At 72.0% G+C, this 95,260-nt stretch carries 92 protein-coding genes, 1 rRNA gene and 4 pseudogenes (1 of these 97 cut by a window edge); 68 read left to right on the top strand and 29 right to left on the bottom strand.

All coding sequences use genetic code 11. The features are described 5' to 3' along the window. Positions 1–157: 157 nt before the first annotated feature. The 9 genes from rrf (at position 158) to ACZ6EG_RS15925 (ending at position 7,454) form a co-directional block, all read left to right on the top strand. A 5S ribosomal RNA gene (gene rrf / locus ACZ6EG_RS15965) occupies positions 158–274 on the top strand. Between the two features lie 63 nt (positions 275–337). Then, on the top strand, positions 338–982 hold the full coding sequence (locus ACZ6EG_RS15960; RefSeq protein ID WP_391972914.1) for an HAD family hydrolase: 645 nt from the start codon (positions 338–340) through the stop codon (positions 980–982). Between the two features lie 80 nt (positions 983–1,062). Further along, positions 1,063–2,310 (top strand): MFS transporter, encoded by a 1,248-nt coding sequence (locus ACZ6EG_RS15955; RefSeq protein WP_469604978.1) that lies wholly within the window; start codon positions 1,063–1,065, stop codon positions 2,308–2,310. After that, positions 2,261–3,433, top strand: coding sequence for an acetoin utilization protein AcuC (locus tag ACZ6EG_RS15950; RefSeq protein ID WP_469604975.1), 1,173 nt, complete (start codon positions 2,261–2,263; stop codon positions 3,431–3,433). The genes ACZ6EG_RS15955 and ACZ6EG_RS15950 overlap by 50 nt, the downstream gene beginning before the upstream one ends. Before the next feature lie 193 nt (positions 3,434–3,626). After that, the gene (locus tag ACZ6EG_RS15945) at positions 3,627–4,442 is read left to right on the top strand and encodes a phosphatase (RefSeq protein ID WP_391972917.1); all 816 of its coding nucleotides are present in this window, start codon (positions 3,627–3,629) and stop codon (positions 4,440–4,442) included. A gap of 129 nt (positions 4,443–4,571) precedes the next feature. Continuing rightward, positions 4,572–4,784 carry a helix-turn-helix domain-containing protein gene (locus tag ACZ6EG_RS15940; RefSeq protein ID WP_004984898.1) on the top strand — a complete coding sequence of 71 codons (213 nt, stop codon included), beginning with the start codon at positions 4,572–4,574 and terminating at the stop codon, positions 4,782–4,784. A 191-nt stretch (positions 4,785–4,975) separates the two neighbouring features. Continuing rightward, positions 4,976–5,074 (top strand): 30S ribosomal protein bS22, encoded by a 99-nt coding sequence (locus ACZ6EG_RS15935; protein ID WP_003948845.1) that lies wholly within the window; start codon positions 4,976–4,978, stop codon positions 5,072–5,074. A 209-nt stretch (positions 5,075–5,283) separates the two neighbouring features. Next, the gene (locus tag ACZ6EG_RS15930) at positions 5,284–6,345 is read left to right on the top strand and encodes an NAD-dependent epimerase/dehydratase family protein (protein ID WP_366769044.1); all 1,062 of its coding nucleotides are present in this window, start codon (positions 5,284–5,286) and stop codon (positions 6,343–6,345) included. Between the two features lie 14 nt (positions 6,346–6,359). Continuing rightward, positions 6,360–7,454 (top strand): lysophospholipid acyltransferase family protein, encoded by a 1,095-nt coding sequence (locus ACZ6EG_RS15925; protein ID WP_469604971.1) that lies wholly within the window; start codon positions 6,360–6,362, stop codon positions 7,452–7,454. A 66-nt stretch (positions 7,455–7,520) separates the two neighbouring features. Here ACZ6EG_RS15925 and ACZ6EG_RS15920 read toward each other — a convergent pair whose 3' ends face one another. From ACZ6EG_RS15920 to ACZ6EG_RS15910, 3 genes are all read right to left on the bottom strand, one after another. Beyond that, complete coding sequence (locus ACZ6EG_RS15920; RefSeq protein ID WP_391972919.1) at positions 7,521–8,762, bottom strand: DUF5667 domain-containing protein; 1,242 nt, start codon at positions 8,760–8,762, stop codon at positions 7,521–7,523. A gap of 262 nt (positions 8,763–9,024) precedes the next feature. After that, complete coding sequence (locus tag ACZ6EG_RS15915) at positions 9,025–9,819, bottom strand: ECF subfamily RNA polymerase sigma factor, BldN family (RefSeq protein ID WP_469604967.1); 795 nt, start codon at positions 9,817–9,819, stop codon at positions 9,025–9,027. Between the two features lie 319 nt (positions 9,820–10,138). Continuing rightward, positions 10,139–11,059 (bottom strand): HAD family hydrolase, encoded by a 921-nt coding sequence (locus ACZ6EG_RS15910; protein ID WP_356609440.1) that lies wholly within the window; start codon positions 11,057–11,059, stop codon positions 10,139–10,141. Between the two features lie 174 nt (positions 11,060–11,233). Here ACZ6EG_RS15910 and ACZ6EG_RS15905 point away from each other — a divergent pair, with 174 nt between their 5' ends. The 6 genes from ACZ6EG_RS15905 (at position 11,234) to ACZ6EG_RS15880 (ending at position 18,128) form a co-directional block, all read left to right on the top strand. Continuing rightward, positions 11,234–11,566, top strand: a complete 333-nt coding sequence (locus ACZ6EG_RS15905) for a glutaredoxin family protein (RefSeq protein WP_391972920.1) — start codon at positions 11,234–11,236, stop codon at positions 11,564–11,566. A 274-nt stretch (positions 11,567–11,840) separates the two neighbouring features. Then, a complete protein-coding gene (locus ACZ6EG_RS15900; protein WP_391972921.1) occupies positions 11,841–12,608 on the top strand; it encodes a redox-sensing transcriptional repressor Rex in 768 nt (255 codons plus the stop codon). Continuing rightward, on the top strand, positions 12,605–14,326 hold the full coding sequence (locus ACZ6EG_RS15895) for a glutamyl-tRNA reductase (protein ID WP_469604962.1): 1,722 nt from the start codon (positions 12,605–12,607) through the stop codon (positions 14,324–14,326). The genes ACZ6EG_RS15900 and ACZ6EG_RS15895 overlap by 4 nt, the downstream gene beginning before the upstream one ends. Next, the gene (gene hemC, locus ACZ6EG_RS15890; protein WP_356609432.1) at positions 14,323–15,294 is read left to right on the top strand and encodes a hydroxymethylbilane synthase; all 972 of its coding nucleotides are present in this window, start codon (positions 14,323–14,325) and stop codon (positions 15,292–15,294) included. The genes ACZ6EG_RS15895 and hemC overlap by 4 nt, the downstream gene beginning before the upstream one ends. Continuing rightward, positions 15,291–16,988, top strand: coding sequence for a bifunctional uroporphyrinogen-III C-methyltransferase/uroporphyrinogen-III synthase (locus ACZ6EG_RS15885; protein WP_356609430.1), 1,698 nt, complete (start codon positions 15,291–15,293; stop codon positions 16,986–16,988). Before hemC ends, ACZ6EG_RS15885 begins: the two co-directional genes overlap by 4 nt. Positions 16,989–17,345: 357 nt before the next feature. Continuing rightward, positions 17,346–18,128 (top strand): nitroreductase/quinone reductase family protein, encoded by a 783-nt coding sequence (locus ACZ6EG_RS15880; protein WP_391972923.1) that lies wholly within the window; start codon positions 17,346–17,348, stop codon positions 18,126–18,128. Here the strand turns inward: ACZ6EG_RS15880 and ACZ6EG_RS15875 are convergent. After that, on the bottom strand, positions 18,125–18,574 hold the full coding sequence (locus tag ACZ6EG_RS15875; RefSeq protein WP_469604957.1) for a MarR family winged helix-turn-helix transcriptional regulator: 450 nt from the start codon (positions 18,572–18,574) through the stop codon (positions 18,125–18,127). The genes ACZ6EG_RS15880 and ACZ6EG_RS15875 overlap by 4 nt on opposite strands. Positions 18,575–18,700: 126 nt before the next feature. Here ACZ6EG_RS15875 and hemB point away from each other — a divergent pair, with 126 nt between their 5' ends. Further along, on the top strand, positions 18,701–19,693 hold the full coding sequence (hemB, locus tag ACZ6EG_RS15870) for a porphobilinogen synthase (RefSeq protein ID WP_356609424.1): 993 nt from the start codon (positions 18,701–18,703) through the stop codon (positions 19,691–19,693). Between the two features lie 43 nt (positions 19,694–19,736). Here the strand turns inward: hemB and ACZ6EG_RS15865 are convergent, their stop codons facing one another. Beyond that, positions 19,737–20,477: a DUF4232 domain-containing protein gene (locus ACZ6EG_RS15865; protein WP_469604953.1), complete on the bottom strand. Its 741-nt coding sequence runs from the start codon at positions 20,475–20,477 to the stop codon at positions 19,737–19,739. A gap of 210 nt (positions 20,478–20,687) precedes the next feature. Between ACZ6EG_RS15865 and ACZ6EG_RS15860 the strand changes: the two genes are divergently transcribed. The 4 genes from ACZ6EG_RS15860 to ACZ6EG_RS15845 all read left to right on the top strand — a co-directional run bounded on the left by ACZ6EG_RS15860 (position 20,688) and on the right by ACZ6EG_RS15845 (position 25,369). Then, positions 20,688–22,040 carry a helix-turn-helix domain-containing protein gene (locus ACZ6EG_RS15860; protein ID WP_469604950.1) on the top strand — a complete coding sequence of 451 codons (1,353 nt, stop codon included), beginning with the start codon at positions 20,688–20,690 and terminating at the stop codon, positions 22,038–22,040. A gap of 108 nt (positions 22,041–22,148) precedes the next feature. Next, the gene (locus ACZ6EG_RS15855) at positions 22,149–23,378 is read left to right on the top strand and encodes an aminotransferase-like domain-containing protein (protein ID WP_391972927.1); all 1,230 of its coding nucleotides are present in this window, start codon (positions 22,149–22,151) and stop codon (positions 23,376–23,378) included. A gap of 60 nt (positions 23,379–23,438) precedes the next feature. Next, positions 23,439–24,287 carry an arylamine N-acetyltransferase family protein gene (locus tag ACZ6EG_RS15850; RefSeq protein ID WP_469604947.1) on the top strand — a complete coding sequence of 283 codons (849 nt, stop codon included), beginning with the start codon at positions 23,439–23,441 and terminating at the stop codon, positions 24,285–24,287. 134 nt (positions 24,288–24,421) lie between these two features. After that, positions 24,422–25,369 (top strand): hypothetical protein, encoded by a 948-nt coding sequence (locus ACZ6EG_RS15845; RefSeq protein ID WP_391972929.1) that lies wholly within the window; start codon positions 24,422–24,424, stop codon positions 25,367–25,369. A gap of 39 nt (positions 25,370–25,408) precedes the next feature. Here the strand turns inward: ACZ6EG_RS15845 and argS are convergent, their stop codons facing one another. Further along, positions 25,409–27,169, bottom strand: a complete 1,761-nt coding sequence (gene argS, locus ACZ6EG_RS15840) for an arginine--tRNA ligase (RefSeq protein ID WP_391972930.1) — start codon at positions 27,167–27,169, stop codon at positions 25,409–25,411. A gap of 192 nt (positions 27,170–27,361) precedes the next feature. Between argS and lysS the strand changes: the two genes are divergently transcribed. Continuing rightward, on the top strand, positions 27,362–29,104 hold the full coding sequence (gene lysS / locus ACZ6EG_RS15835) for a lysine--tRNA ligase (RefSeq protein WP_469604943.1): 1,743 nt from the start codon (positions 27,362–27,364) through the stop codon (positions 29,102–29,104). Positions 29,105–29,246: 142 nt separating this feature from the next. On the opposite strand, the gene ACZ6EG_RS15830 is transcribed toward lysS, so the two are convergent. From ACZ6EG_RS15830 to ACZ6EG_RS15820, 3 genes are all read right to left on the bottom strand, one after another. Continuing rightward, positions 29,247–30,512: a DUF2637 domain-containing protein gene (locus ACZ6EG_RS15830; protein WP_391972932.1), complete on the bottom strand. Its 1,266-nt coding sequence runs from the start codon at positions 30,510–30,512 to the stop codon at positions 29,247–29,249. Between the two features lie 100 nt (positions 30,513–30,612). Next, complete coding sequence (locus ACZ6EG_RS15825) at positions 30,613–31,470, bottom strand: DUF3558 family protein (RefSeq protein ID WP_391972933.1); 858 nt, start codon at positions 31,468–31,470, stop codon at positions 30,613–30,615. Between the two features lie 117 nt (positions 31,471–31,587). Beyond that, a complete protein-coding gene (locus ACZ6EG_RS15820; RefSeq protein ID WP_469604939.1) occupies positions 31,588–32,457 on the bottom strand; it encodes a DUF3558 domain-containing protein in 870 nt (289 codons plus the stop codon). A gap of 201 nt (positions 32,458–32,658) precedes the next feature. Here ACZ6EG_RS15820 and ACZ6EG_RS15815 point away from each other — a divergent pair, with 201 nt between their 5' ends. After that, positions 32,659–33,852, top strand: coding sequence for an RtcB family protein (locus ACZ6EG_RS15815; protein WP_391972935.1), 1,194 nt, complete (start codon positions 32,659–32,661; stop codon positions 33,850–33,852). A gap of 19 nt (positions 33,853–33,871) precedes the next feature. On the opposite strand, the gene ACZ6EG_RS15810 is transcribed toward ACZ6EG_RS15815, so the two are convergent. Beyond that, positions 33,872–34,651 carry an SDR family NAD(P)-dependent oxidoreductase gene (locus ACZ6EG_RS15810; RefSeq protein ID WP_391972936.1) on the bottom strand — a complete coding sequence of 260 codons (780 nt, stop codon included), beginning with the start codon at positions 34,649–34,651 and terminating at the stop codon, positions 33,872–33,874. A 78-nt stretch (positions 34,652–34,729) separates the two neighbouring features. Beyond that, on the bottom strand, positions 34,730–35,068 hold the full coding sequence (locus tag ACZ6EG_RS15805) for a YnfA family protein (protein WP_053135097.1): 339 nt from the start codon (positions 35,066–35,068) through the stop codon (positions 34,730–34,732). A 177-nt stretch (positions 35,069–35,245) separates the two neighbouring features. Between ACZ6EG_RS15805 and ACZ6EG_RS15800 the strand changes: the two genes are divergently transcribed. From ACZ6EG_RS15800 to ACZ6EG_RS15785, 4 genes are all read left to right on the top strand, one after another. Continuing rightward, the gene (locus ACZ6EG_RS15800; RefSeq protein ID WP_391972937.1) at positions 35,246–36,364 is read left to right on the top strand and encodes an LLM class flavin-dependent oxidoreductase; all 1,119 of its coding nucleotides are present in this window, start codon (positions 35,246–35,248) and stop codon (positions 36,362–36,364) included. Then, a complete protein-coding gene (locus ACZ6EG_RS15795; RefSeq protein ID WP_469604934.1) occupies positions 36,361–37,023 on the top strand; it encodes a CE1759 family FMN reductase in 663 nt (220 codons plus the stop codon). The genes ACZ6EG_RS15800 and ACZ6EG_RS15795 overlap by 4 nt, the downstream gene beginning before the upstream one ends. A gap of 61 nt (positions 37,024–37,084) precedes the next feature. Further along, complete coding sequence (locus ACZ6EG_RS15790) at positions 37,085–37,816, top strand: response regulator transcription factor (RefSeq protein WP_391972939.1); 732 nt, start codon at positions 37,085–37,087, stop codon at positions 37,814–37,816. Then, positions 37,817–39,271: a sensor histidine kinase gene (locus ACZ6EG_RS15785; protein WP_391972940.1), complete on the top strand. Its 1,455-nt coding sequence runs from the start codon at positions 37,817–37,819 to the stop codon at positions 39,269–39,271. A 76-nt stretch (positions 39,272–39,347) separates the two neighbouring features. Here ACZ6EG_RS15785 and ACZ6EG_RS15780 read toward each other — a convergent pair whose 3' ends face one another. After that, complete coding sequence (locus ACZ6EG_RS15780) at positions 39,348–39,827, bottom strand: DUF4396 domain-containing protein (protein ID WP_391972945.1); 480 nt, start codon at positions 39,825–39,827, stop codon at positions 39,348–39,350. Positions 39,828–40,013: 186 nt separating this feature from the next. Between ACZ6EG_RS15780 and ACZ6EG_RS15775 the strand changes: the two genes are divergently transcribed. From ACZ6EG_RS15775 to ACZ6EG_RS15750, 6 genes and pseudogenes are all read left to right on the top strand, one after another. Then, positions 40,014–40,847: a TrmH family RNA methyltransferase gene (locus tag ACZ6EG_RS15775; RefSeq protein ID WP_391972941.1), complete on the top strand. Its 834-nt coding sequence runs from the start codon at positions 40,014–40,016 to the stop codon at positions 40,845–40,847. 357 nt (positions 40,848–41,204) lie between these two features. Beyond that, positions 41,205–41,726, top strand: a complete 522-nt coding sequence (locus ACZ6EG_RS15770) for a hypothetical protein (RefSeq protein ID WP_391972942.1) — start codon at positions 41,205–41,207, stop codon at positions 41,724–41,726. Positions 41,727–41,818: 92 nt separating this feature from the next. Continuing rightward, entirely contained in the window at positions 41,819–42,661 is an 843-nt protein-coding gene (locus ACZ6EG_RS15765) for a DUF4097 family beta strand repeat-containing protein (RefSeq protein ID WP_469604928.1), read from the top strand. Positions 42,662–42,738: 77 nt separating this feature from the next. Further along, the gene (locus ACZ6EG_RS15760) at positions 42,739–43,731 is read left to right on the top strand and encodes an ATP-binding cassette domain-containing protein (protein WP_469604925.1); all 993 of its coding nucleotides are present in this window, start codon (positions 42,739–42,741) and stop codon (positions 43,729–43,731) included. Continuing rightward, positions 43,728–44,546 carry an ABC transporter permease gene (locus tag ACZ6EG_RS15755; RefSeq protein WP_391970117.1) on the top strand — a complete coding sequence of 273 codons (819 nt, stop codon included), beginning with the start codon at positions 43,728–43,730 and terminating at the stop codon, positions 44,544–44,546. Before ACZ6EG_RS15760 ends, ACZ6EG_RS15755 begins: the two co-directional genes overlap by 4 nt. 321 nt (positions 44,547–44,867) lie before the next feature. After that, positions 44,868–45,299, top strand: a pseudogene (locus ACZ6EG_RS15750) (hypothetical protein); the annotation flags it as partial. Between the two features lie 690 nt (positions 45,300–45,989). Here the strand turns inward: ACZ6EG_RS15750 and ACZ6EG_RS15745 are convergent. From ACZ6EG_RS15745 to ACZ6EG_RS15720, 6 genes are all read right to left on the bottom strand, one after another. Continuing rightward, complete coding sequence (locus ACZ6EG_RS15745; protein WP_391970116.1) at positions 45,990–46,301, bottom strand: CBS domain-containing protein; 312 nt, start codon at positions 46,299–46,301, stop codon at positions 45,990–45,992. A gap of 44 nt (positions 46,302–46,345) precedes the next feature. Beyond that, positions 46,346–47,839: a DEAD/DEAH box helicase gene (locus ACZ6EG_RS15740; protein WP_391970115.1), complete on the bottom strand. Its 1,494-nt coding sequence runs from the start codon at positions 47,837–47,839 to the stop codon at positions 46,346–46,348. A 283-nt stretch (positions 47,840–48,122) separates the two neighbouring features. Next, positions 48,123–48,326, bottom strand: a complete 204-nt coding sequence (locus ACZ6EG_RS15735) for a cold-shock protein (RefSeq protein ID WP_003974279.1) — start codon at positions 48,324–48,326, stop codon at positions 48,123–48,125. Between the two features lie 422 nt (positions 48,327–48,748). Continuing rightward, entirely contained in the window at positions 48,749–49,840 is a 1,092-nt protein-coding gene (locus tag ACZ6EG_RS15730) for an HTTM domain-containing protein (protein ID WP_469604920.1), read from the bottom strand. Next, positions 49,830–50,447 carry a DUF5819 family protein gene (locus tag ACZ6EG_RS15725; RefSeq protein ID WP_469605004.1) on the bottom strand — a complete coding sequence of 206 codons (618 nt, stop codon included), beginning with the start codon at positions 50,445–50,447 and terminating at the stop codon, positions 49,830–49,832. Before ACZ6EG_RS15725 ends, ACZ6EG_RS15730 begins: the two co-directional genes overlap by 11 nt. Before the next feature lie 242 nt (positions 50,448–50,689). Then, positions 50,690–51,829, bottom strand: coding sequence for an ice-binding family protein (locus tag ACZ6EG_RS15720; RefSeq protein WP_469604916.1), 1,140 nt, complete (start codon positions 51,827–51,829; stop codon positions 50,690–50,692). On the opposite strand from ACZ6EG_RS15720, the gene ACZ6EG_RS15715 reads away from it, so the two are divergent. The 7 genes from ACZ6EG_RS15715 (at position 51,801) to ACZ6EG_RS15685 (ending at position 55,483) form a co-directional block, all read left to right on the top strand. Next, entirely contained in the window at positions 51,801–51,932 is a 132-nt protein-coding gene (locus tag ACZ6EG_RS15715; RefSeq protein ID WP_391970137.1) for a hypothetical protein, read from the top strand. The genes ACZ6EG_RS15720 and ACZ6EG_RS15715 overlap by 29 nt on opposite strands. Before the next feature lie 343 nt (positions 51,933–52,275). Next, on the top strand, positions 52,276–52,707 hold the full coding sequence (locus ACZ6EG_RS15710; protein WP_391970113.1) for an Asp23/Gls24 family envelope stress response protein: 432 nt from the start codon (positions 52,276–52,278) through the stop codon (positions 52,705–52,707). A 38-nt stretch (positions 52,708–52,745) separates the two neighbouring features. After that, positions 52,746–52,973: a hypothetical protein gene (locus ACZ6EG_RS15705; protein WP_369177670.1), complete on the top strand. Its 228-nt coding sequence runs from the start codon at positions 52,746–52,748 to the stop codon at positions 52,971–52,973. A gap of 216 nt (positions 52,974–53,189) precedes the next feature. Next, positions 53,190–54,023, top strand: coding sequence for a YhjD/YihY/BrkB family envelope integrity protein (locus tag ACZ6EG_RS15700; protein ID WP_391970112.1), 834 nt, complete (start codon positions 53,190–53,192; stop codon positions 54,021–54,023). Between the two features lie 166 nt (positions 54,024–54,189). Then, a complete protein-coding gene (locus ACZ6EG_RS15695; RefSeq protein ID WP_391970111.1) occupies positions 54,190–54,777 on the top strand; it encodes a DUF5994 family protein in 588 nt (195 codons plus the stop codon). 5 nt (positions 54,778–54,782) lie between these two features. Then, entirely contained in the window at positions 54,783–54,995 is a 213-nt protein-coding gene (locus ACZ6EG_RS15690; protein WP_469605001.1) for a hypothetical protein, read from the top strand. 5 nt (positions 54,996–55,000) lie between these two features. Continuing rightward, positions 55,001–55,483 (top strand): DUF5994 family protein, encoded by a 483-nt coding sequence (locus ACZ6EG_RS15685; RefSeq protein ID WP_469604910.1) that lies wholly within the window; start codon positions 55,001–55,003, stop codon positions 55,481–55,483. 113 nt (positions 55,484–55,596) lie between these two features. Here ACZ6EG_RS15685 and ACZ6EG_RS15680 read toward each other — a convergent pair whose 3' ends face one another. After that, the gene (locus ACZ6EG_RS15680) at positions 55,597–56,034 is read right to left on the bottom strand and encodes a hypothetical protein (protein ID WP_356940894.1); all 438 of its coding nucleotides are present in this window, start codon (positions 56,032–56,034) and stop codon (positions 55,597–55,599) included. A gap of 517 nt (positions 56,035–56,551) precedes the next feature. Between ACZ6EG_RS15680 and hemL the strand changes: the two genes are divergently transcribed. From hemL to ccsB, 7 genes are all read left to right on the top strand, one after another. Further along, positions 56,552–57,868, top strand: a complete 1,317-nt coding sequence (gene hemL / locus ACZ6EG_RS15675) for a glutamate-1-semialdehyde 2,1-aminomutase (protein ID WP_391970108.1) — start codon at positions 56,552–56,554, stop codon at positions 57,866–57,868. Beyond that, positions 57,865–58,554, top strand: coding sequence for a histidine phosphatase family protein (locus ACZ6EG_RS15670; protein WP_391970107.1), 690 nt, complete (start codon positions 57,865–57,867; stop codon positions 58,552–58,554). The genes hemL and ACZ6EG_RS15670 overlap by 4 nt, the downstream gene beginning before the upstream one ends. Positions 58,555–58,691: 137 nt before the next feature. Further along, positions 58,692–59,981 (top strand): polysaccharide deacetylase family protein, encoded by a 1,290-nt coding sequence (locus tag ACZ6EG_RS15665; RefSeq protein WP_469604905.1) that lies wholly within the window; start codon positions 58,692–58,694, stop codon positions 59,979–59,981. A gap of 66 nt (positions 59,982–60,047) precedes the next feature. After that, positions 60,048–60,731 carry a TlpA family protein disulfide reductase gene (locus tag ACZ6EG_RS15660; RefSeq protein ID WP_469604902.1) on the top strand — a complete coding sequence of 228 codons (684 nt, stop codon included), beginning with the start codon at positions 60,048–60,050 and terminating at the stop codon, positions 60,729–60,731. Between the two features lie 10 nt (positions 60,732–60,741). Next, positions 60,742–61,503, top strand: a complete 762-nt coding sequence (locus ACZ6EG_RS15655; protein ID WP_384696474.1) for a cytochrome c biogenesis CcdA family protein — start codon at positions 60,742–60,744, stop codon at positions 61,501–61,503. Between the two features lie 3 nt (positions 61,504–61,506). Then, the gene (gene resB, locus ACZ6EG_RS15650) at positions 61,507–63,228 is read left to right on the top strand and encodes a cytochrome c biogenesis protein ResB (protein WP_391970104.1); all 1,722 of its coding nucleotides are present in this window, start codon (positions 61,507–61,509) and stop codon (positions 63,226–63,228) included. Next, complete coding sequence (gene ccsB, locus ACZ6EG_RS15645; protein ID WP_391970103.1) at positions 63,225–64,361, top strand: c-type cytochrome biogenesis protein CcsB; 1,137 nt, start codon at positions 63,225–63,227, stop codon at positions 64,359–64,361. Before resB ends, ccsB begins: the two co-directional genes overlap by 4 nt. 90 nt (positions 64,362–64,451) lie before the next feature. On the opposite strand, the gene ACZ6EG_RS15640 is transcribed toward ccsB, so the two are convergent. Beyond that, positions 64,452–65,852, bottom strand: a complete 1,401-nt coding sequence (locus ACZ6EG_RS15640; RefSeq protein WP_391970102.1) for a condensation domain-containing protein — start codon at positions 65,850–65,852, stop codon at positions 64,452–64,454. A gap of 129 nt (positions 65,853–65,981) precedes the next feature. Next, positions 65,982–66,698: a MerR family transcriptional regulator gene (locus ACZ6EG_RS15635; RefSeq protein ID WP_391970101.1), complete on the bottom strand. Its 717-nt coding sequence runs from the start codon at positions 66,696–66,698 to the stop codon at positions 65,982–65,984. A 115-nt stretch (positions 66,699–66,813) separates the two neighbouring features. Between ACZ6EG_RS15635 and ACZ6EG_RS15630 the strand changes: the two genes are divergently transcribed. Continuing rightward, positions 66,814–68,436 (top strand): carboxylesterase/lipase family protein, encoded by a 1,623-nt coding sequence (locus ACZ6EG_RS15630; RefSeq protein WP_391970100.1) that lies wholly within the window; start codon positions 66,814–66,816, stop codon positions 68,434–68,436. Here ACZ6EG_RS15630 and ACZ6EG_RS15625 read toward each other — a convergent pair. Next, positions 68,363–68,899 carry a DUF7848 domain-containing protein gene (locus ACZ6EG_RS15625; protein WP_469604896.1) on the bottom strand — a complete coding sequence of 179 codons (537 nt, stop codon included), beginning with the start codon at positions 68,897–68,899 and terminating at the stop codon, positions 68,363–68,365. The two genes, ACZ6EG_RS15630 and ACZ6EG_RS15625, sit on opposite strands and share 74 nt — an antisense overlap. Before the next feature lie 106 nt (positions 68,900–69,005). On the opposite strand from ACZ6EG_RS15625, the gene ACZ6EG_RS15620 reads away from it, so the two are divergent. The 6 genes and pseudogenes from ACZ6EG_RS15620 to ACZ6EG_RS15595 all read left to right on the top strand — a co-directional run. Then, positions 69,006–69,962 carry a helix-turn-helix domain-containing protein gene (locus ACZ6EG_RS15620; protein ID WP_391970098.1) on the top strand — a complete coding sequence of 319 codons (957 nt, stop codon included), beginning with the start codon at positions 69,006–69,008 and terminating at the stop codon, positions 69,960–69,962. Further along, the gene (locus ACZ6EG_RS15615; protein ID WP_391970097.1) at positions 69,910–70,035 is read left to right on the top strand and encodes a DUF397 domain-containing protein; all 126 of its coding nucleotides are present in this window, start codon (positions 69,910–69,912) and stop codon (positions 70,033–70,035) included. The genes ACZ6EG_RS15620 and ACZ6EG_RS15615 overlap by 53 nt, the downstream gene beginning before the upstream one ends. A 544-nt stretch (positions 70,036–70,579) precedes the next feature. After that, positions 70,580–71,224, top strand: a complete 645-nt coding sequence (locus ACZ6EG_RS15610) for a hypothetical protein (RefSeq protein WP_469604893.1) — start codon at positions 70,580–70,582, stop codon at positions 71,222–71,224. Continuing rightward, positions 71,145–71,504, top strand: a pseudogene (locus ACZ6EG_RS15605) (helix-turn-helix domain-containing protein); the annotation flags it as partial. The gene ACZ6EG_RS15610 and the pseudogene ACZ6EG_RS15605, both read left to right, overlap by 80 nt. A gap of 70 nt (positions 71,505–71,574) precedes the next feature. Beyond that, positions 71,575–72,299 (top strand): annotated as a pseudogene (locus ACZ6EG_RS15600) (helix-turn-helix domain-containing protein). After that, positions 72,296–72,571 (top strand): annotated as a pseudogene (locus ACZ6EG_RS15595) (hypothetical protein); the annotation flags it as partial. The pseudogenes ACZ6EG_RS15600 and ACZ6EG_RS15595, both read left to right, overlap by 4 nt. A gap of 15 nt (positions 72,572–72,586) precedes the next feature. On the opposite strand, the gene ACZ6EG_RS15590 reads toward ACZ6EG_RS15595, so the two are convergent. Continuing rightward, positions 72,587–72,913 carry a PLD nuclease N-terminal domain-containing protein gene (locus ACZ6EG_RS15590; protein ID WP_391970095.1) on the bottom strand — a complete coding sequence of 109 codons (327 nt, stop codon included), beginning with the start codon at positions 72,911–72,913 and terminating at the stop codon, positions 72,587–72,589. A gap of 88 nt (positions 72,914–73,001) precedes the next feature. On the opposite strand from ACZ6EG_RS15590, the gene ACZ6EG_RS15585 reads away from it, so the two are divergent. The 9 genes from ACZ6EG_RS15585 to ACZ6EG_RS15545 all read left to right on the top strand — a co-directional run bounded on the left by ACZ6EG_RS15585 (position 73,002) and on the right by ACZ6EG_RS15545 (position 81,315). Continuing rightward, on the top strand, positions 73,002–74,459 hold the full coding sequence (locus tag ACZ6EG_RS15585) for a menaquinone biosynthesis decarboxylase (RefSeq protein ID WP_391970094.1): 1,458 nt from the start codon (positions 73,002–73,004) through the stop codon (positions 74,457–74,459). Beyond that, entirely contained in the window at positions 74,456–75,361 is a 906-nt protein-coding gene (gene mqnP / locus ACZ6EG_RS15580) for a menaquinone biosynthesis prenyltransferase MqnP (RefSeq protein WP_391970093.1), read from the top strand. The genes ACZ6EG_RS15585 and mqnP overlap by 4 nt, the downstream gene beginning before the upstream one ends. A gap of 31 nt (positions 75,362–75,392) precedes the next feature. Beyond that, a complete protein-coding gene (locus ACZ6EG_RS15575) occupies positions 75,393–76,067 on the top strand; it encodes a UbiX family flavin prenyltransferase (protein ID WP_391970092.1) in 675 nt (224 codons plus the stop codon). Between the two features lie 66 nt (positions 76,068–76,133). After that, a complete protein-coding gene (locus tag ACZ6EG_RS15570; protein ID WP_219184458.1) occupies positions 76,134–76,589 on the top strand; it encodes an Lrp/AsnC family transcriptional regulator in 456 nt (151 codons plus the stop codon). Between the two features lie 60 nt (positions 76,590–76,649). Next, a complete protein-coding gene (gene mqnE, locus ACZ6EG_RS15565; RefSeq protein WP_356609317.1) occupies positions 76,650–77,813 on the top strand; it encodes an aminofutalosine synthase MqnE in 1,164 nt (387 codons plus the stop codon). 57 nt (positions 77,814–77,870) lie between these two features. After that, positions 77,871–78,395, top strand: coding sequence for a GNAT family N-acetyltransferase (locus ACZ6EG_RS15560; protein WP_391970090.1), 525 nt, complete (start codon positions 77,871–77,873; stop codon positions 78,393–78,395). Between the two features lie 100 nt (positions 78,396–78,495). Beyond that, positions 78,496–78,795, top strand: a complete 300-nt coding sequence (locus tag ACZ6EG_RS15555; RefSeq protein WP_391970089.1) for a DUF4229 domain-containing protein — start codon at positions 78,496–78,498, stop codon at positions 78,793–78,795. A 321-nt stretch (positions 78,796–79,116) separates the two neighbouring features. Beyond that, a complete protein-coding gene (locus ACZ6EG_RS15550; protein WP_469604885.1) occupies positions 79,117–80,466 on the top strand; it encodes a dicarboxylate/amino acid:cation symporter in 1,350 nt (449 codons plus the stop codon). Positions 80,467–80,625: 159 nt separating this feature from the next. Continuing rightward, positions 80,626–81,315 carry a TetR/AcrR family transcriptional regulator gene (locus ACZ6EG_RS15545; RefSeq protein WP_469604881.1) on the top strand — a complete coding sequence of 230 codons (690 nt, stop codon included), beginning with the start codon at positions 80,626–80,628 and terminating at the stop codon, positions 81,313–81,315. Here ACZ6EG_RS15545 and ACZ6EG_RS15540 read toward each other — a convergent pair. After that, positions 81,288–82,244, bottom strand: coding sequence for a MaoC family dehydratase (locus ACZ6EG_RS15540; protein WP_391970132.1), 957 nt, complete (start codon positions 82,242–82,244; stop codon positions 81,288–81,290). The two genes, ACZ6EG_RS15545 and ACZ6EG_RS15540, sit on opposite strands and share 28 nt — an antisense overlap. After that, entirely contained in the window at positions 82,244–83,539 is a 1,296-nt protein-coding gene (locus ACZ6EG_RS15535) for a 3-oxoacyl-ACP reductase (protein ID WP_469604878.1), read from the bottom strand. Before ACZ6EG_RS15535 ends, ACZ6EG_RS15540 begins: the two co-directional genes overlap by 1 nt. Positions 83,540–83,640: 101 nt before the next feature. Between ACZ6EG_RS15535 and ACZ6EG_RS15530 the strand changes: the two genes are divergently transcribed. Then, on the top strand, positions 83,641–84,927 hold the full coding sequence (locus ACZ6EG_RS15530) for an acetyl-CoA C-acetyltransferase (protein WP_469604875.1): 1,287 nt from the start codon (positions 83,641–83,643) through the stop codon (positions 84,925–84,927). Between the two features lie 236 nt (positions 84,928–85,163). Further along, on the top strand, positions 85,164–87,092 hold the full coding sequence (locus ACZ6EG_RS15525; protein ID WP_391970084.1) for an AMP-dependent synthetase/ligase: 1,929 nt from the start codon (positions 85,164–85,166) through the stop codon (positions 87,090–87,092). Between the two features lie 12 nt (positions 87,093–87,104). Here the strand turns inward: ACZ6EG_RS15525 and ACZ6EG_RS15520 are convergent, their stop codons facing one another. The 3 genes from ACZ6EG_RS15520 to ACZ6EG_RS15510 all read right to left on the bottom strand — a co-directional run bounded on the left by ACZ6EG_RS15520 (position 87,105) and on the right by ACZ6EG_RS15510 (position 88,944). Further along, the gene (locus ACZ6EG_RS15520) at positions 87,105–87,767 is read right to left on the bottom strand and encodes a class I SAM-dependent DNA methyltransferase (protein WP_391970131.1); all 663 of its coding nucleotides are present in this window, start codon (positions 87,765–87,767) and stop codon (positions 87,105–87,107) included. A gap of 143 nt (positions 87,768–87,910) precedes the next feature. Then, a complete protein-coding gene (locus tag ACZ6EG_RS15515) occupies positions 87,911–88,216 on the bottom strand; it encodes an AzlD domain-containing protein (protein ID WP_391970130.1) in 306 nt (101 codons plus the stop codon). A gap of 5 nt (positions 88,217–88,221) precedes the next feature. Further along, complete coding sequence (locus tag ACZ6EG_RS15510; protein WP_391970083.1) at positions 88,222–88,944, bottom strand: AzlC family ABC transporter permease; 723 nt, start codon at positions 88,942–88,944, stop codon at positions 88,222–88,224. A 68-nt stretch (positions 88,945–89,012) separates the two neighbouring features. On the opposite strand from ACZ6EG_RS15510, the gene ACZ6EG_RS15505 reads away from it, so the two are divergent. Continuing rightward, positions 89,013–89,579: a helix-turn-helix domain-containing protein gene (locus ACZ6EG_RS15505; RefSeq protein ID WP_391970082.1), complete on the top strand. Its 567-nt coding sequence runs from the start codon at positions 89,013–89,015 to the stop codon at positions 89,577–89,579. Between the two features lie 81 nt (positions 89,580–89,660). On the opposite strand, the gene ACZ6EG_RS15500 is transcribed toward ACZ6EG_RS15505, so the two are convergent. Then, entirely contained in the window at positions 89,661–89,864 is a 204-nt protein-coding gene (locus ACZ6EG_RS15500) for a cold-shock protein (RefSeq protein ID WP_003974443.1), read from the bottom strand. A gap of 291 nt (positions 89,865–90,155) precedes the next feature. Here ACZ6EG_RS15500 and ACZ6EG_RS15495 point away from each other — a divergent pair, with 291 nt between their 5' ends. The 3 genes from ACZ6EG_RS15495 to ACZ6EG_RS15485 all read left to right on the top strand — a co-directional run. Then, positions 90,156–91,004 carry a menaquinone biosynthetic enzyme MqnA/MqnD family protein gene (locus ACZ6EG_RS15495; RefSeq protein ID WP_356609293.1) on the top strand — a complete coding sequence of 283 codons (849 nt, stop codon included), beginning with the start codon at positions 90,156–90,158 and terminating at the stop codon, positions 91,002–91,004. A gap of 115 nt (positions 91,005–91,119) precedes the next feature. After that, positions 91,120–92,766 (top strand): serine/threonine-protein kinase, encoded by a 1,647-nt coding sequence (locus ACZ6EG_RS15490; RefSeq protein ID WP_469604868.1) that lies wholly within the window; start codon positions 91,120–91,122, stop codon positions 92,764–92,766. Positions 92,767–93,103: 337 nt separating this feature from the next. After that, positions 93,104–95,260 carry the 5' end (the start) of an FtsK/SpoIIIE domain-containing protein gene (locus tag ACZ6EG_RS15485; protein WP_469604865.1) on the top strand. Its footprint extends 2,325 nt past the window's final position, so only the first 2,157 of its 4,482 coding nucleotides appear in the window; the start codon lies at positions 93,104–93,106; its stop codon lies off the right edge, out of view.

The raw sequence follows: 95,260 nt of genomic DNA, 5'->3' as shown, positions 1-95,260 counted from the left end.
GTTGATAGGCCGGATCTGGAAGCACCGCAAGGTGTGGAGGTGACCGGTACTAATAGGCCGAGGGCTTGTCCTCAGTTGCTCGCGTCCACTGTGTTGGTTCTGAAACCACGAACAACCCCATGTGCCACACATGGTGCGGTTGTCAGTTTCATAGTGTTTCGGTGGTCATAGCGTTAGGGAAACGCCCGGTTACATTCCGAACCCGGAAGCTAAGCCTTTCAGCGCCGATGGTACTGCAGGGGGGACCCTGTGGGAGAGTAGGACGCCGCCGAACAATTATTGCGAGGAGACCCCGCACCGGGAACGGTGCGGGGTTTTCTGCGTTTAGGGTCGTCCTATGCGCTATGAATTGGTCATCTTCGACAACGACGGTGTTCTCGTCGACAGCGAGCCGATCTCCAACCGGCTGCTGGCCGGCTATCTGACCGAGCTGGGACACCCGACGTCGTACGAGGACTCCCTCCGGGACTACATGGGGGGAGCGATGCATCGGGTGCATGACCTCGTGCTGGAGCGGACCGGGCGGCGGCTGCCCGACGACTTCGACGCCGTCTTCCACCGGCGGGTGTTCGCGGCGTTCGAGCGCGACCTGGAGCCCGTGCCCGGGGCCGTGGACGTACTCGGGAAGCTCGCGGCGGACGGGACGGCCTTCTGCGTGGCCTCCTCCGGGAGTCACGAGCGGATCCGGGTGGGGCACCGGAAGACCGGGCTGGACCGGTGGTTCGGGGACGAGCGGATCTTCAGCTCCGAGGACGTGGGGCGGGGAAAGCCCGCACCGGACCTGTTCCTCCACGCGGCCGAGCGGATGGGCGTCGCGCCACAGCGGTGTGTCGTGATCGAGGACAGCCCGCTCGGCGTGCGGGCGGCCCTCGCCGCCGGCATGGACGTCTACGGGTTCACCGCGATGACGCCGCCCGCGAAGCTCGCCGCGGCCGACCGGCTCTTCGGCGACATGGGGGACCTGGTGGGCCTGCTGCAGTGACCCACCGCGGGTGAAGATGAGCCGGATTCATCTTTGGCTGGATCTACCCACGGGTAAGCGGGGGCCCTACGCTCGCCGCCATGACTGATGTGCTGCGGCGCGGCAGGGTCTCGTTGGCGTTCGGCTTCTTCGCCCAGGGCGTCGCCTTCGCGCTGCTCGTCACGCGCATCCCGGCCGTCCAGGACCGGTACGGCGTCTCCGACGCGCTCCTGCCCGTCTTCCTGGCCGCCGTGCCCGTCCTCGCCGGTGTCGGCAGTGTGGTGACCGAGCGGTGGGTGCGGCGGATACCGCCGAGCCGGGTGCTGCGGTGGTCCCAGCCCGTGGTGCTCCTGGCCCTGCTCGGCGTGGGGGTGGGGGACCGGGTGGCGGTGCTGGCCGTCGCGCTGGCCGTCTTCGGGCTCGCGGTGGGCGCGTTGGACGCGTCGATGAACATGCTGGGGGTGAGCCTGCAGCGGTCGTACCGGCGCAGCATCATGCTGGGGTTCCACGCGGCGTACAGCCTGGGCGGGATTCTGGGCGCCTCGCTGGCCTGGGCCGGCGCGCACTGGGGTCTGGCGTTGTGGGTGTCGTATCTCCCGGTCGTGGCCGTGCTGTTGCCGGCCGCGCTGGTGGGCAGCCGGTGGTACGTCGACGGGGAGGACGGGGTGGGTGGGGCCGCCGGGAGCCAGGGGCCGCGGAAGGGGGACAGTGCGGGCGTCGGCTTCACCGTGCTGTTGCCGCTGTGCCTGGTGATGACGTTCGCGTACATCGGGGACTCGACCGTCTCCAACTGGAGCGCGAAGTACCTCCAGGACGTGCTGGGGAGTTCGGAGCAGACGGCGACCGTGCCGTACAACGTGTACATGGTGACCACGCTGGTGGGGCGGGCCGTCGGGGACTTCGGTGTGCGGCGGTTCGGGGCCGCGGCCGTGGTGCGGGTGGGCGCGGTCGTCGCGGCGTGCGGGTTCGCGGTGGTGGCCGGGGCGCCGGGGGCGTGGGTGGGGATGCTCGGGTTCACGCTGGTGGGGCTGGGGTTGTGTGTGCTGGTGCCGCAGACGTTCGCGGCGGCCGGGCGGCTCGCCGCGGAGCGGGACGGCCGGCCCGGTGCGTCCGACGCGGCGGTGGCGCGGCTCAACGTGTTCAACTACGTCGGTTTTCTGATCGGTTCGCCGCTGGTCGGGGCGCTCGGGGACGTCTGGAGCTACCGCGGGGCGATGCTCGTACCGATGGTGTTGGTGCTGGTGACGGTCGTGTACGCCCGGTCGTTCGAGGCTCAACCGGACCGATACGGTGGCGGGCATGAGCGGTCGCGCACAGCTGATGTGGGACGAGGCGGTAACGGGTTATGACTTCGGGCCGGAGCATCCGATGGACCCGGTCCGGCTCGCCCTGACACGAGGACTGGTCGGTGCCCTGGGGCTCGACCGTGAGGTGGAGGTCGTCTCGGCGCGCCCGGCCGGGGAGTCGACACTGCGGCTCGTCCACCGGCAGGACTACATCGACGCGGTGAAGGCGGCTTCGGCCAAGCCGGGTTCGGCGGACGGGTCGTACGGGCTCGGGACGGTCGACGATCCGGCCTTCGCGGGGATGCACGAGGTGTCCTCGCTGATCGCCGGGCAGTCGGTGGGGGCGGCGGAGGCGGTGTGGCGGGGGGAGGCGTCGCACGCGGTGAACTTCGCGGGCGGGCTGCACCACGCGATGCCGGGCGCGGCCTCGGGGTTCTGCGTGTACAACGACGCGGCGCTGGCGATCGCGCGGCTGCTGGAGCTGGGGGCCGAGCGGGTCGCGTACGTCGATGTGGACGTGCATCACGGGGACGGCGTGCAGGCGGCGTTCTGGGAGGACCCGCGGGTCCTGACGGTGTCGCTGCACGAGCATCCGCGGACGCTGTTCCCGCAGACCGGGTGGCCGGAGGAGACCGGGGCCGACTGCGCCGAGGGATCGGCGGTGAACGTCGCGCTGCCGGCGGGGACCGGGGACGCGGGGTGGCTGCGGGCGTTCCACGCGGTGGTGCCGGAGGTGCTGGCGGACTTCCGGCCGCAGGTGCTGGTGACCCAGCACGGGGCGGACACGCACTTCGAGGATCCGCTCGCGCACCTCGCCGTGTCGCTGGACGCGCAGCGGGCGGTGCAGGTGGCGTGCCACGAGCTGGCGCACGAGCACGCGGAAGGGCGCTGGGTGGCGCTGGGTGGCGGTGGATACGCCGTGGTGGACGTGGTGCCGCGGTCGTGGACGCACCTGGTGGGGATCGCGGCGGGGCGGCCGGTGGAGCCGGAGACGGTGATCCCGGAGGGGTGGCGGCAGGAGGTGTTCGCGCGGACGCGGCAGCTCGGGCCGATGCGGATGACGGACGGGCGCTGGCCGGTGTCGTGGGCGGCGTGGGAGGCGGGCTACGACCCCGCGGACCGGTTGGACCAGGCGGTGGTGGCGGCTCGGCGGGCGGTGTTCCCGTTGCGGGGCCTGCTGGCGTGACGGTGCGGGCCTGACCGGGGCGAGCGGGGCGAGCGGGGCGCGGTGAGCGCGACGGTGTGCGGGCCCGGCGTCGAGGGCTGCTCCGCGGGGGTGTCTCCCTCGCGTGCGGCCGCGCCCGGGAGGTTGCGCCGACCGTGGGTGGATTCCGGCGTTCCTCGTCGCGGGGGCGGGTGGAACCGGCAGCATCGGGTGCGTGCTGACCCGTGAAGCTCTTCGGGCCCATCTTCTGGACGCCGGTCTCGCCGGGGTCGTGGCGACCTCGCGTGAGGTGAGTCTGCGGAGTTACCGGTTGTTCGCCGCACGGGATCCGCGGGCGCTGATCGGGATCGACCCGGTGCGGGACTGGGGGCAGCGGGAGCTGCTCGGACTGATGGCGGAGAGGTGCGGGGTCTCGGCCGACCCGCGGCACACCTCGGGCCAGGACGTGATCGACCCGGACCGGACCCTGGCCGCCCTGGACGCCTTCGCGGGCCGGCTCGCGGCGGTCGCTCAGCGTGGCGCACCGGTCCTTCTCGGCACCGGGCACCCGCACCGGCTGCTCGGCTTCTACGTCGCCTTGGCCGAGGCGCTGTCGGCGGCGGGATGTGCTGTCCTCACCCCGGCGCAGGGTCGCCGTGTCGACATAACGACCCGGTTCGGTCTACGCACGTACCGCCTCGACTACGACCGGGGCGTCGCGTTGGTGCGGGAGCCCGGTACCGGGCGCGCCGGTGGTGAGCCCGGCGCACACACGCATTCGCCGCTCCCGGTTCGTACCGCGCTGGCCGTCGCGGCCGAGGGTGGGGGGCCGCTGCCCGAGCTGGTGATCGGGGACCACGGCTGGGTCTGCGGAGCAGGTCAGCTGGGGTTCGAGGCGATCGGGCCGGCCGACACGGACGATCCCGCGCCCTTCGTCGGCCAGGCGGAGGGGTCCGTGTCCGTCGTCGTTCCCCTTGATGACGCTGTGCGCTCCGAGTACTACCGTCCGCTCACCCGCTACGTACTCAATCGGGCGTGTCTGTCACGGTAGGGAAGCGATGGGTGCACCTCTTCCCCATTCGCATCACCCGCCCCTACATTGGGGAGTGAGCACGCAGCGACGAAGAGTCACCGGAAGGGGAAGCCGGTGGCCGTCGAGTGCGGAAGGTTCAGGTGTGTCATGGCTGCAGCAGGCGAAAGGCCTCTGAACGAGGTTCAGTTCCTTACCGTGGCGGAGGTCGCCTCGGTGATGCGCGTGTCCAAGATGACCGTGTACCGGTTGGTGCACAGTGGTCATCTGCCCGCGATCCGGGTGGGACGGTCGTTCCGTGTCCCGGAGCAAGCGGTTCACGAGTACCTCCGCGAGAGCTACGTGGGGGTGGAAACGGCCTGACGGTGGCCCGGGGGAGGCTCTCCGGGCCCGCCAGGGCTCACCAGGGCTCATCAGGACCTCTCCCGGCCTCCCGGACCCCCTCGGCACCTCGATTACGACCTCAGCGCTCGGGCGGGTAGGCTGACCCCTCGTAGGTCGTGTGGGCCCATGGCGCCCAACAACCGAGTGATGAGAAGTGAGCGAGGGTAGTCGTGGGCTCTGTTATCAAGAAGCGGCGCAAGCGGATGGCCAAGAAGAAGCACCGCAAGCTGCTCAAGCGCACGCGCGTTCAGCGTCGCAACAAGAAGTAAGCGACGCTGCGCCGTCAGCGTGTCCTGTGGCCCCCCACCGCATCCGGTGGGGGGCCACAGTCGTGTCCGGCGCGGGGCTCGGCCGTATCCGCGAATTCTCGTCACGTGCCGCGTCCGGCGGTGGTCGCCGTGCGACACCGACCGGCTAAGTTGGCCCGCAGACGGGAACGCGGCAGGGTACGGAGCGAGGCGGAAGGAAGGCGCTGATCTTGGGCAAGGTCGTGCTCGTGACCGGAGTGGCCCGGCCGCTGGGAGGCCGGTTCGTGCGGCGCATCCAGCGCGATCCCGACGTGGACCGGGTCGTGGCCGTGGACGCCGTCGCGCCCGAGCACCATCTCGGCGGCGCCGACTTCGTGCAGGCCGACATCCGGCAGTCGGCCATCGGGCGGGTGCTCGCCGAGACCCGCGCCGACACGGTCGTCCACCTGGACGTCACGGGTACGCCGCTGGTCAGCGGCAGCCGTACGTCGGTCAAGGAGACCAACGTCATCGGCACGATGCAGCTGCTCGGTGCCTGCCAGAAGTCGCCGGCCGTGCAGCGGCTCGTGGTGAAGTCCAGTACGAACGTCTACGGGTCCGCACCGCGCGACCCGGCCGTGTGCACCGAGACCACCGCGCCCAAGTCCCTGCCCAGCGGCGGCTTCGCCAAGGACGCGGTGGAGGTCGAGGGATACGTGCGCGGGTTCGCGCGCCGGCGTCCCGACGTGGCGGTGACGGTCCTGCGGTTCGCCAACATCCTGGGCCCGGGCGCGGACACCCCGCTCGCCTCGTACTTCGGGCTGCCGGTGCTGCCGACGGTGTTCGGCTACGACCCGCGGCTGCAGTTCGTGCACGAGGACGACGTGATCGAGGTCCTGCGGATCTCCTCGCACGAGCCGCGGCGGGGGACGCTGAACAGCGGCACCTTCAACATCGCGGGCGACGGCGTGCTGCTGCTCTCCCAGTGCTCGCGCCGGCTGGGTCGCCCCACGGTTCCGCTGCTGCTTCCCGCGGTCACCTGGGCGGGCACGCTCGTGCGTACGCTGGGGATGACGGACTTCTCCCCCGAGCAGATCCGGCTGCTCACCCACGGGCGGGTGGTGGACACGACGCAGATGCGCGAGACGCTGGGTTTTCGGCCGAAGTACACGACGGCCGGGGCGTTCACGGACTTCGCGCGCGGCCGCGGTGCCGGATTGCTGCCGCCGCAGGCCCTCGCGGGGGCCGTCGACCGGATCGCGGAGCTGTCCCTGCGGGGCAGCGGCCCCCTCCCGACGCAGAGCGCCAACTGAGGAGCGCAGCAACGATGGCGGACGCCAAGGTCATTCCGTTCGACGACGACCGGTCGCGGGGGAGCGGCACCAGCGGTGGCGGCGCGGCGGCACAGCGCCCGGCGCGGCGCCGTGGCGCGGGGGGCCGGCCCAGGGGCGCGGCGGAGTCCGCGCCGGTGCGTGAGGTGGCGCCCCTGCCGGTGCGGGGCGCCGCGCAGGACGACGCCCGTGTGACGGAGGAACCGCAGGAGGGGCCGGGCGAGGCCGAGCCGCGTGCGGAGGGCGGGGACAGCGGCCTGGAGCGGCGGATCGCGGGCGGCCTGGCCTTCCTGCGCCGCCGGCTCACCGGTGACTACGAGGTCGACGACTTCGGCTACGACGCCGAGCTCACCGACCAGGTGCTGATGTCCCTGCTGCGGCCGGTGTACGAGAAGTACTTCCGGGTCGAGGTGAAGGGCGTGGAGAACATCCCGGCCGAGGGCGGTGCGCTGATCGTCGCCAACCACTCCGGGACGCTGCCGCTGGACGGCCTGATGATGCAGGTCGCCGTGCACGACCACCATCCGGCGGACCGGCATCTGCGGCTGCTGGCGGCGGACCTGGTGTTCGTGCTGCCGGTGGTGAACGAGCTGGCCCGCAAGCTCGGCCACACCCTGGCCTGCGCGGAGGACGCCGAACGGCTGCTCGGTCAGGGCGAGCTGGTCGGGGTGATGCCGGAGGGGTTCAAGGGCATCGGTAAGCCGTTCGGCGAGCGCTACAAGCTGCAGCGTTTCGGCCGGGGCGGCTTCGTGTCCACGGCGCTGCGGCAGGGGGCGCCGATCATCCCGTGCTCGATCGTGGGCGCGGAGGAGATCTACCCGATGATCGGCAACGCCAAGACCGTGGCGCGGTTGCTGGGCTTCCCGTACTTCCCGCTCACGCCGACCTTCCCGTGGCTGGGCCCGCTCGGCGCGGTGCCGCTGCCGACGAAGTGGACGATCCAGTTCGGCGAGCCGATCCCGACGGACGGCTACCCGCCGGAGGCCGCCGACGACCCGATGCTGATGTTCAACCTGACCGACCAGGTACGGGAGCAGATCCAGCACACGCTGTACAAGCTGCTGGTGCAGCGGCGGTCGGTCTTCTTCTGAGGCTCGCCGTACGCCGACGGGGCGCCCCTCGTGGGAGGGGCGCCCCGTCGGCGTACCAGCCGTGGATCAGTCCGCGTCCTCCGCCTCGATGCCCAGGCCGGGCAGCAGGCCGGGGAGGAGGGGTGGCAGGGTCACGTCCGGCTCGGTGGGCGGGGTGTTGCCGCCCGTGGACGGAGAGGCGGGACCGCTGTCCTTCGGCGGGTCGAGCAGGCCGCCCGTGTTGCCGCCGAGCAGGCCGTCCTCGGCGCTGCCGGAGCCGGCCGACTCGCTGGGCGCACGGCTGTCGCCGCGCCCCCGGTCGGGCGTGCCGTCGCCGCCGGTGCTGGGCGTCGACGAGCGGCCGGAGCCGGGGGTGTCGGTGGTCGCCGACTCGGAGCCGCCCCGTCGGCCGCCGTCGCCGCCGCCGCTCTCGTCGTCCTGGGCCGGTGGCTGCGGCAGCATGGACTGCAGCGGGGCCACGTCCTCCTCTATGGCGTCGAAGACCGAGGACACCTGTTCGCTGACGTCCCCGAGCTGTACGGGCAGGCGCTCGCGCAGTGCTCCCCAGGCCTCCCGGTGGGAGCGGGAGAAAGCGGAGAGTGCCTGCATGGGGGCCAGCGACCCGGGGTCGCGCGCGTAGGCCGCGCTGAGCAGCCGGTGGCCCTCGGACGCGTCGTGCCGCATACCGGACAGGGCGCGGCGGATCTCGCCGAGGGACTCGTGGTCGAGGGGGCCGCTGCGCCCGCGCTCCATGAGCCGGCGCGCCTCGCTGAGCCGGGTCGAGGCCAGGTCCAGATAGGCCTCGCCGCGCTCGTCGTCCCCGTCGGTGAGACCGAGGCGGAAGTCCTCTATGCCGCGCTTGAGGCCGTAGAGCGAATCGCCGGGCAGGGCGTCCGAACTGGCGGCGGCGACTCCGCCGAAGGCTCCGGCGGCCACGCTCACGCTCAGTCCGCCCGCGGTGAGGCCCTTGGCCAGCCGTGAGCGCGGCCGGAACCTCTGGAGCGGGGCCGCCCGGTGGGTGCCGCGCGTCCGGCGCTGCTCGGGAACCGAAGTGGCCGCCGCCCCGCCGCCCTCCTGGAGCATGGCCTCGAACGCGGCCACCAGCTGGGCGCGCTGGACGACCTTGACCTCGGGATCCAGCTCGGGCCGGGGCAGCGTCTCCAGACCGGTGGCGAGGGTCAGGAGACGACCCTGCTCGGTCGGTTCAACGGTGGCCTCGGCGCCTGTCGGTCCTTCGGACTGCTCGGCCGCCGCCCCGGGATCGGACTGCTCCTCCAGAGCCTGGGCGAAGGCGTTCGCCCGCCGGTGTGCCGATACGTTCGCGATCACTGGCGGCACCTCCTCTCGTCATGACGGTCGACTCCCCAGGGGGTCCTGAGGGTTGCACACCCTGATCGGGACCACCCGATCGTGTGATCGGAGTCGACCAGGGGGTGACCACAGGGAGCCTGCATCCCGCACAACGAGCGGCGTGGCACTTGGGTTACGGACGGTGGATGATCGGACCGCGGACTCAACAGACTCTCACTGGTGGTGATTTGGGGACAGCGGAGAGTTCCGGTGGGGACGGCGCCTCGGGGGCGCCGGGATCTCAGCGCACGTCGTCCGGGAGCAGCCGGGCCAGGGTGCGCACGGCCCGGTACTGGAGCGTCTTGATGGCGCCCTCGTTCTTGCCCATGACACGGGCCGTCTCGGCGACCGAGAGGCCCTGGAGGAAGCGCAGGGTCACGCACTCCTGCTGCTGTGGGTTGAGCCGGCGCACGGCCTCCAGCAGGGCGGCGTTGGAGAGGGATTCGAGGACGGAGTCCTCGGGGGACCGCTCGACCTCGTTGGCGTCGAGCATCTCGCCGGTGGTGACCTCCAGGCGGAATCGGCTGGACTTGAAGTGGTCGGCGACCAGGTTGCGGGCGATGGTCACCAGCCAGGCGCCGAAGTCCCGGCCCTGCCAGGTGAAGGTGCCGATGCGCCTCAGGGCCCGCAGGAAGGTCTCGCTGGTGAGGTCCTCGGCGGTCGCCTTGCCGCCCACGCGGTAGTAGATGTAGCGGTACACGGTGTCGCTGTACTGGTCGTAGAGCCGTCCGAAGGCGTCGGCCTCGCCGGCCTGAGCCCGCTCGACCAGGTCCATCATGCGGGCGCTGTCGCTGTCCGCGGCGGGACGGCGGTGGGTGGTGGCGGCGGTCCCGGACGAGGCCGACCGCGCGCGTCTGCCGACGGCGGCGCTTCCGTCGGCCAGTGCGTAGCAAGGACCGACGGGGGCGGCGGCGGAGGCGAGGGCGGGGACGGCGTACGCGGTGGGGACGAAGCCGCGCAACAGGTCTTGTGCTGTTTTGACCGTTGCGCGCAGCGTAGCCAGGCCCGAGGCGTCAACCCCGACGTGTGGGTACACGGGACTCCCAGAGGCAGAGCTTCCATCACGTGCAGTACGGAACCATTCACCCGTCGTAGCGAAGGTGGGGTGCCGGAATGCGTCTGAGGAGAATAACGCTTCGTGCAGGCACTGCTACGCCCAGTTGCTCAAATCATCGATTACGTCGCTTCCGTGCCCGATTGACGCTCGATCGGATGCGACGGGATGATCACTTCGTGACCGGAATGGTTCGGATTCCGGGTGACTACAGAGCGTGTTGTGGCCGATGTGAGAAAAGGGGACTGGAGCGGCCGGCCGGGGGGTACGTCACATGGCTTGGGGCGACGCCCGGTCCGGGTCAGCGGCGGCGGCGGTGCAGCGCGATGGCCGCCGCGGTGCCGCCCGCCACGGCCCCGACGCCCGCGGCCGCCGGGATGCCGACCTTGGCCGCCTTGCGGCCAGTGCGGTAGTCGCGCAGGCGCCACTCCAGCTCGCGGGCGTGCTTGCGCAGCTTGGAGTCCGGGTTGATGGCGTACGGGTGTCCGACCAGGGACAGCATCGGGATGTCGTTGTGCGAGTCGCTGTAGGCGGCGCAGCGGGACAGGTCGAGGGCCTCCGCGGCCGCCAGCGCCCGTACCGCCTCGGCCTTCGCGGGGCCGTGCAGCGGTTCGCCGACCAGCTTGCCCGTGTAGACGCCGCCGATGGACTCGGCCACCGTGCCGAGCGCACCGGTCAGGCCGAGGCGGCGGGCGATCACCTGGGCGATCTCCACCGGGGCGGCCGTGACCAGCCAGACCTTCTGCCCGGCGTCCAGGTGGGCCTGGGCGAGGGCGCGGGTGCCGGGCCAGATCCGCTCGGCCATGTACTCGTCGTAGATCTCCTCGCCGATGGTCTTCAGCTCGGAGACACGGTGGCCCTTGACGATCGACAGCGCGGAGTCGCGGGCGTCCTGCATGTGCTCGGGGTCCTCGAGCCCGGCGAGCCGGAAGTAGGCCTGCTGCCAGGCGAACCGGGCGAGGTCGCGGGTCTCGAAGAACTTCCGCTTGTACAGGCCCCGGCCGAAGTGGAAGATCGCGGCGCCCTGCATGACGGTGTTGTCGAGGTCGAAGAAGGCGGCCGCCCGGTCGTCGCCGTGGACGGGGAAGTCCGGTTCCGCACCCGTGTCGGGAGGCGCGGACTGCGCGGACTTGCGGGCTGCCTCGGCCGAGGCCTCGCCTGCCAACACGCTCCGCGCCGTGGCGGAGCGCCTCCGGGGGGTGAGCCATCGAAGAGCGGCCATGTCCGTGAGCATAGCCAGTTTGTTCGGAGGCTTCGGAGCCGAGAGGTTCGGAGGGTGTGAACTCTGGGCGACCGGGTCGCCGCAGGAGCGGTCCCCGGTGCGCGCCGGGGCGCCGGGGCGGCAGGCGGACCGGTTCGTGCGCGGGGCTCGGCCGACGGGGCCGTGCGCGCGAGAATGGCGGGCATGAGTCCCCTCTTCCGCCGAAAGCCCTCGCGGACCCCGCAAGCCCCGCAGGCCGCGCAGTCCCCTGAGTACTCCGAGAACCATCTCGTCACCCTCATCCGCAAACCCGGCTGCCATCTGTGTGATGACGCACAGCTCGTCGTCGAGAAGGTCTGCGCCGACCTGGGCGTCCCCTGGGAGGGGAAGGACATCACCCAGGACCGCGGGCTCCACGACCAGTACTGGGAGCAGATCCCGGTCGTCCTCGTGGACGGTCGGCAGCACACCTTCTGGCGTGTGAACGAGGAACGGCTGCGCAAGGCACTGACCGACGAGTCCAAGTAGTCCGGATGGTCGCTTAGGATCGATGGTGACTTGGTCTCGGGGGCGTTGATCGTGAGGAGCGTGTGCGGCTTTGCCTCCGATGGGAGAGGAACGCGGGCGCGTATGCGCCGGTTCCCGGTTCGTGCGCCGGGGGCGCGTGAGCCCGGTCACGTTGGCCGGGCAAATCGGACACCATCTTTGTGCACGCGTTCACAAAGACATAGCCTGCATTCGACGGGGCGGTCATGTAGGGACGTATGACCGCCTACAGCCCCGCTCTACCCGCAGGAGCACCGTGGCAACTGGCCGAACACACCGACCGGCGACCCGCAGCCGAGGGATTCCCGAGGCCACCGTCGCCAGGCTTCCGCTGTACCTCCGAGCCCTCACCGCACTGTCGGAGCGCTCGGTGCCCACGGTCTCCTCCGAGGAGCTGGCGGCCGCGGCGGGAGTCAACTCCGCGAAGCTGCGCAAGGACTTCTCCTACCTGGGCTCCTACGGGACCCGGGGTGTCGGCTACGACGTCGAGTATCTCGTCTACCAGATCTCCCGCGAGCTGGGGCTCACCCAGGACTGGCCGGTTGTGATCGTCGGTATCGGTAACCTCGGCGCCGCGCTCGCCAACTACGGCGGTTTCGCCTCCCGCGGCTTCCGGGTCGCCGCGCTCATCGACGCCGATCCGGGAATGGCCGGAAAGCCCGTCGCCGGCATCCCGGTGCAGCACACCGACGAGCTGGAGAAGATCATCCAGGACGACGGCGTCTCGATCGGTGTGATCGCGACGCCCGCCGGTGCCGCCCAGCAGGTCTGCGACCGGCTCGTGGCCGCCGGCGTCACCTCCATCCTGAACTTCGCGCCGACCGTGCTGTCCGTGCCGGACGGCGTCGACGTGCGCAAGGTCGACCTCTCCATCGAGCTGCAGATCCTCGCGTTCCACGAGCAGCGCAAGGCGGGCGAGGAGGCCGCGGCCGACGCCGCTGCCGTGCCGCGCGTCGCCGCCCGCAAGCAGCCCTCCACCGACCAGGGACCCGACGGGGACGTGCCCGCCGTGATGCCGGCATGAGTCTCCTCGTCGTCGGGCTGAGTCACCGCAGCGCTCCGGTCAGCGTCCTGGAGCGGGCCTCGCTGAACGCGGACGCCCAGCTCAAGCTGTTGCAGGACACGGTCGCCGCCGAACCGGCCACCGAGGCCGCGGTGCTGGCCACCTGCAACCGCATCGAGCTGTACGCCGACGTGGACAAGTTCCACGCCGGTGTCGCCGAGCTGTCCACGCTGCTGGCCCAGCACAGCGGGGTCGGCCTGGAGGAGCTCACTCCGCATCTGTACGTGCACTACGAGGACCGGGCCGTCCACCACTTCTTCTCGGTGGCCTGCGGGCTCGACTCGATGGTGGTCGGCGAGGGCCAGATCCTCGGCCAGATAAAGGACTCCCTGGCCCGGGCGCAGGACTCGCACACCGCCGGACGGCTGCTGAACGACCTGTTCCAGCAGGCGCTCAGGGTCGGCAAGCGCGCCCACTCCGAGACCGGGATCGACCGGGCCGGGCAGTCCCTGGTCACCTTCGGCCTGGAGCAGCTCGCGGCCGGGGCCGAGGTCCAGACCTGGGTGCGGGGCAAGAAGGCCCTGGTCATCGGCGCCGGTTCGATGTCCTCGCTGGCCGCCGCCACGCTGGCGCGGGCCGGGGTCGCCGAGATCGTGGTCGCCAACCGCACCTTCGAGCGGGCCGAGCGGCTCGCGCGCATCCTGACCGAGGGCGACGACACGGACGTGCTGGCCCGTGCGGTACCGATGGACGCGGTGCCGGACGAACTGACACGTGCCGACGTGGCCGTCTCCTGCACCGGTGCGACCGGGCTCGTCCTCACCGCCGACGCCGTGGCGGCGACGGTGGAGGGCCGGACCGGCGCACCCGTCGCCGAGGTGGGCACCGCCCCGCCCGGCGCGGCCCCGGTGGCCGGCACCGACGCCGCGCACGAGACGCCGCTGCCGGGTGCGGGCGCCGACGAGAACTGTCCGCTCGACCTGTCGTCCGTGCCGACCGGCTTCTCCGTCATGGGTGAGGCCGCCGTGGCCGGCATGGACGCGGCGACGCTGGAGCAGCACGGGGCGTGGGCCGCGGGCGGTACGGCGGTGGACCGGCCGCGCGAGGCCGGGCGCCCGGGCGCCGAGGCGGACGCCGAGCTGATCACCGCACTGGCCGCGACGGCCGCGAGCGTCGGCCGCGTCCCCGAGCGCCGGCGGCCCGAGCCGGTCGCCGAGGCGCCGCGCCCCGAGCCCGTGCTCTTCCTGCTCGACCTCGCCATGCCGCGCGACATCGACGCCGCCGCGCACCGGCTGGCCGGGGTGCGCCTGGTGGACATCGAGTCGCTCGCCGACGCCTCGGCCGACGCGCCGATGGCCGCCGACGTCGACCTGGTCCGGCGGATCGTCGCCGACGAGGTCGCCGCCTTCGGTGCCGCCCAGCGGGCCGCGCACATCACCCCCACCGTCGTCGCGCTGCGCAGCATGGCCGCCGGCGTCGTGGCGGGCGAGATCGCCCGGCTGGAGGGGCGGCTGCCGGGCCTCGACGACAAGCACCGCGCCGAGATCACCCAGACCGTCAAGCGTGTGGTCGACAAGCTGCTGCACGCGCCGACGGTCCGGGTCAAGCAGCTCGCCGCCGAGCCCGGCGGCGCCGGGTACGCGGACGCGCTGCGCACCCTGTTCGACCTCGACCCCGAGACGGTGGCCTCCGTCTCCCGCGCCGAGAACAGCACTGAGAAGAACCGAGGGCCGGCATGACTGAGAAGGCACTGAGGCTGGGGACCAGGCGGAGCAAGCTCGCCCTGGCCCAGTCCGGGCAGGTGGCGGACGCCGTGAGCCAGGTGACCGGTCGGCCCGTTGAGCTGGTCGAGATCACGACCTACGGCGACGTCTCGCGCGAGCACCTGGCGCAGATCGGCGGCACGGGCGTGTTCGTGGCGGCGCTGCGCGAGGCGCTGCTGCGGGGGGAGGTGGACTTCGCGGTTCACTCGCTCAAGGACCTCCCCACGGCGCAGCACGAGGACCTGGTGGTGGCCGCCGTCCCGGTCCGCGAGGACCCGCGGGACGTGGTCGTCGCCCGGGACGCGCGCAAGCTGACCGACCTGCCCCGCGGGGCGCGCATAGGCACCGGCGCCCCGCGCCGCATGGCGCAGCTGAACGCGTACGCCCGCACCCACGGGCTGGAGATCGAGACGGTCCCGATCCGGGGCAACGTCGACACCCGCATCGGATACGTGCACAGCGGTGAGCTGGACGCCGTCGTGCTTGCCGCCGCCGGGCTGAACCGGGTGGGCCGCATCGACGAGGTGACCGACTTCCTGTCGGTCGACACGGTTCTGCCCGCCCCCGGCCAGGGGGCACTGGCGATCGAGTGCAGGGCGGCGAACACCGCCCAGGACGCCGAACTCGTCGCCGCGCTCGCCGAACTCGACGACCCGTTCACGCGGGTCGCCGTGACGGCCGAGCGGTCACTGCTCGCCGCCCTGGAGGCCGGCTGCAGCGCCCCCGTGGGCGCACTGGCCGACCTCCTGGCCGACGGGCAGATTGTCAAGGAAATGCGCCTGCGCGGCGTCGTCGGCACGACCGACGGCTCGACGCTGGTGCAGCTGTCCACCACCGGTCCCGTGCCCGAGACGCACGAGGCGGCACTGGCATTCGGTCGCGAACTCGCCACCGACATGCTCGCCCAGGGCGCGGCCGGTCTGATGGGGGAGCGAGCACAGTGAGCCCCACCACCTTTACCGCCGGTCCCGAACACGGGCACGTCACCTTCCTCGGTGCCGGACCCGGAGATCCGGGACTGCTGACTCTGCGCGCCGTGGAGGCGCTGTCGCACGCCGATGTCCTCGTCGCCGAGCACGAGGTGCTCGACGTCGTGCGCACGCATGCGCGGCAGGGCGTGACCGAGATGCACACGGACGCCGATCCGTCGGATCCGGGTGCAGGCACGCCCCAGCTGACGGTAGTTGACGGCTCGTCAACGACCGTGGGCGTCCCCGCCGTGCGGGATGCCGCACATCTTGTCATGGAGGCCGCGCGGGGCGGCAGGCGGGTCGTGCGTGCCGTGACCGGGGACCCCGGGCTCGACACGTACGCCGCCGAGGAGATGCTGGCGTGCGCCGCGGCCGGGGTGCCCTTCGAGGTCGTCCCCGGTATCGCGAACGCCGTCGGTGTGCCCGCGTACGCCGGTGTACCGCTGCGGGACGCCGAGGGCGCCGACGTGCGGTTCGTGGACGCCCGTACGGCGTCGGCCCGGTGCTGGACGGAGGTGGGCGCCTCCGACGGGACCGTGGTGGTCTCGACGACGCTCGACTCGGTCGCCGCGGCCGCCGGTGAGCTGGTGTCGGCGGGCCGCAAGCCGGACACCCCGCTGACGGTGACGGTCGCCGGTACGACGACCCGGCAGCGCACCTGGACGGCGACGCTCGGCACGGTCGCGCAGACGCTGAAGCAGGCGAAGGTGCTGCCGTCCCCGGACGGTGGCCGTCCGGTGATAGCCGTGGTCGGCGAGCGCAGCGCCCCCGCCCGGCGCGACCAGCTGTCGTGGTTCGAGTCCAAGCCGCTGTTCGGCTGGAAGGTCCTCGTGCCGCGCACGAAGGAGCAGGCGGCGTCGCTCTCCGACCAGCTGCGGTCGTACGGGGCCGTGCCCAGCGAGGTGCCGACCATCGCGGTCGAGCCGCCGCGCACGCCCCAGCAGATGGAGCGGGCGGTCAAGGGCCTGGTGACGGGCCGCTACGAGTGGATCGCGTTCACGTCGGTCAACGCGGTGAAGGCGGTCCGGGAGAAGTTCGAGGAGTACGGTCTCGACGCCCGTGCGTTCGCGGGCATCAAGGTCGCGGCGGTGGGCGAGCAGACGGCGAAGGCCCTCGTCGCCTTCGGGGTGAAGCCGGACCTGGTGCCGAGCGGTGAGCAGTCGGCCGCCGGTCTGCTGGAGGACTGGCCGCCCTACGACCCGGTCTTCGACCCGATCGACCGCGTCTTCCTGCCGCGCGCCGACATCGCCACGGAGACGCTGGTCGCCGGGCTGATCGAGCTGGGCTGGGAGGTCGACGACGTCACCGCCTACCGGACGGTGCGCGCCTCGCCGCCGCCGGCCACCACCCGCGAGGCGATCAAGGGCGGCGGCTTCGACGCGGTGCTGTTCACCTCGTCGTCCACCGTGCGGAACCTGGTGGGGATCGCGGGCAAGCCGCACAACGTCACCGTGATCGCGTGCATCGGCCCGGCCACGGCCAAGACGGCCGAGGAGCACGGGCTGCGGGTGGACGTCATGGCCCCCGAGCCGTCCGTCCACAAGCTGGCGGAGGCCCTGGCCGACTTCGGCCTGGCGCGCCGGGCGGCGGCCCTGGAGGCCGGGGACCCGGTGACCCGGCCGAGCGAGCGGCGGCCGGGGGCGCGCAGGCGTCGCTCCTCGACGTGAGGTGTCGCTTCTCGACGTGAGGTGTCGCGACTGACTGATCCGCGGACATGGCCCGCACCCGAAACCCGGGTGCGGGCCATGTGCGTGGGGCGCCGGGCCCGTGCCGGAACTCCGTTGACAGTCGGTCGACGGGTGCGTGTAATGAGGGCGGTGCCGCGTGGCGCCGGTCAAAGAGCAGTGGGCCGGCCGGCGATCGGGCGAGCGCCCTTCTTCAAGGGGTACGTGATGAGTTCGCACTCCGCGCCCTGACCCGACGTAGCGCATCCGCACGTCGTCGTCGTTCCTCCGCCTCGCCTCGCCCCTTTTCCGGCGCCGTGACGTCCGTCGCGGTCCGCTGTCATGGAGACACGCAACCGTATGCCCACGCCTTTCCCGCGACCCGTCACCGCCGAGGACGGGAACCTGCTCCTGCTGACCACCACCGACGCCGGGACGGGGGCGCCGCGCACCACGCGGCTCGGACACGTCCGCCACGGGGACTCCCTCCTGGTCCTCGTGTCCGGCCCCGGTCCGGACCGCCCCGCCTGGTACCGCGACGTGCTGGCCCGTCCCGTGGTCGGTGTCGAGATCGGTACCGACTCCTTCGAGGCCCTCGCCGTGCCGACGGCCGGACCGCTGCCCCCGGGGGTGGTGCTGGAGCGGGCCGAGCCCGAGGGATGGGAGGGCCCGGCGGAGGTCCGCACGCTCGCCGACAAGCTGCTCGAGGTCCACACCTGGCTGCGGGGGCAGGTGCGTCAGGTGCGGGCCGAGACCGAGGCGCACTTCGCGCGCCGGGGTGCCGGTGCGCCGGCCGACCTCGGGCTCCAGATCCGGCAGCGGTGCCTGGCGTTCTGCCAGGCGCTGGAGTTCCATCACGTGAGTGAGGACGGGCACCTCTTCCCGGGGATCGCCCGTCACCACCCCCATCTGGCCGGCGTCTTCGACCGGCTCGCCGGCGAACACCGCGCGATCGCCCGCGTCCAGGCCGACCTGGCGGCGCTGCTGGCGGACATCCACATCGCCGACCCACGGCGTTTCCGTGCGGAGCTGGCGGCGATGTCGGCGGAGCTGGACGCCCACCTCGACCACGAGGAGGAGGCGCTGATCCCGTTGCTGGCCGACGTGCCGTGGCCGCCGGCCGGGCCGCCCGCCGCGCGCTAGTGGTGCCAGGCCTTCCCGCCGGTGTTGTGGATGAAGCGCTGGAGCACCTTCATGGTGGTCAGGTACTCCGCGTCGGAGATGCCGGCGTGGCGTTCCGCCCACAGCTCGCTCTGGAGTGCGGCGGCCTTCTCCCGGAAGGCCCTGCCCTCGGGGGTGAGGCTCAGGTGGCCGTCGGGGCTCTGGGTGATCCAGCCCCGCGCGATGGTCGCGTCGATCTCCGGTTCCATCTCCTGGCCCGTGTCGAGGTAGTTCCGCAGGAGGGCGGACACCTCCTCGCGGGCCTTCGGGGCGTCGGCGACCTGGTTGAGGACCCACCACTGGGGCTGGGTCGTGCCGATCCCGTCGAGGGCGGCGCGGGTGCGGTCGATGACGGACTTGTAGGCGGCCCAGCTCCAGTAGCCGATCGGCTGCTTCACCAGTTCGGCGTCGGTGTGCGTGTACCGCATGGTCACTCCCTTGTCCGGTGTGCGTGGGAGCGACCGTAGAAGCTCGACCGGACTTGAGGTCAAGAGCGGCCGGGTCCGACTCCTCGTCGGCAAAGGCACGGGTGGGGCGGGCGTAGCGTAGGTGGTATGTCGACGTACGGATCCTTTCCCGGCACCCGGCCCCGGCGGCTGCGGAGCACCCCCGTCATGCGTCGGATGGTCGCCGAGACCCGGCTGCACCCCGCCGACTTCATCCTCCCCGCCTTCGTCCGCGAGGGTGTGAGCGAGCCGGTGCCGATCGGCGCGATGCCCGGCGTCGTGCAGCACACCCGGGACTCCCTGAAGAAGGCCGCCGCGGAGGCGGTCGAGGCCGGGGTCTCCGGGATCATGCTCTTCGGGGTGCCGGAGGACGAGAAGAAGGACGCGGCCGGTACGGCCGGCACCGACCCGGACGGGATTCTCCAGGTCGCGCTGCGGGACGTGCGGGCCGAGGTCGGGGACGAGCTGCTCGTCATGTCCGACCTGTGTCTCGACGAGTTCACGGACCACGGGCACTGCGGGGTGCTGGACGCCCAGGGGCGCGTCGACAACGACGCCACCCTGGAGCGGTACGCCGAGATGGCGCAGGTCCAGGCCGACGCGGGCGCCCACGTGGTGGGGCCCAGCGGGATGATGGACGGGCAGATCGGCGTCGTCCGGGACGCGCTCGACCAGATCGGGCGAGAGGACGTCGCCGTCCTCGCCTACACGGTCAAGTACGCCTCCGCCTTCTACGGGCCCTTCCGGGAGGCCGTCGGGTCCTCCCTGCGGGGGGACCGGAAGACCTACCAGCAGGACGCCGCCAACGCGCGGGACGCGATGCGGGAGCTGGCCCTCGACCTGGAGGAGGGCGCCGACATGGTGATGGTGAAGCCGGCCGGCCCCTACCTCGACATCCTGGCCAAGGTCGCCGAGGCCTCGGACGTGCCCGTCGCCGCCTACCAGATCTCCGGCGAGTACTCGATGATCGAGGCCGCCGCCGAGAAGGGCTGGATCGACCGCGACCGGGCCATCATCGAGGCGCTCACCGGCATCAAGCGGGCCGGCGCGCGCAACATCCTGACCTACTGGGCCACCGAGGTCGCTCGCACGCTGCGCTGAGCGACCTCCCCCGGTGCTTCGTGCAGGGGGTGCGGGCACCCCTTCAGTGGCTGAGGGCCGCGTCCATGTCGGTCTGCCAGTAGGTGACCGTCAGCGCGGTGTCGACGTACACGCCGCCGGAGGGCAGGGCGACGGTGGCGATGGAGCCGTCCTCGAAGGGGATCGTGAGGGTGTCGGTCCGGTAGCCGTTCTCGCCGCTGCCGTCGCCGGCCGAGAGCAGGACCCCGGCGTAGCCGGCCTCACCGGGCTGGACGCCGGTCAGCGACTGCGGCTTGGTCGACTCCGCGACCGGCGGCACCGACTGCGCCTCGCCGAAGCGGGCCGCCGGGTACTGCGGGAGCATGCAGGTCTTCGAGCCGGTGTTGGTGGCGGTCAGCAGCAGGTGGTTGAGCGGGCGGGGAACCTCCGTCGCGGTGATCTCGACGTCGGCTGCGGAGCACTTGCCGGGCAGGTCGGAGTCCTCGCCGCCGGTGCCGCCCGAGGTGCCGGACGAACCGGCGGTGCCGGCGGAGCCGGAGTCGGAAGCGCCTGCGGAACCGGCGGAACCGGAGGAGGCGGCCGAGCCTGCGGAGCCGTTCGTCTCCTTGGTGCCGTCGGCCTCCGTGTCCCCGGCCGACTCCTTCCCGCCGGTGGGCTGTTCGCTCTGCTGTCCGGCCGGGGCGGCGGAGGACGGGGACGAGGCGCCCGTGTCCGATCCGTCGCCCTCGCAGGCCGTCAGGGCGAGCGCGGCCAGCGCGACGGTGGTGGCGGCGAACAGGCGGGTACGGGTGGTGCGTGCGGACATGACTGGTGCCCCTTCGGGAGGAGTTGGGGTGAGCCGCTCGACCGTCGGCCGGGAGCGGCTGCTTGGATGACCACAGCTTGGGGCCGGGTCCGTCCCGGTCGCCAGCGGTGCCGGAGGATGCGGGACAATGGGATGCCGGGACGGCTCTGACCTGGGGGAACGGCATCCTGCTGGGACGCCGTACGGGGATGCGGGGAGAGGGAGGAACGGGTGGCGGGGGACGATTTCGCGGGACTGCTGCGGGAGTTGAAGGAGCGGTCCGGGCTCAGTTACGGAGCACTGGGCAAGCGGCTGCACATGAGCGCCTCGACCCTCCACCGGTACGTCAGCGGGGAGGTCGTACCCACCGAGTTCGCCCCGGTCGAGCGCCTCGCCCGGGTGTGCCGGGCGACCCCCGACGAGGTGCTCGAACTCCACCGCCGCTGGATCCGCGCGGACGCGCTGCGCGGCGTGAAGAAGGAGGAGGGGAGCGCCCCGAAGGGGGCGGGAACCGCCGAGTCGCACGCGGTGAGGGACGCCGAAGTCGCCGAAGTCGCCGAAGTCGCCGAGGGGGCCGAGGGGGCGGAGGTCGCCGGGGCCGCCGACGCCTTCGGGGCGGGCGCGGACGGCACCCCGCCGCTCCCGCCCGCGCCGTCCGACCCAAAGGCGCCACGCCGCCGGGTGCCGCGCACGGCCCTGTACGCCGCGATCGGCGTCGTCGCCGTCAGCGCCGCCGTGGCCCTGGTGGTCAACCTGGTGCCGGGCACCGGCGGTGACGAAAGCGGCCGCCGCGGACCGGCCGGGGCCGCCGCGCGGGCCTCCGTCTCGGGGTCGGCGACCGCCACCCGGTCGGCGTCCCCCAGCCGTTCCTCCTCGCCGTCCGCCTCCGCGTCCGCGTCGGCGCCCCGGTCCGCCTCGCCCTCCGCGTCCGCGTCCGCGCCGGGCGGGAGCACCGCCGGGCCGAGCCGCCGCGCCGCCGACACCGGCCCTCCGCTCACCGTGTCGACCACCCCGTACTACTGGGACACCCCCTGCGAGCACGCGTTCCTGGTGGACCGCAGTCCGAAGAACGTGCTGCCGCCGCCGCCCCAGCAGGACGCGGTCGGCTGGGCCACCGCCTACGGCGCGGTCTCGGCGAACCGGCAGACGGCCGTCCTGACCGTGCAGGGAACCGGCGCGGAGACCGTGGTCCTGACGGGCCTGCACGTGCGCGTGGTGAGCAGCAGGCCGCCGCTGGGCTGGGACCAGTACGTGATGGGCAACGGCTGCGGCGGCCAGGTGGACCCCAAGGACTTCGACGTCGCCCTCGACCTGGGCAACCCGTTGGTGATGCCGGTCGGGGGGCAGCGGAACTTCCCGTACAAGGTGAGCGAGTCCGACCCCGAGGTCTTCCGTGTCGACGCGCACACCAGCGGCCACGACGTCAGCTGGTACCTGGAGCTGGAGTGGTCGAGCGGGGGGCGGGAGGGCACGGTGCGCGTCGACGACAACGGCCGTCCGTTCCGCACCAGCGCCTCCAAGGACAGCTCCTACTACGCGTATCCCCTCGGCAGCGACGCCTGGGAGTTCGTCCCGGCGGGGTGAGGCGGGTGGGGCCGGGGCGCCGGAGGGGCCGAACACGCGGCGGCCGTAGGGGTGTCCGGATCGCGGAAACCCGCGTGTAGACGGCACGCGGTTTCCTAGGGTGCGGGCATGACCGTGACTGAGAACGCGCCCGCACCCTCCGCCTCCCCGCCGTCGCTCGCCGCACGGGCCCGGTCGATCGGCGGGTCGCCCGTACGGGACATCCTCGCCGTCACCGCCCGCCCCGAGGTGATCAACTTCGCGGGCGGGCTGCCGGCTCCGGAGCTGTTCGACGCGGAGGGCATCGCCGCCGCGTACCGGGACGTCCTCGCCGAGCAGCCCGCGCGGGCGCTCCAGTACTCGACCACGGAGGGCGAGCCCGCGTTGCGGGCCGCACTGGCCGCCCGCACCTCGGTCCGCGGGCTGGACACCGACCCCGACGACCTCCTCGTCACCACCGGTTCGCAGCAGGCCCTGTCGCTGCTCGCCACCGCCCTGATCGAACCCGGCGACACCGTCCTCGTCGAGAACCCCTGCTACCTGGCCGCGCTCCAGGCCTTCGGCTTCGCGGGCGCCCGGGTCGTCGCCGTGCCCGGGGACCAGGACGGCATGGACCCCGAGGCGCTGGAGGAGCTGGTGCTGCGCGAGCGGCCCAAGCTGCTCTACACCGTCCCCACCTTCCAGAACCCCACCGGCCGCACCCTCCCCGCCGCGCGCCGTGCCGCCGTGGCCGAGATTGCCGGCCGCTGCGGGCTGTGGATCGTCGAGGACGACCCGTACGGGGAGCTGCGCTTCGCGGGCGAGCGGCTGCCGTGGATCGCCTCCCACGACGGGGCCCGGGACCGGACCGTGCTGCTGGGCTCCTTCTCCAAGGTCATGGCGCCCGGCCTGCGCCTCGGCTGGCTGCGGGCCCCCGCCGCGCTGCGCCGGGCCTGTGCGGTGGCCAAGCAGGCCGCCGACCTGCACACCCCGACGGTCAACCAGCTGGCCGCCGCCCGGTACCTGGCCGACCGGGACCTGGACGCGCACGTCGCCCGGGTCGCCGGAGCCTACGGCGCACGCCGGGACGCGATGCTCGCCGGTCTGGCGGACGCGCTCCCGGCGGGGTCGGCGTGGAGCCGTCCCGAGGGCGGCATGTTCCTGTGGGCGCGGCTGCCGGACGGCTACGACACGACCGCCCTGCTCCCCGGGGTGGTCCGGCACGACGTGGCGTACGTGCCCGGCGCCCCCTTCCACGCCGGGGAACCCGACCGCGCGACGCTGCGGCTGTGCTTCGTGACGCAGACGCCGGACGAGATCACGCAGGGGCTGCGGCGGCTGGGGGCGGCACTGCGGGAGGCGGCGCCGCGGGGGGCGTAGGACCGGTCCTAGGACGAAGAGCCGAGGCAGGGGCGTCACGCGCGCACGTACCGTGAGGGCATGCCTGCGACCGTGCCGACGACGACGCCCCTCGACCTCGACGCCTACCTCGACCGGATCGGCTGGGAGGGGGAGCGGCGGCCCGACGCGGCCACGCTCCGCGGGGTGCACCTCGCCCACCTGCGGGCCATCCCGTTCGAGAACCTCGACGCCGTCGGCGGCACGGCGCCCTCCCTCGCCCTGTCCGACCTGATGGCCAAGCTGGTGCACGGCCGCCGTCGCGGGGGCTACTGCTACGAGCACAACACCCTGTTCGCGGCCGCCCTGGAGACGCTGGGGTTCGGGGTGACCCGGCTGACCGCGCGGGTCGTCGTCGGCGCGGAGCGCTTCGAGGACCGTCCGCGCACCCACATGGCGCTCCTGGCCGAGGTGCCCGGCGACCCGCGACCGTACCTGGCCGACGTCGGCTTCGGTGCCGTCGGCTCTCTGCTGGAGCCGGTGCCGCTCGCGGCGGACACCGAGTTCCACGGCGCCGGACGCCGGCACCGGCTGGTGCACGCGCCGCGACGCGGGCCGCTGGAGACGTGGGTGCTGGAGGCGTACCGGCCCGGCGCGGAAGGCGGTTGGCAGGCCCAGTACGCCTTCACCCGGGAGCCGTTCGAGGCGTCCGACTACGAGGTCGTCAACTGGCACGTCGCAACGAATCCGCGCTCCCCGTTCTCGCGGCGGCCCTACGTGCAGCGGCTGCTGCCCGACGGGCACCTGGCGCTCGACGGCGGTGTCCTCACGAGGACCGGGGCCGACGGCGTGGTGACCGAGCGGAAACCGGGGGACGAGGCGGAGGTCCGCCGGGTGCTGGCGGAGGAGTTCGGCATCGACGCGCCCGAGGGGTTGCGGCTGACCGTCTGACGGTCGGGGGAGCGCGTTGGGGAATGTGCGCTTCCAGTGGTTTGTGTGAAGCAGTGGGGGATAGTCAACTCCGTGTTGTGCACAATCAGTTCGGGCGCCTCCAGGGGCGCCCGCCTCATGAGGGGGAGGCATCCGTGCGCATCCGCACCGGATGGCGGCGTGCCCTGCTCGGCACGCTGGCGGGCCTGACCGCGACGATCGGCCTGACGGCCGGCCTGTCGGCGCCCGCCGTGGCGGCGACCGGGACACCGGTGGCCGTCACCAAGTACAGCCACACCAGCGCGTCCGGCGATTGGGTCGGGCAGGGCGGAAGCGTCGCCTACACGCCCGGGACGGCGGACATCACCGTGACCGGGGAGAGGGAGGCGCTGACCGTCAGGATCGAGAACGAGACCGACTGGTGGACCGTCGAACTGGCCGCTCCGCAAGGGGAGAAGCTCCACCCCGGGGTCTACCGCGGCGCGGAACGGGCGTCCTCGCGCACCGGGCGGGCCCCGGGTCTCGACGTCAGCGGCGACTCGCGCGGCTGCAACCAGGTCTACGGGCAGTTCTCGGTCAACCAGATCGAGGCGGACGCGACCGGCGCGGTCACCGTGCTGGACGCGACCTACACGCAGCGTTGCGAGGCGGCCGACGCCCCGGTCCTCAAGGGCGTCGTCAAGTACCGCGCCTTCCCGCTGTCCTTCACCTATGCCAGCGAGCCCGGCGACTACCCCGGCCAGGGCAGGAGCGGCACCCACACCGGCGCCACCAGCCTCTTCTCACTCCAGGAGTGGGGCACCGGCGGTCTCCAGTACGACGTGTCCGGCAAGCGCGAGACCTGGTCGGCCCTGCTCGTCCCGCCGGCCGGCGAGCGCTTCGAGGCCGGACGCACCTACCGGACGGAACGCGGCAACGGACCCGGCGTGGCCGGCCTCGACGTGTCCGGCTTCGGCGGGTGCAACGCCAGTGAGGGGACCCTGACCCTCACCAGGCTGGCCCGCGGCGAGGACGGCGTGGTCACCGCCTTCGCCGCCACGTTCGTCCAGCACTGCGAGGGCGCCGAGCCGGCGTTGCGCGGGACGATCCACTACTACGCCTGACGTCTGACGGGCGGGCCGGGTGCGTCCCGGCCCGCCGGGTCAGAGCCGCTCGGGCGTCCGGATGCCCAGCAGCGCCATCCCCTGGTGCAGGGTGCGGGCCGTGAGGTCGCACAGGAACAGGCGGTTCTCCACCTGCTCCGGGGTGTCGGCCTTGAGGACCGGGCACTTGTCGTAGAAGGACGTGTACAGCGACGCCAGCTGGTACAGGTACGCGGCCAGCTTGTGCGGGGCGTACTCCGCCGCCGCCTCGAAGACCGTGCTGCCGAACGCGTCCAGGTGCAGGCCCAGCGCGCGCTCCGCCTCGTGCAGGTCCAGCCCCGGGTGGGCCGCGGGGCGGACCTCGCCGGCCTTGCGGAGGATGGACCGGATACGGGCGTACGCGTACTGGAGGTACACGCTGGTGTCGCCGTTGAGCGAGACCATCTGGTCCAGGTCGAACTTGTAGTCCCGGCTCGGCGACGTCGACAGGTCCGCGTACTTCACGGCGCCGATACCGACCTGCGCGGCCCGCTCCTGGATCTCGTCCTCGGTGAGGTCACGCGCCTTCTCCCGGACCACCTCGGCGGCCCGCTGCACCGCCTCGTCCAGCAGGTCCTCCAGCCGCACGGTCTCGCCCTCGCGCGTCTTGAAGGGCTTGCCGTCGGCGCCGAGCACCGTGCCGTAGCCCATGTTGTGCGCGGTGACGTCGTCGTTCAGCCAGCCGGCCCGGCGGGCCGTCTCGAAGACCATCCGGAAGTGCAGCGACTGGCGCACGTCCACGACGTACAGCAGCGTGGTCGCGTGCAGGTCACCGACGCGGTTGCGGACCGCGGTCAGGTCGGAGGCCGCGTAGCCGAAGCCGCCGTCCGCCTTCTGCACGATCAGCGGGACCGGCTGGTCGTCCTTGCCGCGGATCTCGTCGAAGAAGACGACGAGCGCGCCCTCGGAACGCACCGCGACGCCCATCTCCTCCAGGAGGCGGGCGGTCTCGGGCATCCCCTCGTTGTACGCGGACTCGCCGACGATCTCCTCGTCGCGGATCTCCATGTCGAGCTTCTCGAAGACGGAGTAGAAGTAGACCTTCGACTCGTCCACGAACTGCTGCCACAGTTCGAGCGTCTCCTTGTCGCCGGACTGGAGGGCGACGACCCGCCTGCGGGCCCGCTCCTTGAACTCCTCGTCGGAGTCGAAGAGGGCACGCGAGGCCTTGTACACCCGGTTCAGGTTGCTCATGGCCTGCTCGCCGTCGACGTCGGCCGCGGGGGCCAGCTCGCCGGGGTGCTCGAACAGGTACTGGATGAGCATGCCGAACTGGGTGCCCCAGTCGCCGATGTGGTGCCGGCCGATGGTCTTCTCGCCGGTGAAGTCGAGCATGCCGCGCAGGGCGTCGCCGATCACCGCGGAACGCAGGTGGCCGACGTGCATCTCCTTCGCCACGTTCGGCTGGGCGTAGTCGATCACCGTCGTGCCCGGCCGCTCGGCGTACGGCACGCCCAGCCGGCCGGTCTCGTCCGCGTACCGCGCGGCGAGGTTCCCGATGATCGCGCGGTCGCCGACGGTGATGTTGAGGAAGCCGGGCCCGGAGACCTCGACCTCCTTGATCAGGTCACCGGTGGTGAGGTGCGCGACGACCTCGGTGGCCAGCTCCCGCGGGTTCGCCTTGGCCTTCTTGGCCAGGGCGAGGATGCCGTTGGCCTGGTAGTCCGCCCGGTCGCTTCGTCGCAGCAGCGGGTCGGCGCCGGCGGCCTCCGGCCGGGTGGCCGTGAGGGCGGACGCGAGATGCTGCTGGACGGAGTCGCTGAGGGACGTGACCGAGGCCATGGAGTGGTTCGCCGTTCTGCTCGGGGTTCCGGGAGTGAGGCTGTCTTTAGCTACGGAACCCGAGTATCCCACGCGGTGAAAAGCCGTTTTCGCGGATGCGGGCCGGGCTGGGAGAATGGAGCGGTCAGCCGTGCGACCGTACCGGCTGCTCAGCAGAAGTCCTGGGAATTCCAGGGAACCAGGGAAGAGGACGTGCCGATCGTGGCTCAGAGCACAGAGACCACCGACTGGGTCTCCCGTTTCGCGGACGAGGTCATCGCCGAGTCGGAGCGCCGTGCACCGGGCAAACCCGTCGTCGTCGCGTCCGGACTCTCTCCGTCCGGCCCCATCCACCTCGGCAACCTGCGCGAGGTCATGACCCCGCACCTGGTCGCCGACGAGGTGCGCCGCCGGGGCCACCAGGTCCGGCACCTGATCTCCTGGGACGACTACGACCGCTACCGCAAGGTGCCGGCCGGCGTCGCCGGGGTGGACGAGTCGTGGGCCGAGCACATCGGCAAGCCCCTCACCTCCGTCCCCGCGCCGAAGGGCTCCTCGCACCCGAACTGGGCCGAGCACTTCAAGGCCGCGATGGTCGCCTCGCTCGCCGAGATGGGCGTCGAGTTCGACGGGATCAGCCAGACCGAGCAGTACACCTCCGGTGTCTACCGCGAGCAGGTCCTGCACGCCATGCGGCACCGGCAGGACATCGACGCGATCCTCGACCAGTACCGGACGAAGAAGGCCGCGCCGAAGAAGCAGCAGCAGAAGCCGGTCGACGAGGCCGAGCTGGAGGCCGCCGAGGGCTCCGGCGCCGCCGCCGAGGACGACGGCAGCTCCGGCTCCGCCGGGTACTTCCCGTACAAGCCGTACTGCGGCAACTGCGAGAAGGACCTGACGACGGTCACCGCCTACGACGACGACTCGACCGAGCTGACCTACGCCTGCACCGCGTGCGGCTTCTCCGAGACGGTCCGGCTCAGCGAGTTCAACCGCGGCAAGCTGGTCTGGAAGGTCGACTGGCCGATGCGCTGGGCCTACGAGGGCGTGATCTTCGAGCCCAGTGGCGTGGACCACTCGTCGCCCGGGTCGTCGTTCCAGGTCGGCGGGCAGATCGTCGGCATCTTCGGCGGTGAGCAGCCGATCGGGCCGATGTACGCGTTCGTCGGCATCAGCGGCATGGCGAAGATGTCCTCGTCGAAGGGCGGGGTGCCCACCCCGGCCGACGCGCTCCAGATCATGGAGCCGCAGCTGCTGCGCTGGCTGTACGCCCGCCGCCGGCCCAACCAGTCCTTCAAGATCGCCTTCGACCAGGAGATCCAGCGCCTCTACGACGAGTGGGACCGCCTCGACGCCAAGGTCGCCGACGGCACCGCCCTGCCCGCCGACGTGGCCGCCCACGCGCGCGCCGTCCGCACGGCCGCCGGTGAGCTGCCGCGCACGCCCAGGCCGCTGCCGTACCGGACGCTGGCGTCCGTGGCCGACATCACCGCCGGACACGAGGACCAGGCGCTGCGCATCCTCAGCGAGCTGGACCCGGCCGACCCGCTGGGGACGCTCGCGGAGGCCCGGCCCCGGTACGACAAGGCCGAGGCGTGGATCAACACCCACGTCCCCGCCGACCAGCGGACCATCGTGCGCGGGGAGCCCGACGCCGAGCTGCTGAAGTCCCTCGACGAGCAGGGCCGGCAGTCGCTGCGGCTGCTGCTCGACGGGCTCGCCGAGCACTGGTCGCTGGACGGGCTCACCCACCTCGTCTATGGCGTGCCCAAGGTCCAGGCGGGCTTCTCCGCCGACGCCACGCCCAAGGAGCTGCCGGCGGAGATCAAGGCCGCCCAGCGGTCCTTCTTCGCGCTGCTCTACCACCTGCTCGTCGGCCGCGACACCGGCCCGCGGCTGCCCACGCTGCTGCTGGCGGTGGGGCAGGAGCGGGTGCGGACCCTGCTCGGGGAGTAGGCAGGCGCCACGGCGAAAGGGGCCCTCCGCCGACGGAGGGCCCCTTTCGCCCGCCGGGCGCGGTGCGCCCGGGGGCTGCGCCTGGGTCTGCGCGAGGCGTCTGCCGGTCGCGTGGTGCGCTGCGGGCGCGAGGCGCCCGCGGTTACGCGATGTGCTCCTCCTGGAGCTCCCGCGTGTGGCGTTCGCTGAAGACCTTCACCATCCGGTCGGCCTCCCGCGGAGCGAGCGGCACGCCGAAGGTCGCCTCCACGTCGTCCCGGAACTGGGCGGCCGTGGGGTAGCTGCCGTCGATCGACTTCCGGAAGACGGTGTAGTAGTCCTCCGGCGTCGGCGGCGGCTCGGCCGTGCCGCCGCCCTCGCCCAGCTCGCGCGTGCGGGTCGGGCCCACCGGGATCGGGAAGCTGCCGGTCTCCTCGGGGGACGGCTCCTGCGGCGGCGGCTCCTCCTCGAACTGCTCCCGGTACTGCTCGGCCTGCCGCTGCTCCTCCGCCCAGTGGGCGTACTGCTCGGGGTCGAAGTCCGGGTCGTAGCCGCCGTGGTACTCCACGGTCTGCGGGTCCCGGGCGTGCAGCCACGGGTTGCGGTCCTCGGTGGGCGCGTCCGGCCCGGGCTCCCGCTCCTGCGGCTGGGCGCCGGCCAGTTCGGGACGCTGTTCCGCCGCGGGGGCCGCCTGCGGGCCCGTCTCCTCGGGCCGGGGCGCCGGGGGCAGCAGGGCCGGCTCGATGCCCGCCGCGGCGAGGCCCGCCGGGGCGGTCTGGGACAGGGGGACGCCGTAGCGGGCCAGGCGCAGCGGCATCAGGGACTCCACCGGGGCCTTGCGGCGCCAGCCGCGCCCGAAGCGGGAGCGCAGCCGGGCCTGGTAGACCAGCCGCTCCTGCTCCAGCTTGATCACCTGCTCGTAGGAGCGCAGCTCCCACAGCTTCATGCGGCGCCAGAGCAGGAAGGTCGGCCCCGGCGAGAGCAGCCAGCGGGTGAGGCGGACGCCCTCCATGTGCTTGTCGGCGGTGATGTCGGCGATCCGGCCGATCGCGTGCCGGGCGGCCTCGACGGACACCACGAACAGGATGGGGATCACGCCGTGCATACCGACGCCGAGCGGGTCGGGCCAGGCGGCGGCGCCGTTGAAGGCGATCGTCGCCGCCGTCAGCAGCCACGCGGTCTGGCGCAGCAGCGGGAACGGGATGCGGATCCAGGTCAGCAGCAGGTCCAGGGCCAGCAGGACGCAGATGCCCGCGTCGATGCCGATGGGGAAGACGTAGCTGAAGTTCCCGAAGCCCTTCTGCAGGGCCAGTTCCCGCACCGCCGCGTACGAACCGGCGAAGCCGATCCCGGCGATGATGACGGCACCGAAGACGACCATGCCGATGAGAACGCGATGCGTCCGGGTCAGCTCTAGTGGCGCGGCCACCCGTACTCCCCTCCCAGTGCCTGTTGTTGCGCGCAACAGAGTGGCACATGTGTGCGGGGAACGGGTGGCCGGTGGTCGGTACGGCCCGTCGGCTCGTCCTCTACGACGCCTTGGCCGGGGCCTTGGACGACGTCTCGGAACCCTTCGACGGCGCCTTCGACTCCGACCCGGAGCCCGAGCCCGAGGCGGACTTGGAGGGCGTCGCGGCACCGCCGTTGGCCTTCGCCACCGCCGCGACCGCTTCCTTGGCCGCCTTCTGGGCGTCCTTGACCAGGTCGTCGGCGTCGGGGGTGTCGTCGCCGGCCAGGCCCGCACCGTTGAAGTCGACGGTCACGACGACGTTCTCGACGCGTGTCACGACCGTCTGCTGCTTGAAGGTGCCTTCCTTCTTCTTCAGGTCGTACCGCACGACCGACGCCTCGTCGCCCGTGCCGTTCACCGGCGTGGTCTTCATGCTCTTGGCGCCCTCGGCGGTCTGGGCGTCCTGGAGCTGCTTCGTGTAGTAGTCGTGCGCCAGCTCGTCGCCCGCACCGCGCGCGGCGTCCGAGTCGAAGCGCAGCATCGACACGCTCAGCCAGCGGAACTGGGAGCCGTCCACGCCGTTGTCGTCGAGGCTGTCCCAGGAGCAACTGCCGCGCGTCGCCGTGTCGTTCGACGCGCCCTCCTTGCCGGAATCGGCCTTGGGCACCAGGTCCTTCAGCGTCTTCTTCGCCAGGACCGAGCAGGGCTCGGGCAGCTTCGCGTACGCGGCCGCCTCCACCGTCGGGGACGGGCTCGCGCTCGTGGACGCGGCCGGCTTGTCCGCGGCCTTGTCCTTGGCGTCGTCGGAGCCGGAGTCCGAGGAGCAGCCGGCTGCCACCAGCATCAGGGGGACGGCGGCCGCCGCGCAGACAACACGGGGGAGTCGCTTCGCTCGCTGGTCACACTGGGCTCGTCGCTGCATGGTTCCTTCACTCATGGCACTCGTGGTTCCTGCGGTCGGAACGGGTCCGAGGGGTCACCGTACGCGGTGGGGAAAGTGTGCGGCTCCTCTTCGAGGGCTTCACCCGGGGGCACGGGGGAGCCCCCGCCGGGCTCAACCGCTCAGCGAGTCCGCGAGCTGGGAGGCCAGTTTCCGCGCCATGTCCTGCATTTCCTCGCTGTCGGGGACGACGCCGAGCATCGCCGACTGCTCCGCGTACTCGATGGTCACCACGACGTTCGACGTGCGGAACGCCACAGTCACCGTGCGCCGTTTCGCCGTCGAACCGGAGCTGCTCAGCTCGTCGTCGACCAGCGCCTCGTCGCCCAGGTCGTCGAGGAGCCGGGGCTGGAGGTCGGTGGGCGTGGCACCGGAGGACGCGCTCGACGAGGGGGCGGTGGACGACGCGGAGCCGGACGGCCGGGTGGTGGCGGACGTGCCGGGCGACGCGGTGTCGGAGGAGGACGCGGACCCCGACGCGGATGCCGACGGCGGCTCCGACCCCGGCCCCGACTCGGACTCGGAGACGACCGGTTCGGGCAGGTCGGCGGCCTCCACCTGCTTCGCGAAGAGCTGTTCGGCCTGACTGTCGTCGCTCACGGAGTTGTCGTACGACACCACCCGCTCGAAGTCGACGAAGAGGTGGTTGGTGGCGTCGGCCGACTCCACCTTCCAACGGCAGCCGACCTTGCGGTCGGTGTCGTACGCGAGGGTCGCCTCGCCGGCGTACGCCTTCGCGCGCTGCTCCTCGTCCGTGATCTCCTGGATGCCGGGCAGCAGCGAGTCGAGCGCCTTGTCGCCCACCGCGCCGCACGGTTCCGGGAGGGTGCGGTACCTGCCGGGCTCGGCTGCCTCGGTCGCGACGCCGGGCCGGCCCGGATTGGAGTCGTCCGCCGTGGCGCCGTCGCCCGAGCCGCCGGTGCAGCCGGCCAGCAACGCCGCCAGGGCGGCGGCGATGCCGGGTACATAGGCCTTCCGCTGCACGGTACGGCTCCTCTCGCCGGTGTGTGGGTCGGTACTCCAGTGTCCCCGCTGGTTATTCGCTTGCCGCGCGGGGGCGTCCCCAGAAGACAATGTGTATCGCACGAGCCGCCGTGAACGCCGGTCAGTCGTCCTTTTGGCTGCCCTTGGCGCCGGTTTTGCGCTTTGAGACTTCTGTATGTTTTCCGGGGGAATGAGGACGTCATGTCGTACGTGGAGATGCCGGGCGCGAAGGTGCCGATCCGGATGTGGGCCGACCCGGCGACGGTCGAGGACGGGGCGCTCCAGCAGCTGCGCAATGTCGCGACCCTGCCGTGGATCAAGGGCCTCGCCGTCATGCCGGACGTGCACTACGGCAAGGGGGCGACCGTCGGTTCCGTGATCGCGATGCGGGACGCGGTGTGCCCGGCCGCGGTGGGCGTGGACATCGGCTGCGGGATGTCGGCGGTGCGGACGTCCCTGACGGCGAACGACCTGCCCGGTGACCTCTCGCGGCTGCGGTCGAAGATCGAGCAGGCCATCCCGGTGGGCCGGGGGATGCACGACAGCCCCGTCGACCCGGGCCGCTTCCACGGACTGGCGACCGGCGGGTGGGACGACTTCTGGGGGCGGTTCGACGGGGTCGCCGAAGCGGTCAAGTTCCGTCACGAGCGGGCCGGGAAGCAGATGGGAACGCTCGGATCCGGGAATCATTTTGTCGAAGTATGCACAGATACGACCGGTTCTGTCTGGCTGATGCTGCACTCCGGTTCCCGGAACATCGGCAAGGAGCTGGCCGAGCACCACATCGGCGTCGCCCAGAAGCTCCCGCACAACCAGGGGCTGGTCGACCGCGACCTCGCGGTGTTCGTCGCGGACACCCCGCAGATGGCGGCGTACCGCAATGACCTGTTCTGGGCGCAGGAGTACGCCAAGTACAACCGCACCCTCATGATGGCGCTCCTGAAGGACGTGGTCCGCAAGGAGTTCAAGAAGGCGAAGCCGGCCTTTGAGCGGGAGATCTCCTGCCACCACAACTACGTGGCGGAGGAGCGGTACGACGGCATGGACCTGCTGGTCACCCGCAAAGGCGCGATCCGCGCGGGCTCGGGGGACTACGGGATCATCCCGGGCTCCATGGGGACGGGTTCGTACATCGTCAAGGGCCTCGGCAACGACAAGTCCTTCAACTCCGCGTCCCACGGAGCGGGTCGGCGCATGAGCCGCAACGCCGCCAAGCGCCGCTTCTCCACCAGGGACCTGGAGGAGCAGACGCGAGGCGTGGAGTGCCGCAAGGACTCCGGCGTCGTGGACGAGATCCCGGGCGCCTACAAGTCGATCGACCAGGTCATCGAGCAGCAGCGGGACCTCGTGGAGGTCGTGGCGAAGCTGAAGCAGGTCGTCTGCGTGAAGGGCTGACGCCCGGGGCGCCGCCGCCTCAGCCCTCCCGGTGCACCTTCGTGTTCGAGGCCTGGGCGCGGGGGCGGACGACCAGCAGGTCGATGTTGACGTGGGCGGGGCGGGTGACCGCCCACGTGATGGTGTCGGCGACGTCGTCGGCGGTCAGGGGGGCGGCGACGCCCTGGTAGACCTTGGCCGCCTTGTCCTCGTCCCCGCTGAAGCGGGTCAGGGCGAACTCCTCGGTCTTCACCATGCCGGGCGCGACCTCCACGACGCGGACCGGGCGGCCGACGATCTCCAGGCGGAGGGTCTCGGCGAGGACGTGTTCGGCGTGCTTGGCGGCGACGTAGCCCGCGCCGCCCTCGTAGGTGGCGAAGCCGGCGGTGGAGGAGACGACGACCACCGTGCCGTCGCCGCTCGCCTCCAGCGCGGGGAGCAGGGCCTGGGTGAGGTTCAGGGTGCCGATGACGTTCGTCTCGTACATGCGGCGCCAGTCGTCCGGGTCGCCGGTCGCGACCGGGTCGGCGCCGAGCGCGCCGCCCGCGTTGTTGACGAGGACGCCGACCGTCTTGAAGGCGGTGGCGAACTCGTCGACGGCCGCGCGGTCGGTGACGTCCAGCGGGTACGCCGTCGCCTGGTGGCCGGCCGCCCGGATCTCCTCGGCCAGCGCCTCGATGCGGTCCTCGCGGCGGGCGGTGAGGACGACGCGGTAGCCGGCGGCGGCGAGCTGCCGGGCCGTGGCGGCGCCGATGCCGCTGCTCGCACCGGTGACGACGGCGATGCGCGAGGCGGCGGACGGGGCTGCTGCGGGGGCCATGGGCTGCTCCTGGTTCGTCATGCGGGTGACGCGGGGACGCGTCCCGGGTACGTCACGAACGGTCGCCGCCCAGCGTAGTCAGCCGCCGTTGCGCGGCGCCCACATGATCACGGCCATCCCGGCGAGGCAGACCAGCGCGCCCGTCACGTCCCAGCGGTCCGGGCGGTAGCCGTCCGCGACCATGCCCCACAGGATCGAACCGGCCACGAAGATCCCGCCGTACGCGGCGAGGATGCGGCCGAAGTGGGCGTCGGGCTGGAAGGTGGCGACGAAGCCGTACGCGCCGAGGGCGAGGACGCCGCCGGTCGCCCAGAGCCAGCCGCGCTGTTCGCGCACGCCCTGCCAGACCAGCCAGGCGCCGCCGATCTCGAACAGGGCGGCGACGACGAACAGGGCGGCGGAGCGGAGGACGAGCATGCGGGCAGCTTCGCACGCGGGCCGCGTCGCGGGCGGCGGGGGCGTCCGCCACTCGGGCCGGTCGTCCCCCGGGGCCGGGCGTCCCCCGGGGCCGGGCGCCGGGCCGGAATAACGTCCGGGACCCCACCGTTGGAGGCGGTATAGTTGAACCGTCAACAACTCGGAGGTTGAGCGACCATGCAGTTCGGCATCTTCACCGTCGGCGACGTCACGCCGGACCCGACCACCGGGCGTACACCGACCGAACGCGAGCGCATCAAGGCCATGGTCGCCATCGCGCTGAAGGCCGAGGAGGTCGGGCTCGACGTCTTCGCGACCGGCGAGCACCACAACCCGCCCTTCGTGCCCTCGTCGCCGACCACGATGCTCGGCTACGTCGCGGCCCGCACCGAGCGGCTGATCCTCTCCACCTCCACCACCCTCATCACCACCAACGACCCGGTGAAGATCGCCGAGGACTTCGCGATGCTCCAGCACCTGGCCGACGGCCGGGTGGACCTGATGATGGGCCGCGGCAACACCGGCCCGGTCTACCCCTGGTTCGGCAAGGACATCCGCGAGGGCATCAACCTCGCCGTGGAGAACTACGCCCTGCTGCACCGCCTGTGGCGCGAGGACGTCGTGAACTGGGAGGGCAAGTTCCGCACCCCGCTCCAGGGCTTCACCTCCACGCCCCGCCCGCTGGACGGCGTCGCACCGTTCGTCTGGCACGGCTCGATCCGCTCCCCGGAGATCGCCGAGCAGGCCGCGTACTACGGCGACGGCTTCTTCCACAACAACATCTTCTGGCCCGCGGACCACACCAAGCGCATGGTCGAGCTGTACCGGGCCCGTTACGCCCACTACGGGCACGGCACGCCCGAGCAGGCGATCGTCGGCCTCGGCGGGCAGGTGTTCATGCGGCGGAACAGCCAGGACGCGGTGCGCGAGTTCCGCCCGTACTTCGACGTCGCGCCGGTCTACGGGCACGGTCCCTCCCTGGAGGACTTCACCGAGCAGACCCCGCTCACGGTGGGCTCGCCCCAGCAGGTGATCGAGAAGACCCTCGCCTTCCGCGACTACGCCGGTGACTACCAGCGCCAGCTCTTCCTGATGGACCACGCCGGGCTGCCGCTGAAGACCGTTCTGGAGCAGCTCGACCTGCTCGGCGAGGAGGTCGTGCCGGTGCTGCGCAAGGAGTTCGCCAAGAACCGCCCGGCCGACGTGCCGGACGCCCCGAACCACGCGTCGCTGCTGGCCGCCGCCCGCAAGGAGGGCAAGGAAAGCAAGGAAAGCAAGGAAGGAGTACGGGCATGAAGCTCGTCGTCGTCTCCGCGGGGTTGAGCGTCCCCTCCTCCACCCGGCTGCTGGCCGACCGCCTGGCCGCCGCCACCGCGGACCGGGCGCCGGCCGAGGTCCAGGTGGTGGAGCTGCGCGACCTCGCCGTGGAGATCGCGCACACCTTCACCAACGGCTTCCCGGGCCGGCAGCTGTCCGCCGCCTTCGACGCGGTCGCGGCGGCGGACGGGCTGATCGTGGTCACGCCGGTGTTCTCGGCCTCGTACAGCGGACTGTTCAAGTCGTTCTTCGACGCGCTGAGCGTGACCGAGGAGGACGCCCTCGCCGGAAAGCCGGTCCTGATCGGTGCGACCGGTGGCACCGCCCGGCACTCGCTGGTCCTGGAGCACGCGCTGCGTCCGCTCTTCGCCTACCTCAAGGCCGTCGTCGTCCCCACCGGCGTGTACGCCGCCTCGGAGGACTGGGGCGCCGAGGGGCTGGACGGACGGATCGAGCGGGCGGCCGGGCAGCTGGCGGCGCTGATGACGGGGCTGTCCACGGCCGGGAGGCCGGCGGGGGAGGCGGCCCAGGGGGCGGACACGGCGGCGGTCGCGGCGGCGGCCGGGGGGCCGGTCACGGAGGCCGACGGGATCGTGCCGTTCGCGGAGCGGCTCGCCGCGCTGCGGCCCGCCGGGTGAGATCTCGGTGAGAAGTCCGGCCGTCCGGTCGCGGGGCGCGCGCCCTTGGCAGACTGGGCGCGTGCCCCGGACCGTTCTGCTCGCCGAAGACGACCGCGCGATCCGGCACGCGCTGGAGCGCGCCCTCACCCTGGAGGGGTACCGGGTCACCGCGGTCGCGGACGGCGTCGAAGCGCTGGCCGAAGCCCACCGCGCCCGGCCGGACGTCCTGGTGCTGGACGTGATGATGCCGGGCGCCGACGGCCTCCAGGTCTGCCGGGAGCTGCGCGCCGAGGGCGACCCCACGCCGATCCTGATGCTCACGGCGCTGGTGGAGACAGCCGACCGCATCGCGGGCCTGGACGCGGGCGCCGACGACTACGTGGTCAAGCCCTTCGACGTCGAGGAGGTCTTCGCCCGGCTGCGCGCCCTGCTGCGCCGCACGGACCGCGCGGAGCCCGAGGGCGGTGACGACGTGCCCGAGGACGACGGCGACCGGGTCGGGACGGACGGCCGGTACCTGGAGGCGGCCGGGCTGCGCATGGACCCGCGGGCCCGGCGCGCCTGGCGGGACGGGGACGAGCTGGAACTGACCCGCACCGAGTTCGGACTGCTGGAGCTGCTGGTCCGCAACGCGGGCATCGTGCTCGACCACTCCACGATCTACGACCGGATCTGGGGCTACGACTTCGGGCCCGGCTCCAAGAACCTCGCCGTCTACGTCGGCTATCTGCGCCGCAAACTCGACCGGCCGGGCGCGCCGCGGCTGATCCAGACCGTGCGCGGGGTGGGTTACGTGCTGCGGGAGGATTGAGTGGGCCCCTCTCCGCTCGGGCGCCGGCCCCGGCTGCTGTCGCTGCGGACGACGTTCGCGGTGTCGTTCGCCACGGTCGCGGCCGTGGTCACGTTCCTCGTCGGTGTGCTGTCGTACAACGCGGCGGCCCGGCTGGTCCGGGTCGACCAGGAGTCCGTCTTCGCGCAGGTCGTGCAGGACCTGCGGGCCGAGGTGCGCGAGCGGCGGATGTCGCCCGGCGACTTCTCCTCCTCCGCGCCCGGCCACGACATCGTGCGCCCGGCCCGCACCGACGTGCAGGTGCTCGGGCCGGACGGCGGGATCTCCGACCCGGCCGGCCCGCGGCTGCCGGTCACCGGCGCCGACCGGCGGGTCGCGGGTGCCGCTGACGCGGGGCGGACGGTGCAGCACGAGGACGTGGGGGTCGGCCGGGACGTCTTCCGGGTGGCGACCGTCTCCCTCGGCGGCGGCCGGGGGGCCGTGCAGGTGGCGCAGGAGTTCAGCGGCACGGAGGACCTGCTGCGGGCGCTGCAACGCCGGACGCTGCTCCTGATGGCCGCGGTGGTGACCGCGGCGGGCCTGTTCGGCTGGTGGCTGGCCCGGCGCATCACACGGCGCCTGGTGGTCCTCACCTCCGCCGCCGAGAACGTGGCCCGCACCCGCCGGCTCGGTGTTCCGGTGCCGGTCACCGGCCCCGACGAGGTGGGCCGCCTCGGCCGCGCCTTCGACCTCATGCTGGGCCGCCTCGCCCAGTCGGAGGAGGACCAGCGGCGACTGGTCCAGGACGCGGGCCACGAACTGCGGACGCCGCTCACCTCCCTGCGGACCAACATCTCGCTGCTGCGCCGTATCGACGAACTCCCGCCGGACGCCCGCGAGGAACTGGTCGCCGACCTGGGCCAGGAGGCGCGGGAACTGACCGACCTGGTCAACGAACTGGTCGAGCTGGCGGCCGGCCAGTCCGCCGGCGAGCCCCCGCAGCGGGTCGACCTCGCCGGGATCGCGCACGACGTGGCGGCCCAGGCCAGGCGCCGTACCGGGCGGGAGATCGCGGTGCGGGTCGGCGGCGCGACGGTGACCGACGGGCGGCCCGCCCTGCTCACCCGGGCGCTCACCAACCTGGTGGAGAACGCCGCCAAGTTCGATCCCGACGGCACCGGACCCATCGAGATCGCCGTCTCCGGGCCCGCCCGGCCGGGCACGATCCGCATCGAGGTCCGCGACCGGGGCCCCGGCATCTCCGACGCCGACCTGGCCCGTGTCTTCGACCGCTTCTACCGGGCCGCCGCCGCCCGCTCCCGGCCCGGCTCGGGCCTCGGCCTGTCCATCGTCCGGGAGGTGGCGCTGGCGCACGGGGGAGCGCCGTTCGCGGTGCGGCGGGACGGGGGCGGGTCGGTGATCGGGTTCACGGTGGGCACGGGGCTCGGGGACGACGGGGACGACGGTGGCGGTGGCGGTGGCGGATGCCTGGGGTAGCCCTTGGCGACGGACGCACCGGCCGGGCGTTCTCAGGCTCGGTGTGCCGGCGGGGGCTACGGGGTGGTCGCCCCGGTCAGTGGTGGGCGTGGACCACGGCGTGCCCCTTGCCCCGGCCGATCATCCACTTGTTGACCGGCGTGGTGATCACGAACGCCACGGCGAACCCGCCGAGCAGCGCCGACCAGAACAGCCCGTCCGACAGGTGCGCGTCCATCGCCCCCGGCGTCAGCGCGATGATGGCGTTGTCGACCAGTTCCATCACCGCGATGGAGACGGTGTCGGCGGCCAGCGCCACCTTGACGGCGGCCTTCAGGGAGACTCCGGCGCGCACCACCGCGACGAGCGTGAAGGAGTAGCCGAAGACGAAGGCCAGGGTGATCGCGAGGACCATCGTCGGCACGTTGCCCCACATCAGGGCGGTACCGATGACCATGCCGAGGATCTCGCCGAAGGCGCACCCGGTGAGGCAGTGCAGCGTCGCCCTGACCGCCGTGGCCCAGGTCGCCCCGTGCGCGTCGTGCGGGTGCCGTGCGTGGCGCTCGTCGTGGTCCATGTCGCTCCCCTTCTCGTGCCCGGTCGACGTCGCGTGCGGTTCGCCGTTCGCCGTCCATGTGCCCATGCGGGGTCCGGCGAGCCACGCGATCGAGAACACCATACCCCCAGGGGGTATTCCGGAAGGTCCGTCCGGTGGCCGTAGGCTCGCTGGATACGGATCGACGACGCCCTACTTGGAGGACCGGTGCCGACACGCCGGCGGATCACCGCACGCAACGCCCGTTTCCAGCAGTGGGAGGCGCTGCTGGGCAACCGGAACAAGCGCACGCGTGCGAAGGAGTTCCTGGTCCAGGGGGTGCGTCCGATCTCGCTGGCGGTGCGGTACGGCTGGCCCGTCAAGGCGCTGATCCACGACGACCGGCGGGAGCTGTCCCCGTGGGCGCGGGAGCTGCTGCGCGAGGTCGACGCCGAGCAGGTGGCGATGGCGCCCGAGCTGCTGGCGGAGCTGGGGGAGAAGAACGAGAGCGCGCCGGAGCTCGTCGCGGTCGTCGAGATGCCGGCCGACGACCTGGACCGGCTCCACGTCGACACCGATTTCCTGGGCGTCCTGTTCGACCGGCCGACGAGTCCCGGGAACATCGGCAGCATCATCCGGTCCGCGGACGCCTTCGGGGCGAGCGGGCTCGTCGTGTCCGGGCACGCCGCGGACGTCTACGACCCCAAGTCGGTGCGGGCCAGCACCGGCTCCCTGTTCGCCCTGCCGGCCGTGCGGGTGGGGTCGCCCGGCACCGTCGTGGACTGGGTCGCCGCGCGGCGCGCCGAGGGGCAGCCGATCGTGCTGGTCGGCACGGACGAGAAGGGCGAGTGCGAGGTCTTCGACTTCGACTTCACCCAGCCGGTGCTGCTGCTGGTCGGCAACGAGACGTCCGGCTTGAGCAGCGCCTGGCGGGACCTGTGCGACCACACCGTCAGCATCCCGATGACCGGTTCCGCGAGTTCCCTGAACGCCGCCAACGCCGCGACCGCCGTGCTCTACGAGGCGCACCGGCAGCGTCTCGTCGCCGCGAGGCGCGCCTGACGTCCCCGGCGCCGGCCACCGCACCGCCGGTGGCCACCGCACCGCCGGCGGGCGGCGCTCGGCGTCCCCGTACCGCATCGGCCCGGCGGACCGCCCGTCGTCGGATCGCCCGGCGTCGCGGTCGGTCGGGCCGGTCTCGTGCCGTGCTCCTTGGCGCCACCTGCCACCCCTCCTGGCGTCACGTGGCACCAAGTGGCGCCCTCCTGTGCCCGCAGGGGGCCACGGACCTGCCGGTCACTCCTCCCTTCACACTCCGTGCTCCACGTTTCCGCAGGTAGGAGCGGTGCCCGTAAGAGAATCGCGAGCGGGTACCAGGAGAGCTTGCGCATGGCGCCACTGTGGTGCCATGATGGCGTCATGGACCTCACCCCGTATGTCGACACCCTCCGCCGCGAACTGGCGGTGGCCGCCGAAGCCGGCGGCGAGGAGGCTCGTGAGCTGGCCGAGAGGCTCACCGCGCCGCTGGAATCGGCGACCCGGCTGACCATGCTGCACGTGCTCTCCGCCGCGATGGACGAGATCACCCGCGAACTCGCCCCCGGCTCGGTCGACGTACGGCTGCGCGGGCTGGACCCCGACTTCGTGGTGACGCCGCCGCCCACCGACGACGGCGCCCCCGCCGAGCCCGCCGTGCCCGCGGAACCGCTCAGGGTCCCGGCACCGCCCGCCGACGGCGACGAGGGCGGCACCGCCCGTGTGAACCTGCGCCTGCCGGCCCACCTCAAGACGCGCGCCGAGGAGGCCGCGAACCGCGAAGGGCTGTCGGTCAACGCCTGGCTGGTACGCGCCGTGTCGGCCGCGGTCGAGGGCGGCGCCGGGCCCCGCCCGACGGAGAAGGCCCGCACCGTCGGGCAGAGCTTCCAGGGCTGGGTGCGCTAGGGAGCGCCACCGCCCGCACCTCGAAGAAGCACCGCAACCCATCACGTCCCACCAGCGGGGACGCCCCCATGACTCATGAGGACGGTACAGCCATGCCTTCTTTCGACACCTCCGGACCGATCGCGGTCAACGCCCACGTGGGCGCCGGTTCCATCCGGTTCACCGCGGGCGACCGGCTCGACACCGTCGTCGAGGTGCGGCCCGGCGACCCCGGACGGGACAAGGACGTACGGGCCGCCGAGCAGACCCAGATCTCCTTCGCGAACGACGTCCTCACCATCAGCACGAAGGACCGCCGCATCATCGGGCCGACCGGCGTCGTCGACGTGACGGTCGAGCTGCCCGCGGGCTCGCACATCGACACGACCGGCTCCTGGACCCAGGTGCTCGGCGAGGGCCCGCTCGGCGAGGTCCGGGTGAAGACCTCGGGCGGTGACGTCCGCCTGGACACGACCGGCCCGCTCCGGCTCGCCGCCTCCCACGGCTCGGTCACCGTGGACCGCGTGGAGGGTACGGCCGAGATCACCACCAGCTCCGGCAGCGTGCGCGTCGGCCTGCTGGAGGGCTCCGCGGTCCTGAAGAACTCGCACGGCTCCACGACCGTCGGCGCCGCCCTCGGAGACCTGCGGGTCAGCCACGCCAACGGCGACATCGACATCACCCGCGCCGAGGGCTCGCTCACCGCCACCACCGCCCACGGCACGCTGCGGGTGGGTGAGGTGGCGCGCGGCGAGGTGCGGCTGGAGACCTCCTACGGTGCCATCGAGATCGGCATCCGCGAGGGCACGGCCGCCTGGCTCGACGCGCACTCGGACGCCGGGCGGGTGCGCAACACGCTCACCGCGTCCGACAGCCCCGGGCAGACCGAGGACACCGTCAAGATCCGCGCCCGCACGCGGTACGGCAACGTCGACGTCCACCGCGCCAAGGTCTGACGGACCCGCCCCGCCCACGCACCCCGCCCCAGTCGTCCCGTCATCCCGTCGCCCCACTCCTCGAAGGGGAGGGCTCCATGCCTTCATCTGTCATGCCCACGCCCAGGCGGGACGGTCGCCACCCGTCGCCGGCCGCCGTCTCCGCCGTCGGTCTGCGCAAGTCGTACGGCGACAAGACCGTCCTCGACGGCATCGACCTGCACATCCCCGCCGGAACCGTCTTCGCGCTGCTCGGCCCGAACGGCGCCGGCAAGACCACCGCCGTGAAGATCCTCTCCACCCTCGTCACGGCCGACGGCGGGCAGGCCCAGGTCGCGGGCCACGACATCGCCGCCGACCCCCAGGCCGTCCGCGCCGCGATCGGGGTCACCGGGCAGTTCTCCGCGGTGGACGGCCTGATCACCGGCGAGGAGAACATGCTCCTCATGGCCGACCTGCACCACCTGTCCAGGGCCGAGGGGCGCCGGGTGACCGCCGAGCTGCTGGAGCGGTTCGACCTGAGGGAGGCGGCGAAGAAGCCGGCCTCCACCTACTCCGGCGGCATGAAGCGCCGCCTGGACATCGCGATGACCCTGGTCGGGGGCCCGCGGATCATCTTCCTCGACGAGCCGACCACCGGCCTGGACCCGCGGAGCCGCCACACCATGTGGGGCATCATCCGCGAGCTGGTCACGGGCGGGGTGACGGTCTTCCTCACCACCCAGTACCTGGAGGAGGCCGACGAACTCGCCGACCGCATCGCCGTGCTCAACGGCGGCAGGATCGCCGCGGAAGGCAGCGCCGAGGAGCTGAAGCGGCTCGTCCCCGGCGGCCACGTGCGCCTGCGCTTCACCGACCCCGCCGCCCACCGGAGCGCCGCCCTCGCCCTGGGCGAGGTCACCCGCGACGACGAGGCGCTCACGCTGCAGATCCCGTCCGACGGCAGCCAGCGCGCACTGCGCGCCGTCCTCGACCGGCTCGACGCGGCCGGCGTCGAGGCCGAGGAGCTGACCGTGCACACCCCCGACCTCGACGACGTGTTCTTCGCCCTGACCGGCCCCACCGACCAGCCCAAGGAGACCGTCCGATGAACGCCGCCCCGGCCGTCGCCCGCCCGACCCGGCTCTCCCTCGCCGTGCGCGACTCCGGCACGATGCTGCGCCGCAACCTCCTGCACGCGCGGCGCTATCCGTCCCTGACGCTGAACCTGCTGCTCACGCCGGTCGTACTCCTGCTGCTCTTCGTCTACGTCTTCGGCGACGTGATGAGCGCGGGGATCGGCGACGGCGGCGCCGACCGGTCCGAGTACGTCGCCTACCTGGTGCCGGGGTTGCTGCTGATGACCATCGGCTCCACCACCATCGGCACCGCGGTCTCCGTCGCCATGGACATGAGCGAGGGCATCATCGCCCGCTTCCGCACGATGGCCATCCATCGCGGGTCGGTGCTCGTCGGGCACGTGGTCGGCAGCGTTCTTCAGGCGATGGCGAGCGTGGTCGTCGTCGGCGCCGTGGCCGTGGCCATCGGCTTCCGTTCGACGGACGCCACCGTCCTGGAGTGGCTCGTGGCGCTCGGGCTGCTGGCCTCCGTCACCCTGGCGCTCACCTGGATCGCGGTCGGCATGGGCCTGGTCAGCCCGAACGCCGAGGCCGCCAGCAACAACGCCATGCCGTTGATCTTCCTGCCGTTCATCTCCAGCGCCTTCGTCCCGGTGGACGCGATGCCGGGCTGGTTCCAGCCGATCGCCGCGTACCAGCCGTTCACCCCGGCCATCGAGACCCTGCGCGGACTGCTGCTCGGCACCGAGATCGGGCACAACGGCTGGCTCGCCGCCGCCTGGTGCCTGCTCCTCACCGGCCTGGGCTACCTCTGGGCGAAGGCGTCCTTCGACCGCGACCCGAACTGACCCGGACCGCCGGCCGGCCTCGCCCGCCCGGCACCCGTCCCACCGGGGCGGCGTACACCGACACCGCGTCGGCGTACGCCGCCCCGTACGTGCGTCTGGTGCCTAGCACGCTTGTCCGATGCCACGGCGCTGACCTGGGGCGAGTCGCCATCGGTCGAAGGATGATGCCATCGGTGGCGCCTGATGGCAGTGAGTGGCGTCAAAAAGGGTCGCAATGGTGCCACACGTGTGCCATCATGGTGCCAGTGCGAATGCGTCCCCGGCCACGAGGCCGGTACGCGTCCGCGGAGGGGACCGGACCAGGTGAACAGGGGGCGGATCATGGACACAGCGCACCACCCGCGGAAGACGGCACCCGGCACCTGCGCCGCCTTCGCGCGCTTCGTGCTCTGCGGCGGCGGGATCGGGCTCGCCTCGAGCTTCGCCGTGGCGGCCCTCGCCTCCTGGCTGCCGTGGGCCCTGGCCAACGCTCTGATCACCGCCGGGTCCACCCTCCTCGCCACCGAGTCGCACGCCCGCTTCACCTTCGGCGCGGGCCGCGGCGCGACCTGGCGCGAGCACGCGCAGTCGGCCGGCTCGGCGGCGGCGGCGTACGCGGTCACCTGCCTCGCCATGTTCGGCCTGCACTGCGTGGTGGCGACGTCCGGTCCGGTGCTGGAGCAGGCCGTCTACCTCTCCGCCTCGGCCCTCGCCGGCGTGGGTCGTTTCGCGGTGCTGCGCCTGGTGGTCTTCGCGCGCGGCCGGTCGAAGGCCGGGGGTGACGGGTGCCGTGTGCCCGGGGCGCTGGACCGCGCTGTCTCCGGCCACTCCGGCGGAGCACGTCGAGGGGCCTTGGTGTCGTGCGACACCAAGGCCCCGAAGGAACTGCAACACCATCTGCCGGCCCTAGTGCTGCGCCGGCCTTCTGTTTCCGCACTGCCGCGCTGTACTGCCGCGGGGGTGCGGGGATCGCGGATGCGTGACCGGAGACCACCTGCCTATCGATGTCCTGCGGTACCCGGGCCTCGTGCCATCCGCCCGGGCGATCCTGATGGCGCTCGACTCCTCCGTTCTTCCCTCTGAACCAACTGTCCGCGGGACGGTGTCCCGCTCGTGCTGCGGTACTGCTCGGCGGCCCCTCATCACTGCGGGCCACCCGGTCCGGTCGTCAGTCCCGTCGCCGTCCTGCGACAACCCTGGCTTCGAAACTCCACCACCGGACCGTCATGCGGGTACTGCTGCCCGGCAGTTCGTGTCTGCCGGGCCTCGCTCGATCTCGACTACGAAAGAAACCATAACCACGTGGCGACCGAATGTCTACTCCAGCGAGTACAGGTTTAGTGAGCCTGGTGATGAGGTATCCCTTCGCCGACCGCGAAGGCTTGTCGGGCTTCGCGGCTCGCTTCCCGGCACGCGAAAGGGCCCTACCGGCGTGCCGGTAGGGCCCTGACCGTGCTTCTCGGCTCAGGCCGCCGTGGCGGCCCGCGGGGCGAAGGGACCGATGAGGTCGGCGACGTCCCGCAGGCGGATCCGGTCCGTGTACCCCGAGCTGTCCCGCGCGGCCGTGAGACGGACGCCGTGGACCAGTCCGGTGCACAGGCCGTCCTCGTCGCGTACGACCAGATGACCCGTACGCGCGGCGGCCATCACGGACAGCGCCACCTCCACGGTCATGTCCTCCCACACCTGGGGCTCGCCCGCGTCCGCGGGGTCGGCCGCCCAGCCGTGCGCGGGGTGGGGGCGAGCCGTGCGGAACTGCGGTTGGACCAGCGTCAAGGGGTGCCTCCTGCGGGGGTGGGCCGGCTTCCTGGTCACGGGGGTCATGCCGCGCCACCGAGGGCGGACCGCCCCGCGGCCGTGCGGCGGGCCGCAGCGGGGCGGCGCCGGCCGCGTGAGGTGGAGCCGCGCTGCTTGGGGCGTTCGACCACGGGCGCGGTGATGACGACCGGGATGCCGGAGGGTGCCTGGGCGCCGGTGATGCGGTGCAGATCCTCCGTGCCCGAACGGACCTGGGTGGTCTGCGGGACGATGCCGGCGGTGGCCATGAGCCGGGTCATGCCGCGGCGCTGGTTGGGGGTGACCAGGGTGACGACGCTGCCGGACTCACCGGCGCGGGCCGTGCGGCCGCCGCGGTGGAGGTAGTCCTTGTGGTCGGTCGGAGGGTCGACGTTGACGACGAGGTCGAGGCTGTCGACGTGGATGCCGCGCGCCGCGACGTTGGTCGCCACCAGCACGCTCACGTGGCCGTCCTTGAACTGCGTCAGCGTGCGGGTGCGCTGCGGCTGGGACTTGCCCCCGTGCAGGGCGGCGGCCCGCACCCCGCTGTTCAGGAGGTGTTCGGTGAGGCGGTCGACGGCGTGCTTGGTGTCCAGGAACATGAGCACCCGGCCGTCGCGTGCGGCGATCTCGGTGGTGGCCGTGTGCTTGTCGGCGCCGTGGACGTGGAGCACGTGGTGCTCCATGGTCGTGACCGCGCCGGCCGACGGGTCGACGGAGTGGACGACGGGGTCGCTCAGGTAGCGGCGCACGAGCAGGTCGACGTTGCGGTCGAGCGTGGCAGAGAACAGCATGCGCTGCCCGTCGGGCCGGACCTGGTCCAGCAGGGCGGTGACCTGCGGCATGAAGCCCATGTCGGCCATCTGGTCGGCCTCGTCGAGGACGGTGACGGCGACCTGGTCCAGCCGGCAGTCGCCGCGTCCGATGAGGTCCTTGAGGCGTCCCGGCGTGGCGACGACGATCTCGGCCCCGCCGCGCAGCGCGCTCGCCTGCCTGCCGATCGGCATCCCTCCCACCACGGTGGCCAGACGCAGCCTCACCGACCGGGCGTACGGCGTGAGCGCGTCGGTGACCTGCTGCGCCAGCTCACGGGTCGGTACGAGCACCAGCCCCAGCGGCTGCCGGGCCTCGGCGCGTCGTCCGGCCGTCCGGGCGAGCAGGGCCAGCCCGAAGGCCAGGGTCTTGCCGGAACCGGTGCGCCCCCGCCCGAGGACGTCGCGGCCCGCGAGGGAGTTCGGCAGCGTGGCGGCCTGGATCGGGAACGGCACCGTCACGCCCTGCGAGCCGAGCGCGGCCAGCAGCTCCCGGGGCATGTCGAGATCGGCGAAGGCCTCCGCGGCGGGAAGCGCGGGGGTGATCGTCTCGGGGAGGGCGAACTCGCCCTGCACCGGGGCGGGCCGGCGGCCGTGACCGCCGGAGCGGTTCGGCCCGCCGGAGCGGCGCGGGGCCGACGAACCGAAGCGGCTGCCGCCCCTCTGGGAGTCGGCACCGCCGTTACGGGTGCGGGCGAATCGTTCGTTCGTGCGTGTGCGGTTCATGCGGAACCTTCCTCGACTCGGCACATATCAAGGAATTCCCGCAGCGAAGAGCGGCACGGAGAATTGCAAGAAAGGCCGGTGGGCGCGACCACGGAACTGGCCGGCGAAAAGGGGGCGGGCGCGGGCCCCCTGAAACAAATGATGCGCCGTGCGGCCGGTCCGAGCGCGGTGAGCGAACGGATGTCCTGGCCGTCGTCCACAGGAGAAAACTGCGGAAAAACGCGAGCAGCTGGGGCCCGCACCCCGAAGGATGCGGGCCCCAGCTGCGAAGTGCGCGTCAGAGTCAGGCGAGAACGATGTTCTCGGCCGTCGGGCCCTTCTGGCCCTGCGCGATGTCGAAGTTCACCTTCTGGCCTTCGAGCAGCTCGCGGAAGCCCTGGGCGGCGATGTTCGAGTAGTGGGCGAACACGTCGGCGCCGCCACCGTCCTGCTCGATGAAGCCGAAGCCCTTTTCCGCGTTGAACCACTTCACGGTGCCAGTAGCCATGTCTTTTTCTCCTTCGGGGCAGTGCGTCGGTACCCGCACTGTGCGAGTACCGAGTCGCCGCGATGATCACCCCACCCGGAAAAGACCGGATATACAAAAGCGCTTCCGTCGGCACGGGGGCCGAACGGAGGGCGCTTGAAGTCTGGGAACCACAACTGCAACTGAGATCGACAGTAGCACGGTGCGGCGGTCTGTGGGTGCTGAAGAAATCCGCTCCGCCTACTGCGGTAGAGAATCTGTCTGCGCGTTCCATTTGAATCTCGACCCGCGACTACAGGTATTGCTCCGGCCGGAACGAAGCGTTTCGGCCGACGAGCGGTACCTGCCGCTACCGCGCCCCGCGCCCAACACGTCGGCGTCGTCCACTGTGTCTCGTGGTGGCAGTGCGGTGGTCGACGCTTGCCCGGCCTCGTCGACCGCCGTCACCGCAGGTGCAAGCCGGGGCTCCCGGGCTTGACCTGCGGAGGCACGGCACCACCCCCCGCCCCTCTCTCTCCGCGGGGCCGCGGCAGCCGTACGCCGAGCCGCCGTGCCGTACGGCGCCCCAGGCGGGGCAGTGAGGTGTAGAAGCGGTCGGGCAGGAACACGGCGTCCGCGATGATCATGGCGCCCGAGAAGACCGGCAGCCCCAGCAGGATCGCGATGCCGGCGTGCATGCCCAGCAGGATCGCGAGGACCGGGTACTTGAGCCTGCCGAACAGTACGAACGGGAGAGCGACCTGGGTGAGCACGGTCAGGTAGCTGATGGCCGCGATCGCGAGAGGGTACTGGTCCAAGAAGAGGGAGAGCGCGGGCCAGGGCTGGAAGAGTTCGAGGTGCAGTACGTAGTGGAGTGCCGTGCCGTCGGCCCAGTACGATCCCTGGACCTTGTACAGGCCGGCTGATCCGTACAGGAAGCAGACCTGGGCCGCGATGACGAAGACGCCGCAGTTGTGCACCACGGTGGTCAAGGTGACGCGGGCGTCACGGAGTTGCCGAGCGGTCGGGCCGGGACTCTTCGCCCGGGTCGCCGCACCGGCCGCGCGAGTCGCCTTGCGTCGCTCGCGGCGTGCGTCCAGGGACCAGCGTCGGCCGCACGCGGTGAGCACGAGGTAGAGGGACATCAGGAGGACCAGGTTGTCGCCTCCGTCCGTCATGAAGATCGACCGTGAGTGGAACGACGTCACCACGACGGCGAACACCATGGACGTGGCCCGGGTCCGCCAGCCGAGCATGAACAGCGCGGACGTCACGAGGGCCACCCCGTAACACAGCTCGAAGTAGGCCCGGTTGTCCGACAGGAGCAGGAAGCTGTACCACCCGGTCTGGTCGAAGAGCTGCGCGGCCAGCGCGGGTGTCCACGGGGAGTCCGGCCCCCAGATCTCGTGGCGGTGCGGGAACTCGCGGAGCAGGAAGACCAGGTAGAGCAGTCCGTAGCCGATGCGCAGCACCGACGTGGCGTACAGGGATACCGGTCGGCCGGTGACGAGCGTGATTGCCGCAGCGGGGAGCTTGCGCAGCCGTTCACTTCCCATGAGAGGTCACCTTCCACCAGGGCAGGAGTCGGTTCTCGACAGGTTTCGGTGGTCTGTCCGCTGCGTTGGACCCGGGCGCCGCGACGGGGAGCGTGATGACCCGGAGCTGAATGAAGTCGATGTCGCGCCCGCCGTCGCCGCGGTGTTCGGCGATGCGGTCCGAGGCGATGTTGTTCATGTACTTCTGGAGCATCACGGCCCGCTCCGAGCGTGCGGTGTCGTCCTTCCCGTGCGATTCGGCGTAGGCGGCCCAGGCGCGGCGCAGCAGATTCTGTGCCGTGTGGCTGGGAAACGCCTGGTGTTCGATGGCCTCACTGTCCACGGCCGACAGGTCGAACCAAGGACTGACCTGCATCGATCCATCGGGGCCGGCGTGCGCGGTTCTCGCCAGGACCTGTCGGTTGACGGAATCGGGATTGGGTGCGAAAAGCCGCCAGTTCTGTTCGAAGAGGGGGTAGACCCATGCCTCGATCTGCTGGCTGTACCGCCGAGAGACGGGGTTGGGCGGTGCGACGTGGAAGAAGACGAGGGCGACGTGGACCAGAGTCACGGCCAGGCAGAGGAACACGGTCGTGTGCAGGACCGTTTTCAGTAGCCGTACGCCCACCGGCCGTGATCCGGAAGCGCCCGGTTCGCCGTGGTGTTCTCGCGGCGGACCGGAGTCGCACTGCCCGAGGTCCTGCACGTCCGCTGGTTCGATTCGGCTGGACACCGCCCACCTTGCCTTCATGTCTTCTGCCCGCGATCGGTATGCATCTGGAGACGCACCGGAGGCGCGCTGCGGAATCGATGTGATTCCGCAGCGCGCCGTCATCCGGTGAAGGGACTCATCGCAGCTCGATGGGCTGCCTAGCCCTTGGCGTCCTCGTCTTCCTCGGTCTTCGGGGCGTCGCCGTAGCCGTAGCTGCCGGGGAACTCGTCAGGTCCCATGCCGTAGCCGTGGTCCGGCTTGCTGGGCATTCCTCCGTTCCCCTTGCCGGGCTTGCCGCCCTCGTCATGACCCTCTCCGTGGCCACCACCGGGCTTACCGTCATGGTCGTCCCCGTGGCCGGGTCCACCGGGCTTGCCGTCGTGGCCGCCGGTGGCGTTGCCGGCGGTGTTTCCGGCGGTGACGTTGTTCCCACCGGTGTTCCCGGCGGTGTTGCCCGCCGTGTTGCCGGAGGTGGACCCCACGGTGCCCCCGCCGGTGACGAGCGGCCCGCCCAGGAGGCCGCCACCGATCAGACCGACGGTGGTGCCGGTGGTCGTACCGGTCGTGGTGCCGACCGTGGTCCCGGTCGTGGTCCCGGTGGTGGTGCCGGTCGTCGTGCCTGTGGTGGTACCGGACGTGGTGCCGGAGGTCGCGGTCGAGCAGTTGCCCGGGAAGATCCTGTTGTTGTCGAGCGTCACGGCGCCGTTGCGGGCCAGCGCCCGGCCCTCGATGTTCGTCCCCGTGTTCACGCTGATCGAGGTCAGCGCCATAAGGGTGCCGACGAACGTCGAGTTGGTGCCGAGCGTGGCCGAACTTCCGATCTGCCAGTACACGTTGCACGCCGAGGCGCCGTTCGTGAGCAGCACCCGGCTGGAGGAGGCCGTCGTCAGGGCCTCGGGGATCTGGAAGACCCAGACGGCGTTCGGGTTCCCGCCGGCGTCCAGGATCAGGTCACCGGTGAGGCCCACACCGGACGAAGCGGTGTAGACGCCGGGGATCAGGGTCTGTCCGGCACCGATTCCCGCCGCGAGGGCGAAGTCGGTGGCCTGGCTCGCGGCGTTGTTGTATGCCGTGACGAGGTCGCTCTTGGCGTTGTTGGCTACCTGGTCCGCCGCGTGCACGGCACCGAGTACCTGGCCCGGCGGGAACCCGGAGATGGCCGTCCCCGGACTCACGCCGAGATCCTGACTGAGAAGTGACGGGCCGGTGTTGGTGACCTCAGAACCTGCCAGAACCGAGAAACTGGCAGCCGTGCCGAGGGGTACGGGCGTGGCGATCGCCTCGGCAGGCGTCGGCACGACGGCGACCATCACGGCGGCAACCGTCGCAGCGAGTCCTGTGGTCAGCCATCCGGTCAAAGAGCGGCATCTGGCCGCCTGCGGGAGCTTCAGCTTCATTTGAGAGGCCATTTCCTGTGGAGGGGCCGTGAGCTACCGGGCCTTTTCCTGCCGGGAAGCTTGAGAATTGGTGGCATATTACGCAGAGATGTGCCCGAGCGGGGTTGATTGCGGGCGGGTCGTGCCCGGTTGAATATTCAGAACCCCAATGCACGCAACTATTCCTCAATTCATATTTACGTCGGCGGGGTTGGGCGACGGGAAGGGCGGGATTTGGTATTTCGCGGCGCGATGCGGTCCATGTCGAGGGGTGGAGGGAGGTCCGCTCGCCTGTTGGAGGAAAAGGTATGAAAGGCGTACATTTGGACGAGAGTGCCGTGTGGGCCTCGCGAGGGAGGACTGTCCCGATGACTGAGAACACCGGCGTCAAGCGTGGTGGAGCGCCCGGGTCTCGCGGCCGGACGACCATCGCGGATGTAGTGGTGGCGAAGATCGCCGGAATGGCGGCGAGGGAGGTGCGCGGCGTCCATGCCCTGGGCAGCGGATCCGCCCGCGCGATGGGATCCATGCGGGAACGGATGCCTGGTGCCGGGAGCGGCCGGTCCGCCACCCGCGGAGTCAGTGTCGAGGTCGGAGAGCTGCAGGCGGCCGTTGATCTGGAGATCGTCGTCGACTACGGCGTCCCGATCACGGACGTGGCCGGTGAGGTGCGCGAGAACGTGGTCTCGGCGGTGGAGCGGATGGCGGGTCGGGAAGTCGTCGAAGTCAACATCACGGTGAGCGACGTGAAACTGCCCGATGAGGAGGAAGAGGAAGAAGAGGGGCAGCGCGTCCAGTAGTCGAGGTGGAAGGGCCGGAGCAGGCGAAGGAGCACGTGATGAGCAGAGCCGTGGTGGGCCTGATCACGGGAATGGCCCTGGGTTTCGCCGCCTATTTCGGGGACGCCTGGGCGTTCCTGCTGGTCCTGGGGCTGGGCGCCGTCGGTCTCGCGGTCGGGCGGTTGATGGAGGGCGACCTTGAGCCGGGCGACCTCGTCCGCCGCCGGGACCGGCGGGAACGGATCCGCGAGGACCGGCGACGAGTCCGGGGAGACTGGCGGCAGTGACCGGTGGCGCCCGGGAGGCACACCGGTGCTCTCCGTGAGGAGCGCGGTGCGAAGCCACCGTGATGCTGCCTGAGCGGCGCGTCGTCGAGAGGCGCGAAGGCCGACTGGTGGCTGGTGGTCAGCCCGGTGCGGACCGCTGGGACGCGTCGCTGGTCGGGTGAACCCTTCCGTCGCGCCCTCGCCCGGTGACGGTATCGACCGTGGTAGTCGACAGACATGCCGATGAAGCCTTCTACTGCCGCGGACCGTCCACCATGGTTCGGGCGGCTGCGCCGCGCCATCAGTCGTTCACCGGTCGGGCGTGGATGGCGACGGGGCAAGGGCATTGAGCTGGGGTCGCGTTCGCTGGGCTTTGCGGCGCTGGGGTTGCTCACGCTGGTGCCTCTGCTGATCATCGTCTCTTCTGCCGATCCCGAGCGTGGACGGGGGTTCGCACAGTGGCTGGGGGAGGGACTGGGCGTCTCGACTGCCTCCAGACAGCAGGTCGAGAAGTTGTTCACCCGACCCGGGCAGGCGCTGCGGAGCACGACCGCGTTCGGTATCGCCGCCCTTGCCGTGTTCGGCCTCTCCTTCGGCGCGGCGGTGCAGACCGGCTACGAGAAGGTCTGGGACCTGCCACCGGCCCGCTGGTGGGCCCGGTGGCGGCATCTGGTCTGGATCGGCGTTCTCACCGGATACCTCTTCCTCTCCGCCACCACCACGCTGCGGCCGAAACCGCTGGCAGGAGGGGTTGTCGCATCGGTGAGCGCTGTTCTGTTCCTCTGGTGGTCCCAGCACCTGCTGCTCGGCGGCCGGATCCGCTGGCGTGCCCTGCTGCCGGGCGCGGTGGCCACCGTGATCGGACTGCTCGGCCTGAGGGTCTTCTCCAGCGTCGTCTTCTCGCCGTTGATCGCGTCAAACGCCGTCACCTACGGTCTCGTCGGCACCGTCCTGGTCATCCAATCCTGGCTGCTCGGCGTGGGTGTCGTCGTCTTCGGCGGCGCGCTGGTCGGCCGATTGCTGCATGAGGAACTCCTACGCCTGACGCCCCCACGGAAACGGCGCAGCTGAGACCGGCCCCGCAGAACCCGTGTGGGCTCCACGGTCCGTGCGGATGGCCCCAGGAGTAGGCTGAAGTTACCGAGGGCATCTCGTACACCGGCTTCCACGCTCGTGTCGTTTTCGGCGATTGATGACACCGGGCCGGTGGTAATCGGCCCGGGGCAGGGTTCGCGCCATGACTGCGACCGTTTCCCTCGCGCCGACATCCGAAGACCGGTTCACCACCTCGTCTCCGCGCCTTTCGCTGGCTCCCGCAGGTTCCGCACCCGCTGTGCTGGACGGTGCCTGGTGGCCCCGCTCCTCTGATCTCGCGGCGGAACTCCCCTCGTTGCTGGCCTTGCTCGATCCGTTGTGGGGGCGGATCACCCGGGTCACCGTGAATCCGGTTCACTGGCCCGTCATTCCGCGCAAGGTGATCGTCGCCGGGCGTGTGGTGAAGGTCGGCTGGTTCCTGGCCGAGCAGGACCCGCACGAGCTGCTGCTGCTTTCGTACGGCGTGGGTCGCTGGAACCTGTTGGTGATTCCGCCGTCGACGCCGGCTGCTTCGGCCGCGTGGCTGATGGCGGCCGGGAGCGACCCCCTGGGCACGTCGACCGCGCGCCGGCTCGTGGCGGAGGCGGAGAACCTGCGGACTGCCGCGAAGGACGACCGCGCCTCGGAAGCGGTCTGGAACTCCGAAGGCGGGCACCTGGTCGATCCCGCCCCGCGTCCACGGATCCCCGGAGCCACCACCGGCGTACCGAACCAGGCGAAGGGGATGTGACCACCATGGGAATCCTCGTCACCGTGATCGTGCTCCTGGCGGCGATCGCCCTGGGCGTGCTCGTCATCCACCTGCTCAACGCCCAGCACGATGAACGCATCGCCGCCTTCCACTACGGCCACCCCGGCCCGGCTGTTCCGGGACCGGGATCACCCGCTCCGCGGAAGGCAAGCGGACGGGACGGAGCGAGCGGGATCGGTACGTCGGGAAACAGGTGATCCTCATGACCGGCTCAGACCCCACTTCGGCTGCCCGGCACCTGCCGGGTGGCGTTCACGAGGACGTACGGCCCGGGTACGCGCTGCTCCGGCTGCGGACCACGGAGTCGCGAGAAGGTGTGCTCGACGGTGCGTGGTGGCCACGGTCGCGCGACGTCCGTGCCGAGCTGCCCGCGCTGGTGGACGCCCTCACCGGCCATGTCGGCCCGATCACGCGTGTCGGACTGGACGCCACTGCCTGGGAGGGGCTCACGACGCGGATCGTCGTGGACGGCCGGGTGGTACACATCGACTCCTTCGCGGTGGGCGATGACACCGTTCTCCTCACCCGAGGCGACCGGGACGTCTTCTCGCTGCTGGTGGTTCCGCCGGAGACGGCTCCCGAGGCCGCTCGCGCCGCCATGGCTCAGGCCGTCCGGAGCGACAACATCACCAGGGCGGAACAGATACTCATCGCCACCCGCAGCGCACCGACGTCACCGGAGTGAGGCCGGCCGATGATCCAGTAGGACCCGCACCACCCTGGCCGCCTTACGGCCCCTCCCCGGCACGCAAAAGGGCGAGGCCCGAAGACCCCGCCCGACTCCTGCGAAACCCCCGCTCAGGGCCACACCAGGCAGTACGCCTGATGCCCCGCGTCGTGCAGCCGGTGCGAGAAGTCCTGCCACTCGTGCAGCAGCTGGTACACGTTGAACGCGTCCCGTGGGCCGCCCCGGTCCGGGACCGTCGACCAGATGAAGGCCGCCGCGCCGACGGCCTCCTCGCCGATGCCGCGCAGGGGGTCGACGACGGTCATCGGGAGCTTCACGACCGCGTAGTCGGGGTGCAGGACGACCAGCTCCAGCGGGGGGACCTTGTGCAGGGGGACGCCCTCGATGCCGGTGAGGACCATCGCGGCCATGGTCTCCGGCTTGATCTTGGTGAACATGCCGTTCATCCCGAGCTCGTCGCCGCCGAGTTCCTCGGGGCGCATCGAGATCGGGACGCGGGCCGCGGTCGCGCCGTCGGGCGCGCCGAAGTACTTGTAGGTCACCCCCACCCGACCACCATTCCTGCTCCCCGCCCCCAGCCGGTCGGCCCGCCGGTCGAGCCGGTCGGGCTCGCCCGGGATGCCGTGTGCCTGACGTGCTTCGGTCGCTTCCTCAGCCTCGCGCCGGTGCCTCCCCCGCCGGGCACGTCGAGGACCCAGGTCGTCGGTCCCCTCGCCCAGTCCGCCACCGCGATGCATATCTCCACCCGACTGCTTTTCTAGGATGCGTGGCCCCCGCCGCGCAACCCGATCATCGTGTCAGTGACCTCCCCCACGGCCGCTCGCCGAAACGTGCGGTGAAACATATGTCCGTCATATGTCCGCGGGACGTCGGCGGCCCCCCTCCACGCCGCCCGCGTGAGCTGCGTGGATGAGCTCCAGTCTGGCAGACGGTACGGCGATCGGGGCGGTTGTCTACCCTGATGAGGTCACCCTGGGCAACCAGGGGGCGTGCGGGGCCCCAGCCGGGCCCGGGCAGCGTCCGATACGTCGGAGAAAGTCGAGAAGGTCGGAGAAGTCGCAGGTCATGAGCGAACTGGCATACCCATACGAAGCACCGGCCTCGCAGGCTCTGTTCGACCGCGCGGCGGCCGTCACGCCCGGCGGTGTGAACTCCCCGGTGCGGGCGTTCCGCGCCGTCGGCGGCACACCCCGGTTCATGGTGTCCGGCACCGGGCCGTACCTCACCGACGCCGACGGGCGGGAGTACGTCGACCTGGTCTGCTCCTGGGGGCCGATGATCCTCGGGCACGCGCACCCCGAGGTGGTCGCCGCCGTGCAGGAGGCGGTGGCGCGCGGGACGTCGTTCGGCACGCCGGCCGAGGGTGAGGTCGCCCTCGCGGAGGCGATGGTCGAGCGGGTCGCCCCGCTGGAGGAGGTGCGGCTGGTCTCCAGCGGCACCGAGGCCACGATGTCGGCGATCCGGCTCGCCCGCGGGTTCACGCAGCGGACCAAGGTGGTCAAGTTCGCCGGGTGCTACCACGGCCACGTCGACTCGCTGCTGGCCGCCGCCGGCTCGGGTCTGGCCACCTTCGCGCTGCCCGACACCCCCGGCGTCACCGGCGCCCAGGCGAGCGACACGATCGTGCTGCCGTACAACGACCTCGAGGCGGTGCACGCGGCCTTCGCCGCCCACCCCGGCGAGATCGCCTGCGTGATCACCGAGGCCTCGCCCGGCAACATGGGCGTCGTGCCGCCGCTGCCCGGGTTCAACCAGGGGCTCAAGGACGCGTGCGCCGCGAACGGCGCGCTGTTCGTCTCCGACGAGGTCATGACCGGCTTCCGCACCAGCAAGGCAGGCTGGTACGGCGTGGAGGGCGTGGTCCCCGACCTCATGACCTTCGGCAAGGTCATGGGCGGCGGCTTCCCGGCCGCGGCCTTCGGCGGACGCGCGGACGTCATGGCGCACCTCGCCCCGGCCGGCCCCGTCTACCAGGCCGGCACCCTCTCCGGGAACCCGGTCGCCACCGCCGCCGGCCTCGCCCAGCTGCGGCTCCTCGACGACGCCGCGTACGAGAAGGTCGACGCGGTCTCGGCGCAAATCCAGTCGCTGGTCACCGAGGCGCTCACCAAGGAGGGCGTCGCGCACACCCTGCAGAACGCCTCCAACATGTTCTCCGTCTTCTTCACCGAGGGGCCGGTCACGAACTACGACGAGGCCAAGGCGCAGGAGTCCTTCCGCTTCACCGCCTTCTTCCACTCGCTGCTCGCGAACGGCGTCTACCTGCCGCCGTCCTCCTTCGAGTCCTGGTTCGTGTCCACCGCCCACGACGAGCGGGCCCTCCAGCGCATCGCCGACGCCCTCCCGGCGGCGGCCCGCGCGGCCGCTGAGGCGAGCGCATGAGCGAGGACCGCGACCAGGAGCTGACCGTCGTCCACGTCATGCGGCACGGCGAGGTGGAGAACCCGACCGGCGTCCTCTACGGCCGCCTGCCCGGCTACCACCTCTCCGACCTGGGCCGGCGCATGGCCGACCGGGTCGCCGAGCACCTCGCGCCCCGCGACGTGACGTACGTCGTCGCCTCCCCGCTGGAGCGGGCGCAGGAGACGGCGGCGCCGATCGCCAAGATGCACGGCCTCGATCTCGCCACCGACGCGCGGCTCCTGGAGGCCGAGAACGTCTTCCAGGGCAAGACCTTCGGCATCGGCGACGGCGCGCTGCGCCGGCCCGCCAACTGGAAGCACGTGGTCAATCCGTTCAAGCCGTCCTGGGGCGAGCCGTACGTCGACCAGGTCGTGCGGATGATGAGCGCGCTGGAGGCGGCCAGGGAGCGGGCGCGCGGGCACGAGGCCGTGATCGTCAGTCACCAGCTGCCGATCTGGACCCTGCGGTCCTACGTCGAGCGCCGCCGGCTCTGGCACGACCCGCGCAAGCGGCAGTGCACGCTGGCGTCGCTGACCACGTTCACGTACCGGGGCGACCGGATCGTGTCCGTCGGCTACACCGAGCCCGCCCGCGACCTCGTCCCGCCCCACCTCCTCGCGGGGGCCAGGCCGGTCAAGGGGCAGGGCAAGGCGTACGGGGCCTGACCGCCACGGCCCGCGCCTACCGCGCGACCGGCGGTATGTGACGCTCGTTACGTAACCCGCACATATTTCCGGAACCCGCACGTTCGTCACGTCCTCTGACTGGATGACCACCAGAGGACGTGACGAACGAGGTTGCGATGCGCACTTCCACCCGCACTCTCACCCGCAGGGGGATGCTCGGGCTCGGCGCGGGGGCCGCGGCCGCCGCCGGGCTCGCGGGCTGCGGCTCCCACACGGCGTCGGGCGGGACGCACCAGGCCGGCGGTTCCGGGAGGCCGTCGCCCTCCGGGAGCGGCGAGCCCCCCGCGAAGCCCATCGGTGACGGCTCCACGTCGTACACCGGCAGGCAGCCGCACCAGCCGGACGCGCCCGTGCCGCTGGAACCGGGCGAGACCCCGCCGCAGTTCGTCGTCTTCTCCTGGGACGGGGCGGGCGAGGTCGGCAACGGGCTCTTCCCGCGCTTCCTCGACCTCGCGAAGGAGCACGGCGCGCACATGACCTTCTTCCTCTCCGGCCTGTACCTGCTGCCCGAGTCGAAGAAGCGCCTCTACGACCCGCCGAACAACCCGCGCGGCGCCTCCGACATCGGCTACCTCACCGACGCCCACATCAAGGACACGCTGAAGAACGTCCACCGGGCCTGGCTCGACGGCCACGAGATCGGCACCCACTTCAACGGCCACTTCTGCGGCGGCACCGGCACGGTCGGCAACTGGACGCCCGCGCAGTGGCGCAGCGAGATCGACCAGGCGAAGTCCTTCGTGAAGGAGTGGCGGACCAACACCGGCTGGACCGACCTGCCGTCGCTGCCCTTCGACTACGACAAGGAACTCGTCGGCGGCCGCACGCCCTGCCTGCTCGGCCAGGACAACCTGCTGCCCACCGCCCGCGAGCTGGGCTGGCGCTACGACGCCTCCTCGCCCGGCGGCCGTCAGGTGTGGCCGGCGAAGAAGGACGGGATCTGGGACCTGCCGTTGCAGCAGATACCTTTCCCCGGCCACTCCTTCGAGGTCCTCTCGATGGACTACAACATCCTCGCCAACCAGTCGGTCAACTCGACCAAGGCACCCGCCCACCACTACCCGGGCTGGCGTGAACAGGCCACCGACGCCTACATATCCGGCTTCAAGCGGGCATACGAGACTAATCGGGCGCCCTTCTTCGTCGGCAACCACTTCGAGGAGTGGAACGGCGGCATCTACATGGACGCCGTCGAGAACGTCATCGAGCACATCGCGCGGGAGAAGGAGAAGGGGAGCGGTCAGGACATCCGGCTCGTCTCCTTCCGCCAGTTCACCGACTGGCTGGACGTGCAGCAGCCCGAGGTGCTTGCCAAGCTCCGCACCGTCGAGGTGGGGCAGCGGCCGGCCGGCGGCTGGAGCGCCTTCCTCAAGGAGGCCCCCACACCCTCGGGAAACGCCGCCTGAAATGCGGGTTTCCGCCCCTGAGGGGGGTGTGCAAGATCCCCGGAACGGACATGCGAAACTTTTCACATGAGTGCCGCCAGCCGCGCCCCCCTGCGCTCGAACCGCTCGAACCGGTCGAACCGCTCGCACCGCGCCAGCACCACCGCCCGCGCCCGCCGCCGTGTCGTCCTGACCGCCGGCGCCGTGGCGGTCGCGCTGCTGGCCACCGCCTGCGGCTCGGGCGGCACCTCGGGCGGCGGCGGTGACACCGGCTTCGTCACGGGCGCGGACGGCATCTCCACCGCCGACAAGGGCGAGCGGGCCGACGCCCCCGACCTGTCCGGCGAGACGGTCGACGGAGGGCAGCTCGACGTCGGCGACTACAAGGGCAAGATCGTCGTCCTCAACGTCTGGGGCTCCTGGTGCCCGCCCTGCCGGGCCGAGGCCAAGAACTTCGAGAAGGTCTACCAGGACGTGAAGGACCAGGGCGTCCAGTTCGTCGGCATCAACACCCGCGACACCTCCACCGGACCGGCCCGCGCCTTCGAGAAGGAGTTCGGGGTCAGCTACCCGAGCCTGTACGACCCCACGGGCAAGCTGATGCTCCGCTTCGAGAAGGGCACCCTGAACCCCCAGGCGATCCCCTCCACGCTCGTCATCGACCGGGAGGGCAAGGTCGCCGCGCGCACCCTCCAGGCGCTCAGCGAGGAGAAGCTCCGCAAGATGCTCGCCCCGTACCTCACGGACGAGTCGGGCAAGTCGGAGACGTGACGTGACCTCGATGTCCACCCTCGCCGCCGAGGGCTTCAACGGCACGGTGCTCAACGGCGCCCTGCTGGTGGCCCTGCCCATCGCGCTCCTCGGTGGCCTCGTCTCCTTCTTCTCGCCCTGTGTCCTGCCGCTCGTCCCCGGCTACCTCTCCTACGTGACCGGGGTCACCGGCACCGACCTCGGCGAGGCCCGCCGCGGCCGGATGGTCGCCGGAGCCTCCCTCTTCGTCCTCGGCTTCACCGCCGTGTTCGTCTCCAGCGGAGCGCTGTTCGGCTACTTCGGCTCGACGCTCCAGGAGGAGCGGGGCGTCCTGACCAAGGTGCTCGGCGTCCTCATGATCCTCATGGGCGTCTTCTTCATCGGCCTGATGCCCTGGTTCACCCAGCGCGAGTTCCGCTTCCACAAACGCCCGGTCACCGGCCTGGTCGGCGCCCCGCTGCTGGGCGCGCTGTTCGGCATCGGCTGGACGCCCTGCATCGGCCCGACCCTCGCCTCCGTGCTGGCGCTCTCCGCCGACCAGGGCACCGCCGGGCGCGGCGCCATACTGACCGTCGCGTACTGCGTCGGCCTCGGCGTGCCCTTCGTGCTCGCCGCGGTCGCCTTCCGCAAGGCGCTCGGTGCCTTCGGCTGGATCAAGCGCCACTACGTGTGGGTGATGCGGGTCGGCGGCGTCATGATGATCGCGACCGGCCTGCTGCTGCTCACCGGCGTGTGGGACAGCATCGTGCAGGACATGCAGACCTGGTCCAACGGCTTCACTGTAGGGATCTGACCGATGAGCGACACGACCACGGACAAGACCCCGGCGGCGGGCGAGGACCAGGACCTCGGCGCCGCCGGCTCCCAGCTCTCCACCGCCCCCCGGGAGGAGGCCCCGAACCTCCCCGCCCTCGGCGTCGTCGGCTGGGTCCGCTGGTTCTGGCGGCAGCTCACCTCGATGCGGGTGGCGCTGCTGCTGCTCCTGCTGCTGTCGCTGGGCGCGATCCCCGGCTCGCTGATCCCGCAGAGCGGCGTCGACGAGATGAAGGTCGCCGAGTTCCGCGACCGGCACGACATCCTCGGGCCGCTCTACGACAAGCTCGGCCTCTTCCACGTCTACAGCTCGGTGTGGTTCTCCGCGATCTACATCCTGCTCTTCGTCTCCCTCATCGGCTGCATCGTCCCGCGCACCTGGCAGTTCGTCGGCCAGCTCCGCAGCCGCCCGCCCGGCGCGCCCCGCCGCCTGGACCGGCTGCCCGCGTACACCACCTGGCGCACCGCGGCCGAGCCCGAGCAGGTCCGCGAGGCCGCGCTCCGGCTGCTGGGCGGACGCCGCTTCCGCGCCCACACGGTGGGCGACGCCGTCGCCGCCGAGAAGGGCTACGTGCGCGAGGCCGGGAACCTGCTCTTCCACATCGCGCTGATCGTGATGCTGATCGCCTTCGGCTGGGGCCAGCTGTTCAAGTACGAGGGCAACAAGCTCATCCTGGAGGGCGACGGCTTCTCCAACACGCTCACCCAGTACGACGACTTCAAGTCCGGCAACCTCTTCGACCCGGACCACGACCTGACCCCCTTCAGCTTCAGCCTGAAGGACTTCCACGGCACCTACGAGGCGAGCGGCCCCAACCGCGGCACCCCGCGCGTCTACGAAGCCAAGGTCACCTACAGCGAGGGCGCCTACGGCAAGGAGCGGACCAGGACCATCGAGGTCAACGAGCCCCTGGAGATCGACGGCTCGAAGGTCTACCTCACCGCCCACGGCTACGCGCCCATCGTCACGATCAAGGACGGCAAGGGCAACGTCGTCATGGACAAGGAGGCGACCGCGCTGCTGCCGCTGGACTCCAACGTCACCTCCTCCGGCGCCGTCATGGTCCGGGACGGCTACCGCAACGCCGAGGGGAAGAAGGAGCAGCTCGGCTTCAACGCCTTCTTCCTGCCGACCTACGGCGGCAAGGGCAGCACGATGCTGTCGACCTTCCCCGCGCTGATCAACCCGATGCTGGCGCTCTCCGCCTACCACGGCGACCTCGGGGTGGACGCGGGCTTCGCCAAGAGCATCTACCAGCTCGACAAGACCAACCTGGAGGAGTTCAAGGACTCCGACGGCAAGCTGTTCAAGAAGCAGCTCAAGGTCGGCGAGACCATGACCCTCCCGAACGGCGCCGGCACGGTCACCTTCGACGGCGTCCAGGAGTGGGCCAACTTCCAGGTCACCGAGCAGCCCGCCAGCGGCTGGGCGCTCGCCGGTTCCGTCGCCGCCATCCTCGGCCTCGCCGGCTCCCTGTTCATCCAGCGCCGCCGCGTGTGGGTGCGGGCCGTCAAGGGCGCCGACGGGGTGACCGTCGTGGAGATGGCCGGCCTCGGGCGCAGCGAGTCCGCGAAGGTCCCCGAGGAACTCGGCGACCTCGCGGGCGCCCTGTACGAGCAGGCGCCCGACGCGCCGAAGAACGACGACGACACCCCCGATTCCCCCGACACCCACGTCGTACCTGCCGAAGGGGCTGAGAAGTGACTCTCGCCGCCGCAACCGATCTGGCCGCCGCGACCAACGAGAACCTCGCGAACATCAGCAACACGCTGATCTACTCCGCGATGGCGGTCTACACCCTGGCGTTCTTCGCCTACATCGCCGAGTGGCTCTTCGGCAGCCGCAGCAAGGTCGGCCGCACCGCCGCCGCGCTCACCGCGACCGGCGAGGCGGCGAAGACGAAGACCGCCCCGGCGGTCACCGTGAAGAAGGCCGGCTCCACCGCCGTACTGGAGCGGCCCCAGGTCGTCGTCCGCTCGGCGAGCGGCTCCCGCGACGTGCCCGACGGGCCGGGGGCGCACGGCGGCACCGTGCAGGGCGACCTGTACGGGCGGATCGCCATCTCCCTCACCGCGCTCGCCTTCGTCATCGAGTTCGGCGGCGTGCTCGCCCGCGCCCTGTCGGTGAAGCGGGCGCCGTGGGGCAACATGTACGAGTTCAACATCACGTTCACGACGGTCGCCGTCGGCGTGTACCTCGCGCTGCTGGTCCTGAAGAAGAACGTCCGCTGGCTCGGCCTCCCGCTGATCACCACGGTCCTGCTCGACCTCGGCCTCGCCGTCACGGTCCTGTACACCGCCAGCGACCAGCTCGTCCCGGCGCTCCACTCGTACTGGCTGTACATCCACGTCTCCACCGCGATCTTCTGCGGCGCGGTGTTCTACGTCGGCGCGGTCGCCACGATCATGTACCTCTTCAAGGACAGCTTCGAGAGCAAGCTCGCCTCCGGCGGCACGCCGGGCCGCTTCGCCAGCTCCGTCCTGGACCGGCTGCCCGCCGCGGCCTCCCTCGACAAGTTCGCCTACCGCGTCAACGCCGCCGTCTTCCCGCTGTGGACGTTCACGATCATCGCGGGCGCCATCTGGGCGGGCGACGCCTGGGGCCGCTACTGGGGCTGGGACCCCAAGGAGGTCTGGTCCTTCATCACCTGGGTCGCCTACGCCTGCTACCTGCACGCCCGCGCCACCGCCGGCTGGAAGGGCCGCAAGGCCGCCTACCTGGCCCTGCTCGCCTTCGGCTGCTGGCTGTTCAACTACTACGGCGTCAACATCTTCGTCTCCGGCAAGCACTCCTACGCGGACGTGGGCCTGGGCGCCCTCCAGTCGGTGGGCTTCTGAACCCTCCCCGCCGAAGGCCGGTTCCGGTGACCCGGGTCACGGGGACCGGCCTTCGCCGTGCGCGGGGAGGCACGGCACGGGGCGGTTTTCCTAGGGGCGGTCGCGGGCCACGCCGGTGATGATGTCCCGCAGGCGTTCGACGTACAGGCTCAGGTTCTTGTGGGCGATGTCCGTGTCCGGGTGGCGGGCGGCGAACCACAGGCCCTCCGGGAGGCGGGTGACCCAGGCGCACACCTGGTCGCCGTAGGAGACCCGCAGGAGCGCGTAGGCCGACTGGCCGGGCCAGTGGCCGGAGCCGGGGACCTCGCGGGCGTCGACGTAGGACACGATCGAGTACAGGTCCGGTGAGACCGGCCGGAAGTCGGTGCCGAGCAGGCGCAGCACCCGGTCGATCGGCATGCGCGACATCCGCCGGTTGGCCCGGAGTTCGGCGTGGACGGTCCGCAGGGCGGTGGGGAAGTCCCGGGCCCGGTCCGCCGGCACCTCGATCGGCGCGCCGCCCACGTACCAGCCCACGGACTCCGACCACTGGGACCGGGACCTGGTGTGGAACGGCACCACCGTGCGGTAGACCGGCTCCCCGCCGATCTCGTGGACGGCGAGCGCGGTCGCGGCCAGGACGCCGGCCAGGCTGCCTCCGTAGGGACGGCAGTACGCCTCGAAGGCGGCGGCGTCGGCCGCGTCCACCAGCGGCTCACGCAGCAGCCTCTGCTCAGGCAGTGGCCCGCCCGGCTCCAGTCCGAGGTCGACCGGGAAGGAGGGCAGCCGCCCGTCGCACCGCCGGATGAACTCCCGCCAGCGGGCGACGACGTCGTGGTCGCCGTCGATCCGGTCGGCCTCCGCGCGCTCCGCCTCGCAGAAGTCGACGTAGCTGCCGACCGGCGGCTCCTCCAGGGTCCGGCCCTCCACGCCGGCCCGGTACAGCTCGTGCACCTCGGCGGGGATGCGGTAGAGGGAGTAGGCGTCGACGTTGCTGTGGTCGAAGGCCATGTAGACGCTCGCGCCGTCGTCCCGGACGACGGCCGTGTAGATCAGGTTGGGCCAGCGCAACGCGTCCGCTACGCCGTCGAAGCGGGTCTGGAGGTGGCGGGCCAGGTCCGTCGCGTCCGGGAAGTCCCCGACGTCCTCCCGGCGCAGGGCCACCGCGTCCGCGTCGAGCGTGAACCGGCGCATGGTGTCGTCGGCCCCTCCGCCCCAGCGGAAACCGCTGCGCAGCGTCTCGTGCCGCAGCGTCCAGGCGCGCAGCGCCTCCTGGAGCGCGTCCAGGTCGACCGGGCCGGGGAGGTCGAAGGCCGCGCCGAGCCAGGTCGGCACGAACAGGCCGTCGTCGCGGAGCGACCGCGCGGTGCGGATGTGCGACTCCTGGATGTACGCCGGTGGCCGGGCGTCCTCGGGCAGGGCCGCCGCGACCTCGACGGTCGCCGGACTGAGCGTCCACTCGACGAGGTGCCCGGGCCGGATCTCGCAGCGGTGGATGTCGGTCAGTCGCACGAGGGGTCTCCGTTCGCAGATGTCACAGACCCGACCAACTGAATGCCCAGTCCGCGACCGTGCACCGGGTGTGTCGGCACTCTTCAACGAAACGGATGGCCCCTCGAACGGCGGTACGGGGACCGTCGTTCACCCCGCCCGGTCGTCCCCCAGGTAGGCGTCGAGGGCCCCCGCGCCCGCCAGCATCGCCCGGGTCCGCGCGGTGAGCGCCCGCTCCCGTGCCCCGAGCGCGGCCCGCAGCGCCTCGCCGCCGCCCTCGCGCCGCAGGCCGTCCAGGACGGGACGGATCTGCTCGAACAGGTAGTGGGCACCGCGCAGCGTGTGCACGAGCCGGGCGTCGCGCACATCGGCGGCACCGAACACCCGGTAGCCGGTGCCGCGGTCACGCCGGGGCGTGAGCAGCCCCGCCGCCTCCCACACCCGCAGCGCGGACGTCCGTACGCCGATCAGCGCCGCCACCTCGCCGATGCGCAGTCCGGCGGAGCGGGGCGGCGGCCCGGGCTCCTCGCGGGCCAGCGCCTCCAGTGCCGCACTCGCCTCCCGCAGCGAGACCCGCTCCGTGTGCAGGGCCGCGTGCGCGCCGTCGACCAGCGCGAGCGCGGCGGGCACGTCCCCCTCGTGCACGGTCCGCATGATCCGCGTCGCCGCCACCGGCCCGTACCCCTGTTGCAGCGTCCGGTACGTCAGGAGCGCCCGCAGGTGCCGTTCGCCGAAGACGCGGTAGCCGGCCTCGGTCCGGTCCGCGGGAGGAAGAACGCCGGCGTCCTCGTAGTTGCGGATCTGCTGCGTCGACAGACCGGCCCGGCGGGCGAGGTCGACGGTGCGCAGACGGCGGTCGTTCGTCATCGACGAGAAGGGTAGGCCCGGGCGGAGACTGGTGATTCACGCGATGCGGGACGCGGTGACGGACGCCGACACTGCGGGGGCTGTTGCCCCCATCCACCCCGTCACGGAGGTGCCGATGTCCGGCCCGCTCACGACACGCACGCCGAGAACCCGCACAGCACGGTCATGGCCGCGCCGCTTACGAGGAGCGCTGTCCGGCGTCCTCCTGCTGTCGGCGACCGCCCTGGCCGCCGTCCCCACCGCACTCGCCACCCCCGCCGCCGCGGCCGACGCGCCGACCGTCACCACCCGCTACGGGCAGGTGCGCGGCGCGACGGGCGAGACCACCCACGACTACCTGGGCATCCCCTACGCCGCTCCGCCCGTCGGCGACCTGCGCTGGAAGCCGCCCGCGACGCCCGCGCGCTGGACGGGCGTCCGCGACGCCACCACCCCCGGCAACCCCTGCATGCAGGCGAACTCCTCCACCCCCTGGGGAGACCTGGCCGGACCCGGCACCCCGAGCGAGGACTGCCTCTACCTCAACGTGCACGCGCCCACCGAGCGTTCCGTCACCAAGCGGCCGGTGATGGTCTGGATCCACGGCGGCGGCTTCACCATCGGCTCCGGTGCCTTCTACGACGGCGGAAACCTGGCCACCCGGGGCGACGCGGTCGTCGTCACCCTCAACTACCGCCTCGGTGCCTTCGGTTACCTCGCCCACGAGGGCCTGGCCGGTGAGTCCCCGGAGGGCCTCTCGGGCAACTACGGCCTGCTCGACCAGCAGGCGGCCCTGCGCTGGGTACGGCAGAACATCGCGGCCTTCGGCGGCGACCCCGGCAACGTCACCGTCTTCGGCGAGTCGGCGGGCGGCGGCAGCGTCTGCCAGCACCTCGTCTCGCCGCGCGCCACCGGGCTCTTCCACCGGGCCATCGCCCAGTCGGGCTGCGGCTTCCCGCTGCCCACCCAGGAGTCCCAGCAGCGCACCGGCGCCTCCTGGGCCGGCTCCCTGGGCTGCGCCGACGTGGCCTGCCTGCGCGCCAAGCCCGCCGGCGAGCTGCTCACGGCCTCGACGGCCCCCACCGCCCGCTGGGTCCCCAACGTCGACGGCCGCGTCCTACCCCTCCAGATCGCGGACGCCCTGGAGAGCGGCCGCTTCCACCGCGTCCCGGTCCTCCAGGGCACCACCGCCGACGAGGGCCGCCTCACCGTCGCGACCACCTACGACCTGGCCGGCCGGCCCCTCACGGCGGCCGGCTACCCGGTGGCCGTCCGCACCCTGTACGGCGACCGCGCCGACGCGATCCTCGCCCGCTACCCGCTGTCCGACCACGGCACCCCCGCCGAGGCCCTGGGCGCGGTCTTCACCGACTCCCAGTTCGCCTGCCTCCAGTCCCGCACGGCGCGGCTGATGTCCGGCCACACCCGCTCCTACCAGTACGAGTTCGCCGACCGCCAGGCCATGGACCACCTGAACCTGCCGGTCGGCTTCCCGCTGGGCGCCCCGCACGGCTCCGAGATCCGGTACGTCTTCGGCGGCGTCTCCGGCACCCCCGCCCAGAACGCCCTGGCGGACCGGATGCTCGGCTACTGGACCAACTTCGCCCACACCGGCGTCCCGTACGCGGTGGGCGCCCCGCGCTGGAACCAGTACCCGAAGGTGCAGGTGCTCGCCCCCGAGGCGATCACGGCGTCGACGACCTTCCCGCAGGACCACAAGTGCGACCTGTGGCTCCCGTCGGACCCGGCCCGCTCCTGACCGGCTCCAGCACCGCGTAGTCCGCGAAGCAGCGCCGGTAGCGCAGGTGCCGGGTCTCGCCCGTGTGCCCGCGCTGCCACTCCTCCACCTCCTCCGGGCCCCCACGCGGCCCGGAGGAGGCACCGCAGTCGGCCTCGTCCCCCGACACGCAGCGCGCCTCGTACTCCGGCCACGCGGACGGGTCCTGGACGATCGTGAACGGCACGTACCGAAAGACCCGCCGCAGGGTGTGCGCCTGCCGCTGGTGCCGGGCGAGCAGCACGTCGGCGTCGGTCTCCGCGCTGCCGTCGCCGACGGCCCGGGCGTGGGCGCGCAGGACGGCCAGCTGCGCGCAGAGGCCGCACCCGGCCACCGGTTCGGGCGGCGGCGGCAACGCGACCAGCGCCCGTGCCGTCGACGCGTCGCTCAGCGAACGGTCGTTGACCGCCCGCACGGCGGCGCTCAGTCGTCCCTCGGAATCCATCGTGCAACCTCCGTGACTCTGGGTGTATCGAGGGTTGCTCAGGGGAATCGTGCGAAGCAATGCTTGGCGCGTGACACTCGTGGACTGTCACGAAGGGGGTCGCTTCGTGGGACGGCGCAACGCCGGTGGCTCGGGCGCGAGTACGGCCGCCGTGTTCGGCGAGGTGCTGCGGCACTTCCGGGAGGCCGCGGGGCTCACGCAGGAGGGCCTGGCGGCCCGCATCCCCTGCGACCGCTCACACGTCGCCCGCGTGGAGGCGGGGTCGCGGGTGCCGCAGGACACCTTCGCGAAGACGTGCGACGAGTTGCTGGGCACGGGTGGGGTGCTGGGGCGGCTGTGGGGGCGGATCGACTGGTATCCGGAGGTGGAGCATCCGGACTGGTTCCGGCGCCGGGCCGAGATGGACGCGGTGGCTGTCGCTCTGCGGGAGTACCAGGAGCGGGTGATTCCCGGGCTGTTGCAGACCGAGACGTATGCGCGAGCACTGTTCTCCCGCGTCGCGAACGGCGAGGAGCTGGAGGAGCGCGTGCGGGCACGCCTGAGCCGACAGCAACGCTTCATGGGCGACGAGCGCCCGTCCTACGTCGTCGTCCTGGACGAGAGCTGTCTGCGCAACGTGGTGGGAAGCCACGAGGTGATGCGGGACCAGTGCGCAGCCCTGTTGAACCTCGGGCGCCGCCCCAACATCCGCATCCAGGTGGCGCCCGCGAGCTACCCGGAGCTCCTGAGGCCCAACGTCTCGATGTCCCTGATCGAGCTGCCCGGCGGCGAGCGTTGGGTGTACTCGGAGTCGCTGGAACGGGGCCACTTCACCAGTGATCCAGCCGTGTTCGCCCAGCACAGCCACACCTATGATGTGCTCAGGGCGGACTCACTTTCGACTCGCCAGACGGTCGCCCTCATCGGCGACGCGATCGAAGGGTACGAACACCATGGGCAGCCACGAACCCGACGCGACGTTCTGGATCAAGAGCAGCTACAGCGGGGAAAACGGCGGCAACTGCGTCGAAGTGGCCCCAGGATTCCCATCCGTCGTCCCCGTCCGCGACAGCAAGAACCCTGACGGTCCCGTCCTGCTCGTCGGCCGCGCCGCCTGGTCCGCATTCACCGGAGCCCGCTTTCTCGTGCTCCGGTGACACGGGCGCCTACCCGGAATAAGCCACGGGGAGAAGGAAACCCAGCCAGGCCCCACCCCTCCCTCCCGCCCACGGCGTCGCCTCACTCGCCTAAGTGAACATCGGCGGTCTGGCTGGATTTCAGGGGGCCCAACTCCCTCACGCTCAGCGCACCAACTGCTGGCATATGTCAGCCCCCGCGAGGACTAGCGATCCCCACGAGGGCCTGGCCAACGAGGAAGTTAGGGAGTGGATCAAGGAGTGGCGTCTGGTGAGTACCTCAAGGAACCCCCGGTTGCTGAAGCCAGTGCCCGATGTGCAGCCGTAGTTGCCGTCATGCAGCGCGACGGCAATCTTCGGCGGGGTCGTTGGAGAGGTCGGCTCGACAGCGTAGCCCTGTTGGCAGCAGGCCCAGATCCCTCAACTGGACCCGCGTGCGACGTTCTGCTGCCCGGACAGCCGTCCGGATGGCCCACGGACGCTTCTTCCGCTTCGGGCACAGGTCACATACCAACTGGCCGCGACCCCCGTTGACTCACCTGTGCCGTTCGGTCAGCATTGTCCGGTGACAGACCAGGCAGAACAATTACCGTTGCGGGTCATCGCGCTGCTCGCCGTCATGGCGGCAACACTCGGCCTCTCCGCCTGCGGCAGCGGTGAGAGCGGCAACGACGCCGCCCCGGCCACCCCCTCGGCGAGTCCGCCGTCCTCCGTCGCGCCCACCCCGGCGCCTCCGTCCCCCGCGCCCACCTGTGTCCGCGGCGACAGGGAGTGGCTGGACAGCAATCTCCTCGGGCGCAGCGTGACCAGCTACCTGCCCATCGAGCTCGGCGGCCCGCCGAAGCTCTGCGAGCCCGTGACCGTGCACGTCGGCTATTTCGACGTCTCCTTCACCACTGTCATGGACGGGGAGAAGCCGAAGCAGGGCTACACGGTGGAGACGGTCGACCGGCAGCAGCTCAAGGTCGACGGCTCCGCTGCGGTCCAGGCGGAGCCGCCTTCAGGCAGCGGCGGTTCCGCCTCCTCGTGCACCGGGCGCCTGATGACCATGTCGCTCGGCAAGCAGGTGGGGCCTGCGGACATCAAGACCATCAGCTGGACGCAGTACGAAGGGAGCGGCGCCTTCGGGAATGTGGGGATCTCCTTCAAGGACAACGCGGGCATCGTCCGCTACGACCTGCAGGCCCCGGCCGAAGTCTCCGCCTGCTGATTCCGGCCGTAGTGTCTCCCGCGCACATTGCGGCGAGTTGTTCGCCGAACTCGCCGGACCGTGGGAGGCCGTCTGCCAGTCCGCGCTGCGTGCGGCACGGGGTGGCCCACGCCGACGGGCGGAAGGGGCTGGACGCAAGCCGAAGCTGGTCTTCCTCGACCGGCTGCTGGTCACCCTGGTCCATCTGCGCCATCAGTTGCCGCACGCAGTGCTCGCCGAGCTCTTCGCCGTGGACCGCTCCACCGTCTCCGAGGCCGTCCGCCAGGTTCGCCCGCTCCTCGCGGCCCGCGGGTTCGCCGTACCCGACCGGGCGGGACTGCGGCTGAAGACCCTGGAGGACGTCTTCGCCTATGCCGACGCTGCTGGCGATCGGCCTGGGCCTGTACATCCAGTCGGTGCGCGTCGGCACCCCGGTGGACATCAAGAGCCTCACCGCCCGCTTCAAGGAGGGCGCGACCCGCATCGGCGCGGCCCTGAACGAACTGGAGGAGTACGGCTACCTGCGCCGCGAACGGGAGCGCATCCCGGACGGCCGCATCGTCACGCGCACGGTGTCGTGCAACGACCCGGCAAGCGCGGCCCGGCGTCGCACATCCGGACGTCCGCACGCTGCCGCGCGGGCGAAACGCCCTTTGCACCGCCCGACTGCGGCGCCACGCCCGCTGCCCGCCGTACCGCAACCCGGCTGCAAGGCCCCCGCATTCCTCCAGCAGGCCACCGATGTCCTCACCGGTCTGCGCCGCCACGACCGCCGCCTGCTGCTCTCGGCCTGCGACACGACCCACCTGGCCCCCGGCGTGGCCGCCTGGAACGCGAGGTCAGCCCCGCGGCCGTACGCGACGCCCTGACCACCGGCCTGCCGGCCGAGGGCGTACGCCGCCCGGCGGCCCTCCTGGCCCACCGCCTGACGGCCCAACTGCCACCCCCACTGCCGGTGGGCCCCCGAACGACCGCCGCGCCACCCCCGGTCCGGCATCCCCTCCGCAACTGCGACCGCTGCGACCGGGGCTGCCGCGCCCCCGACCACGAACCCCACTGCCGCGACTGCCGGTCCGCAGCCGCCCGACCATCCTGAGCGAACGAAACCCCAAGCACCTCTGGAGGAACCTGGTGGCCGTGGACCTCTCCTTCCACAAGTCCTACATTTCCGGGGAAATCCGCGACGAGGGCCGCGCCCAGGGGGGTGCCGAGGCTCTCCTGATCGTCCTGGAACAGCGAGGCCTCGACATCTCCGACGACGTCCGCGGACGCATCACGGCGTGCGGTGACGCCGACGTCCTCCGCCGCTGGCTCCGCCGCGCCGTCACCGTGTCCGCCGCCGAGGCGACGATCTTCACGGACGCGTGACCGGGCCTCCGGGGGTCAGTCGCCCTTGGGGTCCTCGTCCTTGTCGCGGTCGCGGTCCTTCTCGTCGTCCTTGTCCAGCGACTTCAGGAAGTCCGGGTTGTCGTCCGGCGCGACCCACTGCCGCCGCCCGCCGCCGCCCTGCCAGGGCGAGGAGCCGGCCGGCTGCCGCTTCTTGCCGGCGATGATCCAGGAGACCGAGCCGACCAGCGGGAACAGCAGTACGAGGATCGCCCACAGTGGCTTGGGGATGTGCCGGACGTCCTCGTCCTTCGTGCTGATGCAGTCGATGAACGCGTAGACGCTCAGCGCCAGTGGGATCAGGAACATCAGCACCCGGAGCATGGGGCCTCTCCAGCTCAAGCGGTGGGCGGGGACGCGTCACGGCCCCCAGGTACAGGGCCAGGGTAGCGGCTCGGGGATACTGGACCGCATGGCTTACGACGATCTTCGCTCGCTGCTCCGGGCGCTGGAGCGCGAGGGCGACCTCAAGCGCATCAAGGCCGAGGTGGACCCGTACCTGGAAATCGGGGAGATCGTCGACCGGGTGAACAAGGCCGGCGGCCCCGCCCTGCTCTTCGAGAACGTGAAGGGCTCCGACATGCCCCTCGCGATGAACGTCTTCGGTACCGACCGGCGCCTCCTCAAGGCCCTCGGCCTGAAGTCGTACTCCGACATCTCGGACAAGATCGGCGGGCTGCTCCGCCCCGAGCTGCCGCAGGGCTTCGTCGGCATGCGCGAGGCCTTCGGCAAGCTCGGCACGATGACCCACGTGCCGCCGAAGAAGGTGAAGCCGGGCAGCGCCCCCGTCCAGGAGGTCGTCCTGACCGGCGACGACGTGGACCTCGACCGGCTCCCCGCCCTCTTCACCTGGCCCGACGACGGCGGCTCCTTCTTCAACCTGGGCCTGACCCACACCAAGGACCCCGAGACGGGCATCCGGAACCTCGGCCTCTACCGGCTCCAGCGTCACGACAAGCGCACCATCGGCATGCACTGGCAGATCCACAAGGACAGCCGCAACCACTACCAGGTGGCGGCCAGGCGGGGCGAGCGCCTGCCCGTCGCCATCGCCTTCGGCTGCCCGCCCGCCGTGACCTACGCCTCCACCGCCCCGCTCCCCGGCGACATCGACGAGTACCTCTTCGCCGGGTTCCTGCAGGGCAAGCGGATCGAGATGGTCGACTGCAAGACCGTGCCGCTCCAGGTCCCCGCCCAGGCCGAGGTCGTCATCGAGGGCTGGCTGGAGCCCGGCGAGATGCTCCCCGAGGGGCCCTTCGGCGACCACACCGGCTTCTACACGCCGCAGGAGCCTTTCCCCGCCCTGAAGATCGACTGCGTGACGATGCGCAGGCGTCCGCTGCTCCAGTCGATCGTGGTCGGCCGCCCGCCGACCGAGGACGGTCCGCTGGGCCGGGCGACGGAGCGTTTCTTCCTCCCGCTCCTCAAGATCATCGTGCCGGACATCGTGGACTACCACCTCCCCGAGGCCGGCGGCTTCCACAACTGCGCGATCGTCTCGATCGACAAGAAGTACCCCAAGCACGCCCAGAAGGTGATGCACGCCATCTGGGGCGCCCACATGATGTCCCTGACCAAGCTGATCGTCGTCGTCGACTCCGACTGCGACGTCCACGACCTGCACGAGGTCGCCTGGCGGGCGCTGGGCAACACCGACTACGCCCGTGACCTCACCGTCGTCGAGGGCCCGGTCGACCACCTCGACCACGCCTCCTACCAGCAGTTCTGGGGCGGCAAGGCGGGCATCGACGCGACGAAGAAGCTGCCCGAGGAGGGGTACACGCGCGACGGGGGCTGGCCGGACATGGTGCTGTCCGACCCGGAGACGGCGGCGAAGGTCGACCGCCGCTGGAAGGAGTACGGACTGTGACCTCGGCTTCCGCCGCGCTGCCGCAGCAGCCGGGGCGCACCAAGGCGTTCCTGCGCCTGGTGATGATCGAACACTCGGTGTTCGCGCTGCCCTTCGCCTACATCGCCGCCCTGACCGCGATGTACATGTGGGACGAGAACATCCACTGGGGCCGGCTGCTCCTGGTCACCGTCGCGATGGTGGGCCTGCGCACCTTCGCCATGGCGGTCAACCGGATCATCGACCGCGAGATCGACGCCCGCAACCCCCGCACCGCCCACCGCGAACTGGTCACCGGCGCCATGTCGGTCAAGCACGCCTGGACCGGCGCGCTGATCGCCCTCGTCGTCTTCCTGGGCGCCGCGGCCCTGCTCAACCCGCTCTGCCTCGCCCTCGCCCCCATCGCGGTGGTCCCGATGGTGGTCTACCCCTACGGCAAGCGGTTCACGAACTTCCCGCAGGCCATCCTCGGCCTCGCCCAGGCCATGGGCCCCATCGGCGGCTGGCTGGCGATCAGCGGCGAGTGGTCCTGGGAGGCCGTCATCCTCGGCCTCGCGGTCGGCATCTGGATCGGCGGCTTCGACCTGATCTACGCCTGCCAGGACGTCGAGACCGACCGGCAGGTCGGCGTGAAGTCGGTCCCGGCCCGCTTCGGCATCCCGGCGGCCATCTGGGGCGCCCGCGCCTGCCACACCGTCACCACGGGCCTCTTCGTCTGGTACGCCCTCGCCACCGACGCCGGATTCTTCTTCTGGCTCGGCCTGTTGATCGTGGCGGGTGCCTTCGTCTACGAGCACACCATCGTGCGCCCGACCGACCTGACCCGCCTGAACAGGGCGTTCTTCTCGGTCAACGGCTTCATCGGGATCGCCCTGTTCGTGTGCGCGCTGCTGGACCTGCTCGTCCGGGGCCTCACCGTCTGAAAACCCTGAGCCTGCGACTAGGCTCGACACCATGAAGCCAGGACAGACGCAGCGCACGCCTTGGATCGTGGGGGTGTCAGGGGCATCCGGTACGCCGTACGCGGCGGCGGTGCTGCGGGCGCTGCTCGCCGCCGGCGAGAGCGTCGACCTGGTGGTCAGCCGGGCCTCGCGGCTCACCCTGCTCGACGAGACCGGCATCTCCTTCCGGGACGCCCACTGGGAGACCGACCTGCGGCAGTGGCTCGCGCGCGGCGCCGACGGCAAGCCCGGGACCTTCGACGTGGACCTCTCCGGCGTACGGCACTGGAGCGCGGGCGACCTCGCGGCCGGGCCGTCCTCGGGGTCGTACCCCGTCAAGGGCATGCTGATCGTGCCCGCCTCGACGGCCTGCGTCGCGGGTGTCGCGCTGGGACTGTCGAAGGACCTGCTCCAGCGGTCGGCGAGCGTGACCCTCAAGGAGCGCCGCAAGCTGGTCGTCGCCGTGCGGGAGACCCCGCTGGACGGCCGGACGCTGCGGCACCTGGTGACCCTGGACGACGCGGGCGCCACCGTGGTGCCCGCCTCGCCCGCCTTCTACGCGGGGGCGACGCACATCCAGGACCTCGTGGACTTCGTCGCCGGCCGCGTCCTGGACGCGGCCGGGGTCCGGCACGACCTGTACCGCCGCTGGCGCGGCGACCTCGGCGGGGCACGCCCCACCACCTGAGCACCACCTCCCCCCACACGTTGTGACCCACATCTTCAGAACTCTTCAGTGGAAGGCTTCGATCGCATGGACGCGGTGGACAGGCAGCTCATCCAGGCCCTGAGGGAGAACGGCCGGGCCTCCTACGCGGAGCTGGGGCGCCTCGTCGGACTGTCGGGGCCCAGCGTCACCGACCGCATCAACCGGCTGGAGGCCGCCGGGGTCATCACCGGCTACCGGGCCACCGTGGACGCGGCCTCGCTCGGCCTCGGCGTCATCGCCCTGATCGGCATCTCCCTGTCCGACGCGGCCGACCACGAGGACGTGGCGCAGCGCCTGAAGGACCTGCGGGAGATCGAGGACTGCTGGTTCATCGCCGGCGACGACTCCTACATGCTCAAGGTGCGCGCCACCGACGTGGACGGCCTGGAGAGCATCATCAGGCGGCTGTCGGGGACCAAGGGCGTCTCCCGGACCCGTACCACCATCGTGCTCTCCACCAAGTGGGAGAACCGGGTGGGCGAGCTGCCCGAAGAGGTCTGACACCGGGGGCCGCCACCGGAGGCGTACGGTTTACGAGTCTGTCTCAGAAAGAGGTATCGCATGGACGCCGGGCTCAAGCGGGAGCTGGAGCAGAAGGTCCGCTCCGGGGAGCGGCTGACCCGCGAGGACGGCATCGCGCTGTACGAGTCGGACGATCTCGCCTGGCTCGGCGGCCTCGCGCACGAGGTGCGGACGCGCAAGAACGGCGACGTCGTCCACTTCAACGTCAACCGCCACCTCAACATGACCAACGTGTGCACCGCCTCCTGCGCGTACTGCTCCTTCCAGCGCAAGCCGGGGGAGAAGGACGCGTACACCATGCGCATCGAGGAGGCGGTGAAGCTCGCCAAGGCGATGGAGGGCGAGAACCTCACCGAGCTGCACATCGTCAACGGCCTGCACCCGAACCTGCCCTGGCGCTACTACCCGCGCTCGCTCAGGGAGCTGAAGGCCGCGCTGCCCGACGTCTCGCTGAAGGCGTTCACCGCCACCGAGATCCACCACTTCGAGACCATCTCCGGGATGTCCGCCTCCGACATCCTCGACGAGCTGATCGACGCCGGCCTGGAGTCCCTCACCGGCGGCGGCGCGGAGATCTTCGACTGGGAGGTCCGGCAGCACATCGTCGACCACCGCACCCATTGGGAGGACTGGTCGCGCATCCACCGCCTGGCGCACGAGAAGGGGCTCAAGACCCCGTGCACCATGCTGTACGGCCACATCGAGGAGCCCCGCCACCGCGTGGACCACGTGCTGCGCCTGCGTGAACTCCAGGACGAGACGGGCGGCTTCCAGGTCTTCATCCCGCTGCGCTACCAGCACGACTTCGTGGACATGAAGGACGGCAAGGTCCGCAACCGGCTCCAGGCCCGCACCCAGATGGCGACGGGCGCCGAGGCCCTCAAGACCTTCGCGGTCTCCCGGCTGCTCTTCGACAACGTCCCGCACGTCAAGGTCTTCTGGGTCATGCACGGCGTCCAGACCGCCCAGCTCGCCCTCCAGCACGGCGCCGACGACATGGACGGCTCGGTCGTCGAGTACAAGATCACCCATGACGCGGACGACTTCGGCACGCCGAACAAGCTGACCCGCGAGGACCTGCTCGACCTGATCCGGGACGCGGGGTTCCGGCCGGTGGAGCGCAACACCCGGTACGAGATCATCCGGGAGTTCGACGGGCCGGACCCGGCGCGCCGGGAGGCGCCGCAGCCGATGCGGGTGTGACGTCCGCGTCCGCCTTCCGGGGGTGACGGGCCCGGAGGTAATGGTTAACATGGCGGCGTGTCCCTTACCTTCACCTTCGACCCGCCTGTCACCCCCGCGCTGCGCGACGGCGTGCTCGACCTGTGGACCGACGTCTCCAACGCGGGCGGCTCCGTGGGCTTCGTGCCGCCGGTGACGCGGGAGGACGTCCGCCCCGAGCTGGTCAAGCACCTGGTGGGCATGGCCGAGGGCCGCACCCGCCTCCTCGTCGGCCACGATGAGCAGGGGAAGGTCGCCGCCACCGCCTTCCTCGCCCTGAACACGCACCGGCTGATGACCCACTGGCTGTGGCTCTACACGGTGATGGTCCACCCCCGTCTCCAGGGACGGGGCTACGGCCGCGACCTGATGGCCGCCGCCGCGGACGCCGCCCGCACCGTCGACGGCATCGAGGCGATCCGCCTCACCTGCCGGGGCGGGCTCGGCCTGGAGCGGTTCTACGAGTCCTGCGGCTACAAGGAGGTCGGCCGGGTGCCCGGCGCGATCCGGGTGGCGCCCGGCGACGACCGGGACGACGTCTTCCTGCTGCTGCCGCTGGCCTGACCAGGTCTCCCGGCCGGACCCCACCCCGCTGCAAGACCGGCACCCCGGCATGTTTCACTGGACGTGCCTGTTTGTGCCGGAAACGGAAGAGTGGATTGAGATGCTCCGCTACACGCTGATGCGCCTCGGGATCTTCGTGGGCTGCCTCGTGGTCGTCTGGGGACTCGTCTACGCAGGCGTCTTCCCGCGCGGCCTCGGCGAGTCCAACGGTATGTGGGTCCTCCTGCTCTCCCTGCTGATCTCGGCACCCATCAGCTACGTCGTGCTGCGCAAGGAGCGCGACCGGGCCTCGGTCCAGGTCGCCGGCCGCGTGGACCGGATGAAGGCCAACCTCGACGCCAACCGCGGCATGGAGGACGTCGCCGACGACTCCTCCCGCACCCGGAGCCAGGCCTCGTAACGCACCTCACAGACCCGCACGCCCCGGTTTCCGATATCCCAGGAAACCGGGGCGATCTGCGTTTTACGGGCGCAGGGCCTCCGCCGCCTGTCAAAGCGAGGCTTTGGGGGTCTCAAAGCGTAGGTGTTAAAGTCGTGTGCATGAAGCACGCAGCCGCGCCCCACACACCCCCGAGCCTCGGGCTCGTGGCGCGCCTGCACGTGGACCTCTGTCGGTGCGCGTCCGCGAACTGTCGCCCCTGACGTTCCCCCTCATCCCGTCGTTCTCCACGTCAGCACTGCGCGTCCGTCCCCGCGTCCCGTCCCCTTACGGAGTCCGTCCGTGTCCTCCCTCACGAAGTCTTCCGACGAGAAGACCTCCAAGTCGCCCAAGCTGCCCTTCAAGGTGCCCTTCTGGGCCCAGATCATCGGCGGTCTGGTCCTCGGTGTCCTGCTGGGCTGGCTGGCCCGCAGCCAGGACATATCGTGGCTGGTCACCACCCTGGAGAAGGTCGGCGACATCTTCATCGGCCTGCTGAAGCTGGCCGTCGCCCCGCTCGTCTTCTTCGCGATCCTGGTGTCGATCACCAACCTGCGGAAGGTCAACAACGCGGCCCGCCTGGCGTCCCGCACCCTCCTCTGGTTCATGATCACGTCACTGATCGCGGTGGCCATCGGCCTCGTCATCGGCCTGGTCACCAACCCGGGCGCCGGCACCGGCCTCACCCCGGCCGACGGCGCGAAGCCCGAGAACACCGGCTCCTGGATCGACTTCCTGACCGGCATCGTGCCGAGCGACGTCATCACGCCGTTCACCGAGCTGAACGTGCTCCAGATCGTCTTCATGGCCGCCGTCGCCGGCATCGCCGCCCTCCAGCTCGGCGAGAAGGCCCAGCCGATCCTGAACCTGAGCGAGTCGATCCTCGAACTCCTCCAGAAGGCCCTGTGGTGGGTCATCCGCCTGGCCCCGCTCGGCACCGTCGGCCTCATCGGCCACGCCATCGCCACCTACGGCTGGGACCTGATCGGCAAGTACGCCACCTTCACCGCCGACATCTACGTCGGCTGCGCGATCGTGCTGTTCGGGGTCTACCCGACGCTGCTCGCCACCGTCGCCAAGGTCAACCCGATCCAGTTCTTCAAGGGCGCCTGGCCCGCGATCCAGCTGGCCTTCGTCTCCCGCTCCTCGGTCGGCACCATGCCGCTCACCCAGCGGGTCACCGAGCGCCTCGGCGTCCCGAAGGAGTACGCCTCCTTCGCCGTGCCCTTCGGCGCGACCACCAAGATGGACGGCTGCGCCGCGATCTACCCGGCGATCGCCGCGATCTTCGTCGCGCAGATCTTCGACATCCAGCTCGGCGTCGGCGACTACCTGCTCATCGCCTTCGTCTCGGTGGTCGGCTCCGCCGCCACGGCCGGTCTCACCGGCGCCACGGTCATGCTGACCCTGACCCTCTCCACGCTGGGCCTGCCCATGGAGGGCGTCGGCCTGCTCCTCGCCATCGACCCGATCCTGGACATGATGCGCACGGCGACGAACGTGGCCGGGCAGGCGCTGGTCCCGGTCCTGGTCTCGGCGCGTGAGGGCATCCTCGACCGCAAGGCCTACGACGAGGCGCACAGCTCGCCGATCGACGAGCCGGAGCTTGAGCCGCGCAAGCAGGCCTCGGAGCCGGTCCCGGCCGCCGTCTGACGGCACTTCGGACCATCGCGACGCCCCGCGCCGGACACCGGCGCGGGGCGTCCGCGCGTGTCCGCCGGGCACCGGCGGTCCGACACGGGCGGGCGCGCGAGCCGGCCGTCCCCGGCGCGCGGTCCTGATCGGCGCCGTGCGGACCGTACGCTGATGCGCATGGGTGCTTCGAGGACCAAGCGGATGCCGCGTGCGGTGCGGGAGCAGCAGATGCTGGACGCCGCCGTACGCATCTTCGGGCAGCGGGGCTACATGGCGGCGTCGATGGACGAGATCGCCGAACTGGCGGGCGTCTCCAAGCCGCTGGTGTACCTGTACCTGAACTCGAAGGACGACCTCTTCACCGCCTGCATCCGCCGCGAGGCCCGCGCCCTCACCGAAGCGGTGCGGGCCGGTGCGCTGCCGGGGCTGTCCGCCGACGGACAACTCTGGTCGGGGCTGCGGGCGTTCTTCGACCACACCGCGCGCAACCCGGACGCCTGGCGGGTGCTGCACCTGCACGCCCGCACCCACGGGGAGCGGTTCGCGGCCGAGGTGGCGGTGATGCGCGCGGAGATCGTCACCTTCGTGACGCAGCTGATCGCCGCCGCGGCACGGGACGCGCACCGGGACCCGCACCTGCCCGAGGGCGAGGTCGCCGGGCTGGCCGAGGCGCTGGTCGGTGCCGCCGAGGCGCTCGCGGACTGGGCGAGCGCCACCGAAGGCGTCACCGCGAAGCAGGCGGCGGCGACCCTGATGAACTTCGCCTGGGCGGGCCTGGGCGACCTGATGGCGGGCCGGCCCTGGTCGGCGCCGGAGGAGCCGGACGCCGACCCGACGGCTCAGGCAGCCCCGGTCCGGGCCGGATAGGGCCCGACCTCGCCCGACAGGTGCAGCCGGTCACCGGCGCCGCGCAGCTCGAACCGCCCGCCCTCGGCCCCGTACCGCACCGTCCCCGGCAGCAGCACCGGTGCGCGGAACTCGGCCCGCACCACGGCCGCGTCCGGCGCCCCGTGTTCCGCGAGGCACCGGGCCACGGTCCACATGCCGTGGGCGATGGCCCGGGGGAAGCCGAAGAGGCGGGCGGTGAGGGGGTGCAGGTGGATCGGGTTGCGGTCGCCGGACGCGGCACCGTAGCGCCGTCCGACGTCATCGGCGAGACGCCACTCGGCGCGGGTGGGCAGGGGCGGCGCGGGGGGTGCGGCGGGGGCGTGCCCGGGGTGTCCGGTCGCGGGAGGGAGCCCGGACGTGCGGTGGCGGGCCAGGTAGGTGCTGCGCGACTCCCAGACCAGGTCGGTGCCCTCCCGCAGCCGGGTCACCACGGACGCCTCGGTGCCGCGCCGGTGCGGGGCGAGCCCCTCGACGTGGACGGACAGCTCGTAGGCGGCCGTCACGGTCAGGACGGTGTGCCGGGTGATGTCGATCGAGGTGTGGACGAGCCCGAGCAGCGGCAGCGGGAAGCGCCGGGCGCTCATCAGCCGCATGACGGCGGGGAAGCCCAGCACGTGCGGGTAGGTCACCGGCAGCGCGTCCGCCCCGGTCGCGAACCCGCAGGCCCGCTCGTAGGCGGCCAGGCGCGCGAGGTCGACGCGCAGGTCGGGCAGGACCAGCCGGGTGCGGGGGAAACCGGCGTCCGGGCGGGGCCGTTTGAGCGGGGACAGCAGCGCGCCGCGCGCGAGGAGCGGCGCGAGGGCGGGCGGGCCGCTCAGGGTGGTGGCGGGGGAGGCGGAGCCCTCGGTGGCGGAGGCGGAGCCCTCGGCAGGGGAGGCGGAGCCCCCGGTGGGGGAGGCGGAGTCCATCACGCCCCCAGCAGGCTCTGGCCGCAGACCCGGACGACCTGGCCGTTGACCGCACCGGAGGCCGGGTGGGCGAGCCAGGCGGTGGTGCGGGCGACGTCGACCGGGAGACCGCCCTGGGCGAGGGAGTTCATGCGGCGGCCGGCCTCCCGGATGAGGAGGGGGACCGCCGCGGTCATCTTCGTCTCGATGAAGCCCGGCGCGACCGCGTTCACCGTCACCCCGTGCCCGGCGAGCGCGCGCGGCGCCAGCGAGCGGACCAGACCGGCGATCCCGGCCTTGCTCGCGCCGTAGTTGGTCTGGCCGGCGTTGCCCGCGAGCCCGGCGATGGAGGCGGTCGCCACGATCCGGCCGCCCCGGTGGACCGCGCCCGCGGCCAGCAGCGCGTCCGTGGTGCGCAGGACGCTCGCTAGGTTGACGTCGAGGACGGAACTCCAGCGGTCGGCGCCCATGTTGACCAGTCGCCGGTCGCGGGTGATGCCCGCGTTGTGGATCAGTATGTCGAGTCCGCCGGGCAGGGCGGCGGCGATGCGCTCGCCCGCGTCGGCGGCGGTGATGTCCAGGGCGAGGGGGGTGCCGCCGAGGCGCTCGGCGAGCCCGCGCGCCTCCCGCTCCGCCTGCGGCACGTCGAGGAGGACGACGTGGGCGCCCTGCTCGACCAGCGTCTCGGCGACGGCGGCGCCGATGCCGCGGGCGGCGCCGGTGACCAGGGCGGTGCGTCCGGCGAGGGGGCGGTCCCAGTCCTCCGGGGCGCTGACGGCGGCGCCGGCGGGGGCGACCTCGATCACCTGGCCGCTGACGTAGGCGGAGGCGGCGGAGAGGAGGAAGCGGAGGGTGGACTCGGCGGCGGGGGCGTCGGTGAGCCGGACCAGGTTGACCGTCCGGCCCCGCCCGATCTCCTTGCCGAGCGAGCGGGTGAAGCCCTCCAACGCCTGCTGGGCGGCGGCCTGGTGGTGGTCGTCGGGGTCGAGCGGGGCACCGAGGACGACGATCCGGCCGCTCGCGGCGACGGACCCCGCGACGGGGTGCAGGGCGGTGTGCACCCCGGCGAGCGCGTCGACGTCCCGCACGCCGGTGGCGTCGAGGACGACGGCGGCCGGGTGGCCGTCCCCACCGGCGGCGAGACCGGTGCGGGCCAGCACGGGGGCGAGGTCCAGTTCGGTCCTGCCGGCCGTGAGGTGCAGCAGGCCGCCCTCCAGCGCGTCCCGCCGGAGCGGTGCGGGCCGTGGGAGGCCGAGGCGCCGGGTGAGGAAGCGGCCGGGCGCGGTGCCGGTGAAGCTGAGATAGCGGTCGGCCATGTCCTGTCTCCCCAACGGCTGTGCGGCGTGTGCCGACTTTGCTTACTCTGGAGTAAGGTTACCGGAGGTAAGCCTATGTCACGGGTGAGGAGCAGGTCGAGATGAGCCCCCTGGAACCGCCCCGGACGCGCCGCGTCGCGATCGTCGGCGGCACGCGCGTCCCCTTCGCCCGCTCCGACGGCCCCTACGCCACTGCCTCCAACCAGGAGATGCTCACCGCGGCCCTCGACGGCCTGGTCGAGCGGTACGGCCTCCAGGACCCGGGCGCGGTCGGCGAGTTCGTCGCGGGCGCGGTCCTCAAGCACAGCCGCGACTTCAACCTGGCCCGCGAGACGGTCCTCGGCTCGGCGCTGGACCCGCGCACCCCGGCCTACGACGTCCAGCAGGCCTGCGGCACGGGGTTGCAGGCCGTGATCGCCGCCGCCAACAAGATCGCCCTCGGCCAGACCGAGTCGGCGGTCGCGGGCGGCGCCGACACGGCGAGCGACGCACCGCTCGGCGTCAACGACCGCCTGCGCCGCATCCTGTTGGAGGCGCGCCGGGCGAAGTCGCTCGGCGGCCGGGCGAAGGCGCTGGCGAGGATCCGCCCGGGCCACCTGGTCCCGGACATCCCGCGCAACGCGGAGCCGCGCACCGGCCTGTCGATGGGCGAACACGCCGCGGTGACCGCCCGGGCCTGGGGCGTGACCCGCGAGGCGCAGGACGAACTGGCGGCGACGAGCCACCAGCGGCTGGCGGCGGCGTACGAACGCGGGTTCTTCCAGAACCTGGTGGTCCCCTTCCGGGGCCTGGCCCGCGACCAGAACCTGCGCCCCGGCTCGACCGTGGAGAAACTCGCCGCGCTGAAGCCGGTGTTCGGCCTCTCCGGGGACCGCCCCACGATGACGGCGGGCAACTCCACGCCCCTGACGGACGGCGCGGCGACGGTCCTGCTGGCGAGCGAGGAGTGGGCGCGGGCCCGCGGGCTGGAGCCGCTGGCGTACCTGACGGCGTACGAGACGGTGGCCGTGGACTTCGTCGGCGGCGATGTCGCGGGCGGCGAGGACGGCCTGCTGATGGCGCCGGCGTACGCGGTCCCGCGGATGCTGGAGCGGGCCGGGCTCGGCATCGAGGACTTCGACCTGGTCGAGATCCACGAGGCGTTCGCGTCCCAGGTGCTGGCCACGCTGGCGGCCTGGGAGAAGCGGGGCCTGGCCCCGGTGGACCGGGCCCGCCTGAACGTGGCCGGTTCCTCGCTGGCGACCGGCCACCCCTTCGCGGCGACGGGGGCCCGCGTCGTGGCGACGCTGGCCGCGCTGCTCGCCGAGCGGGAGGGGCCCGGACGCGGGCTGATCTCCGTCTGCGCGGCCGGTGGCCAGGGTGTGACGGCCATACTGGAAAGAACGTGACTTACTGGCAGGTAACCCCCGACACTGCACACCTCCGACGCGGGACCATCCCCGAACCCGCACCAACTTTCCACGAGTGCCCCGTACGATCCCCGAACTGACCGCCGGTAACCCCGGGTTCCGGGGGCGGCGATGAACGCCTCGGCGCGCGAGGCCCGTACTTCACGCAGCAGAGCACTGCCGGCCGCGCAGTGCGCGCGATGCAGTGTCGCCGCTGCACGTCACAGGAGCCGCCCGTGTCCACCTCGCTTCCCTCCTTCGCCGCGTCCGCCGCCTACGCCGACTCGCCCGGCCCCACCCTGGTGGAGCCCGAGACGCGGCGGCTGGACGGGGCCGTACGGGAGGCGTACGTACCGCCGCTCGCCCCGCCGGTGCGGCACGGCTCCCTTGCCGACCTGCCCTTCGACAACGCGGCCGCGGCCCACGACCAGGTGGTCCTCAGCCGCAGGTCGGCGCAGGGGGAGTGGTCCGACGTGACGGCGGCGGACTTCGCCGGGCAGGTGCTGGCCGTCGCCAAGGGCCTGATCTCCGAGGGCCTGATGCCGGGCGACCGCATCGCGATCATGGCGCGGACGACGTACGAGTGGACGCTGCTGGACTTCGCCGCCTGGGCGGCCGGCCTGGTCACCGTCCCCGTCTACCCGACCTCCTCCCTCTTCCAGACCCGCTGGATACTCCAGGACTCCGGCGCCGTCACCCTGGTCACCGAGACCACCGCGCAGGCCGCGGCCATGGGCCCGGAACTGGACCGCATCCCGGACCTGAAGCACCTGTGGGTCATGGAGAAGGGGCACGTGGAGCGGCTGGCGGAGCTGGGCGCGCAGGTACCCGACGCGGAGGTGGAGGTCCGCCGGGGCATGCTGAGCCCGAGCACCCTCGCCACCCTGATCTACACCTCGGGCACCACCGGCCGCCCCAAGGGCTGCGCGCTGACCCACGGGAACTTCTTCGCCGAGGTCGACAACGCCATCGAGCTGCTCTACCCGGTCTTCAAGGCGAAGACGGGCGAGGAGCCGTCGATCCTGCTCTTCCTGCCGATGTCCCACGTCTTCGGCCGCATGGTCGCCGTGGCCTGCGTCCGCGCCCGGGTCCGCCTCGGCCACGCGCCCAGCCTGAAACCGGAGGACCTGCTCCCGGACCTGGCGGCCTTCCGTCCGACCTGCCTGCTGACCATTCCGTACATGCTGGAGAAGGTCTTCAACAGCGCCCGTGCCAAGGCCGAGTCGGGCGGCCGGTCCTCGACCTTCGACCGCGCCGTCTCGGTGGCGGTGCGCTACGGCGAGGCCATGGAGGCCCGCCAGACGGGCGGCGGCGGCCCGGGCCGCGGCCTGAAGACCGCCCGCTCCTTCTACGACCCCCTGGTCTTCCGCAAGATCCGCAACGCCATGGGCGGCCGGGTCCGCTACGCCATCTGCGGCGGCTCCCCGCTCGGCCGCCGTCTGGCCGCCTTCTACGCCGGCGCCGGCATCGAGATCTTCGAGGGCTACGGCCTCACCGAGACGACGGCCGCGGCGACGGTCACGCCCCCGCTGAAGCCGCGCCTCGGCACGGTCGGCTGGCCGCTGCCCGGCACCCGCGTCCGCATCGCCACCGACGGCGAGATCCTCGTCGCCGGCGAGCAGGTCCTGCCCGGCTACTGGGACCCGCAGGCGGGCGGCGTCGTCCCGGCCGCCCCCGACGGCTGGTTCGCCACCGGCGACATCGGCAGCCTGGACGACGAGGGCTACCTGACGATCACCGGCCGCAAGAAGGAGCTGCTGATCACCGCGGGCGGCAAGAGCGTAGCCCCGGCCCCCCTGGAGAACTGGCTGCGCTCGCACCCCCTGATCTCCCAGTGCATCGTCCTCGGCGACCGACGCCCCTACGTCTCCGCCCTGTTCACCCTCGACCCCGACGGCCTCACCCACTGGCGCCGCATGAACGGCAAGCACCCGGTGCCGCCCGAGCTGCTGACCGACGACGAGGAGGTCCTGGCGGTGCTCCAGCGCGCGGTCGACGAGGCCAACAAGCTGGTCTCCCGCCCCGAGTCCATCCGCCGCTTCGCCGTCCTGCCGCGGGACTTCACGGAGTGGGAGGGCCATCTGACCCCCTCGATGAAGCTGCGGCGCGAGGCGATCATGCGGGACTTCGCGAGTGCGGTGGAGGGACTGTACGGCGGCTCCTGACCGGTCGGCCGCTCAGCGGCGGGCGATCAGGCAGGCCTGCGGGACCTTGGCGGAGGTGTCCTCCTCCTGGACGCGCACCGTCCGCGACAGCACGGTGAACCCGGCCCCCTCCAGCAGCTGAGCCACCGGTTCCGGCCGCCGCCGCTCGTAGTCCAGACAGACCGGGTGGCCGAAGGGCCGGTCGACCCGGCTCGGCCCGTCGCCGACCTGGAAGGCGAGGAGCAGGTGCCCGCCCGGCGCCAGCACGCGCCGGATCTCAGTGAAGAGGTCCGGCAGCCGCTCCCACGGCGTGTGGATCGACGAGTACCAGGAGACGGCCCCCGCGAGGGCGCCGTCCGGCAGGTCCAGCTCCAGCATCGAACCCTGCTCGAAGCGTAGGCCCGGGTTCTCGCGCCGCGCGATGGCGAGCATCGGCGCGGACAGGTCGACGCCGAAGACCCGCAGGCCCAGCGAGGCCAGGTGCGCGGTGACCCGGCCGGGCCCGCAACCGAGGTCGGCCACCTCCCCGTCCGGCCCCACCATCTCGGCGAACGCGCCCATCAGCGCGCGGTCCAGCGGGGTGCCGGCGCCGAGGTGGCGGAAGCGGTCCGCGTAGTCCTCGGCGATCGTGTCGTAGAAGTCGCGGGTGGTGGTCACGAAGGCGGGGTCGGTGGTCACGGAGGTGTCGGCGGTCATGGTGGCGTCGGCGGTCTCGGCGGTCACGTTGGCGTGGTCGGTCGTGGCGGTCTCGTCGGTCATGGCGCGGACCCTAACGGCGCCCACCGACAGCGGGGCCTCATTCCAGCCCCGCCGCCCGCGGCGCAGCCGTGAGCGGGGCCTCACTCCAGCCCCGCCGCCCGCAGCCCCGCGGTGACCGCCGCCGCCCCCAGCACCACCACCGCGAACGGCGCCCGCCGCCACGCCAGTACGCCGCCCGCCAGCACCCCCACCGGCCGCGCCCAGCCCGCGAAGCCGCCCGCCTCGGTGAGCGCCCCCGTCGCCAGCAACGCCACCAGCAGCACCACGGCACCGGCGGACAGCAGCTCCCGTGCCCGTTCCGGCACCGTCACCCGGCCGTGCAGTGCCGGACCGACCAGGCGGAAGGCGTACGTCCCGACCGCCAGCGCGAGGATCACGGCGACCATGGCACTCACGCGGGCTCCTTCCGGACGGGCGCGCGGTGGAGGAACAGGCCGGTCAGCGCCAGCAGCACCGGCACCCCCGCCGGGACGGCCGGAGTCAGTGCCAGGGCCACCGCGGCGCCGGGCAGCGCCGCCCGGCGCAGAGCGGCCTCCTCCCGCAGCGCGGGGAGGACCAGGGCGACCAGCACGGCGGGGAAGGCGGCGTCCAGCCCGTACGTCGCCGTGTCGCCGAGCGCGGTGCCGGCCAGCGCCCCGAGCAGCACGCCGACGTTCCACACCGCGAACAGCGCCACGCCCGACAGCCAGAAGGCCGCCCGCCGCCGCGCCGGGTCCCGCTGGGCCAGGGCGAACGCGACCGTCTCGTCGGTGACCAGATGGGCTCCGACCAGCCGCGCCACCCGGCCCGTACCGATGGACTCCGCGATCGCCAGGCTGAAAGCCGCCGTACGGGTGTTCAGCAGCAGGCCGGTGGCGGCCGCGGCCACCGGGCCGCCGCCCGCCAGCAGCACACCGACCGCGCTGAACTGGGCGGAGCCCGCGTACACGACCAGCGACATCACCACCGGTACCCACACCGGCAGCCCGCCGGCCACGGCGATCGCGCCGAACGAGACGCCGACGATGCCGCCGGCGGCACTGACGAGGGCCACGTCCTTGAGCAGCTCGGGGTCCCGGCGCCAACCGGAAGGATCGGGTGGAGGGGATGGGGTTGTTCGCTGTACCGAACGCATGTTTCCTACAATGGACAGACCGAGTGTTGTTCGTCAAGACGAACGAACGTACCGATGGAGCGAACGCCATGTCCGAGCCGGCCTCCACCCGCCCACCCCTCGACTGGATCGCCGCCTCCCTGCGGCGCGAACGGACCAGGTCCGGCCTGTCCCTGTCCGAGCTGGCCAAACGGGCCGGGGTCGCCAAGTCCACGCTGTCGCAGCTGGAGGGGGCGAGCGGCAACCCGAGCGTGGAGACGCTCTGGGCGCTGGCCGTGGCCCTCGACGTGCCGTTCAGCACCCTGGTGGAGCCGCCGGCCGCCGCGGTGCGGGTGATCAGGGCGGGGGAGGGGCCCCAGGTGGGCTCCGAACGCGCCGACTACACGGCCACCCTGCTCTCCTCCAGCCCGTCCGGAGTGCGCCGGGACCTCTATCACCTGCGGGCGGAGCCGGGGGCGGCCCGGGAGTCCGAGCCGCACCTGCCGGGCACGGTCGAGCACCTGGTCGTCGGCAGCGGGCGCCTCCTGGCCGGCCCGCGCGGGGAGAGCGTGGAACTGGGGCCCGGCGACTACCTGACCTACCGCGGGGACGTGCCCCACACCTACGAGGCGCTGGTGCCGGGGACGGCGTTCGTCCTGGTCATGCAGCACGTGTGACGAGGCGGGGAGGCGGGGGCCCCGGGAAAGGCAGGAGCCCCGTCGCCTGACGGCGCGGGGCTCCTTGGGTACTGCTGTCAATCAGACAGGAGTGACGTTCTCCGCCTGCGGGCCCTTCGGACCCTGCGTGACGTCGAAGGACACCTGCTGGTTCTCCTCGAGGGAACGGAATCCCTGAGCATTGATCGCGGAGTAGTGGACGAAGACGTCCGGGCCGCCGCCTTCTTGGGCGATGAAACCAAAGCCCTTTTCGGCGTTGAACCACTTCACGGTTCCGGTAGCCATAAGCCCTCCTTGGGCCCAAAGGGTTGCCCTGCTCCAGAACCAGCAAGTGTGAAGACTGAAATGCTGCACAACTGCATACGTCTGAGAACGACGAGAGCCCGCGGTCACATGCTCCGCAGGCTCTGTACTGCAAGGGAAACCAAACTGCAACTTGCTGTGAGCCTAGCACGCAGGCACCCGAGCGCAACAGAGGCCAAGATCACTTCACCCGGACGTTTGAACGCCTCCGCCGATCGGCCGACGCCGGGGGTCGGCGGCGGACGGAATCCGGGGGAGGGCTAGCCTCGCGATGTGGACAATTCTCGCACCCGGCCGCGCGTCGGCCACATCCAGTTCCTGAACTGCCTGCCCCTGTACTGGGGGCTCGCGAGAACAGGCACGCTCCTCGACTTCGAGCTCACGAAGGACACCCCGGAGAAGCTCAGCGAGCAGCTGGTGCAGGGCGGTCTCGACATCGGTCCCGTCACCCTGGTCGAGTTCCTCAAGAACGCCGACGACCTGGTCGCCTTCCCCGACATCGCCGTCGGCTGCGACGGCCCGGTCATGTCCTGCGTGATCGTGTCCCAGGTGCCGCTGGACCGGCTGGACGGCGCCCGCGTCGCCCTCGGCTCGACCTCGCGCACCTCGGTCCGCCTCGCCCAGCTGCTCCTCGCCGAGCGCTTCGGGGTCCAGCCCGACTACTACACCTGCCCGCCGGACCTGAGCCTGATGATGCAGGAGGCCGACGCGGCCGTCCTCATCGGCGACGCGGCCCTGCGCGCCAACATGATCGACGGCCCGCGCTACGGCCTCGCCGTGCACGACCTGGGCGCGCTGTGGAAGGAGTGGACGGGGCTGCCGTTCGTCTTCGCGGTGTGGGCGGCGCGCAAGGACTACGCCGAGCGCGAGCCCCTGCTCACCCGCCAGGTGCACGAGGCCTTCCTCGCCTCCCGCAACCTCTCCCTGGAGGAGGTCGGCAAGGTGGCCGAACAGGCGGCCCGCTGGGAGGCCTTCGACGAGGAGACCCTCGCGCGGTACTTCACCACCCTGGACTTCCGCTTCGGCGCCCCGCAGCTGGAAGCGGTCACCGAGTTCGCCCGCCGGGTCGGCCCGACCACCGGCTTCCCGGCGGACGTGAAGGTGGAGCTGCTCCAGCCCTGACGGCAGCTGCTCCAGCCCTGACGGGCCGGCCGCGGCCCCGGGCCCCCGGGCGGGCGGCGCACTACCCTGCTCCCAGGTACCGGCGTTCGGGGGACACGGGGGAGGGGTGGACGCCATGCGACCGCTCGAAGTCGACGAACCCACGGTCGTGGGGCCCTACCGGCTGCTGGGCCGACTGGGCTCCGGCGGCATGGGCCGGGTCTACCTGGGACGCAGCTCCGGCGGTCGCACGGTCGCCGTGAAGATCGTGCACCCGCACTTCGCGCTCGACGAGGAGTTCCGCGCCCGGTTCCGGCGCGAGGTGGCCGCCGCGCGCCGGGTGGGCGGCGCCTGGACCGCGCCCGTACTGGACGCCGACCCCGAGGCGCGCGTGCCGTGGGTCGCCACCGCCTACGCGGCCGGGCCGTCCCTCACGGCGGCCGTCGCGGACGGCGGCCCGCTGCCGGCCCGCTCGGTCCGGGCACTCGGCGCGGGCCTCGGCGAGGCGCTGGCGGCGGTACACGAGCTGGGCCTCGTCCACCGCGACGTGAAGCCGTCCAACGTCCTGCTCACCCTCGACGGCCCCCTCCTGATCGACTTCGGCATCGCCCGCGCCACGGGAGGCACCGCCTCCCTCACCTCGACGGGCGTCTCGGTCGGCTCCCCCGGGTACATGGCGCCCGAGCAGATCCTCGGCAAGGGCGTCACCGGGGCGGCGGACGTCTTCTCGCTGGGCGCGGTGCTGGCGTACGCGGCGACGGGCGAGCCGCCCTTCCCCGGCGACTCCTCCGCCGCACTGCTCTACAAGGTCGTCCACGAGGAACCCCGGCTCGGCGCCCTGGACGGTGAGCTGCGGGGCCTGGTGGCGGCCTGCCTGGCCAAGGACCCGGCCGCCCGCCCGGCCCCCGGCGAGGTGGCCCGGCGGCTGGCCCCCGAGGGCGCGGCGCACCTGGTGACCGGCGGCTGGCTGCCCGGCCCGCTGGTGGAGCGCGTCAGCCGCAGCGCCGTGCACCTGCTGAACCTGGAGGCGGCGGAGTCCGCGTCGGGGCCGGTGGGGTTCAGCCGGCCGTCCGTGGGCGGGGCTGAGGCGGGCGGGGCGCCCCGGGTGTCCGGCGCGTTCGGGCCGGCGCCGGTGATGCCCACGCCGACGGTGGTCCCGGAGCCGAGGGACGGGGGCGGTGGCACGGGCGGAAGCGGGCACGACGTCCCGCCGCCCGGCAAGCTCTCGCTGTCCGTGGCGGCCACCTCCACCCGGGACACCGGAGGCCGCAAGGGCCGCAGGCTCAGCTGCACGGTGGCCCTCGCGGTGGCGGGGGCGATGGCGGCGGTGACGGTCGGTTCGGTGTTCGTGTTCGACCTCCTGCCCGGCTCGGGCGGCGAGTCCCCGCCCGGCGACTCGGACACCGCCACCCACACGCCGTCCGCGCCCCGCACCGTCCCCGGGCGCTACGTCGGCACCTGGGAGGGCCAGGCGGTCGCCGTCAAGGGCAACCTGCCCCTCGGCACCTTCCGCCTGACCGTCCGCGAGGCCACGGTGGGCCGACCCCTGGGCACCCTGCGCCACACCGACATCTTCGGCGGCACCTGCGACGACCTGCTGACCCTGCGAAAGGTGACGGCGACCCAGATCGTCGCCGACGCCGTGGGAGCCGAAGACAACCGGGACGTCTGCAACCCGGCCCTCCACACCGTCCACCTCACCCCCGTCGGCGACGACCTCCGCTACGAGTCCGACAGCGAGGCCTCGGGCCGACCGAAGGCGCGGCTGTCGAGGACGGAGTAACCGGCCGGTCGCCTCTCGGGGCACGGTTCGCCGAAGCGACGTCCGGCCCCTGCGCTCCGACCGGCCGCTGCGGTCACTACTGTGTCAGCGCCGGGCCCGCCGCGGCGGCAGGGGGGGGCCGGCGAACCGTCACGGTCCGCCCCCCCACGGGTGAACCCGCCGCGACGCCGCACGGCCCCGGACCCACGCACCGCCGGACACCGAGGGCCCCGGGCGGCCCTACGCACCGCCGGACGTCCGGGACATGGGCGGCCGGGTCCGCCGTCGCAGACGGACAGTAGTCTCCGTTGCCGGAGCAACGAACACGGCCGCGAGGCCCACGGGGAGGAAGACCACCATGCGGATGCTGGTCACGGTCGTCAGCGAGGGCGGTGAGCCGCACGACGTCGTCGTCACGGCGGACGACACCGCGACGGCCGGCGACGTCGCCCAGGCGCTGTCGACGGAACTCGGCCGAAGCGGCGCCCCGGTGGGCATGCCGGCGAACGTCAGGGTCATGCCCGGCACGGCACCGCCCTCGTTCCCCGGCTACGGGGCTGCCGGGACCGGCGTACCCGCCCTGTGGGCCGACGGCGTGCTCTGCGACCCGGCGGCGCCCGTCGCCCAGGTGCTGCAGGACGGCATGCGCGTCACCGTGGACGACTCCATGGGCCCGCTGCTGCGCAAGGGCGAACCCGTCGGCCAGTTCGAGCTGAGGGTGGCCGGCGGTCCCGCTTCCGGGCGTGTGGTCCGGCTGGGAGTCGGCGTGACCACTCTCGGGTCGGCGCCCACCTGCACGCTCGCCCTGCCCGGAGCCGGCCTGCCCCCGATCGCGCTCCGCGTCGCGATAGACATGCAGGGCAATGCCACGCTCGGCCCCGAGGCCGGCACCGAGGTTCAGCTCGACGACGAACCGGTGACGGCGCCCGGGACGCCCTGGCCACCGGACGGTGTCGTACGGATCGGCGACTCGCTCCTGGTCCTGGCCCGCGTCGCCGCGCCGGACGCGCACCTGTCCGCGATGAGCGAGGGCGGCCTGGCCTACAACCGCCCGCCGCGGCTGTCCCCGCTGCGGCCGCGCCGCCGCCTCGTGGTGCCGGTGGCGCCCAGCAAGGGGGAGCGGGCCCGCTTCCAGCTCCTCATGGCGGTCATGCCCATGGCCTTCGGCATCGGCATGTACTTCCTCACCCAGCAGATCTACATGCTGCTCTTCTGCCTGATGAGCCCGCTGATGATGGCCGCGCAGTGGATCAGCGAGAACCGCGAGGGCAAGAAGAAGCACCGGACGTCGGTCAAGCAGTACAAGAAGGACCTCGCGGCCCACCAGGTCGAACTGGCCGCCCTCGCCAAGGAGGAGCAGCGCGCCCGCCGGGCCGACGCCCCCGACCCGGCCGAGGTCCTGCTCTTCGCCACCGGCCCCCGCCGCCGCCTGTGGGAGCGCCGGCTCACCGACCCCGACGCCATGCAGCTGCGGATCGGCGTCGGCGACCTGCCCTCGGACGTGGAGCTCGTCCTCGGCCGCGGCGGCTCCATGTACGAGGAGGACGCCCCGGACCCGCCGGTCCTCGCCGACGTCCCGGTCACCCTCCCCTTCGCCCAGCTCGGCGTGGTCGGCGTCGCCGGCGACCGGGAACGGGCGCTGGCCACCGCCCGCTGGCTCGCCGTGCAGGCCGCGGTCCTGCACAGCCCGCGCGACCTCTCCCTGGTGTCCCTCACCGCCACCCCCCACGCCGGCGCCGACTGGCACTGGGTCCACTGGCTGCCCCACACCAGCCCCGACCAGGGCCAGGACTGCGTGGCACTCGTCGGCTTCGACTCCGAGACCGTCACCCGCCGCGTCAACGAGCTGCTCAACGAACTGGCCCGGCGCAAGGCCGCCCGCGAGCAGAACACCACCACCGGCCAGCTCTACCCCGACCCGAACGTCCTGCTGGTCCTCGACGGCGCCCGCCTGCTGCGCCGCGTACCCGGCGTCCCGCAACTCCTCAGCGAGGGCCCGCGGTACGGCATCCTCGCCCTCTGCGTCGACGAGGACGAGCGGCTGCTGCCGGAGGAGTGCAAGGCCGTCGTCGCCTGGTCCCCGGACGCCGCACACCACGTGCGCGTACGCGGCCACGGGCTGGAGTCCGCCGGGGACGTCCTGGCCGACCAGGCCGTGCCCGCCTGGTGCGAGCTGCTCGCCCGTTCCCTCGCGCCGGTGCGCGACGTCAGCCGCGACGACGCCGGCGGTGCCCTGCCCACCGCCGCCCGACTGCTGACCCTGCTGGGCATGCCCGACCCGTCCGGGACCGACGTGGAGCGCGTGTGGCGGGCGGGCGGCTCGTCGACCGCCGCGCCCGTCGGCATCGCCGCGGACGGCCCGTTCGTCCTGGACATCCGGCGGGACGGACCGCACGCGCTGGTCGCGGGCACCACCGGCGCCGGCAAGTCCGAACTCCTCCAGACGATCATCACCTCGCTCGCCGTCGTCAACCGCCCGGACGCGCTGAACTACGTCCTCATCGACTACAAGGGC

Source organism: Streptomyces sp. NPDC041968 (assembly GCF_055589025.1).
The sequence above is the reverse complement of the archived record's forward strand: the minus strand, read 5'-3'. Positions and strand labels throughout refer to the sequence as shown.

What these genes read in the sequence shown, in the direction of transcription:
- ACZ6EG_RS15960 (WP_391972914.1), top strand. Translation starts at nt 338, where the DNA reads ATGCGCTATGAATTGGTCATCTTCGACAACGACGGTGTTCTCGTCGAC.
- ACZ6EG_RS15955 (WP_469604978.1), top strand. Translation starts at nt 1,063, where the DNA reads ATGACTGATGTGCTGCGGCGCGGCAGGGTCTCGTTGGCGTTCGGCTTC.
- ACZ6EG_RS15950 (WP_469604975.1), top strand. Translation starts at nt 2,261, where the DNA reads ATGAGCGGTCGCGCACAGCTGATGTGGGACGAGGCGGTAACGGGTTAT.
- ACZ6EG_RS15940 (WP_004984898.1), top strand. Translation starts at nt 4,572, where the DNA reads ATGGCTGCAGCAGGCGAAAGGCCTCTGAACGAGGTTCAGTTCCTTACC.
- ACZ6EG_RS15925 (WP_469604971.1), top strand. Translation starts at nt 6,360, where the DNA reads ATGGCGGACGCCAAGGTCATTCCGTTCGACGACGACCGGTCGCGGGGG.
- ACZ6EG_RS15910 (WP_356609440.1), bottom strand. Translation starts at nt 11,059, where the DNA reads ATGGCCGCTCTTCGATGGCTCACCCCCCGGAGGCGCTCCGCCACGGCG.
- ACZ6EG_RS15905 (WP_391972920.1), top strand. Translation starts at nt 11,234, where the DNA reads ATGGCGGGCATGAGTCCCCTCTTCCGCCGAAAGCCCTCGCGGACCCCG.
- ACZ6EG_RS15895 (WP_469604962.1), top strand. Translation starts at nt 12,605, where the DNA reads ATGAGTCTCCTCGTCGTCGGGCTGAGTCACCGCAGCGCTCCGGTCAGC.
- hemC (WP_356609432.1), top strand. Translation starts at nt 14,323, where the DNA reads ATGACTGAGAAGGCACTGAGGCTGGGGACCAGGCGGAGCAAGCTCGCC.
- ACZ6EG_RS15880 (WP_391972923.1), top strand. Translation starts at nt 17,346, where the DNA reads ATGCCCACGCCTTTCCCGCGACCCGTCACCGCCGAGGACGGGAACCTG.
- ACZ6EG_RS15875 (WP_469604957.1), bottom strand. Translation starts at nt 18,574, where the DNA reads ATGCGGTACACGCACACCGACGCCGAACTGGTGAAGCAGCCGATCGGC.
- hemB (WP_356609424.1), top strand. Translation starts at nt 18,701, where the DNA reads ATGTCGACGTACGGATCCTTTCCCGGCACCCGGCCCCGGCGGCTGCGG.
- ACZ6EG_RS15865 (WP_469604953.1), bottom strand. Translation starts at nt 20,477, where the DNA reads ATGTCCGCACGCACCACCCGTACCCGCCTGTTCGCCGCCACCACCGTC.
- ACZ6EG_RS15855 (WP_391972927.1), top strand. Translation starts at nt 22,149, where the DNA reads ATGACCGTGACTGAGAACGCGCCCGCACCCTCCGCCTCCCCGCCGTCG.
- ACZ6EG_RS15850 (WP_469604947.1), top strand. Translation starts at nt 23,439, where the DNA reads ATGCCTGCGACCGTGCCGACGACGACGCCCCTCGACCTCGACGCCTAC.
- argS (WP_391972930.1), bottom strand. Translation starts at nt 27,169, where the DNA reads ATGGCCTCGGTCACGTCCCTCAGCGACTCCGTCCAGCAGCATCTCGCG.
- ACZ6EG_RS15825 (WP_391972933.1), bottom strand. Translation starts at nt 31,470, where the DNA reads ATGAGTGAAGGAACCATGCAGCGACGAGCCCAGTGTGACCAGCGAGCG.
- ACZ6EG_RS15815 (WP_391972935.1), top strand. Translation starts at nt 32,659, where the DNA reads ATGTCGTACGTGGAGATGCCGGGCGCGAAGGTGCCGATCCGGATGTGG.
- ACZ6EG_RS15810 (WP_391972936.1), bottom strand. Translation starts at nt 34,651, where the DNA reads ATGGCCCCCGCAGCAGCCCCGTCCGCCGCCTCGCGCATCGCCGTCGTC.
- ACZ6EG_RS15805 (WP_053135097.1), bottom strand. Translation starts at nt 35,068, where the DNA reads ATGCTCGTCCTCCGCTCCGCCGCCCTGTTCGTCGTCGCCGCCCTGTTC.
- ACZ6EG_RS15800 (WP_391972937.1), top strand. Translation starts at nt 35,246, where the DNA reads ATGCAGTTCGGCATCTTCACCGTCGGCGACGTCACGCCGGACCCGACC.
- ACZ6EG_RS15795 (WP_469604934.1), top strand. Translation starts at nt 36,361, where the DNA reads ATGAAGCTCGTCGTCGTCTCCGCGGGGTTGAGCGTCCCCTCCTCCACC.
- ACZ6EG_RS15780 (WP_391972945.1), bottom strand. Translation starts at nt 39,827, where the DNA reads ATGGACCACGACGAGCGCCACGCACGGCACCCGCACGACGCGCACGGG.
- ACZ6EG_RS15770 (WP_391972942.1), top strand. Translation starts at nt 41,205, where the DNA reads ATGGACCTCACCCCGTATGTCGACACCCTCCGCCGCGAACTGGCGGTG.
- ACZ6EG_RS15765 (WP_469604928.1), top strand. Translation starts at nt 41,819, where the DNA reads ATGCCTTCTTTCGACACCTCCGGACCGATCGCGGTCAACGCCCACGTG.
- ACZ6EG_RS15760 (WP_469604925.1), top strand. Translation starts at nt 42,739, where the DNA reads ATGCCTTCATCTGTCATGCCCACGCCCAGGCGGGACGGTCGCCACCCG.
- ACZ6EG_RS15755 (WP_391970117.1), top strand. Translation starts at nt 43,728, where the DNA reads ATGAACGCCGCCCCGGCCGTCGCCCGCCCGACCCGGCTCTCCCTCGCC.
- ACZ6EG_RS15740 (WP_391970115.1), bottom strand. Translation starts at nt 47,839, where the DNA reads ATGAACCGCACACGCACGAACGAACGATTCGCCCGCACCCGTAACGGC.
- ACZ6EG_RS15735 (WP_003974279.1), bottom strand. Translation starts at nt 48,326, where the DNA reads ATGGCTACTGGCACCGTGAAGTGGTTCAACGCGGAAAAGGGCTTCGGC.
- ACZ6EG_RS15730 (WP_469604920.1), bottom strand. Translation starts at nt 49,840, where the DNA reads ATGGGAAGTGAACGGCTGCGCAAGCTCCCCGCTGCGGCAATCACGCTC.
- ACZ6EG_RS15710 (WP_391970113.1), top strand. Translation starts at nt 52,276, where the DNA reads ATGACTGAGAACACCGGCGTCAAGCGTGGTGGAGCGCCCGGGTCTCGC.
- ACZ6EG_RS15705 (WP_369177670.1), top strand. Translation starts at nt 52,746, where the DNA reads ATGAGCAGAGCCGTGGTGGGCCTGATCACGGGAATGGCCCTGGGTTTC.
- ACZ6EG_RS15700 (WP_391970112.1), top strand. Translation starts at nt 53,190, where the DNA reads ATGCCGATGAAGCCTTCTACTGCCGCGGACCGTCCACCATGGTTCGGG.
- ACZ6EG_RS15695 (WP_391970111.1), top strand. Translation starts at nt 54,190, where the DNA reads ATGACTGCGACCGTTTCCCTCGCGCCGACATCCGAAGACCGGTTCACC.
- ACZ6EG_RS15690 (WP_469605001.1), top strand. Translation starts at nt 54,783, where the DNA reads ATGGGAATCCTCGTCACCGTGATCGTGCTCCTGGCGGCGATCGCCCTG.
- ACZ6EG_RS15685 (WP_469604910.1), top strand. Translation starts at nt 55,001, where the DNA reads ATGACCGGCTCAGACCCCACTTCGGCTGCCCGGCACCTGCCGGGTGGC.
- hemL (WP_391970108.1), top strand. Translation starts at nt 56,552, where the DNA reads ATGAGCGAACTGGCATACCCATACGAAGCACCGGCCTCGCAGGCTCTG.
- ACZ6EG_RS15670 (WP_391970107.1), top strand. Translation starts at nt 57,865, where the DNA reads ATGAGCGAGGACCGCGACCAGGAGCTGACCGTCGTCCACGTCATGCGG.
- ACZ6EG_RS15665 (WP_469604905.1), top strand. Translation starts at nt 58,692, where the DNA reads ATGCGCACTTCCACCCGCACTCTCACCCGCAGGGGGATGCTCGGGCTC.
- ACZ6EG_RS15660 (WP_469604902.1), top strand. Translation starts at nt 60,048, where the DNA reads ATGAGTGCCGCCAGCCGCGCCCCCCTGCGCTCGAACCGCTCGAACCGG.
- ACZ6EG_RS15655 (WP_384696474.1), top strand. Translation starts at nt 60,742, where the DNA reads ATGTCCACCCTCGCCGCCGAGGGCTTCAACGGCACGGTGCTCAACGGC.
- resB (WP_391970104.1), top strand. Translation starts at nt 61,507, where the DNA reads ATGAGCGACACGACCACGGACAAGACCCCGGCGGCGGGCGAGGACCAG.
- ACZ6EG_RS15635 (WP_391970101.1), bottom strand. Translation starts at nt 66,698, where the DNA reads ATGACGAACGACCGCCGTCTGCGCACCGTCGACCTCGCCCGCCGGGCC.
- ACZ6EG_RS15630 (WP_391970100.1), top strand. Translation starts at nt 66,814, where the DNA reads ATGTCCGGCCCGCTCACGACACGCACGCCGAGAACCCGCACAGCACGG.
- ACZ6EG_RS15625 (WP_469604896.1), bottom strand. Translation starts at nt 68,899, where the DNA reads ATGGATTCCGAGGGACGACTGAGCGCCGCCGTGCGGGCGGTCAACGAC.
- ACZ6EG_RS15590 (WP_391970095.1), bottom strand. Translation starts at nt 72,913, where the DNA reads ATGCTCCGGGTGCTGATGTTCCTGATCCCACTGGCGCTGAGCGTCTAC.
- ACZ6EG_RS15585 (WP_391970094.1), top strand. Translation starts at nt 73,002, where the DNA reads ATGGCTTACGACGATCTTCGCTCGCTGCTCCGGGCGCTGGAGCGCGAG.
- ACZ6EG_RS15575 (WP_391970092.1), top strand. Translation starts at nt 75,393, where the DNA reads ATGAAGCCAGGACAGACGCAGCGCACGCCTTGGATCGTGGGGGTGTCA.
- ACZ6EG_RS15570 (WP_219184458.1), top strand. Translation starts at nt 76,134, where the DNA reads ATGGACGCGGTGGACAGGCAGCTCATCCAGGCCCTGAGGGAGAACGGC.
- mqnE (WP_356609317.1), top strand. Translation starts at nt 76,650, where the DNA reads ATGGACGCCGGGCTCAAGCGGGAGCTGGAGCAGAAGGTCCGCTCCGGG.
- ACZ6EG_RS15555 (WP_391970089.1), top strand. Translation starts at nt 78,496, where the DNA reads ATGCTCCGCTACACGCTGATGCGCCTCGGGATCTTCGTGGGCTGCCTC.
- ACZ6EG_RS15545 (WP_469604881.1), top strand. Translation starts at nt 80,626, where the DNA reads ATGGGTGCTTCGAGGACCAAGCGGATGCCGCGTGCGGTGCGGGAGCAG.
- ACZ6EG_RS15540 (WP_391970132.1), bottom strand. Translation starts at nt 82,244, where the DNA reads ATGGACTCCGCCTCCCCCACCGGGGGCTCCGCCTCCCCTGCCGAGGGC.
- ACZ6EG_RS15535 (WP_469604878.1), bottom strand. Translation starts at nt 83,539, where the DNA reads ATGGCCGACCGCTATCTCAGCTTCACCGGCACCGCGCCCGGCCGCTTC.
- ACZ6EG_RS15530 (WP_469604875.1), top strand. Translation starts at nt 83,641, where the DNA reads ATGAGCCCCCTGGAACCGCCCCGGACGCGCCGCGTCGCGATCGTCGGC.
- ACZ6EG_RS15520 (WP_391970131.1), bottom strand. Translation starts at nt 87,767, where the DNA reads ATGACCGCCGACACCTCCGTGACCACCGACCCCGCCTTCGTGACCACC.
- ACZ6EG_RS15515 (WP_391970130.1), bottom strand. Translation starts at nt 88,216, where the DNA reads ATGGTCGCCGTGATCCTCGCGCTGGCGGTCGGGACGTACGCCTTCCGC.
- ACZ6EG_RS15510 (WP_391970083.1), bottom strand. Translation starts at nt 88,944, where the DNA reads ATGCGTTCGGTACAGCGAACAACCCCATCCCCTCCACCCGATCCTTCC.
- ACZ6EG_RS15505 (WP_391970082.1), top strand. Translation starts at nt 89,013, where the DNA reads ATGTCCGAGCCGGCCTCCACCCGCCCACCCCTCGACTGGATCGCCGCC.
- ACZ6EG_RS15500 (WP_003974443.1), bottom strand. Translation starts at nt 89,864, where the DNA reads ATGGCTACCGGAACCGTGAAGTGGTTCAACGCCGAAAAGGGCTTTGGT.
- ACZ6EG_RS15490 (WP_469604868.1), top strand. Translation starts at nt 91,120, where the DNA reads ATGCGACCGCTCGAAGTCGACGAACCCACGGTCGTGGGGCCCTACCGG.